General features: G+C 66.0%; 102 protein-coding genes (1 of these 102 only partly in view). 67 read left to right on the forward strand and 35 right to left on the reverse strand.

Annotation, left to right across the window (positions count from 1 at the left end):
• The 7 genes from glyA to ACTJKF_RS20405 form a co-directional block, all read left to right on the forward strand.
• The coding region (gene glyA, locus ACTJKF_RS20375; RefSeq protein WP_440625547.1) for a serine hydroxymethyltransferase at positions 1–1,179 on the forward strand (1,179 nt) is incomplete at its 5' end.
• A 6-nt stretch (positions 1,180–1,185) separates the two neighbouring features.
• On the forward strand, positions 1,186–1,665 hold the full coding sequence (gene nrdR, locus ACTJKF_RS20380; protein ID WP_006760615.1) for a transcriptional regulator NrdR: 480 nt from the start codon (positions 1,186–1,188) through the stop codon (positions 1,663–1,665).
• A 153-nt stretch (positions 1,666–1,818) separates the two neighbouring features.
• A complete protein-coding gene (locus tag ACTJKF_RS20385; RefSeq protein ID WP_440625695.1) occupies positions 1,819–2,379 on the forward strand; it encodes a GspH/FimT family pseudopilin in 561 nt (186 codons plus the stop codon).
• Positions 2,380–2,396: 17 nt separating this feature from the next.
• On the forward strand, positions 2,397–2,792 hold the full coding sequence (locus tag ACTJKF_RS20390) for a hypothetical protein (protein ID WP_440625549.1): 396 nt from the start codon (positions 2,397–2,399) through the stop codon (positions 2,790–2,792).
• Positions 2,776–3,615, forward strand: coding sequence for a PilW family protein (locus tag ACTJKF_RS20395; protein ID WP_440625551.1), 840 nt, complete (start codon positions 2,776–2,778; stop codon positions 3,613–3,615). Before ACTJKF_RS20390 ends, ACTJKF_RS20395 begins: the two co-directional genes overlap by 17 nt.
• Before the next feature lie 200 nt (positions 3,616–3,815).
• Positions 3,816–4,277 carry a hypothetical protein gene (locus tag ACTJKF_RS20400; protein WP_440625696.1) on the forward strand — a complete coding sequence of 154 codons (462 nt, stop codon included), beginning with the start codon at positions 3,816–3,818 and terminating at the stop codon, positions 4,275–4,277.
• Entirely contained in the window at positions 4,274–4,726 is a 453-nt protein-coding gene (locus tag ACTJKF_RS20405) for a type IV pilin protein (RefSeq protein ID WP_440625553.1), read from the forward strand. The genes ACTJKF_RS20400 and ACTJKF_RS20405 overlap by 4 nt, the downstream gene beginning before the upstream one ends.
• A gap of 62 nt (positions 4,727–4,788) precedes the next feature.
• Here ACTJKF_RS20405 and ACTJKF_RS20410 read toward each other — a convergent pair whose 3' ends face one another.
• From ACTJKF_RS20410 to ACTJKF_RS20425, 4 genes are all read right to left on the reverse strand, one after another.
• Entirely contained in the window at positions 4,789–5,232 is a 444-nt protein-coding gene (locus ACTJKF_RS20410) for a DUF3318 domain-containing protein (protein WP_440625555.1), read from the reverse strand.
• Between the two features lie 43 nt (positions 5,233–5,275).
• Positions 5,276–5,665: a phage holin family protein gene (locus ACTJKF_RS20415; protein WP_440625557.1), complete on the reverse strand. Its 390-nt coding sequence runs from the start codon at positions 5,663–5,665 to the stop codon at positions 5,276–5,278.
• A gap of 122 nt (positions 5,666–5,787) precedes the next feature.
• Positions 5,788–6,090, reverse strand: coding sequence for a DUF883 family protein (locus ACTJKF_RS20420; RefSeq protein ID WP_440625698.1), 303 nt, complete (start codon positions 6,088–6,090; stop codon positions 5,788–5,790).
• A gap of 32 nt (positions 6,091–6,122) precedes the next feature.
• The gene (locus ACTJKF_RS20425) at positions 6,123–6,323 is read right to left on the reverse strand and encodes a hypothetical protein (RefSeq protein WP_440625559.1); all 201 of its coding nucleotides are present in this window, start codon (positions 6,321–6,323) and stop codon (positions 6,123–6,125) included.
• Positions 6,324–6,407: 84 nt separating this feature from the next.
• Here ACTJKF_RS20425 and ACTJKF_RS20430 point away from each other — a divergent pair, with 84 nt between their 5' ends.
• Positions 6,408–7,046, forward strand: a complete 639-nt coding sequence (locus ACTJKF_RS20430) for a peroxiredoxin (protein WP_440625561.1) — start codon at positions 6,408–6,410, stop codon at positions 7,044–7,046.
• 144 nt (positions 7,047–7,190) lie between these two features.
• Here ACTJKF_RS20430 and ACTJKF_RS20435 read toward each other — a convergent pair whose 3' ends face one another.
• Positions 7,191–8,378, reverse strand: a complete 1,188-nt coding sequence (locus tag ACTJKF_RS20435; RefSeq protein ID WP_440625563.1) for an acyl-CoA dehydrogenase — start codon at positions 8,376–8,378, stop codon at positions 7,191–7,193.
• 271 nt (positions 8,379–8,649) lie between these two features.
• Here ACTJKF_RS20435 and ACTJKF_RS20440 point away from each other — a divergent pair, with 271 nt between their 5' ends.
• Positions 8,650–9,441 carry an IclR family transcriptional regulator gene (locus tag ACTJKF_RS20440; RefSeq protein ID WP_440625564.1) on the forward strand — a complete coding sequence of 264 codons (792 nt, stop codon included), beginning with the start codon at positions 8,650–8,652 and terminating at the stop codon, positions 9,439–9,441.
• A gap of 82 nt (positions 9,442–9,523) precedes the next feature.
• On the opposite strand, the gene ACTJKF_RS20445 is transcribed toward ACTJKF_RS20440, so the two are convergent.
• Positions 9,524–10,327, reverse strand: a complete 804-nt coding sequence (locus tag ACTJKF_RS20445; protein WP_440625565.1) for an EAL domain-containing protein — start codon at positions 10,325–10,327, stop codon at positions 9,524–9,526.
• 382 nt (positions 10,328–10,709) lie between these two features.
• On the opposite strand from ACTJKF_RS20445, the gene ACTJKF_RS20450 reads away from it, so the two are divergent.
• Genes ACTJKF_RS20450 through fahA form a run of 5 tightly spaced genes read left to right on the forward strand, consistent with a single transcriptional unit; the run spans position 10,710 to position 16,679 of the window.
• Positions 10,710–12,386, forward strand: a complete 1,677-nt coding sequence (locus ACTJKF_RS20450) for an FAD-dependent oxidoreductase (protein WP_440625566.1) — start codon at positions 10,710–10,712, stop codon at positions 12,384–12,386.
• A gap of 53 nt (positions 12,387–12,439) precedes the next feature.
• Positions 12,440–12,670: a DUF2783 domain-containing protein gene (locus ACTJKF_RS20455; RefSeq protein ID WP_044844106.1), complete on the forward strand. Its 231-nt coding sequence runs from the start codon at positions 12,440–12,442 to the stop codon at positions 12,668–12,670.
• Positions 12,667–14,028 (forward strand): MFS transporter, encoded by a 1,362-nt coding sequence (locus ACTJKF_RS20460; protein ID WP_440625568.1) that lies wholly within the window; start codon positions 12,667–12,669, stop codon positions 14,026–14,028. Before ACTJKF_RS20455 ends, ACTJKF_RS20460 begins: the two co-directional genes overlap by 4 nt.
• 15 nt (positions 14,029–14,043) lie before the next feature.
• Positions 14,044–15,378 (forward strand): homogentisate 1,2-dioxygenase, encoded by a 1,335-nt coding sequence (gene hmgA / locus ACTJKF_RS20465; RefSeq protein WP_440625570.1) that lies wholly within the window; start codon positions 14,044–14,046, stop codon positions 15,376–15,378.
• Positions 15,375–16,679 (forward strand): fumarylacetoacetase, encoded by a 1,305-nt coding sequence (gene fahA / locus ACTJKF_RS20470; RefSeq protein WP_440625572.1) that lies wholly within the window; start codon positions 15,375–15,377, stop codon positions 16,677–16,679. The genes hmgA and fahA overlap by 4 nt, the downstream gene beginning before the upstream one ends.
• 148 nt (positions 16,680–16,827) lie before the next feature.
• Here fahA and ACTJKF_RS20475 read toward each other — a convergent pair whose 3' ends face one another.
• The 5 genes from ACTJKF_RS20475 to ACTJKF_RS20495 form a co-directional block, all read right to left on the reverse strand.
• Positions 16,828–17,988 carry an MFS transporter gene (locus tag ACTJKF_RS20475; RefSeq protein ID WP_440625574.1) on the reverse strand — a complete coding sequence of 387 codons (1,161 nt, stop codon included), beginning with the start codon at positions 17,986–17,988 and terminating at the stop codon, positions 16,828–16,830.
• A 114-nt stretch (positions 17,989–18,102) separates the two neighbouring features.
• Positions 18,103–19,272, reverse strand: a complete 1,170-nt coding sequence (locus tag ACTJKF_RS20480; RefSeq protein ID WP_440625576.1) for an MFS transporter — start codon at positions 19,270–19,272, stop codon at positions 18,103–18,105.
• A 288-nt stretch (positions 19,273–19,560) separates the two neighbouring features.
• Positions 19,561–20,325 (reverse strand): 5,6-dimethylbenzimidazole synthase, encoded by a 765-nt coding sequence (bluB, locus tag ACTJKF_RS20485; protein ID WP_440625577.1) that lies wholly within the window; start codon positions 20,323–20,325, stop codon positions 19,561–19,563.
• A 130-nt stretch (positions 20,326–20,455) separates the two neighbouring features.
• Positions 20,456–21,454, reverse strand: a complete 999-nt coding sequence (locus ACTJKF_RS20490; RefSeq protein ID WP_440625579.1) for a 2-hydroxyacid dehydrogenase — start codon at positions 21,452–21,454, stop codon at positions 20,456–20,458.
• Positions 21,455–21,484: 30 nt separating this feature from the next.
• Positions 21,485–22,471, reverse strand: coding sequence for a LysR family transcriptional regulator (locus ACTJKF_RS20495; RefSeq protein ID WP_440625581.1), 987 nt, complete (start codon positions 22,469–22,471; stop codon positions 21,485–21,487).
• 753 nt (positions 22,472–23,224) lie between these two features.
• Between ACTJKF_RS20495 and ACTJKF_RS20500 the strand changes: the two genes are divergently transcribed.
• The gene (locus ACTJKF_RS20500) at positions 23,225–24,436 is read left to right on the forward strand and encodes a pyridoxal-phosphate-dependent aminotransferase family protein (protein ID WP_440625582.1); all 1,212 of its coding nucleotides are present in this window, start codon (positions 23,225–23,227) and stop codon (positions 24,434–24,436) included.
• Between the two features lie 68 nt (positions 24,437–24,504).
• Here ACTJKF_RS20500 and ACTJKF_RS20505 read toward each other — a convergent pair whose 3' ends face one another.
• Positions 24,505–25,440: a helix-turn-helix domain-containing protein gene (locus ACTJKF_RS20505; protein ID WP_440625583.1), complete on the reverse strand. Its 936-nt coding sequence runs from the start codon at positions 25,438–25,440 to the stop codon at positions 24,505–24,507.
• Between the two features lie 133 nt (positions 25,441–25,573).
• Between ACTJKF_RS20505 and ACTJKF_RS20510 the strand changes: the two genes are divergently transcribed.
• The 3 genes from ACTJKF_RS20510 to ACTJKF_RS20520 all read left to right on the forward strand — a co-directional run bounded on the left by ACTJKF_RS20510 (position 25,574) and on the right by ACTJKF_RS20520 (position 27,847).
• On the forward strand, positions 25,574–26,464 hold the full coding sequence (locus tag ACTJKF_RS20510; RefSeq protein WP_440625584.1) for a DMT family transporter: 891 nt from the start codon (positions 25,574–25,576) through the stop codon (positions 26,462–26,464).
• 123 nt (positions 26,465–26,587) lie between these two features.
• Positions 26,588–27,244, forward strand: a complete 657-nt coding sequence (locus ACTJKF_RS20515; RefSeq protein ID WP_440625585.1) for a hypothetical protein — start codon at positions 26,588–26,590, stop codon at positions 27,242–27,244.
• A gap of 15 nt (positions 27,245–27,259) precedes the next feature.
• On the forward strand, positions 27,260–27,847 hold the full coding sequence (locus ACTJKF_RS20520) for an RES family NAD+ phosphorylase (RefSeq protein ID WP_440625586.1): 588 nt from the start codon (positions 27,260–27,262) through the stop codon (positions 27,845–27,847).
• 55 nt (positions 27,848–27,902) lie between these two features.
• On the opposite strand, the gene ACTJKF_RS20525 is transcribed toward ACTJKF_RS20520, so the two are convergent.
• Positions 27,903–29,117, reverse strand: a complete 1,215-nt coding sequence (locus ACTJKF_RS20525) for an MFS transporter (protein WP_440625587.1) — start codon at positions 29,115–29,117, stop codon at positions 27,903–27,905.
• 350 nt (positions 29,118–29,467) lie between these two features.
• Here ACTJKF_RS20525 and xdhA point away from each other — a divergent pair, with 350 nt between their 5' ends.
• The 4 genes from xdhA (at position 29,468) to ACTJKF_RS20545 (ending at position 34,590) form a co-directional block, all read left to right on the forward strand.
• Complete coding sequence (gene xdhA, locus ACTJKF_RS20530) at positions 29,468–31,039, forward strand: xanthine dehydrogenase small subunit (RefSeq protein WP_440625589.1); 1,572 nt, start codon at positions 29,468–29,470, stop codon at positions 31,037–31,039.
• An 18-nt stretch (positions 31,040–31,057) separates the two neighbouring features.
• Positions 31,058–33,421 (forward strand): xanthine dehydrogenase molybdopterin binding subunit, encoded by a 2,364-nt coding sequence (gene xdhB / locus ACTJKF_RS20535; protein ID WP_440625591.1) that lies wholly within the window; start codon positions 31,058–31,060, stop codon positions 33,419–33,421.
• A gap of 1 nt (position 33,422) precedes the next feature.
• Positions 33,423–34,091 (forward strand): xanthine dehydrogenase accessory protein XdhC, encoded by a 669-nt coding sequence (gene xdhC, locus ACTJKF_RS20540; RefSeq protein WP_440625593.1) that lies wholly within the window; start codon positions 33,423–33,425, stop codon positions 34,089–34,091.
• 97 nt (positions 34,092–34,188) lie between these two features.
• The gene (locus ACTJKF_RS20545; RefSeq protein ID WP_440625594.1) at positions 34,189–34,590 is read left to right on the forward strand and encodes a polyketide cyclase; all 402 of its coding nucleotides are present in this window, start codon (positions 34,189–34,191) and stop codon (positions 34,588–34,590) included.
• A gap of 54 nt (positions 34,591–34,644) precedes the next feature.
• Here ACTJKF_RS20545 and ACTJKF_RS20550 read toward each other — a convergent pair whose 3' ends face one another.
• From ACTJKF_RS20550 to ACTJKF_RS20560, 3 genes are all read right to left on the reverse strand, one after another.
• Positions 34,645–35,592: a LysR family transcriptional regulator gene (locus ACTJKF_RS20550; protein ID WP_440625596.1), complete on the reverse strand. Its 948-nt coding sequence runs from the start codon at positions 35,590–35,592 to the stop codon at positions 34,645–34,647.
• A gap of 66 nt (positions 35,593–35,658) precedes the next feature.
• Positions 35,659–36,297, reverse strand: coding sequence for a 2-hydroxychromene-2-carboxylate isomerase (locus ACTJKF_RS20555; protein WP_440625597.1), 639 nt, complete (start codon positions 36,295–36,297; stop codon positions 35,659–35,661).
• A 93-nt stretch (positions 36,298–36,390) separates the two neighbouring features.
• Positions 36,391–37,830 (reverse strand): TAXI family TRAP transporter solute-binding subunit, encoded by a 1,440-nt coding sequence (locus tag ACTJKF_RS20560; protein WP_440625599.1) that lies wholly within the window; start codon positions 37,828–37,830, stop codon positions 36,391–36,393.
• A 449-nt stretch (positions 37,831–38,279) separates the two neighbouring features.
• Between ACTJKF_RS20560 and ACTJKF_RS20565 the strand changes: the two genes are divergently transcribed.
• The 5 genes from ACTJKF_RS20565 to ACTJKF_RS20585 all read left to right on the forward strand — a co-directional run bounded on the left by ACTJKF_RS20565 (position 38,280) and on the right by ACTJKF_RS20585 (position 44,718).
• On the forward strand, positions 38,280–38,645 hold the full coding sequence (locus tag ACTJKF_RS20565; RefSeq protein WP_440625600.1) for a BON domain-containing protein: 366 nt from the start codon (positions 38,280–38,282) through the stop codon (positions 38,643–38,645).
• 249 nt (positions 38,646–38,894) lie between these two features.
• Positions 38,895–40,982, forward strand: a complete 2,088-nt coding sequence (locus ACTJKF_RS20570) for a D-(-)-3-hydroxybutyrate oligomer hydrolase (RefSeq protein WP_440625601.1) — start codon at positions 38,895–38,897, stop codon at positions 40,980–40,982.
• 613 nt (positions 40,983–41,595) lie between these two features.
• Positions 41,596–43,431, forward strand: coding sequence for a S10 family peptidase (locus ACTJKF_RS20575; RefSeq protein WP_440625602.1), 1,836 nt, complete (start codon positions 41,596–41,598; stop codon positions 43,429–43,431).
• Positions 43,432–43,699: 268 nt separating this feature from the next.
• Positions 43,700–44,272: a nucleotidyltransferase domain-containing protein gene (locus ACTJKF_RS20580; RefSeq protein WP_440625603.1), complete on the forward strand. Its 573-nt coding sequence runs from the start codon at positions 43,700–43,702 to the stop codon at positions 44,270–44,272.
• Positions 44,272–44,718 (forward strand): hypothetical protein, encoded by a 447-nt coding sequence (locus tag ACTJKF_RS20585; RefSeq protein WP_440625604.1) that lies wholly within the window; start codon positions 44,272–44,274, stop codon positions 44,716–44,718. The genes ACTJKF_RS20580 and ACTJKF_RS20585 overlap by 1 nt, the downstream gene beginning before the upstream one ends.
• Before the next feature lie 81 nt (positions 44,719–44,799).
• Here the strand turns inward: ACTJKF_RS20585 and ACTJKF_RS20590 are convergent, their stop codons facing one another.
• The 5 genes from ACTJKF_RS20590 to ACTJKF_RS20610 form a co-directional block, all read right to left on the reverse strand.
• Complete coding sequence (locus ACTJKF_RS20590) at positions 44,800–45,588, reverse strand: sulfite exporter TauE/SafE family protein (protein ID WP_440625605.1); 789 nt, start codon at positions 45,586–45,588, stop codon at positions 44,800–44,802.
• A 302-nt stretch (positions 45,589–45,890) separates the two neighbouring features.
• Positions 45,891–47,330, reverse strand: coding sequence for a DHA2 family efflux MFS transporter permease subunit (locus tag ACTJKF_RS20595; RefSeq protein ID WP_440625606.1), 1,440 nt, complete (start codon positions 47,328–47,330; stop codon positions 45,891–45,893).
• A gap of 114 nt (positions 47,331–47,444) precedes the next feature.
• On the reverse strand, positions 47,445–48,179 hold the full coding sequence (locus tag ACTJKF_RS20600) for a DsbA family oxidoreductase (RefSeq protein ID WP_440625608.1): 735 nt from the start codon (positions 48,177–48,179) through the stop codon (positions 47,445–47,447).
• Between the two features lie 106 nt (positions 48,180–48,285).
• Positions 48,286–49,080, reverse strand: a complete 795-nt coding sequence (locus ACTJKF_RS20605) for a helix-turn-helix transcriptional regulator (RefSeq protein ID WP_440625609.1) — start codon at positions 49,078–49,080, stop codon at positions 48,286–48,288.
• On the reverse strand, positions 49,077–50,039 hold the full coding sequence (locus tag ACTJKF_RS20610) for an ornithine cyclodeaminase family protein (RefSeq protein WP_440625610.1): 963 nt from the start codon (positions 50,037–50,039) through the stop codon (positions 49,077–49,079). Before ACTJKF_RS20610 ends, ACTJKF_RS20605 begins: the two co-directional genes overlap by 4 nt.
• Positions 50,040–50,407: 368 nt before the next feature.
• Between ACTJKF_RS20610 and ACTJKF_RS20615 the strand changes: the two genes are divergently transcribed.
• The 11 genes from ACTJKF_RS20615 (at position 50,408) to groL (ending at position 61,249) form a co-directional block, all read left to right on the forward strand.
• On the forward strand, positions 50,408–51,187 hold the full coding sequence (locus tag ACTJKF_RS20615; protein ID WP_440625611.1) for an ABC transporter substrate-binding protein: 780 nt from the start codon (positions 50,408–50,410) through the stop codon (positions 51,185–51,187).
• 67 nt (positions 51,188–51,254) lie between these two features.
• Positions 51,255–52,499: an NAD(P)/FAD-dependent oxidoreductase gene (locus ACTJKF_RS20620; protein WP_440625612.1), complete on the forward strand. Its 1,245-nt coding sequence runs from the start codon at positions 51,255–51,257 to the stop codon at positions 52,497–52,499.
• Positions 52,500–52,979: 480 nt separating this feature from the next.
• Positions 52,980–55,235, forward strand: coding sequence for a beta strand repeat-containing protein (locus ACTJKF_RS20625; protein WP_440625613.1), 2,256 nt, complete (start codon positions 52,980–52,982; stop codon positions 55,233–55,235).
• Between the two features lie 288 nt (positions 55,236–55,523).
• Positions 55,524–55,883, forward strand: coding sequence for a COG4315 family predicted lipoprotein (locus ACTJKF_RS20630; RefSeq protein WP_440625614.1), 360 nt, complete (start codon positions 55,524–55,526; stop codon positions 55,881–55,883).
• 59 nt (positions 55,884–55,942) lie between these two features.
• Complete coding sequence (locus tag ACTJKF_RS20635) at positions 55,943–56,458, forward strand: sigma-70 family RNA polymerase sigma factor (protein WP_440625616.1); 516 nt, start codon at positions 55,943–55,945, stop codon at positions 56,456–56,458.
• Positions 56,455–57,243: an anti-sigma factor family protein gene (locus tag ACTJKF_RS20640; RefSeq protein ID WP_440625618.1), complete on the forward strand. Its 789-nt coding sequence runs from the start codon at positions 56,455–56,457 to the stop codon at positions 57,241–57,243. The genes ACTJKF_RS20635 and ACTJKF_RS20640 overlap by 4 nt, the downstream gene beginning before the upstream one ends.
• A 28-nt stretch (positions 57,244–57,271) precedes the next feature.
• A complete protein-coding gene (locus tag ACTJKF_RS20645) occupies positions 57,272–57,691 on the forward strand; it encodes a quinol oxidase (RefSeq protein ID WP_440625619.1) in 420 nt (139 codons plus the stop codon).
• On the forward strand, positions 57,688–58,320 hold the full coding sequence (locus tag ACTJKF_RS20650) for a LolA family protein (RefSeq protein ID WP_440625621.1): 633 nt from the start codon (positions 57,688–57,690) through the stop codon (positions 58,318–58,320). The genes ACTJKF_RS20645 and ACTJKF_RS20650 overlap by 4 nt, the downstream gene beginning before the upstream one ends.
• Before the next feature lie 62 nt (positions 58,321–58,382).
• Complete coding sequence (locus ACTJKF_RS20655) at positions 58,383–58,892, forward strand: SRPBCC family protein (RefSeq protein WP_440625623.1); 510 nt, start codon at positions 58,383–58,385, stop codon at positions 58,890–58,892.
• Positions 58,893–59,268: 376 nt separating this feature from the next.
• Positions 59,269–59,562 (forward strand): co-chaperone GroES, encoded by a 294-nt coding sequence (locus tag ACTJKF_RS20660; protein WP_011544732.1) that lies wholly within the window; start codon positions 59,269–59,271, stop codon positions 59,560–59,562.
• 46 nt (positions 59,563–59,608) lie between these two features.
• A complete protein-coding gene (groL, locus tag ACTJKF_RS20665; protein WP_098549580.1) occupies positions 59,609–61,249 on the forward strand; it encodes a chaperonin GroEL in 1,641 nt (546 codons plus the stop codon).
• 170 nt (positions 61,250–61,419) lie between these two features.
• On the opposite strand, the gene thiD is transcribed toward groL, so the two are convergent.
• Positions 61,420–62,286: a bifunctional hydroxymethylpyrimidine kinase/phosphomethylpyrimidine kinase gene (gene thiD, locus ACTJKF_RS20670; RefSeq protein WP_440625625.1), complete on the reverse strand. Its 867-nt coding sequence runs from the start codon at positions 62,284–62,286 to the stop codon at positions 61,420–61,422.
• A gap of 255 nt (positions 62,287–62,541) precedes the next feature.
• Here thiD and ACTJKF_RS20675 point away from each other — a divergent pair, with 255 nt between their 5' ends.
• The 8 genes from ACTJKF_RS20675 (at position 62,542) to ACTJKF_RS20710 (ending at position 69,176) form a co-directional block, all read left to right on the forward strand.
• Positions 62,542–62,712, forward strand: a complete 171-nt coding sequence (locus ACTJKF_RS20675; RefSeq protein ID WP_004186709.1) for a rubredoxin — start codon at positions 62,542–62,544, stop codon at positions 62,710–62,712.
• A gap of 104 nt (positions 62,713–62,816) precedes the next feature.
• A complete protein-coding gene (locus ACTJKF_RS20680; protein ID WP_440625628.1) occupies positions 62,817–64,118 on the forward strand; it encodes a hypothetical protein in 1,302 nt (433 codons plus the stop codon).
• A 182-nt stretch (positions 64,119–64,300) separates the two neighbouring features.
• Positions 64,301–64,879: a YqgE/AlgH family protein gene (locus ACTJKF_RS20685; RefSeq protein WP_006751106.1), complete on the forward strand. Its 579-nt coding sequence runs from the start codon at positions 64,301–64,303 to the stop codon at positions 64,877–64,879.
• Positions 64,876–65,325, forward strand: a complete 450-nt coding sequence (gene ruvX, locus ACTJKF_RS20690) for a Holliday junction resolvase RuvX (protein ID WP_440625630.1) — start codon at positions 64,876–64,878, stop codon at positions 65,323–65,325. The genes ACTJKF_RS20685 and ruvX overlap by 4 nt, the downstream gene beginning before the upstream one ends.
• Positions 65,312–65,839: a bifunctional pyr operon transcriptional regulator/uracil phosphoribosyltransferase PyrR gene (gene pyrR / locus ACTJKF_RS20695; RefSeq protein WP_440625632.1), complete on the forward strand. Its 528-nt coding sequence runs from the start codon at positions 65,312–65,314 to the stop codon at positions 65,837–65,839. The genes ruvX and pyrR overlap by 14 nt, the downstream gene beginning before the upstream one ends.
• A gap of 80 nt (positions 65,840–65,919) precedes the next feature.
• Positions 65,920–66,951, forward strand: a complete 1,032-nt coding sequence (locus tag ACTJKF_RS20700; RefSeq protein ID WP_044846292.1) for an aspartate carbamoyltransferase catalytic subunit — start codon at positions 65,920–65,922, stop codon at positions 66,949–66,951.
• A gap of 61 nt (positions 66,952–67,012) precedes the next feature.
• Positions 67,013–68,299: a dihydroorotase gene (locus ACTJKF_RS20705; RefSeq protein WP_440625634.1), complete on the forward strand. Its 1,287-nt coding sequence runs from the start codon at positions 67,013–67,015 to the stop codon at positions 68,297–68,299.
• A 19-nt stretch (positions 68,300–68,318) separates the two neighbouring features.
• Positions 68,319–69,176 carry a lysophospholipid acyltransferase family protein gene (locus tag ACTJKF_RS20710; protein WP_440625635.1) on the forward strand — a complete coding sequence of 286 codons (858 nt, stop codon included), beginning with the start codon at positions 68,319–68,321 and terminating at the stop codon, positions 69,174–69,176.
• Between the two features lie 33 nt (positions 69,177–69,209).
• Here the strand turns inward: ACTJKF_RS20710 and ACTJKF_RS20715 are convergent, their stop codons facing one another.
• Positions 69,210–70,049 (reverse strand): symmetrical bis(5'-nucleosyl)-tetraphosphatase, encoded by an 840-nt coding sequence (locus ACTJKF_RS20715; protein WP_440625637.1) that lies wholly within the window; start codon positions 70,047–70,049, stop codon positions 69,210–69,212.
• 477 nt (positions 70,050–70,526) lie between these two features.
• Between ACTJKF_RS20715 and ACTJKF_RS20720 the strand changes: the two genes are divergently transcribed.
• A complete protein-coding gene (locus ACTJKF_RS20720; protein ID WP_440625638.1) occupies positions 70,527–71,309 on the forward strand; it encodes an ABC transporter permease in 783 nt (260 codons plus the stop codon).
• 10 nt (positions 71,310–71,319) lie between these two features.
• The gene (locus tag ACTJKF_RS20725) at positions 71,320–72,069 is read left to right on the forward strand and encodes an ABC transporter ATP-binding protein (RefSeq protein WP_440625640.1); all 750 of its coding nucleotides are present in this window, start codon (positions 71,320–71,322) and stop codon (positions 72,067–72,069) included.
• A gap of 175 nt (positions 72,070–72,244) precedes the next feature.
• On the opposite strand, the gene ACTJKF_RS20730 is transcribed toward ACTJKF_RS20725, so the two are convergent.
• Genes ACTJKF_RS20730 through ACTJKF_RS20755 form a run of 6 tightly spaced genes read right to left on the reverse strand, consistent with a single transcriptional unit; the run spans position 72,245 to position 78,972 of the window.
• The gene (locus ACTJKF_RS20730) at positions 72,245–73,600 is read right to left on the reverse strand and encodes a glycosyltransferase family 4 protein (protein WP_440625641.1); all 1,356 of its coding nucleotides are present in this window, start codon (positions 73,598–73,600) and stop codon (positions 72,245–72,247) included.
• Entirely contained in the window at positions 73,597–74,634 is a 1,038-nt protein-coding gene (locus tag ACTJKF_RS20735) for a glycosyltransferase family 4 protein (RefSeq protein ID WP_440625643.1), read from the reverse strand. The genes ACTJKF_RS20730 and ACTJKF_RS20735 overlap by 4 nt, the downstream gene beginning before the upstream one ends.
• The gene (locus ACTJKF_RS20740; protein ID WP_440625645.1) at positions 74,631–75,665 is read right to left on the reverse strand and encodes a glycosyltransferase family 4 protein; all 1,035 of its coding nucleotides are present in this window, start codon (positions 75,663–75,665) and stop codon (positions 74,631–74,633) included. Before ACTJKF_RS20740 ends, ACTJKF_RS20735 begins: the two co-directional genes overlap by 4 nt.
• Positions 75,665–76,768, reverse strand: coding sequence for a DegT/DnrJ/EryC1/StrS family aminotransferase (locus tag ACTJKF_RS20745; protein ID WP_440625647.1), 1,104 nt, complete (start codon positions 76,766–76,768; stop codon positions 75,665–75,667). Before ACTJKF_RS20745 ends, ACTJKF_RS20740 begins: the two co-directional genes overlap by 1 nt.
• A 15-nt stretch (positions 76,769–76,783) precedes the next feature.
• A complete protein-coding gene (locus ACTJKF_RS20750; RefSeq protein WP_440625649.1) occupies positions 76,784–77,407 on the reverse strand; it encodes an acetyltransferase in 624 nt (207 codons plus the stop codon).
• Positions 77,404–78,972 (reverse strand): FkbM family methyltransferase, encoded by a 1,569-nt coding sequence (locus ACTJKF_RS20755; protein WP_440625651.1) that lies wholly within the window; start codon positions 78,970–78,972, stop codon positions 77,404–77,406. Before ACTJKF_RS20755 ends, ACTJKF_RS20750 begins: the two co-directional genes overlap by 4 nt.
• A 710-nt stretch (positions 78,973–79,682) precedes the next feature.
• Here ACTJKF_RS20755 and rfbB point away from each other — a divergent pair.
• From rfbB to ACTJKF_RS20825, 14 genes are all read left to right on the forward strand, one after another.
• Entirely contained in the window at positions 79,683–80,744 is a 1,062-nt protein-coding gene (gene rfbB / locus ACTJKF_RS20760; RefSeq protein WP_440625652.1) for a dTDP-glucose 4,6-dehydratase, read from the forward strand.
• Positions 80,745–80,755: 11 nt separating this feature from the next.
• Positions 80,756–81,649: a glucose-1-phosphate thymidylyltransferase RfbA gene (gene rfbA, locus ACTJKF_RS20765; RefSeq protein WP_440625654.1), complete on the forward strand. Its 894-nt coding sequence runs from the start codon at positions 80,756–80,758 to the stop codon at positions 81,647–81,649.
• Entirely contained in the window at positions 81,634–82,185 is a 552-nt protein-coding gene (gene rfbC, locus ACTJKF_RS20770; protein WP_440625656.1) for a dTDP-4-dehydrorhamnose 3,5-epimerase, read from the forward strand. The genes rfbA and rfbC overlap by 16 nt, the downstream gene beginning before the upstream one ends.
• Complete coding sequence (gene rfbD, locus ACTJKF_RS20775) at positions 82,182–83,078, forward strand: dTDP-4-dehydrorhamnose reductase (RefSeq protein ID WP_440625658.1); 897 nt, start codon at positions 82,182–82,184, stop codon at positions 83,076–83,078. The genes rfbC and rfbD overlap by 4 nt, the downstream gene beginning before the upstream one ends.
• A 221-nt stretch (positions 83,079–83,299) precedes the next feature.
• Entirely contained in the window at positions 83,300–84,745 is a 1,446-nt protein-coding gene (locus ACTJKF_RS20780; RefSeq protein ID WP_440625659.1) for a mannose-1-phosphate guanylyltransferase/mannose-6-phosphate isomerase, read from the forward strand.
• 210 nt (positions 84,746–84,955) lie between these two features.
• A complete protein-coding gene (locus ACTJKF_RS20785) occupies positions 84,956–86,431 on the forward strand; it encodes a methyltransferase domain-containing protein (protein WP_440625661.1) in 1,476 nt (491 codons plus the stop codon).
• Entirely contained in the window at positions 86,431–90,150 is a 3,720-nt protein-coding gene (locus ACTJKF_RS20790) for a glycosyltransferase (protein ID WP_440625663.1), read from the forward strand. The genes ACTJKF_RS20785 and ACTJKF_RS20790 overlap by 1 nt, the downstream gene beginning before the upstream one ends.
• A 12-nt stretch (positions 90,151–90,162) precedes the next feature.
• Positions 90,163–91,203, forward strand: a complete 1,041-nt coding sequence (gene gmd / locus ACTJKF_RS20795; protein WP_440625665.1) for a GDP-mannose 4,6-dehydratase — start codon at positions 90,163–90,165, stop codon at positions 91,201–91,203.
• Complete coding sequence (locus tag ACTJKF_RS20800; protein WP_440625666.1) at positions 91,181–92,098, forward strand: NAD-dependent epimerase/dehydratase family protein; 918 nt, start codon at positions 91,181–91,183, stop codon at positions 92,096–92,098. Before gmd ends, ACTJKF_RS20800 begins: the two co-directional genes overlap by 23 nt.
• A 244-nt stretch (positions 92,099–92,342) precedes the next feature.
• A complete protein-coding gene (locus ACTJKF_RS20805) occupies positions 92,343–93,419 on the forward strand; it encodes a glycosyltransferase family 4 protein (protein WP_440625668.1) in 1,077 nt (358 codons plus the stop codon).
• A gap of 8 nt (positions 93,420–93,427) precedes the next feature.
• Positions 93,428–94,681 (forward strand): glycosyltransferase, encoded by a 1,254-nt coding sequence (locus tag ACTJKF_RS20810; RefSeq protein WP_440625670.1) that lies wholly within the window; start codon positions 93,428–93,430, stop codon positions 94,679–94,681.
• A complete protein-coding gene (locus ACTJKF_RS20815; RefSeq protein WP_440625672.1) occupies positions 94,681–95,646 on the forward strand; it encodes a UDP-glucose 4-epimerase family protein in 966 nt (321 codons plus the stop codon). The genes ACTJKF_RS20810 and ACTJKF_RS20815 overlap by 1 nt, the downstream gene beginning before the upstream one ends.
• A gap of 5 nt (positions 95,647–95,651) precedes the next feature.
• Positions 95,652–96,668: an MraY family glycosyltransferase gene (locus ACTJKF_RS20820; protein ID WP_440625673.1), complete on the forward strand. Its 1,017-nt coding sequence runs from the start codon at positions 95,652–95,654 to the stop codon at positions 96,666–96,668.
• A gap of 12 nt (positions 96,669–96,680) precedes the next feature.
• A complete protein-coding gene (locus ACTJKF_RS20825) occupies positions 96,681–98,573 on the forward strand; it encodes a polysaccharide biosynthesis protein (protein ID WP_440625675.1) in 1,893 nt (630 codons plus the stop codon).
• A gap of 100 nt (positions 98,574–98,673) precedes the next feature.
• On the opposite strand, the gene ACTJKF_RS20830 is transcribed toward ACTJKF_RS20825, so the two are convergent.
• Positions 98,674–99,576, reverse strand: a complete 903-nt coding sequence (locus ACTJKF_RS20830; protein ID WP_440625677.1) for a hypothetical protein — start codon at positions 99,574–99,576, stop codon at positions 98,674–98,676.
• A gap of 683 nt (positions 99,577–100,259) precedes the next feature.
• Here ACTJKF_RS20830 and ACTJKF_RS20835 point away from each other — a divergent pair.
• Positions 100,260–102,629 (forward strand): protease pro-enzyme activation domain-containing protein, encoded by a 2,370-nt coding sequence (locus ACTJKF_RS20835; RefSeq protein WP_440625678.1) that lies wholly within the window; start codon positions 100,260–100,262, stop codon positions 102,627–102,629.
• A gap of 91 nt (positions 102,630–102,720) precedes the next feature.
• Here the strand turns inward: ACTJKF_RS20835 and ACTJKF_RS20840 are convergent, their stop codons facing one another.
• Genes ACTJKF_RS20840 through ACTJKF_RS20860 form a run of 5 tightly spaced genes read right to left on the reverse strand, consistent with a single transcriptional unit; the run spans position 102,721 to position 108,149 of the window.
• Entirely contained in the window at positions 102,721–103,827 is a 1,107-nt protein-coding gene (locus ACTJKF_RS20840) for an MraY family glycosyltransferase (RefSeq protein WP_440625680.1), read from the reverse strand.
• 27 nt (positions 103,828–103,854) lie between these two features.
• Positions 103,855–104,877 carry a UDP-glucose 4-epimerase GalE gene (galE, locus tag ACTJKF_RS20845; RefSeq protein WP_440625681.1) on the reverse strand — a complete coding sequence of 341 codons (1,023 nt, stop codon included), beginning with the start codon at positions 104,875–104,877 and terminating at the stop codon, positions 103,855–103,857.
• A gap of 14 nt (positions 104,878–104,891) precedes the next feature.
• The gene (locus ACTJKF_RS20850) at positions 104,892–106,028 is read right to left on the reverse strand and encodes a glycosyltransferase family 4 protein (RefSeq protein ID WP_440625683.1); all 1,137 of its coding nucleotides are present in this window, start codon (positions 106,026–106,028) and stop codon (positions 104,892–104,894) included.
• Between the two features lie 43 nt (positions 106,029–106,071).
• Positions 106,072–106,896, reverse strand: coding sequence for a glycosyltransferase (locus ACTJKF_RS20855; RefSeq protein WP_440625684.1), 825 nt, complete (start codon positions 106,894–106,896; stop codon positions 106,072–106,074).
• On the reverse strand, positions 106,893–108,149 hold the full coding sequence (locus tag ACTJKF_RS20860; protein ID WP_440625685.1) for a lipopolysaccharide biosynthesis protein: 1,257 nt from the start codon (positions 108,147–108,149) through the stop codon (positions 106,893–106,895). Before ACTJKF_RS20860 ends, ACTJKF_RS20855 begins: the two co-directional genes overlap by 4 nt.
• A 241-nt stretch (positions 108,150–108,390) precedes the next feature.
• Here ACTJKF_RS20860 and ACTJKF_RS20865 point away from each other — a divergent pair, with 241 nt between their 5' ends.
• The 4 genes from ACTJKF_RS20865 to waaA all read left to right on the forward strand — a co-directional run.
• Complete coding sequence (locus ACTJKF_RS20865; protein ID WP_440625686.1) at positions 108,391–109,785, forward strand: phosphomannomutase/phosphoglucomutase; 1,395 nt, start codon at positions 108,391–108,393, stop codon at positions 109,783–109,785.
• Positions 109,786–109,959: 174 nt separating this feature from the next.
• On the forward strand, positions 109,960–110,955 hold the full coding sequence (gene waaC / locus ACTJKF_RS20870) for a lipopolysaccharide heptosyltransferase I (RefSeq protein WP_440625688.1): 996 nt from the start codon (positions 109,960–109,962) through the stop codon (positions 110,953–110,955).
• A 32-nt stretch (positions 110,956–110,987) separates the two neighbouring features.
• On the forward strand, positions 110,988–111,872 hold the full coding sequence (locus ACTJKF_RS20875) for a Kdo hydroxylase family protein (protein WP_014897866.1): 885 nt from the start codon (positions 110,988–110,990) through the stop codon (positions 111,870–111,872).
• Between the two features lie 37 nt (positions 111,873–111,909).
• A protein-coding gene (gene waaA, locus ACTJKF_RS20880; protein ID WP_440625691.1) for a lipid IV(A) 3-deoxy-D-manno-octulosonic acid transferase crosses the window boundary here: on the forward strand, positions 111,910–113,265 show its 5' portion. The gene runs 6 nt beyond the window's last position; the window shows 1,356 of its 1,362 coding nt (coding positions 1–1,356); it begins with the start codon at positions 111,910–111,912; its stop codon lies beyond the right edge, outside the window.

The following is a 113,265-nucleotide window of genomic DNA, read 5'->3' on the forward strand; positions in this document are numbered from 1 at the left end:
AACCGCCGGCAGGAAGATCACATCGAGCTGATCGCGTCGGAAAACTACACGAGCCCGGCCGTGATGGCCGCGCAGGGCTCGCAGCTCACGAACAAGTACGCGGAAGGGTATCCGGGCAAGCGCTACTACGGCGGCTGTGAATACGTCGACGTGGTCGAGCAGCTGGCGATCGATCGCGTGAAGCAGCTGTTCGGCGCGGAAGCGGCGAACGTGCAGCCGAACTCGGGTTCGCAGGCGAACCAGGGTGTGTTCTTCGCAATGCTCAAGCCGGGCGACACGATCATGGGCATGAGCCTCGCGCACGGCGGTCACCTGACGCACGGCTCGCCGGTCAACATGTCGGGCAAGTGGTTCAACGTCGTCAGCTATGGCCTGAACGAGCAGGAAGACATCGACTACGACGCTGCCGAGAAGCTGGCGAACGAGCACAAGCCGAAGCTGATCGTCGCGGGTGCATCGGCATTTGCGCTGAAGATCGATTTCGAGCGTCTGGCGAAGATCGCGAAGTCGGTCGGCGCGTACCTGATGGTCGACATGGCCCACTACGCCGGCCTGATCGCGGCAGGCGTGTACCCGAACCCGGTGCCGCACGCGGACTTCGTGACGACGACGACACACAAGAGCCTGCGCGGCCCGCGCGGCGGCGTGATCCTGATGAAGGCCGAGTACGAGAAGCAGATCAACTCGGCGATCTTCCCGGGCATCCAGGGCGGCCCGCTGATGCACGTGATCGCCGGCAAGGCAGTGGCATTCAAGGAAGCGCTGTCGCCGGAGTTCAAGGCATATCAGCAGAAGGTGGTCGAGAACGCACGCGTGCTGGCTGAAACGCTGGTCAAGCGCGGCCTGCGCATCGTGTCGGGCCGTACGGAAAGCCACGTGATGCTGGTGGACCTGCGCGCGAAGAAGATCACGGGCAAGGCAGCGGAAGCGGCGCTCGGTGCGGCGCACATCACGGTGAACAAGAACGCGATCCCGAACGATCCGGAAAAGCCGTTCGTGACGAGCGGTATCCGCCTGGGTTCGCCGGCGATGACGACGCGCGGCTTCGGCCCGGCGGAAGCCGAGAAGGTCGGCAACCTGATCGCCGACGTGCTCGAGAACCCGGAAGATGCAGCGACGATCGAGCGCGTGCGCGCGCAAGTGGCCGAGCTGACCCAGCGTTTCCCGGTCTATCGCTGATCCCGCATGCGCTGCCCGTTCTGCCGGCATGAAGACACGCAGGTCGTCGACTCGCGCGTGTCCGAAGATGGCGCCGCGATTCGCCGGCGCCGCCGCTGCTCGGCCTGCGACAAGCGTTTCACGACGTACGAGCGGGTCGAGCTGAACCTGCCGGCCGTCGTGAAGAAGGACGGCAGCCGCACGGAATTCGATCGTCGCAAGATCGTCGCCAGCATGCAACTCGCGCTGCGCAAGCGGCCGGTTGCGGCTGACGCGATCGACGCGGCGGTCGCCCGCATCGAATATCAACTGCTCGCGACCGGCGAGCGTGAAGTGCGTAGCGAGAAGCTCGGCGAACTCGTGATGAACGAGTTGCGCGGCCTCGATACGATTGCCTATGTCCGTTTCGCATCGGTTTACCGCCGGTTCGAGGACGTTTCCGAATTTGCCGACGTGATCGAAGAGTTCCGTCGCGCGTCCCCCTCCAAGCCTCCGCGTAAGCGCTGACGCGCTGCGTCTGTTCATCGTTTTCTCCGTGGGTCCAGTTCGCGCCGATTGTGTCGGCCGCGAGCGCATGTCGCCAGTCGGCCGTTCGGCGAATGGCGCGTGTTCGCATGCGTCGCTACAGTCGTCGCATCACGTTGACGGAGGGCGATGGCGATGGGACTGCACCGGCAAGCCGTTGAAAAAGGCATGCGACGCTGCGGCGGGTTCACGCTCGTCGAATTGATGGTCGCGATCGCGCTGGCGGTCGGGATCGGGCTTTATGCCGCCCCTGCATTCGATCAGTGGCGCATGCGCGAGCGCGTGGATGCCCGCTCTCGCGCGCTGCTCGGCGCGTTGTCGTTCGCCCGCACCGAGGCGACGCGTCTCGGCGTGCGCGTCACGCTGTGCCGGGCCGGGCGCGACGGCGACTGCGTGCGATCCGGCGAGCGGTGCGACCCGGCGGAATGGTCGTGCGGCTGGATCGTCAGCGGGCAGTTCGACGGGCAGTCGCGCGTGTTGCGGCGTTACCCGCGCGATGCCGACATCGCCGTCGCGGGCGCGGCGCACGACCTGGCGTTCGCGCCGCCGGCCGGGCAGGTGATCGGCGGGATCCGGCGTTTTGAATTGCGTCCGCAGCGGGCGTTGTCCGACGACGATGCACGCGTGTCGCGGTGCATCCGGATTGCGGCCGGCGGCCGGGCGCGCGTCGTCGCCGGCCGTTGCGACGCGGCGTGAAGCGCATGTACCGGCGGATGCGCGGCGCGTCGCTGCTCGAAGCGGTGCTGGCGGTTGCGCTGCTCGCGGCCGTGATGCTGGCGGTGGCCGGCAGCCAGTTCGCGATGGCGCGCGTGCAGCAATCAACGATCCGGCGTGAACGTGCGCTGTGGCTGGCCGACGCACGTATCGAGCGGCAGCATGCGGCGGCAGGGGCCGACGATGGCGTGGCGGCGCTCGCGGCCGCATCGTTGCCGGGCGGCACGATGGCGCTCGACCACGGGCCGGCCGGTATCCGGTACCTGATTGTCGGCTGGCGCGACGCCGAGACGGAGGCTTCGATGCGATGCGACGGCGCGGGGGCGCCGGTCAAGCCACCGTCGTGTGTGCGGATTCCGTTTCGGGAGGATGAGGCCAATGCCGATGAACGTTGATCGCCGCAGCCGCGCGCACACGCTGCTCGAAGTGCTGATCGCGATGACCGTCGGGCTGCTCGTGCTTGCCGCAGCAGGTGCGCTGTACCACGCCCAGCGCGTCGCACAGCGGCGTGCGGAAGACGGGTTCCGGATGCGCGATGCGGCCGCGACCGCATTGATGCTGATCGGCCAGCAGATCCAGATGGCCGGGTTTCGCCCGCTCGATGTCGAATCGGCGTTGGCCTTGTCGCCGGTGTTCGGCTGTTCCTCGGCGCGCGTGCGAGGCGACGGCGCGCGGGTGCACTGCGAAGCCGTGCGCGCAGCGTCGGATGCGGTGCTGATCCGGTATGTCGGCGACACCGTGTCGACGTGGCCGACGATCAGCGGCCAGGTGTCGGACTGTCTTGGGCAGGGTGTCGGTGCCCCCGGCGAGCGGCCGCTGGTGGAAAACCGCTTCGACGCGCATGTCAGTCCGTCGACGGGCGAACCCGAACTGTACTGCGAAGGCAGTGGGCGCCCGGGCACGCCGCAACCGGTCGTGTCCGGGATCGACCAGCTTCGTGTGCGCTACCTGCGTCGCGCAGGCGCGCCATTCGCCAACGCGGAGGAACTGGGCGCCGACGAGTGGCACGATGTCGCCGCCGTGCACGTGTGCGTGCGTGCTCGCGGCGAACCGATGCGTGAGCCCGCGCGCCACGTCGATTGCGATGGTCGCATGGTCGTTTCGCAGGACGGCCGCGCGCATCTGGTGCTGCATCGAATCGTCGCGTTGCGCAATGGCGCGAGCGCATTCGCCGATCCCGTCCGAGGCGGGGCGCCCGTTCGTGAGGTGTGGCCATGATCCACGTAAGCCGAATCGTCAGCGAGTTGGCGATGCGAATCGCGGCAAGGCGTGCGGCGCGGATAGCGGCGCGCCGTGGCGTCGCACGGCACGCATCGCGCGGTGGAGGCATCATGCCGGGCCGCTGCGCCGCGCGCCCCCGCCTTCCGTCTGCCCGCCGCGGCTGGCGACGCGACGCAGGGCTCGCGCTGCCTGCCGTGATCGCGGTCGGGGCGGCGGTCGCCGCACTGACCGGCACATGGTTCGAAGCGGCGCTGACGGAATCGCGCCGCACGCGTGCCTTGTCGGATCGGCTGATTGCGTTCCATGCGGCCGATGCCGCGCTGGCAGCCTGTATCGCACGATTGCGCCGCAGCGGCGCGCCGTACCGGGACGACCCTGCATCACACGCCGAGCCGGATGCGTGGCGGCGGATGTCCGCGCCTGGCGTTGCCGAAGCGTTCGCACCGTTCGCCGCCTGGCCGATGGCGGTCCGGCCCCCGCGCTGCCTGATCGAGACGTGGCGAGGTGTCGGTCCGGCAGGTAGCCGCGCTTACCTCGTCACCGCGCGTGGCGTCGGCAGCCATGCATCGAGCGTGGTCTGGCTGCAGAGTCAGGTCGCGCTGCGCGACGGGCGCATCGTGGCGCAGCGCTGGCGCCGCGTCGCGGCGGTGCATCGATGAACGGACAAACGCCGATGCGCCGATCGGCGGCGTTCACGTTGCTCGAACTGATGATCGTGCTCGCGATCGTCGCCGCGCTGGCCGCGTGGGGCGTTCCGTCGTATCGCGACCATGTCGCGCGCGTGCATCGCGCAGCGGCGGTTGCCGCGCTGTACCGGGCAGCCCAATATCTCGAAACGCTCGACGGCGCGCCGCCACCGACGTTACCGGACGCATACGCGCACGCACCATCGGACGGGCCGGTAGTCTATCGTGTGGCGCTACGGCGATCGACCGGCGACGATGCGGCGGTGGCCTACGAACTCGTCGCGAGCCCGCTCGACACGGGGCCAATGCGCGACGATGGATGCGGCGCATTCACGCTGCGCTCGGACGGAACGAAAGGCAATGCGGGATCGGACGACACCGCGATAGAGGCACCGGTGCGGACATGCTGGAGCGTGCGTTGATCAGGCGATCTTGCACGGACAGCGCGCAACGGCACAGGGCCGCGCGCGCAGGTCGTGGTGTGTCAGTCGTCGGTTGCCGTGTTGTCGCGCTCGTCGCGCGACTGCTTCCAGATCCGGTAGACCTCCCACGCGGCGAAGCCGACGGTGCCCCACTTCAGCGCGGGGCCCGCGCTCGCGCGCAGCAGCGAGCGAACGGGTTTCGCCAGTACGAGCGATGCAAGCGAACTCAGCATCGGATACTGGTTGACGAGCTGGGCGAGGTTTGCGTTCAGGTTCTTGGCGGACTGGCTGAACTTGCTGCTCGACAGGCCGGGGATGAACACCTTGAGCCAGCTGAAGCGCGTGACGGCGTGGCGCATGTCGGCGGCGGCTTCGGCAAGCTCGAGCCGCTCGACCTCGGAGCGCAGGATCAGCAATTCCTTGCGGAGCGCGCGATGCTGCGACGCGCTCCACTTCGATCGCGACGAATGGGAGCGGGGTGAATGGCCCGTGACGTTCTGGCTCATGGCGCGTCGGCGAAGTAGGTGAGTGGGGTGAGCGCGACCGCGTTCACGGCTTGCCGCGGAAAATGTCGCGGTCTTTCTCGAGCTCGGCGAGCGTCGCTTCGAACACGGTCGGTGCATCGCGCAGGCCCGAGCGCGCCTTCAGCGCACATGCGAGGCCGGCGATCGCGTAAAGCGCGGTGATGACCGCAAGCGACTGCCAGCGGTAGGTGTCCCAGAACGCGATCGCGATCAGCACCGTCAGGCTGATGAGTGCCATCGTCGCGAGCATCATGGCGGCGAGCCCGAGGAACAGCACGCCCATCAGGCGCTCCTTCTCCTCGGCGAGCTCGATGCCGACCAGTTCGAGACGCGTTTGCAGCAGGCCGATCGCGGAGCCGACGAGGCGGCGCAGCGGTCCCTGGCCGGACGGCTGCGGGTGGGTGTCTGTCGTCATGAATGAGGCGCTTTCGCGCGCAGTGAGCGGCTAGGTCAAAGCCGGCCGACGGCGAGCCGCCGGCCGGCTTCGGCACCCATGTGCCGCCGGGCGGTACATGGGGCGGAACGGCGCTGAGCGCGTTACTTGCGGTTGATCAGCAGACCGACCAGCACGCCGACGCCGGCGGCGATGCCGATCGACGTCCACGGATGCTCGTGCACGTAATCGTCGGTCGCGCGCGCGGCCTTCTTGCCTTTCTCGACCACCACGACCTGGACGTCGGCTGCCTTCTCCTTGGCCTGCTTCAGGCGCGTCATGGCTTTCTCGCGCAGCTCGGCCGCACGGTCGCCCGTGCTGCTCGCTGCTTGCTTGAGCAGATCCTCGGCGTCCGCGAGAACGTTTTTGATATCCGACATCAGTTTCTCCTTGTTGATTTCCGACATTGCAACTCCCTTCATGCTGTCATGCTGCAGGTTCATATCGTAGCGAAACGCCTGCCTGCTGGCGAGCCGGGATGATGCCCGGCGGCAGTGCAAGACCGCATGGTAAACGACTCGTAATCATGAACAGAGCCGCGAACGTTGCGAAAAGTTTCCTGCGCGGCCGGCGGCACCATTCCGCCATCGGGCAAAAATGACAAAAAAGTATGAATATCAAACGGAATAATCGTTCGCATGTCCCATTGCTTCCCGTAAGCTGACGGACTGTCCCGCGCCAACAGCGCGCGGTTTCAACCAGCATCGTTCGAGGAGGGAACATCATGAGTCTGCGTCTTGGTGACATCGCACCGGATTTCGAGCAGGAATCGAGCCTGGGCACGATCAAGTTTCACGAATGGCTCGGCGACGGCTGGGGCGTGCTGTTTTCACACCCGGCCGACTACACGCCGGTGTGCACGACGGAACTTGGGCTGACCGCGAAGCTGAAGGGCGAATTCGAGAAACGCAATGTGAAGGTGATCGCGCTGTCGGTCGACGGCGTCGAGTCGCACAAAGGCTGGATCAACGACATCAACGAAACGCAATCGACGGTTGTCGGCTTCCCGATCATCGCCGACGCGGACCGCAAGGTTTCGCAGCTGTACGACATGATCCACCCGAACGCGAACGAAACGCTGACGGTGCGCTCGCTGTTCGTGATCGATCCGAACAAGAAGGTGCGGCTGATCATCACCTACCCGGCCAGCACCGGGCGCAATTTCGACGAAGTGCTGCGCGTGATCGACTCGCTGCAACTGACCGACAACTACAAGGTCGCGACGCCCGGCAACTGGAAGGATGGCGACGACGTCGTGATCGTGCCGTCGCTGCAGGATCCGGAGGAGCTGAAGAAACGCTTCCCGAAGGGATTCAACGCGGTGCGCCCGTACCTGCGCCTCACGCCGCAGCCGAACAAGTAAGCACGGGGTGCGGCTTCGGCGGCGCGTGACGAACGCGCTGTGCCGATGAAAACGGCCCGCCCGGCAGCGATGCCGGGCGGGCCGTGTCTTTTTTTCACTGAGTGCGGTATAACGCGGCGGGCGCCGCGTCCCGCGCGAAAATGGTCAGAAGAATGCCTGGATGCCCGTCTGTGCGCGGCCGAGGATCAGCGCATGGATGTCGTGCGTGCCTTCATACGTGTTCACCACTTCGAGGTTCACGAGGTGGCGCGCGACGCCGAATTCGTCCGAGATGCCGTTGCCGCCGAGCATGTCGCGCGCGAGCCGTGCGATGTCGAGTGCCTTGCCGCACGAATTGCGCTTCATGATCGACGTGATCTCGACGGCCGCGGTGCCTTCGTCCTTCATCCGCCCGAGGCGCAGCACGCCCTGCAGGCCGAGCGTGATTTCGGTCTGCATGTCGGCGAGCTTTTTCTGGATCAGCTGGTTCGCGGCGAGCGGCCGGCCGAACTGCTGGCGGTCGAGCACGTACTGGCGCGCGGTGTGCCAGCACGACTCCGCGGCGCCGAGCGCGCCCCAGGCGATCCCGTAACGCGCCGAGTTCAGGCACGTGAACGGGCCGCGCAGGCCGCTCACGTTCGGCATCAGGTTTTCTTCGGGCACGAACACTTCGTCGAGCACGATTTCGCCGGTGATCGACGCGCGCAGTCCGACCTTGCCATGGATCGCAGGGGCGGAGAGCCCCTTCCAGCCTTTCTCGAGGATGAAGCCGCGGATCGCATCCTTGCCGTTTTCCTCGAGTTTCGCCCACACGACGAACACGTCGGCGATCGGCGAGTTCGTGATCCACATCTTCGCGCCGGACAGTGAATAGCCGCCGGGCACCTTCTTCGCGCGCGTGACCATGCTGCCCGGGTCGGAGCCGTGGTTCGGCTCGGTCAACCCGAAGCAGCCGATCCATTCGCCGCTCGCGAGCTTCGGCAGGTATTTCTGTTTCTGCGCGTCCGAGCCGAATGCGTGGATCGGGACCATCACGAGCGACGACTGCACGGACATCATCGAGCGGTAGCCGGAATCGACCCGCTCGACCTCGCGCGCGATCAGCCCGTAGCTGACGTAATTCAGGCCGGGGCCGCCGTACTCTTCCGGGATCGTCGGGCCGAGCAGGCCGACTTCGCCCATCTCGCGGAAGATCTCGGCGTCGGTGCGTTCATGACGGAACGCCTCGGTGACGCGCGGCGCGAGCTTGTCTTGCGCGTACGCGGATGCGGCATCGCGCACCATGCGCTCTTCTTCGGTCAGTTGCTGGTCGAGCAGCAGCGGATCGTCCCAATGAAAAGTTGCAGCGGTCATCGTTTCATCTCCTGTCGGCCAGAGTTAGCGCTTTAGCGCTTACTCTGGCCCCATGCTTCGCGGTCGGCCCAGAGTTAGCGCTTTAGCGCTTGCTCTGGCCCCATGCTTTGCAGTCGGCCTGGAGTCGGCGCTTCAGCGCTTGCTCTGATCCCATGCTTTGCGGTCGGTCCCAGGGTGGCGCTTCTCTGCCTGGCCCATCTCTAAAGTTTGCTTGACTCAAGTTCCGCTGTGCGGAACAATGTTTTGCAAAACGAACCCAGTGTAGCACCAGATGACGCTTTCAACCATCGACGAAACCACGATCGACGAGCGCAAGTTCGTCGTTGCGCTCGCGCGCGGGCTCGACCTGCTGCGCGCATTCCGGCCCGGCGAGACGATGCTCGGCAATCGCGACTTCGCGGAGCGCACCGGGTTGCCGAAGGCGACCGTGAACCGGCTCGCGTATACGCTGACCGTGCTCGGCTACCTGCGCTACGACGAGACGCTCGGCAAGTATGCGCTCGACGCCGGCGTGCTCTCGCTCGGCTACGCGCTGCTGTCCGGCTCCGGGACGCTCGATCTCGCGCGGCCGCACATGCAGGCGCTCGCGCGCGAGATCGGCGCGGCCGTGTCGCTCGGCTGCCGCGACGGGCTCGACATGATCTATCTGGAAACGATCCGCAGCGAAACCGCGCTGACGCTCGGGCTTGCACCCGGCTCGCGACTGTCGATGCTGACGAGCTCGATGGGGCGCGCGTACCTGGCCGTGCAGCCGGAAGACGTGCGCCGCGCGCTCTATGCCGATCTGCACCGCGCGACCGGCGGCGCGGCCGATGCCGATGCGCTCGTCGCGGCCGCGCAGCAAGCGGTGGCCGAGTTTTCCGATGGCGGCTGCTGTTATTCGTTTCGCGCGTGGCACATGGACGTGAACGCGGCGGCCGTGCCGTTCCGCGAGCCGCGCGAGGGCCGCTGGCTGATCCTGAGCTGCAGCGGGCCCGCATCGTCGATGGACGAGGACATATTCCGCACGCAGGTCGGGCCGAAACTGAAGGCGCTCGCGCAGCGGCTCGGGCAGACGGCCTGAGACACCACGCCGGGCGCACGCGCGAAACGAATGACAGCATCCGCCATCCGCCGCGCCCCGCGCGCGTTCGCCGCCCCGCCGCTCAGGCCGTCACGACCTTCGCGAACACCGGCCCCTGCATGAACCGCACGTCGTGCTGGCGTAGCAGCTCGCACTGCGTCTCGTCGACGACGCCGTCGAAAATCAGCGGAATCCGCACGCGCTGCGCATAGGCGACCAGCGCCTTCACCATCCCGTTGCGCAGCGCGATGCCCGCATCCATCTTGATGTAGTCGGGCCGCGCCATCTCCGATTCGACCGCGAGGATCCGGCCCGGGTCGGGCAGCTTGTCCGCGACCTTGAAGCCGTGATGCTGGTAGCTGCGCGTCAGGTAGCCGAGGAAAGTCTTGTGCGCGACCGCGACGGCCGGTAGCTCGATCACGATGCGCTCGCTCGGCAACCCGAAGCGCTGCAGCACCGCCGAGAAATGCTTGCCGTGGTCGTACTTCACGCTCTTGAGCAGCCGTTCGTGCACGCGCAGGAACAACAGCCCGTGGCGTTGCGCGCCGAAGAAGTTGATCGCATGCAGCGCGCGCGACAGCCGGTCGATCGCGACGAGCGCCTGGTCGTCGACGGCCGAGTCGACCGGGTCGTGCGGCGCGCCCGTGACCAGCGTGACGGCCTGGAAGCCGAGTTCGTCGCCGTAGCGCTCGATCGCATCCGCGAACGACGTCGACTGCGGTGCGCCGGGCATCGTCACGTCGTAGATCGGTTCATAAGCGCTCGCGAGCGTGCGCTCGGGCAGATTCGCGCACGCGGTGCCGCCGTCGGCAAGCGCGAGGTGTTCCCGCAGATAAGGCAGTTGCCCGGCGCGGGCGACCAGCTCGGGAATGTTGGGCGGAATCATCGGTGTAGGAAGGAAAAATGGCGGCCGAAAGGGGCCGCCTCATGCCTTGATATTAGCAGTGCGCGTCCGGCTCGGCTTGGCGTTTCGCTCATATGGTTATCCCGTCCCCGACGCGATCGCTAGGGTTTACGTTGATTTCACTATTCGTAATTGGTTTTACTATTCGTAAATCCAGGATGTGTCGCCGATCAAGAAAAGCGGCATTCGGGCGCCCGCGGTCGGCGCCGTTTCCGAATCGAATCAACAGGAAGCAAGGAGCGAGACGTGGCGGGTGACAGCATGTGGACGGAGCAGGGCGGGCCGCGGCATCGGCGGCAGGTCGTGGATCTGGGCGGAACGGCGCGGCGCGCACCGGCGCGCGCACGGCAGGGCTGAGGAGCGGATGGCGACCATGAGCATCGATTACCAGACGCTGAAGTTCGACTACCGGCCGCGCGCGGCGCGGGCCGCCGGCAATGACACGGCCGTTCACCCGGTGATCGTCGTCGGCGCGGGCCCGGTGGGCCTGTCGGCCGCGATCGACCTGGCGCAGCAGGGGGTGCCGGTCGTGCTGCTCGATGATGACGACACGCTGTCGACGGGCTCGCGCGCGATCTGTTTCGCGAAGCGCACGCTCGAGATTTTCGACCGGCTCGGCTGCGGCGAGCGCTTCGTCGACAAGGGCGTGAGCTGGCATGTCGGCAAGGTGTTCCTGCAGGACGAACAGCTGTACGCGTTCGACCTGCTGCCCGAGGAAGGGCATGCGCGCCCGGCGTTCATCAACCTGCAGCAGTACTACGTCGAAGGCTATCTGGCCGAGCGCGCGTTCGAGCTGCCGAATCTCGAGATCCGCTGGAAGCACAAGGTGACGGGCGTCGCGCAGTCGGCGGACCACGCGGCGCTGACGGTCGAGACGCCGGAAGGCATCGACACGCTGCGCGCGCAATACGTGATCGCGGCCGACGGCTCGCGCAGCCCGATGCGCGCGGCGATGGGCCTCGAGAGCCGCGGCCGCACGTTCAAGGACCGCTTCCTGATCGCCGACGTGAAGATGAAGGCGGAATTCCCGACCGAGCGCTGGTTCTGGTTCGATCCGCCGTTTCACCGCAACCAGTCGGTGCTGCTGCATCGCCAGCCCGACAACGTGTGGCGCATCGACTTCCAGCTCGGCTGGGACGCCGATCCGGTCGCCGAGAAGCAGCCGGAGCGCGTGATCCCGCGCGTGCGCGCGCTGCTCGGCGCGGACGTCGAGTTCGAGCTGGAATGGGTGAGCGTCTATACGTTTCGCTGCCAGCGGATGGATACGTTCCGTCATGGCCGCGTGTTGTTCGCGGGGGATTCCGCGCACGGCGTGTCGCCGTTCGGCGCGCGCGGCGCGAACAGCGGCGTGCAGGACGCGGACAACCTCGCGTGGAAGCTGAAGCTGGTGCTCGACGGCCGCTCCGACGACCGCCTGCTCGACACCTATGCGAGCGAGCGCGAGTTCGCCGCCGACGAGAATATCCGCAATTCGACGCGTTCCACCGACTTCATCACGCCGAAGAGCGCGGTGTCGCGCGTGTTCCGCGACGCGACGCTGAAGCTTGCGCGCGACTGCGAGTTCGCGCGCAAGCTCGTGAACAGCGGCCGCCTGTCGGTGCCGGCCGTGCTGGCCGATTCGCCGCTGAATACACCGGACCGCAACGGTGACGCGTTCGCGTGCGCGATGCGTCCGGGTGCCGCTGCGGCCGATGCGCCGGTGCGCGCGCAGGGGGCGCCGGACTGGCTGCTGAAGCATCTCGGCGACGGCTTCGCCGGCGTGCTGTTCGGGCTGCCGGGCGACGCCGCCGCGCTCGCGCAAGCGCTCGCGGGACTCGCGCTGCCGGTGCGGCCCGTGCTGGTGGTGCCGGCCGGGCATGCGCAGCCGGTGGCGGGCGTCGACGTCGTGGAGGACGTCGACGGTTTCGCCGCGCAACGCTACGACGCGAAGCCCGGCACGTTCTACCTGCTGCGCCCCGACCAGCACGTCTGCGCACGGATGCGCACGCTCGAGCGCCAGGCGATCGCCGACGCGCTGGCGCGCGCGACCTGCGCACGCTGAACACGGCATTGAACGCCGCATCGAACCAGACCACGACACCGGAGACACCCGTCATGCCCCGACTCGACACCCGCCCGCGCCTGGCCGATCCGGACGCGTTCTACGAAGCGCTGATCGACATGCATCGCGACCTGTCGGACGCCGACAGCCAGCTCGTCAACGCAAAGCTGATCCTGCTGCTCGCGAACCAGATCGGCGACGCCGACGTGCTGCGCGAAGCGATGGCACTCGCCCGCCAGGGCGTGACGCCGCCCGTGCATCCGGCCGCCGAGGCGGCGCAATGAGCGCGGCGTCGGCCGCCGCGCGCGTGCTCGAGGTTGAGCGCGTGATCGACGACACGCATCGCCCGGGCTTTCACTGGATGCTGCTCGTGCTGTGCGGGCTGTGCCTCGTGATCGACGGCTTCGATGCGCAGGCGATGGGCTACGTCGCGCCGAGCGTGATCGCCGAATGGGGCGTGCCGAAGCAGGCGCTCGGGCCCGTGTTCAGCGCGAGCCTGTTCGGGATGCTGCTCGGCGCGCTCGGGCTGTCGGTGCTGGCCGACCGGATCGGGCGCCGCCCGGTGCTGATCGGCTCGACGCTGTTCTTCGCGGTGACGATGCTCGCGACGCCGTTCGCCGGCTCGATTCCCGTGTTGATGGCGCTGCGCTTCGTCACGGGCCTCGGCCTCGGCTGCATCATGCCGAACGCGATGGCGCTGGTCGGCGAGTTCAGCCCGGCCGCGCATCGCGTGAAGCGGATGATGATCGTGTCGTGCGGCTTCACGCTCGGCGCGGCACTCGGCGGCTTCATCAGCGCCGCGCTGATTCCGTCGCTCGGCTGGCGTGCCGTGTTCTTCGTCGGCGGCGCGGTGCCGCTCGTGCTGACGATCGCGATGCTCGCGCGGCTGCCCGAGTCGCTGCAGTTCCTGGTGCTGAAAGGGCGCGACGCGCAGGCACGCGACTGGCTCGCGCGCTTCGCGCCGCAGGCCGGCATCGATGCGAACACGCGCCTCGTCGTGCGCGAGCGCGCGGCAAGCGGCGCGCCGGTCGCCGAGCTGTTCCGTCACGGCCGCCTGCCGGTCACGCTGCTGCTGTGGGCGATCAGCTTCATGAACCTGATCGACCTGTATTTCCTGTCGAACTGGCTGCCGACCGTGATGCGCGACGCGGGCCATGCGCCGGGCACGGCGGTGATCGTCGGCACGGTGCTGCAGACGGGTGGCGTGATCGGCACGCTGTCGCTCGGCTGGTTCATCGAACGCCACGGCTTCGTGCGCGTGCTGTTCGCGTGTTTCGCGTGCGCCGCCGTGTCGGTGGGATTGATCGGCTCGGTCGCGCATGCGCTGCCGTGGCTGCTGCTGGTCGTGTTCGCGGGCGGGTTCTGCGTGGTCGGCGGGCAGCCGGCCGTGAACGCGCTCGCGGGCCAGTACTACCCGACGTCGCTGCGCTCGACCGGCATCGGCTGGAGCCTCGGGATCGGCCGGATCGGCTCGGTGCTCGGGCCGCTCGTCGGCGGCCAGCTGATTGCGCTCAACTGGACCAACGGTGCGTTGTTCCACGCGGCTGCGGTGCCCGTGCTGTGCTCGGCGCTGTTCGTGCTGGGCCTGGCGGGTGTCACGCGGCGCAACGGCGCGCAGGCGCCGAGCGCCGCCATGAATTGATGGAGAAAGGAAACGATGACGCTTGACCTGTCGAAACCGGCAACCGCCGGCTACCTGAGCGGATTCGCGAACGAATTCGCGACCGAGGCGCTGCCCGGCGCGCTGCCGCACGGCCGCAACTCGCCGCAGCGCGCGCCGTACGGCCTGTATGCGGAACAGCTGTCGGGCACCGCGTTTACCGCGCCGCGCGGCCACAATCGCCGCTCGTGGCTGTACCGGATCCGCCCGGCGGCCGTGCACCGGCCGTTCGAGCCGTTCACGGGAGCGCAGCGGCTCGTGGCGGAATTCGGCGACTCGGCCGACGTGCCGCCGACGCCGCCGAACCAGCTGCGCTGGGATCCGCTGCCGATGCCGGTCGCGCCGACCGATTTCGTCGAAGGGCTCGTGACGATGGCCGGCAACGGCTCGGCGGCCGCGATGAACGGCTGCGCAATTCACCTGTACGCGGCGAACCGCGCGATGCAGGACCGCTTCTTCTACAGCGCCGACGGCGAACTGCTGATCGTGCCGCAGCAGGGACGGCTCTTCATCGCGACCGAATTCGGCCGGCTCGACGTCGAGCCGTTCGAGATCGCGGTGATCCCGCGCGGCGTGCGTTTTTCGGTCGCGCTGCCGGACGGCGACGCGCGCGGCTACATCTGCGAGAACTTCGGTGCGCTGCTGCGCCTGCCGGACCTCGGCCCGATCGGTTCGAACGGGCTCGCGAATCCGCGCGATTTCCTGACGCCGCAGGCCGCGTACGAGGACCGCGAAGGCGCGTTCGAACTCGTCGCGAAGCTGAACGGGCGCCTGTGGCGCGCGGACATCGGCCATTCGCCGTTCGACGTCGTCGCGTGGCACGGCAACTACGCGCCGTACAAATACGACCTGCGCCTGTTCAACACGATCGGCTCGATCAGCTTCGACCATCCCGATCCGTCGATCTTCCTCGTGCTGCAGTCGCCCAGCGACACGCCGGGCGTCGACACGATCGACTTCGTGATCTTCCCGCCGCGCTGGCTCGCGGCCGAGGATACGTTCCGCCCGCCCTGGTTCCATCGCAACGTCGCGAGCGAATTCATGGGGCTCGTGCACGGCGCGTACGACGCGAAGGCCGAAGGCTTCGTGCCGGGCGGCGCCAGCCTGCACAACTGCATGTCGGGCCACGGGCCCGACGCGGACACGTTCGAGAAGGCGTCCGCGGGCGACACGACGAAGCCGCACAAGGTCGACGCCACGATGGCGTTCATGTTCGAAACCCGCACGCTGATCCGCCCGACGCGCTACGCGCTCGACACCGCGCAGCTGCAGGCCGATTACTTCGAATGCTGGCAAGGCATCAGGAAACACTTCAATCCGGAGCAAAAGTGAGCGATACCCAAGACTGGCGCGCGACGCTCGACCCGGCTCGCAAGAGCTGGGTCGACACGGCGAACGATCCCGCCTGCGATTTCCCTATCCAGAACCTGCCGTTCGGGATCTTCAGCGATGCGAAGCAACCGGCGCGCCGCGCGGGCGTCGCGCTCGGCGACCGGATCGTCGATCTCGCCGCGCTCGCGCGGGCGGGCCTCGTGACACTGCCGGCCGGTGCCGACGTATTTGCCGCGCCGACGCTCAATCCGTTCATCGCACTCGGCCACGATGCATGGCGCAGTGTGCGCGTGCAACTGTCGGCGCTGTTCTCGCGCGGCGACGCGCGGCTGCGCGACGATGCCGCGTTGCGTGCGCAAGTGCTCGTCGCGCAGCGCGACGCGACGCTGCACCTGCCGGTCGACATTCCCGGCTACACCGATTTCTATTCGTCGAAGGAGCATGCGACCAACGTCGGCTCGATGTTCCGCGATCCGAAGAATGCACTGCTGCCGAACTGGTCGGAGATGCCGATCGGCTACAACGGCCGCGCGTCGTCGGTGGTCGTGAGCGGCACGCCGGTGCGGCGCCCGAACGGGCAACTGAAGCTGCCCGACCAGGAGCGTCCGGTGTTCGGCGCGTGCCGCAAGCTCGACATCGAACTGGAGACGGGCTTCATCGTCGGGAAGGGCAACGCGCTCGGCGAGCCGATCGCGTGCGAGGACGCCGAAGCGCACATCTTCGGGATGGTGCTGCTGAACGACTGGAGCGCGCGCGACATCCAGCAATGGGAATACGTGCCGCTCGGCCCGTTCAATTCGAAGGGCTTCGCGACGACGATCTCGCCGTGGATCGTCACGCTCGACGCGCTCGAACCGTTCCGCGTCGCGCAGCCCGAACAGTCGCCGCAGCCGCTCGCGTATCTGCGGCACGCGGGCAAGCATGCGTTCGACATCGCGCTGGAAGTGACGCTGCGCGCGGCAGGCGCCGCCGAAGCGACGCCGATCTGCCGCACCAGCTTCAGGCACATGTACTGGACGATGGCGCAGCAGCTCGCCCATCACACGGTGGCCGGCTGCAATACGCGCGTCGGCGACCTGATGGGTTCGGGCACGATCAGCGGGCCGACGAAGGATTCGTTCGGCAGCCTGCTCGAACTGACGTGGAACGGCAAGGAACCGCTCGCGCTGAAGGGCGGCGGCAGCCGCACGTTCATCGAGGACGGCGACGAGCTCACGCTCGCGGGCTGGTGCCAGGGCGACGGCTATCGCGTCGGTTTCGGTACGTGTGCCGGCAAGGTCCTGCCCGCGCGGAGTGCGTGACGGATCGCAGCGCGAAACATCACGCGTAGTCGCGAAGGACCGGGCGGCCCGCATTGCGCGGGCCGCGTTCGCTTTACCGGCGGGCGGCGGTGCGCATGCGCTTGCGTGTCCCGATGGGTGACGTTGCGCGACAGCATCGGCGCCAGCGTCAAACCGCGTGTTGCAACGCCGCGCGTCGTTCCCAAAGCGCGGCGGCGACGAACGCGGCGACGCAGACGACCAGCACGCCGATCAGCGCATTGCTGCCGAGTTGTTCCATCAACGCGCCGGCAACCAGCGGGCCGCCGAAGCTCGCGGCGCTCCACGATGCCGATACGAGCGAGCTCGCGGTGACGAGCGCCGCGCCGCGGAAGCGTTCGCCGCATGCAACGAGCGACAGCGTGTAGATGCTGCCCGCCGCCGCGCCGAGCACGAACAGCAGCGGCCAGCACAGCCATGGATTTGCGATCACGAACGGCAGCAGCGGCAGGCCCGCGAGCACGATCCAGCCGGCGCCGAGGTGCACGCGTTCGCGGCCGAGCTTGTCGGCGAGCCAGCCGATCGGGAACTGCATCGCGGTGTCGCCGAACAGCATGATGGACGCGAGCAGCACGGCGGTCGCGCTGGCCACGCCGTGATCCATCGCGTAGAGCGGCAGCAGCGACAGCGCGAGCGTATCGAACAGCGCGAAGAAGCCGGTGCCGATGATCAGCGCGGGCATGCGCGGCAGCACGGCGAGCCAGCTGTCGTGCGCTGCGTGATGCGCGTCGTCGCCGGCGAGCGGCGCGCGCCGGATCGTCGCGAGCGTCGGCAGCGCGAGCAGGAACAGCGCGCCGCACAGTGCGAAGCGGATGCTCGTCGCGCCGGCGATCTGGCTGACGAGCACGGGGCCCGCCATCTGGAACAGCGTGAAGTTGGTCGCGTAGATCGCGACCACGCGGCCGCGCGTCGAATCGTCGGCGAGCTGGTTGACCCACGCTTCGCCGATCGTGAACAGCAGCATCAGCGCCGCGCCGCACAGCACGCGCAGCACGCCCCACAGGATCAGGTTCGACGTGAACTGCATCAGCGCGGTGGCCGCGGCGAGCAGTACGACCGACACGACGATCGCGCGGCGCGCACCGATGCGCCGCGCGAGCGCGGTGACGAACGGGACGATCGCGAGGCCGCCGAGCGCCTGCGCGGCCGTCAGCATGCCGACGATGTGGGTGCCGTGTCCGGCTTCGGTCAGCGCGAGCGCGGTGAGCGGCAGCGTGGCGCCGGTGCCGAGACCGACTACCGCGACGCTCAGGATCAGTGCGAGGAAATCACGATTGAGAATGGCTTTCATCGGCCGCGATGCTACACCGCGGCTCTTGAAAGGTCCATGAAGGGCATCAGGATCGCATGGGGCCGGGTGTGCAACGAACGGCGCGACGCAGCGCGTGGCCGGGCGCGCCGCGCGTCACACGCATTCGGTCGGCCCGCTCACCGGTCGGCGTTCGAGCGACGCCGACCACAGCGTGAGCGCGAGCGCCGCGACGGCCATCGCGACGCCGACCCACGGCAGGCTCACGAGCGACACGCCGGAGCCGATCGCCATCCCGCCGAGCCACGCGCCCGTTGCGTTGCCGAGGTTGAACGCGCCCTGGTTCAGCGTCGACGCGAGGTTCGGCGCGTCGCTCGCGCGATCGACGATCAGGATCTGCAGCGGCGGCACGATCGCGAACGCGAGGATGCCCCACACGAAGATCGTCGCGAGCGTCGCGAACGGCAGGTGCATGGTGCCGCCGAACAGGGCGAGGACGATGCCGATCAGCGCGAGCGTGGCGATCAGCGACGGCATCCGGCGCCAGTCGGCGAGCTTGCCGCCGAGCGTGCCGCCGACGGTCAGGCCGAGTCCGAACAGCAGCAGCACGTAAGTGACCTGGCGCGGCGAGAAGCCCGTCACGTCCTCGAGAATCGGCGTGATGTACGTGAACACGCTGAACAGGCTCGCGGACGCGAGCACGCTGATGCCGAGCACCATCAGCACTTGCGGGTGCTTCAGCACGCTGAATTCGCGCGTGATGCTGGTGTCGGGCATCGCGAGGTTCTTCGGCAGGCACACCGCGAGCGCGGCGGCCGCGGCGATGCCGATGCCGGTGACGGCCCAGAACGTCGCGCGCCAGCCGTACGCCTGGCCGAGCGCGGTACCGAGCGGCACGCCGAGCACGTTCGCGAGGGTGAGGCCGGTGAACATCAACGCGATCGCCTGCGCGCGGCGGTTCGGCGCGACGAGGTTGCTCGCGACGACCGAGCCGATCCCGAAGAACGCGCCGTGGCAGAACGCGGTGACGACGCGCGCGGCCATCAGCACGGCATAGCCGGGCGCGATCGCGCAGAACAGGTTGCCCGCGATGAACAGGCCGATCAGGCCCATCAGCGCGCGCTTGCGCGGCATCTTCGCGGTGACGATCGCGAGAATCGGCGCGCCGATCGTCACGCCGAGCGCGTAGCCCGACACGAGCATCCCGGCGGCGGGGATCGACACGCCGAGGTCGCGGGCGACGTCGGGCAGCAGCCCCATGATCACGAACTCGGTGGTACCGATTCCAAATGCGGCGACGGCAAGGGCGAAAAGAGGCAAGGGCATCGCGGTGGGCTAAGGAAAAGGCCTCGGCCCGAGGCCGGCGCGGGATGCGCGGGACGGGCGGGGCGGAGAGACGTCAGCCGCGATTCTACTTCAGTGGAAACCCCTATGTTTGGGGCCAAAACGGATGTTGCCGGCGTGCGACGCGGTAGCGGGCCCGGTGCGTCACAGTGTGGGATTCGGGCGGTGTTCGGCGGGGGACGTGGTGGCGGTCCAGCGACCGGTGGCCCGGCGAAACATCGCGTCGGAGCGAATCCGGCGAAGCGACCGTTCCGCCCGCCGTGTAGCTGGTTAGTGCTCGGGACGGGGGCCGATCGACGTCGAGTCGGCGCGCACGTCCGGCGCGGCACCTGCGGGCGACGACGCCGATCCGGCGATCGTGCCGGAGTTGGCCGCGTCATCGGCAGCAACGGCCGCCATCGGCGCATCCCAGCCATTTTCGAACAGGCACGCGTCGATCGGCATCCGCGCGGCCCAGCGCTCTTCCTCTAGCATCGGCTTTGCATAGAACGCGTCGACATGTCCGACGCACAGCACGGCGATCGGCTTCGCGCCGGCCGGCATGCCGAGCAGCGTGCGCAGCGCGTCGACGTCGAACAGCGACACCCAGCCCATCCCGAGCCCTTCGGCGCGCGCGGCGAGCCACATGTTCTGGATCGCGCAGGCGGCGGACGCGAGGTCCATTTCCGGCAGCGTGCGGCGGCCGAACACGTGGCGCTCGCGGTCGTCGGTCAGCGCGACGACCAGCAGCTCGCCGCATTCGCGCACGCCTTCGACCTTCAGCCGCATGAATTCGTCCTGCCGCTCGCCGAGTGCGTCGGCGGTCGCGCGGCGCTCGGCCTCGACGAGCGCATGGATCGCAGTGCGCAGCGCGGGATCGGTGATGCGGATGAAGCGCCACGGCTGCATGAAGCCGACGCTCGGCGCGTGGTGCGCCGCGCGCAGCAGCCGTGCGAGCGTGGCCGGATCGACGCTCGCCGGCGTGAAGTGGCGCATGTCGCGCCGTTCGAAGATGGCGCGGTAGACCGCGGCGATGGCGGAGTCGTCGAAACGCATGAGCGGCAGAGGCAGGGGGAGATCGGCGCAACGATAGCAGACGCCGTGCGTGCGGCGTTACATCAGTCGAAACAAAATGACGAATCGTTGACGGGTCGCGTGTGCCAGACGCTGCACCGAACGCCTTGGCTCAGCGCCCCGTCGTGACGACGTTGGTCGGCGTGCCCGCGTGCCATGCCTCGATGTTCAGCAGCGTCGTGTGCGCGATTTCGGCGAGCGCCTCGCGCGTGAAGAACGCCTGGTGCGACGTGACGATCACGTTCGGGAACGTCAGCAGGCGCGCGAGCACGTCGTCCTGCAGCGGCAGGTCGGAGTGATCCTCGAAGAAGAGGCCGCTTTCCTCCTCGTACACGTCGAGCCCGAGATGGCCGAGCTGGCCGCTCTTGAGCGCGTCGACCAGCGCCTGCGCGTCGACGAGGCCGCCGCGGCCGGTATTGATCAGCATCGCGCCGTGCTTCATGCGCGCGAGCGTCTGCGCATTGATCAGATGATGCGTCGACGGCAGCAGCGGGCAGTGCAGGCTGACGACGTCGGCATGGTGCAGGAGTTCGTCCAGCTCGACGTAGCGCACGCCGAACGCGATCAGTTCGTCGTCGTACGGCGGCTTCGAGTGCGCGAGCACGTGCATTCCGAAGCCCATCATGATCTTCGCGAACACGCGGCCGATCAGCCCGGTGCCGATCACGCCGACGGTCTTGCCGTGCAGGTCGAAGCCGAGCAGGCCATTCAGCGAGAAGTCGCCTTCGCGCGTGCGGGCCACCGCGCGCGGCAGCCGGCGATTGAGGGCGAGGATCAGCGCGACCGCGTGCTCGGCAACCGCATGCGGCGAATAGGCGGGCACGCGCACGACCGCGATGCCGAGCCGCTCGGCGGCCGCCAGGTCGACATGGTTGAAGCCGGCCGAGCGCAGCGCGATCAGGCGCGTGCCGCCGTCGGCAAGCCGCTGGAGCACGGCCGCGTCGACGGTGTCGTTGACGAACGGACAGACGACGTCATAGCCGTGCGCGAGGATCGCCGTTTCCACGTCGAGATGCGACGGCTGGAAGTGCAGCCGATAGCCGAACTGCCGGTTGGCGGCGGCAAACGATTCGTCGTCGTACTGCCGGCTGCTGAACAGGATCACGCGCACGCTGCACCTCCGATGGCTGACGCGTGCAGTTTACTGCAGGCCCGTCTGCAGGCCCGTGACGATATCGACGCGATCGGGCGTGCGCAGGAAGCCGTAGCCGGTCCGCTCGCGGGCCGCCTGCACGCCGAAATGCTCGAGCGCGTGCTCGACGAAGCTGCGCGTGCGGGCCGGCACGTACTGGCGATTCGGGTAGACGAGCGACAGTTGCGCGTCCGGGTCGTCGATCCGGTAGCCGGGCAGCAGGCGCACGAGCGTGCCGGTGGCGAGCGCGGCGGCGACGCACGGCTCCGGCAGCACCGCGATGCCGGAGCCGGCCACGGCCGCGGCCTGCACGAGCGCGAGCTGGTTGACCGTGCAGGTCGGGCGGACGGTGATGGAATGCGTGGCGCCGTCGTGGCCGACCAGCCGCCATGCGGGCGCATGCTGGTGCGGCGCGAGCGCGACCCAGTCGTGGCCCGGCAGGTCGTCGGGCACGCGCGGCTCGCCACGCCGTTCGAGATAGGCGGGCGCCGCGCAGGCGACGAACGGGTTCGGCGCGAGTGCGTGGCCGATCAGCGTCGGGTTGCCGTCGAGCCGGTTGCCGGTCGCGATGCCGACGTCGTAGCCCGAATCGAGCACGTCGAGCGGCCCTTCGGCGACGGTGAGCTGCACGCGCAGCTCGGGGTAGCGGTGCCGGAAGCTGCTCACGAGCGGCGTCAGCGCGAGCGGCGACAGCAGGCCCGACGCGACGACCCGCAGCGTGCCGGCCGGTTCGCGCACCGCATGCGCGACGGAGGCCTCGAGATGGTCGAATTCCTCGAGCAGCGCGCGGCAGCCGTCGAGGTAGCGCAGGCCTGCCTCGGTCAGCGACAGGTTGCGCGTGGTGCGGTGGATCAGCCGCGTGTTGAGGTGAGACTCGAGCATCGCGATCGAGCGCGTGACGAGCGCATTGGATACGCCCAGATGGTGGGCCGCGCGCCGGAAGCTCTGCTGCTCGGCGACGCAGACGAACACACGCATGGTCTGAATCTGGTTCATGGCTAGCGGATTTCTGGACCGGTTGACTGATTCTGGTGGTGATTTTTCGTCGCACGACCTGGAAAACCGTCATGCGACATCCGGTTCTCGCTCGTATCGAAAAATCGGTTTTCGATTCTGCAGACGATTGTTCATTACGAAAGCGATATCCGTCAACCTGAGAAAAGGGGCGGGTTGCGTAAAATCGAAATCGCGGGTATCCGTTTAACGAGTCAGTGTCGCGGGCGGGCGCCGTGGATAGTCGGGCGTGTATTGAAACCGGACATCATTGATTCGAATATTTTGTATGTGAATCAATGTGTTGCATGTGATGGTGTACGGCTGAGTGCGGTAATGGATGAAATCGTTCACCAATAGATGCTGCGTCAACGTATGTTTTTTAGCGGGCCCGGTTTTCGTGCGCCGATTCCATCTGCGCAATTTTTATCGTGGCGACGAGTAATCCGGTCGATGCATGCATCGTGCTGAGCATGGACATCCGCAAATCGTCGCAATATTGCCGGAGAAAATCGCGGACATCCGACCGCGCATGGAACCGCTTCGCATGCGGCCGGCAAAGCGGTGCGAATGCGAAATACGATCGGCCGCCATGCGCGCGGCCGGCTGGCCCGGTCCGTCGACCGGGCCACCGTCACGCTGTCCGGCCGCGAGTGCCTCTTGCGCGCGAGCGCGGAACGCGGAATGATCGATCAGTTGCCATGCCGTGCGGCGGGCGACGCCCCGCGCGCTTTCTTCCATCCTCTGATGCCTGCCATGTCCCTTGATTACTCGCCGATTCCCTGCCCCGTCGTCGTGCCGCTCGACGCGATCCTGCCCGAAGAACCGCTGCTGATGATGGGGGCCGGCCCGGTCCCGATCCCGGCCGCCGTCGCGAAGGCGAACACGATCGTGATCAACCACCTCGGCGCGACGATGGCGAAGATCATCGAGCAGGTGAAGGAGATGGCGCGCTACGTGTTCCAGACCCGCACGAAGTGGGTGCTCGGCGTCGCCGGCCCCGGTTCCGCCGCGATGGAAATGGCAATCTCGAACCTCGCGTGGCGCGGCACGCGCGTGCTGTCGATCCGCAACGGGTTCTTCAGCGCACGGATGGCCGAGATGGCCACGCGCATCGGGGCGGACGTCGCGATGCTCGAAGTGGCCGACCGTTCGGTCGCGAGCCTCGACGAGATCGCGGACGCGATCGCGCGCGAGCGGCCCGAGATCGTCACGATCGTGCAGGGCGAGACGTCGAACACCGTGTGGAACCGCGACCTGCGCGACATCGCGGCGCTTGCGAAGGCGGCCGGCGCGCTGGTCGTCGTCGACGCGGTGTGCACGCTGTCGACGATGCCGCTCGAGATGGACGCGTGGGGCATCGACGCGGTGATCACGGGCGGTCAGAAGGGGTTGTCGTCGATCCCCGGCGTGTCGCTGATCGCATTCTCCGACGCCGCCTGGGAGCGGATGAAGCAGCGTCCGGAACCGAACGCGCACTGGTGCCTCGACATGGCGCTCGCGGAGAACTTCTGGCACAACGCCGGCTATCACTACACGGCGCCGGTGTCGGGCGTGCTCGCGCTGCACGAGGCGCTGCGCCTCGTCTGCGCGGAGACGCTCGAAAGCCGCTTCGCGCGCCACCTGCGCTGCTCGCTCGCGCTGCAGGCGGGCGTCGAGGCGATGGGGCTCACGCTCTATGCGCCGAAGGACTGCCGGCTCAATTCGGTGGTCGGGATCGAGACGCCCGAAGGGCTCACGCCCGGGATGGTGTGCGGCCATATCTCGAAGCAGTACCAGGTCGAGATCTCCGGCTCGTTCGGGCTGCCGATCGTGCGGATCGGGCAGATGGGCGAGCAGTGCCGCGAACACAACCTGTTCCGCACGCTGCATGCGTTCGGCCGCACGATGGTCGATCTGAAGGTGCCGGTCGACCTGCCGGCCGGCGTGGCCGCGCTCGAGCAGGCGCTGTCGCAGCGAGGCGCGTAAGCAGGGAGACGGCGGTGCGTGCCGGGTGCGCGGTGCACGAGCCGGCACGTTGAGGGGGCGCGCGGGTCTCAACCGCCCTGCATCGCGCGCCGGTACGCGTTCGGCGTCGTGCCGTGCGCGTCGCGAAAACGATGGCTGAAGTGGCCGGCGTTCGCGTAGCCGCAGTCGGCCGCGACCTGCGCCAGCGGCACTGCCGTCGTGCGCAGCAGCAGGCGTGCCCGCGCGAGCCGCTGCTCGGCCACCCATGCGTGCGGCGCGCGGCCGAACGACAGCCGGAACATCCGCGAGAAGTGGTATTCGGACAGCGCGGCGACCTCCGCCAGCTCGCCGAGCGTCAGCGGCTGCGACAGGTAGCTGTCGATATAGTCGCGCACGCGGCGGCGCACGGCCGGCGCGAGCCCGCCGCGGAACGGCGCGTCGGTGCGCGTCGTGCTCTGGCCGCGCAGCAGCAGGCTCAGCACGTCGTGCGCGGCCTCGTTCACACGCAGCCGCCCGTCCGCATCGTCCCAGCGCTCCAGCGCGAGCGAACGGAACTGCGCGGCGACGCGCGCATCCTCGAAATAGGTGCGGTCGGCGAGCTTCAGCTCGCGCGGCTCGCGGTCGAGCTCGCGAATCGCGCGCTGCGTGAAATGCTCGGGCAGGAAGTACAGGTGGATGAAGTGCATTTCGCCGCGCACCCACCAGCGTGATTCATGGTCGCCCGGCAGCGCGCACAGCAGGCTCGGCGCGCCGTAGCGCGGCACGCGTTCGCGCTCCGTCCGGTAGCCGCCGTCGAGATAGCACGACAGCGTGTGATGGCCGGGCTGTTCGTAGATCGTCTCGCTTTCGTCGGTGATGCGCGTCCATTCGGCGATCGCGAGATGGTCGCCGAGCCAGGTGAAACGCTCGAGCGTCGCGTTGGCGTCGGCGAGCGTGCGGCACACCGACTGCAGGCCGAACGGCAGCGCGTCGCCGCCAAGGGCGGCTGCGTGGTCGGCGGGCGGGGCGTACAGGGACGAACTCATGATGCGACGAGTATAAGCGCGCGGGCGGCGCGCGGTGCGGCGTGCCGAAAATGACCGCAATTCCGGACAATCCGCGCGGGCGGGGCGGCGGCATAGTCGGAGTCCGTTTCACTCGTTCCGCTTCATTGCCGCCATGAACCTGTCGCTTTATTTCGTCACCGTGCTGATCTGGGGCACCACCTGGATCGCGATCAAGTGGCAGCTCGGCGCCGTGCCGCCGCCCGTGTCGATCGCGTGGCGCTTCTGGCTCGCGGCCGCCGTGCTGTTCGCGCTGCTGCGCGTGATGCGCCGGCCGGTGCGCCCGCCGCGCGAAGCGTGGCGCTACCTCGTCGCGCAGGGCTTCGCGTTGTTCTGCCTGAATTTCCTGTGCTTCTACTACTCGGAGCAGGTCGTGCCGAGCGGCCTCGTCGCGGTGATCTTCTCGACCGCGCCGCTGCTGAATTCGATCAACGGCCGGCTGTTCATGGGCCGCCCGCTGCGGCCGTCCGCGATCGCCGGCGCGCTGCTCGGGCTGGCCGGCATCGCGTGCCTGTTCTGGCAGCAGATGGCCGGCCACCTCGACGATCACGCGACCTGGACGGGTCTCGCGATCGCGTTCGCGGGCACGATGTGCTTCTCGGCCGGCAACCTGCTGTCGAGCCGGATGCAGTCGATGGGGCTGCACCCGCTCGCGACCAACGGCTGGGCGATGCTGATCGGCGCGGCGATCCTGACGGCCGGCAGCGCGCTCGCCGGGCTGCCGTTCATGATCGACCCGAGCCCGCGTTATCTCGGCGCGCTCGTCTATCTGGCCGTGCCGGGCTCGGTGATCGGCTTTACCGCGTACCTGACGCTCGTCGGCCGGATCGGGCCGGAGCGCGCCGCGTACTGCACGGTGCTGTTTCCGATCGTCGCGCTGGCCGTGTCGACGGTCTTCGAGGGCTATCGGTGGTCGCCGCTCGCGGTGATCGGGCTGCTGCTGGTGCTGGCCGGCAACCTCGTCGCATTCGATCTGACGCGGCGGGTGTTTCTGCGGGCGGCGTGATGAAACCCGCGACAGTGTGAGCACACGATCGAAGAAACCGGTGCATGGGGTGATTTGGTTGACGTGGTTGACTTGGTTTCGGTTCGGGGCTACGCTGGATCACTCCGGTAGTGACAGGAGGCGATGATGGTCACGCAAGCTCATACGCTGGAAGGGACGGCTGCACTTCTCGATGTCGAGACGGAGGAAGCGCTGCGCAGCGCCGTCGGCGCGGCGACCATGCTCGGCCCCGATCGCGCGCGCGCGCTGCTCAGGCTGTCGGACGAGCAATTGGGGCACTTGTTCAAGGTCGGCATCGAGCAGGTCATCGATCTGGCCGGCACGATCACATTCGGCATCGCCGCTGCGGCGACGCGCGACAGGAAGCCAACCGGCGGGAAGAAGCGGGGGGGCGGAGTCGTCGCCGCCGATCTGGAGCGGCAGGTGCAGGCGGAACGGCGCATGCTGGTCGCCGACGGCAACCTGCTGCCCGCCGCGCAGACATGGGCCGGCCTCGGCATGACGCGGCAGGCGCTCAGCAAGGCTGTGGCGTCCGGTCGGATCTTCGCGGTCGATGTCGGCGCCGCCCAGTACTATCCGGCCTTCTATCTGACGGGAGACATCGATCGCAAGACGTTGGGCAGGGTGACCCAATGCCTCGGCAGTTTGCCGGGATGGAGCAAATGGCAGTTCTTCACGACGCCGAAGGCGTCCCTCGGCAACGTTACGCCTCTCGTCGCGCTGTCGCACGGGAAGGTGGACGGGGTCGAGCGCGCCGCCATGGCGTTTGCCGAGCGCTAGGAGGCATGATTGCTGATGGCACCAGGGGAACATTTCGCGCGCGCGACACTGGTGACTCGCGAAGTTGCGCCGGCGGCGCTGGTGCGCATCTCGCGATACGCGACCGGCGAGCCATACTTCGGGAAGTCGGGCGGCAATCGCTTCGACGATCCGCGCAAGCGGCGGAGGTACGGCACGCGCTACTTCGGCTTCGATCTGCATTGCGCATTCGCCGAGACGGTGCTGCATGACGAAGTCGCCGATCTGCGGCTGGGCGGTTTTCCGCTCGTGACGACCGAACTCGATCGCTACGTACTTTCATTTGACGGCGTGCCGCTGACCGTGGCCGTTCTGCATGGCTTGCCGCTGAAAAACCTCGGTGGCGACGGCGCGTTGTCGACCACCGTGCCGTACGACGTTCCGCAACAGTGGTCGCTTGCCGTCCACCGGCATCACCGTCGCGTCGACGGATTTCTGTACATGTCGCGCCATCTCAATACGTCGGAAGCGCTCGTGCTCTTCGATCGTGCCGGGCCCAAGCTCTCGCTCGGGAACGCCGTTCCGTTCCGGCGCCACCCCGATGCGCTCCGCGTATTGCGGGACTTCAACGTGCTGCTGCGTTGAGTTGCGTTGCGCGTACGGCAACGAGCGTCAAGCCCCATGCCCCATGCGTTGCGGCTTACGCCGCCGCGCCACTCCCCGCGACCCGCGCCTGCCGCTGGTACAGCACCATCGACAGCGCGACGCCCGCCGCAGCCGCCATCGCCGCGAACAGGAACACCTGCGGATAACCGAACGCACCGGCCACATAGCCGGCGAGCGGGCCGGTGATGCCGAGCGACAGGTCGAGGAACACCGAATACGCGGACAGCGCCGCGCCGCGGCTTGCCGGCGGCACGAGCGCGACGGCCTCGACGCCGAGCGCCGGGAAGATCAGCGCGAAGCCGAAGCCGGTCAGCGCGGCACCGACGAGCGCGACGTGCGGCACGGGCGCGAGCCACAGCAGCACGAGGCCCGAGCATTCGAACGCGAACGACACGATCGCGACGCGGAAGCCGCCGTGGGTCTTGATCGTGTTCGCGAACAGCAGGCGCGCGCCGATGAACAGCGTGCCGAACACGGTCAGCGACAGCGCGGCGTTGGGCCAGTGGCGCGCCGCGTAGTACAGCGTGACGAAGGTCGCGATCGAGCCGAAGCCGGCCGAGCCGAGCGCGAGGCCGAGGCCGTGCGGCAGCACGCGCGTGAACACGCTCGCATACGACATCCGTTCGCCGTGCACGAGCGGCACGGAGTCGATCAGGCGGGCGAGGTAGAAGCCGATCGCGGCGAGCGCGATCACGATCACGCCGATCAGTGCCGGATTCAGCGTATGCGCGATCGCGACGCCGACCGGTGCGCCGAGTGCGAGCGCGCCGTAGGTCGCGATGCCGTTCCACGAGATCACCTTCGCGTTGTGTGCGACGCCGACCCGGCCGATACCCCACAGGATCGCCCCGGTGCCGCACAGGCTTTCGCCGACGCCGAGCACGAGCCGGCTCGCGACCAGCAGCACGAGACTCGCGACCGGCCAGTGCGCCAGCAGCAGCGCGACGAGCAGCAACACGCCCGACACGCCGCAGCCGATCAGCCCGCGCAGCACCGTCTGCTTCGGCCCGAGCGTGTCGGCGAAGCGCCCGGCGAGCGGGCGCGACGCGAGCGTCGCGAAATACTGGACGCTGATCGCGCCGCCCGCGACGATCGCCGAAAAGCCGAGGTCGTCGTGGACGAAGCCCGGCAGCACGGCGAGCGGCAGGCCGATGGTCAGGTAGCAGATGAACGTGAAACAGACGACGGACACGATTTGCAGCGTGACGGCAGCGCCGCTGCGCGGCGGTGTGGCGGAATCGGATGACATGGGGTCTGAACGAATGAGCGAAAACGGAACGGAAAGCGGCCAAAAACGGAATCGGGATTTTCCCATGGAACCGGTTTTCATGCAGGTACCGTTTAGTTAATCGCGACCCGTTTTATCGATGACAGCGCGCCGGCGGATCGCGCCCGGCAGGCCCGAAACGCAAGCGGGGCAATGCTCGGGAAGGCCGCCGGGCGGCCCCGGCGCTCATATCGCGGCAGTTATATGGGCCCCATGCGTGATGGGCTATGGGTTGCGGAATTTGATGGTGATAGCGTTCAAACTGTCAGAAAGACGTCGGTCGAGCGCCCCGCGCAGGCCGCCTTTGCCCCCACTTGAAGAACGATAGAGACATGAGTGAGCCGATCCGCTTCTACCATCGTCACGCGGTCCGCGAAGTCAGCGGCGCGGACGTCACCCGCACCGTGCTGCAGTACCTGCGCGAGGATGCGCACTGCACCGGCACCAAGGAAGGCTGCGCGGAAGGCGACTGCGGCGCGTGCACGGTCGTCGTCGGCGAGCTGACCGACGCGGGCACCGTCGCGTTCAAGGCCGTCAACGCGTGCATCCAGTTCCTGCCGACGCTCGACGGCAAGGCGCTGCTGACGGTGGAAGACCTGCGCCAGCCGGACGGTTCGCTGCATCCGGTGCAGCAGGCGATGGTCGATTGCCACGGCTCGCAATGCGGGTTCTGCACGCCCGGCTTCGTGATGTCGATGTGGGCGCTGTACGAGAAGCACGGCCACGAAGGCTGCGGCAGCGCGTGCGCGAAGGCGAAGGACGTGCCGACGCGCACCGAGATCGCCGATGCGCTGACCGGCAACCTGTGCCGCTGCACCGGCTATCGGCCGATCGTCGACGCGGCGGTGCAGATGTTCGACGCGACCGGCGAAGGTGCGGCCGCCCCGGCCGCGCCGGTCGACACGGCCGCGCTCGCCCGCACGCTCGCGTCGCTCAAGCGTGACGACACGTTCGACTACACGACGATCGACGGCGCGCGCTTCGCGGCGCCGCGCACGCTCGACGCGCTGGCCGCGCTGAAGGCCGAGCGTCCCGACGCGCGGATCCTCGCCGGCAGCACCGACATGGGCCTGTGGGTCACCAAGCAGATGCGCCGGCTCGACGACCTGATCTACGTCGGCCAGATCGCCGAGCTGCAGAACATCGCGCACGGCGACGACTGGATCGAAATCGGTGCGGGCGTGACGGTCGAGAAAGGGTATGCGGCCCTCGCCGGCACGTATCCGGAACTGACCGAAATGTGGAAGCGTTTCGCGTCGCTGCCGATCCGCAACGCGGGGACGATCGGCGGCAACGTCGCGAACGGCTCGCCGATCGGCGACTCGATGCCCGGCCTGATCGCGCTCGGCGCGCGGGTGGTGCTGCGCGGCGGCGACACGGTGCGCGAACTGCCGCTCGAAGCGCTCTACACCGGCTATCAGCAAAAGGACATGGCGCCGCACGAATTCGTCGTCGGCCTGAAGGTGCCGACCCGCACCGGTGCGCGCGCGAAACTGCAGTTCCGCACCTACAAGCTGTCGAAGCGGTTCGACTCGGACATCTCGGCGGTGTGCGCGGCATTCGCGTTCATCGCGGACGGCGAGCTGATCCGCGAGCCGCGCATCGCGTTCGGCGGGATGGCCGCGACGCCGAAGCGCGCGACCCACACGGAAGCCGTGCTCGACGGCGCGCAGTGGCACGAAGCCACCGCGCAGGCCGCGATGCAGGCGCTCGAGCGCGATTACCAGCCGCTGTCCGACATGCGCGCGACGAGCGCGTACCGCCTCGATACCGCGAAGAACCTGATGTATCGATTCTGGCTGGAGACGCGCCCGCACGACCCGCTGCCGCCGCAGGCGTTGAACGTGCGCGAAGTGGCCGCTGAAGTGGCCGCTGAAGTTGCCAACGACGCGGCGCGCGTCTGAAGAGGGAGAACATCGAACATGAACCAGCAAGCAGAACCGTTCCTGAGCACCCTCGACCCGCAAGCCGACGCTGCGCAGGTGCACGTCTCCCGCGCACACGAATCCGCCCACCTGCACGTCAGCGGTCGCGCGACCTACACCGACGACATTCCGATCGTCGCCGGCACGCTGCACGCGGCGCTCGGGTTGTCCGCGAAGCCGCACGCGAGGATCGTGTCGATGAACTTCGACGCGGTGCGCGCGACGCCCGGCGTGGTCGCCGTGTTCACGGCCGACGACATCCCCGGCGTCAACGATTGCGGCCCGATCATCCACGACGATCCGGTGCTCGCGAAGGGCATCGTGCAGTTCGTCGGCCAGCCGATGTTCATCGTCGTCGCGACGTCGCACGAAACGGCGCGGCTCGCCGTGCGCCGCGCGAAAGTCGACTACGAGGAACTGCCCGCGATCCTGACCGCGCAGGAGGCGCGCAAGGCCGAGACCTACGTGATCCCGCCGCTGAAGCTCGCGCGCGGCGACGCGGCCGCGCGGCTCGCCGCCGCGCCGCATCGCGAGTCGGGCGAGATGCTGCTCGGCGGCCAGGAGCAGTTCTACCTGGAAGGGCAGATCGCGTACGCGGTGCCGAAGGACGACGACGGGATGCACGTGTACTGCTCGACGCAGCACCCGAGCGAAATGCAGCACCTCGTCGCGCACGTGCTCGGCGTCGCGTCGCACAACGTGCTGGTCGAATGCCGCCGGATGGGCGGCGGGTTCGGCGGCAAGGAATCGCAGTCGGGCCTCTTTGCATGCTGCGCGGCGCTCGCCGCGTGGAAGCTGCTGTGCCCGGTGAAGCTGCGTCCCGACCGCGACGACGACATGATGATCACCGGCAAGCGGCACGACTTCCATTACCGCTTCGAGGTCGGTTACGACGACGACGGCCGCCTCGACGGCGTCGCGCTCGACATGACGTCGCGCTGCGGCTTCTCGGCCGACCTGTCGGGCCCGGTGATGACGCGCGCGGTGTGCCACTTCGACAACGCGTACTGGCTGGGCGACGTGAACATCGCCGGCTACTGCGGCAAGACCAACACGCAGTCGAACACCGCGTTCCGCGGCTTCGGCGGCCCGCAGGGCGCGTTCGCGATCGAATACATCCTCGACGACATCGCGCGCGCGCTCGGCCGCGATCCGCTCGACGTGCGCTATGCGAACCTGTACGGCAAGACCGAACGCAACGTGACGCCTTACGGGCAGACGGTCGAGGACAACGTGCTGCAGGAGCTGCTCGGCGAGCTGGAGACGACGAGCGACTACCGCGCGCGACGCGCGGGCGTGCGCGCATTCAATGCACGCAACACGGTGCTGAAGAAGGGCATCGCGCTCACGCCGGTGAAGTTCGGCATCGCGTTCAACGTCACGCACTTCAACCAGGCCGGCGCGCTGGTGCACATCTACACGGACGGCTCGGTGCTCGTGAACCACGGCGGCACGGAGATGGGGCAGGGGCTCAACACGAAGGTCGCGCAGGTCGTCGCGCACGAGCTCGGCATCCGCTTCGGCCGGATCCGCGTGACGGCGACCGACACGAGCAAGGTCGCGAACACGTCCGCGACCGCCGCGTCGACGGGCTCCGACCTGAACGGCAAGGCCGCGCAGGACGCGGCGCGCCAGCTGCGCGAGCGGCTCGCGGTGTTCGCGGCGAAGCAGTTCGGCGACGGCAAGGTCGATGCGGCCGACGTGAAGTTCGGCAACGACGTCGTGTGGGTCGGCGGCGCGAGCGTGCCGTTCGGCGAAGTGATCGCGAAGGCGTATCTCGCGCGCGTGCAGTTGTGGTCCGACGGTTTCTACGCGACGCCGAAGCTGCACTGGGATCAGTCGAAGCTGCAGGGCCGGCCGTTCTACTACTACTCGTACGGCGCGGCCGTGTCGGAAGTCGTGATCGACACGCTGACGGGCGAGATGCGCACGCTGCGCGTCGATGCGCTGCACGACGTCGGCGCGTCGCTGAACCCGGCGCTCGACATCGGCCAGGTCGAAGGCGCGTTCATCCAGGGGATGGGCTGGCTCACGACCGAGGAGCTGTGGTGGAACGCGGGCGGCAAGCTGATGACGCACGCGCCGTCCACGTACAAGATCCCGACCGTCAACGACACGCCGCCCGAGTTCAACGTGCGGCTGTTCCAGAACCGCAACGTCGAGGACAGCATCCATCGTTCGAAGGCCGTCGGCGAGCCGCCGCTGCTGCTGCCGTTCTCGGTGTTCTTCGCGGTGCGCGACGCGGTGGCCGCGGTGGGCGACTACCAGGTGAATCCGCCGCTCGACGCGCCGGCCACCGGCGAGTCGATCCTGCGCGCGGTGCATGCGGTGCGCGCGGCGAGTGCGGCCCGGGCAGGCTGACATGAACGAACCCGCCCGTTCGCTGCGTGCCGCGTCGCATGCGGCCGTCGCCGGGTGCGACGGCGCGAGCGGCACCGTGCCGTCGCCGCCGCAGAGGTTCGCGCCAGGCACCGGCCGGCGCAACCGCGCGAGCGCGGCGGCGCCGCCGATGCACATCGTGCTGTTCGGCGCGGGGCACGTCGGTCACGCGCTCGTCACGCTGTTCGGCGCATTGCCGTGCGTCGTGCAGTGGGTCGACACGCGCGACGAGCTGTTCCCGGACGAGTGTCCGCCGAACGTGCAGCCGGAACCGACCGACATACCCGAGGCCGTCGTCGACGCGGCGCCGCCCGGTGCGTACTTCCTCGTGATGACGCATAACCACGCGCTCGACTTCGCGCTCGCCGCGCAGATCATGCGGCGGCGCGACTTCGCGTATTTCGGGATGATCGGCTCGCGCACCAAGCGCGTGAAGTTCGAGCGCCGCCTCGCCGCGCGCGGTGTCGATCCGGCACGGCTCACGGAGATGGTGTGTCCGATCGGCGTGGCCGGCATCGTCGACAAGGCGCCCGGCGCGATCGCGGTGGCCGTCTGCGCGGAACTGCTGCAGGCCCGCTCGGGCATGCCGGTGGCCGATGCGAAAGCCACTGCGGCCGGCCGCGTGCGCGACGGCGTGAGCTGCGCGCGGTAACGGCGCGCGGCCGATACGCTCGGCGCACGTTCGCGCGTTATTGCCTACACTGCACGGATCGCGCGGCATCGGGCCGCGCGTCTTTCGTGCAGGCACCATGTCCGAACCTCAGGTCTATCTCGACGTGCTGGATGCGAGCGTCGTCGCCATCGAGCGCTGGCTGTCCGGCGTCGACACGTCACCCGCGGCACTCGACGCGATGCTCGCGCCTTTCTCCGCCGAATTCACGATGATCATGACCGACGGTCGCGCGCTCGATCGCGACGGCACGCGCGCGCTGTTCGCGAAGCTCGGCGGCGCGAAGCCGGGGCTGCGCATCACGCTGTCGGACATCCGCGTGATCGCGACCGGCGCGTCGCACGCGGTGCTTACCTATTTCGAAGCCCAGCACGCGGCGTCGGGCGCATTGCCCGCGCGTCGCACGACCGCCGTGTTCGAACGCGACGCGGCTGGCGTCGTGCGCTGGACCCATCTGCAGGAAACCTTCTGCACGGCCTGAGGGGCTGCGCCGCATGATCGCGCGCGGGCCATCGCGCGCCGGTTCTGCGCCGGGTCAGCGCTTGCGACCGCGTGCGGCCGTCAGCTCGTCGGATACGCTCTGCATCAGCGCGCACAGCCACGCGATGTCGGTCGGGCGATCGGGCTGCGGGTGCGTGAGCAGGTAGCTCTTGATGCGGGGAAACGGCACGGGCGGCGTGACGACGACGAGCGGCAGCAACTGCGCATAGTGCGTCGCGAAGCGGCGCGTCGTCGTGAAGATCAGGTCAGACTGCAGCAGCACCTGCGGCACGATGCCGAAGTACGGCAGCGTCGTCACGATCCGCCGCGTGAGGCGGGCACGCGCGAGGCCGATCTCGATCGCGTTGCGCTTGTCGCCGGTGTACGGCGTCGGCGCGACGTGCGCGGCCGACGCGTACGCTTCGCGGGTGAGCGGTGCGCGCGCGAGCGGATGCGCGTCGCGCATCAGGCACACGATCGTGTCGGAGAACAGGTCCTGGCGGGCGAAGTGCGGGTCGGGTTTCGGCCAGTTGCCGATCACGAGATCGAGCGCGCCCGATTCGAGCGCCTCCGCGTGATCGAGCGCGGGATTCAGCGAATCGATTTCCAGATGCGCATGCGGTGCCGCGTCGCGAAAGCGCTCGATCAGCGTCGGCATGAAGAAATCGTTCAGGTAGTCGGGCGCCGCGACGCGGAACGTGCGGCGCGCGGACGACGGATCGAAGTCGCCGTGCGGCGTCGCGATGAAGTCGACCTCGCGCAGCGCGCGCGATGCGGCACCGAGCAGCGATGCGCCGTACTCGGTCGGCACCATCCCGGATTTGCCGCGCACGAGGATCGGGTCGTTCAGCGTCTCGCGCAGCTTGCGCAGCGCGGTGCTGATCGCGGGCTGCGTCTGGTTCAGCCGCAGCGCGGCCTGCGTGACGCTGCGCTCGAGCAGCAGCGTGCGCAATACGCGCACGAGCCAGATATCGAGCGAGGCGGTACGGTCGTCGTCTTCCATCGTCGGGGGATTCGGGTGAAGCGTAACCTTACCGCAGCCGCGCGTCGCCGTGCGTGATACCGGCCATCACGCACGGCCCTTCGGCAGCGCGCTGATCCGCTTGACCTCGCGCGATTCGAGCCAGTTCGGCGTGCGCGCGCAGTACAGCACCATCGGCAGCGCATCCTCGCCCCAGAACAGCTGCCGGTTCATCCAGAAGGTCGGTACGCCGAACACGCCGAGCGCGATCGCGTCGTCGGTGTTGCGGCGCAACTGCGCGCTCGTTTCCTCGAATTCGATCAGCTCGTCGCCATGCCCGACGCCGACGCGTTCGCACAGCGCGGCGAACCCGTCCGGCGTCGACGGATCGTTGCCGTCGTGCCAGATGAAGCGGAACATTTCCAGCACGGTCGCGATGTCGGCGCGCAGCGCGATCGCGAGGCGCAGCACCTTGTCGGAATCGAACGGATGCGCGGGCGGCATCTTGAAGCGGATGCCGAGCTGCTCTGCGCGAAACAGCGCGTGGCGGTACGTGAACACGCGCTTGGTCGGCACGTCGGCGCTCGAGCGCTGCCCCCAGTGGCGCTGCAGGTCGGGCAGCGACACGGCGACCGGTTCGAACGGCACGTCCGGCCACTTGTCGTGCTGCTCCAGCAGCAGGTAGGAGAACGGCGACACGAAGTCGTAGAACCAGGCGGGTTGGGCAGTATCGAGGCCGGTTGTCATGGCGATCTCCAGAGGGTGGGGCGTGCGCGCCTGGCGGCGGCCTTCATGTTACGCGGCGGCGTGCGCATGCAGCAATGATCGCGGATCGGCCGCTCACGCGGAACCGGGAGTCGCCCGAGGGGGCTCGTCGCCGCCGCCGCGCGCCGCTGCGGGCGCGCCGGCGCCCGGCGTGCCGGAGGCGGCCGATGCGGCGTCGTGCTCATGCGCGGTGAGCCGCTCGCGCACGAAACCGATGTGCTCGCGCAGCACGTAGAACTGCCCCGCGTACGCGAGCGGCATCTTCATCCGGTTCACGGCTTCCTCGATGTCGTCGAGCTCGTTGAGCAACTGGACGCGCTCGTCGGCCGTGTGCTCGCCGAGCGCGCGGCGCTCGAGCGCGATCAGCGCGCCGTACCAGCGGTAGATGCGCGAGCGCACGCGCCAGCCATACAGCGACGGCACCAGCCGCAAGCCGGGGATCAGCACGACGACCAGCGGCACCAGCACGACGAGCAGCCGGTCGACCAGACTCGCGACCCAGAACGGCAGCCGCCGGTACAGGAAGGTCTTGCCCGACTTGTAATAGCGCGACGCGTCGTCGGACAGCGGGAAACCGCGCGTGATGGCCGACGGGAATTCGCCTGCGTGCTGCAGGATCGTCGCGTGGCCGTGCACTTCGCGTGCGGCCTCGATCAGCAGGTCGGACAGTGCGGGGTGCAGCGAGTCGCGCGCGACCAGTTCGATCGTCGGCGCGACCGTATGAATGTCGGCGGGCGGCAGGTTGCGGCCGAGATCGTAGACGCCCATCGGCAGCGTGATCGCGGTCAGGTACGGAAAGCGCCGCGCGTACGCCTCGGCCTGCGTGAACGAGTACACGTGCACGCCCGGCGCGCGGAACAGCTTCGACATCACCGGGATCTGCGTCGAGTCGCCGGACAGGAATGCGGCGTCGATCTTGCCGTCGAGCAGCGCGGTCGCGGCGTCCTCGCCGGCGGTCGGCAAGAGCTCGGTCGAGCCGCCCGGCACGATGCCGTTCATCTTCAGCAGCGCGAGGCTCAACTCGCGTGCGCCGCTGCCTTCCGCGCCGAGCGCGAGCCGCTTGCCCTTGAAGTCCGACAGGCGCGCGACGACCGGGCCGCGGTACATGATCGCGAGCGGCACGTAGCCGATGCTGCCGAGTGACACCAGGTGTTCATCGCGCTCCTTCGGGCCGATGCCGCTCTGCACGAAGCCGACGTCGACCGGTGCGTTCGGGTTCGACAATCGTGCGAGGTTCTGCGCGGATCCTTCGGACGACTCGACGTCGAGCGTGACGCCGTTCTTTGCGAGGATCGCCTTGTATTTCTGCGCGGCGTTCCAGTACGTGCTGCCGGGCGGCCCGGACGAAATCACGAGCGTGGACGGCGGCGCCGGCTGGATCAGCTTGACCGCGAGCCAGACTGCCGCGACCGCGAGCAGCACGGTCGGGCCGATCGACAGCGCGAGGTCGCGCCACGACACCGCGACGAAGCGGGCGAGGATGCGACGGGGCGGGCGAGGGCTGGCTGGCTTCATGGAATCGACGGATGACACGGGTGTGGCGCATCGGTGACGGCCGTCACCGATGCACGCGATGCACGTTCTGGCGGCGATGGTACCCGGTTTCCCCCGGCGTGCGCGAATCGGCTGCCGCTCGCGGCTGCTTGCCCGGGCCGCCCCGGTGGCGGGCGCCGGCGGCCCGCGCGCAAAAGCTTTGCGCTTCGGCGGGCGCTGGATTACATTGTGCGACGCAGCCGCGCCCGATTCGCGCGCGACCCGGCATGTAATGAGACCGGGCGCGTCCGGCCGGCGGCTGTCCGGCCCGGCCGGCCCGCATTCGCGCGCGCCGGCCGCCGGCCCGTGTCGCCTCTCTCGCATCGCCGTGGAAATCATCGGCCGTCCCGCCCGTTCGCGCGCGGGCCGGCTGCCTTTGGGGGTATTCGGCCGTACTGTGCACGGCCGTTCCGGAGTCACAAGGAGATAGCATGAAGTCGATCGTGTTGAGAGCGTTGGGTGTTGCGGCCGTGGCGGCCTGTCTGACGGGCAGCGTGTACGCGCAGTCGAGCGATGCGGCGGCCACCGAAGCGCCGGCCGCGGCAACGAGCTCGCCGAAAGCGGCGGCCAAGACCGCGAAGAAGGCGAACCGCAAGCTCGGCTACGCGGTGCGCAAGGCCATTACGAAGGCAGGCGGCGTCGACGTGGCGAACCTCGTCGTGCGTTCGAAGGGCGGCGCGATCTCGCTGGAGGGCACGGTGCCCGACCAGGCTCAAATCGACAAGGCGGAAGCGGCAGCCAAGGGCGTGAAGGGCGTGACGTCGGTCACGAACAAGCTGACGGTCCAGCAGCAATAACGCCGGGCAGCGGCGCGTCAGCGCCGCGCGCGCCCGCTTTCAGGCGGGCCCCGGCATATCGGGGCCCGTTCGCACTGCAGTATGCCCGCGGGCCTGTCGCTTCGCGCCAGGTTCACCGCTACGGCATGCCCCGAACGGGACTTCCGTCGAGGCCGAAAACGCGGGTCGACCCGGCGTTTTCCCGATGGCCGCGAGCCGCGCACGATGCGGCGGCGGACCGATAACGATATCGATATCGAGAGGGCGGCAATGACGACGCACGGGTGGGGCAGTCGGTTTCTTCTCGGCGCGGCGCTGGCCGCGCTCACGTTGCTCGGCGCCTGCAACGGCGACGACTCGGGCGAACGCAACCGGCTGCCCGGTTTCGTGTCCGGCAGCGTACGCACGACCGCCTACGACGGCACGAGCGACGACCTGCTGACGGCCGGCCTCGGCAAGACGGGCCTCGCCGCCGCCACCGCACCCGGGTTCGCGAATCCGTCCCGGCCGACAGGCGCCGAACTGCGCCGGGTCGCGATCTGGTCGAACTACCGCGCGCTCGTCGACATGAGCGCGAACGGCGGCTACGGCCGCTTCTGGGGGCCGAACGTCGACCTCGACGGCAACGACACGCTCGGCGAAGGCAAGATTCCCGGCACCGAATATCTCGCGTATTCCGACGACGGCAGCGGCCGCAAGAACGTGACGCTGCTCGTGCAGGTGCCGGCGAGCTTCGATCCCGCGCAGCCGTGCGTCGTCACCGCGACGTCGTCGGGCTCGCGCGGCGTGTACGGCGCGATTTCGGCGGCGGGCGAATGGGGCCTCAAGCGCGGCTGCGCGGTCGCCTACAACGACAAGGGCGGCGGCAACGGCGCGCACGAGCTCGGTTCCGACACGATCACGCTGATCGACGGCACGCTCGCCGATGCGGTGCTGGCCGGCAATGCCAGCCTCTTTACCGCGAACGTGACGAGCGGCGACCTGGCCGCGTTCAACAACCGCTTCCCGAACCGTTACGCGTTCAAGCACGCGCACTCGCAGCAGAATCCCGAGCAGGACTGGGGGCACGCGACGCTGCAGGCGGTCGAATTCGCGTACTGGGCACTCAACGAACAGTTCGGCGCGCTGCTCGACGGCTCGCATCACGGCGTGCGCTATCACCCGGGCGACATCACGACGATCGCCGCGTCCGTCAGCAACGGCGGCGGCGCGGCGCTCGCGGCGGCCGAGCAGGACACCCGTCGCTGGATCACCGCGGTCGTGGTCGGCGAGCCGCAGGTGAACGTGCGGATGGCGCCCAACGCGGTCGTGCGCGAGAGCGGCCAGCCGGTGCCGTCGTTCGGCCGTCCGCTGGCCGACTACGCGACGCTCGCGAACCTGCTGGAGCCGTGCGCGGCCGCGTCGGCGTCGCTCGCGGGCGCACCGTACCTGAGCGCGCTGCCGCTCGCCACCACGCAGTCGATCCGCACGCAGCGCTGCGCGACGCTCGCCGCCGCGGGACTCGTGTCGGGCGCCGATACGCAGAGCCAGGCCGCCGACGCGCTCGCGCAGCTGCATGCGGCCGGCTACCTCGCCGATTCCGACCTGCTGCAGGCGCCGATGTGGGATTCGCAGGCGATTCCGGCGATCGCGGTCACTTATGCGAACGCCTACACGCGCTCGCGCGTGACCGACAACCTGTGCAATTTCAGTTTCGCGACCACCAGCGCGACGGGGGCGGTCGCACCGCCCGCCGCGTCGCCGATGCCGGCCGTATTCGGCCTCGGCAACGGCGTGCCGCCGACGGCCGGCGTCAATCTCGTGTTCAACACCGGCGCGGGCGTCGATCACCGGCTGGCGACGCCCGACGCGAGCTTTGCCGGCGCGCTGTGTCTGCGCCAGCTGTGGACCAACGGGATGCTCGACATGCCCGCGAACGTCGATGCGGTGCGCGTGAACGCGAACCTGCAGGGCAAGCCGGCGATCATCGTGCAGGGCCGCAGCGATGCGCTCGTGCCGGTGAACCATGCGTCGCGCGCGTACGTCGCGCAGAACAGCATCAGCGAAGGCGGCCACAGCCAGCTCGTGTTCTACGAGGTGACGAACGGGCAGCACTTCGATGCGTTCCTGCCGGTCGCAGGTTTCGACACGCGCTTCGTGCCGGTCCACTACTACAACCTGCAGGCGCTGAACCTGATGTGGCGGCATCTGAAGAACGGCGCGCCGCTGCCGCCGTCGCAGGTGATCCGCACGGTGCCGCGCGGCGGCACGCCGGGCGCCGCGCCCGCACTGACGGGCACGAACCTGCCGCCGATCGCGACCGCGCCGGGCGCGAATGCGATCACGACCGGCGCCGGCGCGATCGACGTGCCGCTCTGACGGCGCCCGCTGCGCCGCGTTGTCGAAGCCGGACCCGCGTCCGGCTTTTTTATTTTCAGCGTCTGGAATCGGTACCGCGCGCGCCTTTATCGGAATGGCGAACGCTGTAACAAATTATTACTTTACGGCGAAAAACCCGGAATCTATTATGCGCCGATATTTTCACTTAATTTAATAAATTCCGAGAGAGACAATCTTACTTTCTGTATAGTTAATCGATCCTTTCGATTTTATTAAATCGGCTCGAGCTGCGATTGATCGTCGTTTCGCGATTAATTGGCATCTCGCCGAAGGGGATCGTTCGTCTGTTCCAAGCGAAGGCGCCTTGTGTGGCGGGCCTTGCAGGGGAGGTTTTTGCTTGCGGTTTCTCACGCGTGCGAATCGCGGTTGTGAATTCGAATTGCTGCAAATTATTGAATTGTCGTTCGCAATGGAATTGATTCCATTGTGCGGTCGCGGAATATGGGTGGGGGTAAATCATGCCGATCGGTATTCGCCGATCCGGTAAAAAACTCGGAGTGCATCGCAAAACGAATGCGCTCCCGGTGCGGAGCGCCGGCGCAAATGATCCTTTGCGGCCGGCGGTATTTATCGTTCTGTTCGAGAGGCAATAATGACGACACTGAAGTCCTTGAAAGACGGTTTCGCGCTATTTGGAACGACACTGAGCCTGCCGATTGCCGCAGCCGCGGCCGCGGCGCTGCTCGTCACGGGCTGCGGCGGCGACGACGGGTCGGCCCCGACCGCCGCCACGGCGGCCGCCGCGACGGCGGCGAACGGCAGCACGTCGGCCGGCACCAATGCAACGGCCGCCGTCCCGGCCGACCAGCCGTATGTCGACAACGACGTGTACGGCACCGGGCCGAACGACGCGGTCACGGATTCGGCCGAAGGTGCCGCGGTCGTGCACCGCCAGGTCACGATCGGCGGCAAGACCCTCCAGTACACGGCCACGACCGGCCACCTGACCACCATCGATCCAACGACGTCGGCGCCGAACGCGAAGATGTTCTATGTCGCGTACACGCAGGACAACCCGGATCCGTCGAAGCCGCGCCCGGTCACGTTCTTCTACAACGGCGGCCCCGGCTCGTCGTCGGTTTACCTGCTGCTCGGGTCGTACGGGCCGAAGCGTCTGCAGTCGTCGTTCCCGAACTTCACGCCGCCGGCACCGTACAAGCTGCTCGACAACCCGGACAGCCTGCTCGACCGCACCGATCTGGTGTTCATCAACCCGGTCGGCACCGGCTATTCCGCGGCGATCGCCCCGGCCAGGAACAAGGACTTCTGGGGCACCGACCAGGACGCGCACTCGATCGACCGCTTCATCCAGCGCTACCTGACCAAGTACTCGCGCTGGAATTCGCCGAAGTTCCTGTACGGCGAGTCGTACGGCACGGCGCGCAGCGCGGTCGTGTCGTGGGTGCTGCATGAGGACGGCATCGACCTGAACGGGATCACGCTGCAGTCGTCGATCCTCGACTATGCGAATGCGCTGTCCGCGCCGGGCACGTTCCCGACGCTCGCGGCCGACGCGTTCTACTGGAAGAAGACGACGCTCAATCCGACGCCGACCGATCTCGACGCGTACATGGTGGAGGCCCGCCACTACGCGGACGACACGCTCGCGCCGCTCGCGCAGAAGCCGAACCCGCAGGACGGCGGCTTCGTGAACGTGCGGCTGAACCTGAACCTGCAGACCGCGCAGCAGATGGGTTCGTACATCGGCACCGATCCGACGTCGCTGATCCAGACCTTCGGCAACCCGGCCGCGCTCGGCAACGTGCCGTCGTCGGACGACAACCCGCCGTACACGTTCTTCCTGACGCTCGTGCCGGGCACGCAGATCGGCCAGTACGACGGTCGCGCGAACTTCACGGGCAAGGGCATCGCGCCGTACATCCTGCCGAACTCGGGCAGCAACGATCCGTCGATCACGAACGTCGGCGGCGCGTACACGGTGCTGTGGAACAGCTACATCAACACCGATCTCAAGTACACGTCGACCTCGTCGTTCGTGGACCTGAACGACCAGGTCTTCAACAACTGGGACTTCAGCCACACCGACCCGACCGGCGCGAACAAGGGCGGCGGCAATACGCTGTACACGGCCGGCGACCTGGCGGCGACGATGAGCGTGAACCCGGACCTGAAGGTGCTGTCGGCAAACGGCTATTTCGATGCGGTCACGCCGTTCCACCAGACCGAGCTGACGCTCGCGCAGATGCCGCTCGATCCGACGCTCAAGGCGCGGAACCTGACGATCAAGAACTACCCGTCGGGCCACATGATCTACCTGAACGACGCGTCGCGGACCGCGCTGAAGGGCGACCTCGGCAACTTCTACGACGGCATTCTCGCGAACCGTACCGCGCTGCAGCGTGTACTGAAGCTGCAGGCGCGTACGCTGCAGATGAAGCAGCAGCAACTGCAGCGGCAGGGGCAGTAAGCGTGACGGGCGGCTCGCGCCGCCTGATCTGACGTAAAGGTGCCGCCTGGTCACGTGCGCCCGCTCTTCGCGTGACATGTCTCGATGGCGGTGCTGTCATCCTCAACGGTGCCCCGGGAGTCCTGGACCTCCGGGGCATTGTCTTGTTCGAGGAGGCGTTGCACGCCGTGGCGACCTGCGATGGAGCCGAGAAATCCTTAGAAGAGGGATAAATAGCCCTCTATTGAGGATTTTCCTGGAAATCCCCATAATGAGGCCGAATATCCCTATGTCGAGGATTATCGTGGGTCTCGCGGACTTTCTCTTCACGCCGGGCATGCAACGGGTTCTGGGTGCCGTACTGCTGCAACCTGAACGCAGTTTCACGCTGCAGGAACTGCTGCGTCTGGCGGACAGCGGGCGCGGAAGCGCTCAAAAACAGATCGACCGGCTGGTCGAGGTCGGCGTGCTCAAGGAAGATGCACGGCGAGGCCGACAACGGAGCATCCGCGCGAATCCGGAATTCATCCTCTATCCGGAACTGGTCAGCATCGCGCGCAAGTCGTTCGCCGTTGTGGAGCCGTTGAAGGAAGCCTTGTTGCCCTTTGCCGCACAAATCTCCACGGCGTTCGTGTTCGGCTCGGTGGCCAAGGGTACCGACAGTGGCCGCAGCGACATCGATCTGATCGTCATCGGCAACGTCCCGCTCCTCGAGCTCTCCGAAGCGATGCACGTGGCGGAGCAAACCTTGATGCGCCCCGTCAACTTCTCCTTGTACGAGCCTGCCGAATGGACTGCGCTGGTAGAGGCTGATCCCGTCATGGCCCAGATCGCCCAAAGCCCCAGGCTGAGGATATTGTGATGCCACGCCCGACTGAATACGAGAACCTCATCAAGACGAAAGCATTCGATGCGGTTGTTCCGACACCCGGGGCAATCGCCGGATTCCTGCGCAATGCCGCGGACTACAAGGCAACCGCCGATGTGCTGGATTCCGGCCGGCCTCTGCAGATATTTACGTTGGCCTATGAGGGCTATTTTCAGGTGGTGCAGGCCATCCTGGAATACTACGAGGTGCGAACCAAAGATGCCGGCCGTAACCTGGCCATCCAGCGGGTGTCCACCTCGCTAGGCGTGAGTGCTCAGGAATTCGCCTTTATCACGAAGGCGCACGAGCGTCGCAATGGCACGTCGTATGTTTCGCCGTTTCCCCCGGTGTCGAAGGCAGAGGCTGCGACCATGCTGAGCATCCTCGCAAAATATCCGCCCGTTGCGCATACGCTGACTGGTACGCCATCACCCGCTTGATCGTCCGCCAAGTCAGGAAGTGACGGCCGGCTTCCGAGTGGTGACGAAATAGGCCCATGCCCGCTCAGGCGCTCGCCCCGCCTACGCGAGCACGAGCCGCACGCCGACCGCGACGAGCGTCGCGGCGAGCAGGTTGCGCAGCAGCCGCTCGGGCGCGCGCGCCGACAGCAGGCTGCCGAGCACGATGCCGGGCAGCGAGCCGAGCAGCAGCGACAGCAGCATCGACCAGTCGACCGAGCCGAGCAGCCAGTGGCCCATGCCGGCGACCAGCGTGAGCGGCACCGCGTGCGCGATGTCGGACCCGACGATGCGGTTGGTCGCGAGCGCCGGGTACAGCAGCAGCAGCACGGTCACGCCGATCGCGCCGGCGCCGACCGACGTCATCGACACGAGCACGCCGAGCACGGCGCCGGTCAGCACGGTCGCCCAAAGCGTGCGCGCGGGGCTCGGTGCGAGCGGATTGCGCGCGGCAAGCGCGGTCAGCTGCGGCCGGAAGATCAGTGCGAGCGACGTGAGCAGCAGCGCGACGCCGAGCACCAGTTGAATCACCCGCGCGGTGCCGGGCGAATTCATCCCGTGCGTGTGCATCGCCCACAGCGTGATCGCCGCGGCCGGGACGCTGCCGGCGGCGAGCCGGCCGGTGATGCGCCAGTCGATCGACCCCTTCAGCCCGTGGACGAGCGTGCCGGTGCCCTTGGTCGCGGCCGCGTACAGCAGGTCGGTGCCGACCGCCGTCGCGGGGTGGACGCCGAACAGCAGCACCAGGATCGGCGTCATCAGCGAACCGCCGCCGACGCCCGTCAGGCCGACGAGGATGCCGACGAACAGGCCGGACAGGGAGTACAGCAGATCGATATGGGGAAGCGACATCGGAAGCAGGCGGTTATGCGGCGTTCGGCGGCGGCGCGCGGCGGCGGCGCGCGCGTCAAAGTCCGCCATTGTCGCAAAAGTGGCGCGTCGATGTACGACTACGTTAAAAATCGGTCGCGAAGGTCCGCCGGGCGGCCCTTTCACGGTGGGTGAAACGGTCGTTTGAACGGGAATCGAAGCGGGCGGGGGCGTCGGCGGGTGGTTTGGCCGCTGCCTGGCGATCGGGCGGGGTGGGGCGGATTGGACGAAAAAGGTGGGAGCGGGCGCGCCGGCGCGCGCCCCGGTTCGGCCGCGGCTGGCCGTCAATGCATCGCGGGACCGACGCCCGGCACGGCGTCCTGGCGGCGGATGCGCAGCGCAAGCCCGAGCAGCCCGGCCGCGGCCGCGAACGCCGCGCCGACCGCGAACGCCGCGTGGTAGCCGCCGTTCAGCGCGTCGAGCGGCGTCGCGTGGGCGGCCGCGAGCGCATCGGTGCGCGCGGCCGCGAGGCTCGCGAGCACGGCGAGGCCGAGTGCGCCGCCCATCATGAACGCCGTGTTGACGATCCCCGACGCGAGGCCCGAATCGGCCGGGTCGACGTCGCTCATCGCGGCGAGCAGCACCGGATTGAACGCGACACCCGCGCCGATGCCGAGCAGCGTCATGCCGGGCAACACGTGCCAGATGAAGCCGCCGTCCGCCGGCGCGCGCGAGAACAGCGCGAGCCCGCACGCCGCGATCAGCAGGCCGGCCGCGATCGGGGCGCGGATCCCGAAGCGCATCACGATCCGCGCGGACAACCCGAGCGAGAACGCGGCCATGATCAGGTTCGCCGGCAGGAACGCGAGCCCGACTTGCAGCGGTCCGTAGCCGAGCACGCGCTGCATGTAGAGCGCGGACAGGAAGAACCACGCGAACATCGCGGCGGCCCACAGCACGCCGATCACGTTCGCGAGCGCGACGTTGCGCGCGGCGAACAGCGTGAGCGGCATCAGCGGATGCGCGACGCGCGCCTCGATCGCGATGAACAGCGCGAGCAGCACGACGGCCGCGCCGATCAGCACCAGGGTCTGCGTCGACAGCCAGCCGGCCTCGTTGCCGCCGACGATCCCGTAAACCGCGAGCATCAGCGACGCGGTCACGGTGAGCGCGCCCGCGACGTCGAGCCGTGCGGCGCCGGCCGGCGCGCGCATGCGCGGCAGCAGTGCGACGCACATCGCATGGACGGCGATGCCGATCGGCAGGTTGACGAGGAAGATCCAGTGCCACGACAGCGTGCTCGTCAGCAGCCCGCCGAGCAGCACGCCGATGCTGCCGCCGCCCGCGCAGACGAAGCCGTAGACGCCCATCGCGCGCGCCCGCTCGCCCGGCTCGGTGAAGAGGTTCATGATCAGCGACAGCGACACGGCCGACACGATCGCGCCGCCGAAGCCCTGCACCGCGCGCGCGGCGATCAGCATCGTCTGCGATTGCGCGAGGCCGCACGCGAGCGACGCGAGCGTGAACACGACGAGCCCCGCGAGGAACATGCGCCGCTGGCCGTAGAGATCGCCGAGCCTGCCGCCGAGCAGCAGGCAGCCGCCGAACGTCAGCAGGTACGCGTTGACGACCCACACGAGGGCCGTCTCGGTGAAATGGAGGTCGGTGCTGATCGACGGCAGTGCGACGTTCACGATCGTGCTGTCGAGCACGATCATCAGCACGCCGAGGCAGAGGACGATCAGCGCGTACCAGCGCTTCTCGCCGTGGATCCCGTGGGTCATGGCCTGCCGTCTTCTCTCTGATAGTTATTTGAAAGGCTGAATTGTAGACGTCATTCGCGCGTGCTTCCTGCCGGTTTGTGACAGGAGCGGCGCGTAGCGGCGGTGCGCCCGCGGTTATCCGCGCGGCGGCAGTTCGCAGCCGTCGGGGCCGCACGCGGCCGCGTCGTCGCCCGTCAGCTCGACGATGCCGCCCTCGCGCCACGCTTGCTCGAGCGCTTGCGCGAACACATCGGCCGGCTGCGCGCCCGACACCGCGTAGCGGCCGCCGAACACGAACAGCGGCACGCCGCGTCCGCCGATCTGCGCGGCGCGCGCGATGTCGGCCTCGACTTCGTCGCGATACGCGTCGCTGCGCAGCACGCCTTCGACGGCCGAGCGCTCGAGCCCCGCTTCGACCGCGAAGTCGATTAGCGCCGCGTGGTCGAACAGCGAGCCGTGCTCGCAGAAATAGGCGCGGTACAGCCGCTCGGTCAGCGCATGCGCGCGGCCGGTCGCTTCCGCGAGCTTCACGAGCCGGTGAGCGTCGAGCGTATCGCCGGCGAGGGTGCCGGGCAGGTCGTAGCGCAGTCCGACGCTCGCGGCCGCGTCGGTCACCTGGCGCAGCATCTGGTCGACCTGCGCGGGCGACATCCGGTACTTGCCTGCGAGCATCGCCTCGACCGGCTCGACCGGCTGGCCCGGCATCAGCCGGTACGCACGCAGCGCGACGTCGACCTGCCCGGCGTGCGCGAACGCGGCGAGTGCCTCGTCGAAGCGGCGCTTGCCGATCCAGCACCACGGGCAGATCAGGTCGGACCAGATTTCGACGGTCAGGGTCGGGCGGGTCGTCGGGGCAGGCGTGGTCGTCATGGGCGGTCCGGGGCGGCAAATAAATGTAACCGGGACTATATCATTTTGTGCTTCGGTGCTTCGGTGCTTCGTCCCGGCCCGGCCCGCGCGGCATGTCGCTTGCCGCTTACGCGTCGCCCTGCGTTTCCTTCAGATGCTTCAGGTGTTTGTAGACGGTCGCGCGGCCCATGCCGAGCACGTTCGCGACGTAGTTCGCGGCGCTCTTGCCGCGGAACGCGCCTTCCGCGTGCAGCGCCTCGACCAGCTCGCGCCGGTGCTCGCGCGTGAGGCCGTTCAGGCCGACCTGCCGCTCGCGCAGCCAGCCGTGCAGGAACGTGTTGATGCGCTCCTGCCAGTCGTCGCGAAACAGCTCGTCCGGTTGCGCGACGATGCCCGCGCCCTTGATGAACACGTCGAGCGTCGCGCGGACGTCGTCGAACACCGCGATGTTGAAGTTGATGCACATCATCCCGGCCGGGCGGCCTTCGTCGTCGAACAGCACGTTGCTCACGCAGCGCATCCGCCGGCCGTCCCAGTTCAGCTTCTCGTACGGGCCGATCACGCGCTCGCGCGCCGAATGATCGATTTCCTCGAGCGCCGAGTCGTCGCCGACCTCGCGCTTCGACAGGTTGTTCGCGAGATACAGCACGGTCTGGTCGTGCAGGTCGTGGATCACGACTTCCGCGTACGGGAAGAACAGCGCCGCGATGCCGTCGGCAATCGGTGCATAGCGGGTGAGCAGCAGGTCTTTGACGGGGGATTGCTTCTTGCGCATCGGAATCGCCATCTCGGGTGAGCGGAGGCCGGGCGGGGCGTCGGCGTGGCGCACCGGCGTGCCGTTGACCGGCTTGCCCGTGCGCCCGCGCGCTGCCGCCGCGGCGGTTGCGCCATTGTATCGGCCCCGCGTGCGCGTGCCGGTCATGCGCGCGTCAGATGTGTGTACAGCGCATGCGCGATCGCGATGTCCTCGAGCCCGAGGCCGATCGAGCGGAAGAAGGCGTGGCGCGTGCGCGATGGTGCCGCGCAGGTGCCGGCGACGAGCGCGGGCAGGTCGCCGACGATCCGCTCGGGCGTCCAGCCGTGATCGGCCGCCGCGATCTGCATCTCGCCCGCGCTCGCGGGCGTCGTGTCGCGATAGTCGCAGTACACGTCCAGGTCGGGCAGCCATGCGGGCGGGATCTCGTGTGCGCGGGCGACGTTGGTGCTGATCGACGTGACGAGCGCGGGACGCGTGAGCATCCCGTCCGCGAGCACCGGCGTGCCCGACGACGTGCACAGCATCACCACATCCGCATCGCGCACGCACGCTTCGACGCTGGCAGCCGCCCGGGCGCGCGGGTCGATCCGCGCGAGCATCGCCTGCAGCGCCGGATCGCCTGCGAGCGCGGGTGAGTGGACGCTGATCGACGCCCAGTCGCGCAATGCCGCGGTGTGGCGCAGGTGCGCGAGGCCGACGGCACCCGTGCCGATCACGGCGAGCCGGCGGGCGTCGCGTGGCGCGAGGCAGTCGACCGCGAGCGCGGTCGTGCCGGCCGTGCGCTCGACCGTCAGCAGCCCCGCGTCGCACCACATCAGCGGCTGGCCGGTGCGCATCGACATCAGCGCGGTCCATGCGGTGACGATGGGTTTCCCGCCCGTCACGACGTACGGCGACAGCTTCGCGCCGAATACCTGTTCGTCGGCGAGCGCGCCGAGGTACGTGATGAAATCGCCGGCCTGTTCGGGAAACAGCGTGAGGGTCTGCGGCGGCTGCACCGCGCGCGCCGACGCGAGCGACGCGAACATGCGACGCAGCGTACCCAGCACGTCGAGCGACGGCAGCGCCGCGCGCACCGCGGCTTCGTCGACGGTCAGCGGCAGGATCGGGGCGGGTTGCGTCATGGGACTTCTCCGGTCGAGCCGGACAGGACAGTCTCGAAAGAGGGTGTCCGGCGAGGTTTGTGATGGACTAAAAGTCTAATATAGACTTAATGGGCTGCGTGTATTTTTCTTTTCCAGATGAGGCTGCGTCGCAGCGCGCACGAAAAACATCGATAAATCAACGGTGTTTGGCGGGTCCGGCACGATTTCGCCGAGCGGCAGCCGCGCCGAGATTATCGTATCCCCTATAGTCTATAGTAGACTAAGAGTCTATATTTCGGCGTGCAGACCCACGTGTCTACTGCACGGCGGCCGGCTGCATCGCATGCCGATCCGGCACCGCGCGACCGGTCTTCATCGTCTCAATCCGGAATCGAAGGACAACCGTCATGAACTGGAAGCTTTCCCTCTGCGCCGTCGCGGCGCTTGCGTGCGCGGCCGTCACGGCCCACGCGGAACAGACCACGCTGCGCTTCGGGATCGAAGCCGCCTATCCGCCGTTCGAGAGCAAGACGCCGGCCGGCCAGTTGCAGGGCTTCGACGTCGATGTCGGCAACGCTGTCTGCGCGAAGCTGAACATGAAGTGCGTGTGGGTCGAGAACGCGTTCGACGGGCTGATCCCGGCGTTGCAGGCGCGCAAGTTCGACGCGATCGATTCGGCGATGAACATCACCGCGAAGCGCAAGCAGAGCATCGACTTCACGCCGGCGATCTACGTCGTGCCGATCGTGATGGTCGCGCACCGCGGCTCGCCGCTGCGGCCCGACGTCGCGAGCCTGCGCGGCAAGCACGTCGGCGTGCTGCAGGGCTCGTCGCAGGAGGATTTCGTCAAGGCGCACTGGGCCAATGCAGGCGTGGCCGTCGTGTCCTATCAGGACCAGGACCAGATCTATGCCGATCTCGTCGCCGGGCGTCTGGACGCAGCCGTGCAGGAAGCGCAGACCGCTCAGGACGGTTTCCTCGACAAGCCGGCCGGCCGCGACTACCAGATCGTCGGCGAGCCGCTGCGGGATCCCGCGACGCTCGGCGAAGGCACCGGCTTCGGGATGCGCAAGGGCGACAAGGCGCTGCAGGCGAAGATCGTCGGCGCGCTCGACGCGCTGAAGAAGGACGGCACGCTGAGCGCGCTGTCGCAGAAGTACTTCAAGCGCGACATCGTCGCGAAGTAAGCCTGGCCGCGCGCCGGCCGCGGTGCCGGCACGCGTCGCACCGAATCTCGACGCAGTACGGGGAAGCATGGATTTCGACGTCATCGTTCTGGGGGCCGGCATCGTCGGCGTGTCGTCGGCGCTGCATCTGCAGGATCGCGGGTTGCGCGTCGCACTCGTCGACCGGCGCGCGCCCGGCGAGGAAACGAGTCACGGCAATGCCGGGCTGATCGAGCGCTCGTCGGTCGTGCCGTACGCGTTCCCGCGCCGGCTCGGCACGCTGCTGCGCTACGCGCGTAACCGCTCGGTCGATCTCTATTGGGATTACAAGGCATTGCCGGCGTATGCGGGCTGGCTTGCGCGCTTCTGGCGCGAATCGTCGCCGCAGCGGCTTGCGGCTGCCGCGCGCGACCTGCTGCCGCTCGTCGCGGCGAGCGTCGTCGAGCACGACGCGCTGCTCGCGCGCACCGACGCGCAACCGCTCGTGCACGATGGCGGATGGATCGAGGCGTTCCGTTCGCCCGCGCTGTTCGATGCGGAAACGCGCGCGCAGCAGCGGGTGGCCGACGCGCATGGATTGCGGATGAGCGTGCTCGACGCGCGCGCATTGCGCGAGCGCGAGCCGGGTATCGGCGCTGCATTCTGCGGCGCATTCCACTGGCAGGACCCGAAGACCGTGTCGAGCCCCGGCGGCCTCACGAAGGCCTACGCGCGGCTGTTCGAGCAAGACGGCGGCACGTTCGTGCACGGCGATGCGACGACGCTCGCGCAGGTCCGCGACGGTTGGCAGATCGATACCGAACACGGCCCGATGGCGGCTCGCTCGGCCGTGGTCGCGCTCGGGCCGTGGTCCGATCACGTGTTCGCGCCGCTTGGCTACCGGATTCCGCTGCGCGCGAAGCGCGGCTATCACATGCATTACCGGCCGACCCGTACGCCGCTGAACGTGCCCGTATGCGATACCGAGGCGGGCTTCGTCGTCGCGCCGATGGAGGGCGGCCGCCTGCGGCTCACGACCGGCGTCGAGATCGCGTTGCGCGGTGCGCCGCCGACCGGCGTGCAGCTCGCGCGGGCCGAGCCGCTGGCGCGCGACGCGTTCGGCATCGGCGAGCGGCTCGACCCGGCGCCGTGGCTCGGGATGCGGCCGTGCACGCCCGACATGCGGCCGGTGATCGGGCCTGCGCCGCGCCATCGTCATCTGTGGTTCGCGTTCGGTCATTGCCACCACGGGCTCACGCTCGGCCCGGCGACCGGGCGGTTGCTCGCCGAGATGATGACCGGCGCGCCGACCTATATCGATCCCCATCCGTACCGACCCGCGCGCTTCGGTTGAGCGCGTTGCGGCACGACGGCCGCCGCACGTGTGGCCGTCACAGTTTTTCATTCTGTTGTCCGCGTTATCGAAAACCGCACGATCTGAAATGATCTGCGTAATCGACCGGAAAGAAATCGCGAAACAGGAAAATCATAAAGAGCGATTTATCAATGCATTTTCATGGAAATGAAATGCGAATTTTCCGGCGCGCACCGGGCGAGCCGGCGACGCGCCGTCAGCGGCCCGTCTCGATGTGACCCTGGATGTACCGGAACACGTTACATCGGGCCTCGCAAACGTTACGTTACATCCGCGCTCAGCATGTCTTTCTTGTCGGAGGATTGCGGCGTCGCGACTCGCTTATTTCCCCGGAAATCCATAAAAAATCGTTATTGGCTTGCAATAGGCCAACGAATGAATCCGTTTTATCGGGGTGGCACACTTCGTGCAATCCGTCCCCATGCTTTATCAACGTATGCCAACCGAGATGGGGTAAAGATGGGACAAAATCTTAAATTGACGGGTGTGGCGCTGTCGGTCGTGACGGTGTTCGGGGTACTGGCTTCCGGTTCGGCGATCGCGGGGGCGCTCGATGCGCTGCCGATTCCGCAAGTCATCGTGAATCCGTCGACGAACGGCGTGTCGATCGGCCTGGCTGCGACCGGCACGTCGCCGCTGGGTTCGGTTACCGTGGCGGCGGGTGGGGCGGGCGCGATTCAGACGTCGTTCGGCAACCCGGCGCAGGCGTTGTCGGGCGCGGCGAACGCGCTGACGGGCGCGCTCGGCGGCGGTGGCGGCGCGGTGACGCCGCTCGCGCCCGTGCAAGGCGTGGTGAACCAGGTGACGGGTGCGCTCAGCGGCGGCAACCCGGCCGGTGCGCTGAATACGGCGACGGGGACGTTGAGCAATGCGGTTGGCACGGCAACGGGCGCACTGGGGAATGTCGGCGGCGGGGCGAACCCGCTGGCGCCGGTCCAGGGCGCCGTGAATGGCGTGACGGGTACGCTCGGTAGCGGCAACCCGGCGGCTGCGTTGACGGGGGCGCTCGGCACGGTCACGGGCGCGCTGGGCAACGTCGGTGCCGGCGGGAATCCGTTGGCGCCGGTGCAAGGTGTCGTGAACGGGGTGACGGGTACGCTGGGCAACGTCGGCGGCGGCGCGAATCCGCTGGCGCCGGTGCAAGGTGTCGTGAATCAAGTGACGGGCGCACTCGGCGGCGGCAATCCGGCGGGCGCGCTGACTGGCGCCCTCGGTACGGTGACGGGCGCGTTGGGCGGTGGCAACCCCGCTGGTGCACTGACCGGTGCGCTGAATACGGCGACGGGTACGCTGAGCAATGCAGTTGGCACGGCGGCGGGCGCATTGGGCAGCGTGGGCGGCGGTGCGAATCCGCTGGCGCCGATTCAGGGCGTGGTGAATCAAGTGACCGGCGCTCTCGGCACGGTGACGGGTGCGCTCGGCAACGCCGGTGCCGGTAACCCCGCCGGCGCCCTGACCGGCGCCCTCGGCACGGTCACGGGCGCCTTGGGCAACGCCGGCGGCACGACCCCGTTGGCGCCGATTCAGAACGTCGTCGACCAGGTCACGGGCACGCTCGGCAGCGGCAATCCGGCCGGTGCGCTGAGCAACGCGGTCAATACGATCACGGGCACGCTCGGCAACATCGGCGGTGCGTCGAACCCGCTGGCACCGGTGCAAGGCGCCGTCACGCAACTCGCCGGCACGCTCGGCGACGGCAACCCGGCCGGCGCCCTGACGAACGCGGTGAACTCGGTGACGGGTGCGCTCGGCAACCTCGGCGGCACGAATCCGCTGGCCCCGGTACAGGGCGTCGTGAACCAGGTCGTCGGCACGCTGTCGGGGGCCGGCGGCAGCCCGATCATGCCGATCACCAACCTCGTCAGTGGCTTGCAGAACGCGCTGCCGACGGGCGGCAACGCGGCCGGCGTACTCACCGGTGCGCTCGGTTCGGTGACGGGCGCGCTCGGTAATCTCGGCGGCTCGAATCCGCTCGCGCCGGTACAGGGCGTCGTGAACCAGGTCGTCAACACGCTCGGTGGCAGCAATCCGGCCGGCGCACTGAGCAACGCGGTCAGCTCGGTGACGGGCGCGCTCGGTAACCTCGGCGGGACGAACCCGCTGGCGCCGGTGCAAGGTGTCGTGAACCAGGTGGTCGGTACGCTCGGCGGCAGCAATCCGGCCGGCGCCCTGACGAACGCGGTGAACTCGGTGACGGGCGCGCTCGGCAACCTCGGCGGCACGAACCCGCTGGCACCGGTACAGGGTGTCGTGAATCAGGTCGTCGGCACGCTGTCCGGCGCGGGCGGCAGCAGCCCGATCGCACCGATCACGAACCTCGTCAGCGGCCTGACCGGCGGCGGCAACCCGGCCGGCGCACTCACCGGTGCGCTCGGTTCGGTAACGGGCGCCCTCGGGAACGGTCCGGCTGCCCTCGGGCAGGCGGCCGGGGCGCTGTCGGGCGCGGCCGGTTCGACGGCCGCAGCGGGCGGCAGCCTGCTCGGCTCGGGCGCAGGCGCGGCCGGCAGCACGGCTGGGGCAGTCGGGTCGCTGGCGTCGACGGGCGGCAATGCGACGGCGACGGTCGTCAATGCGGTCGGCACGACGCTGGTCTCGGCGCTGGGTTCCACGCCGAGCCTGTCGGTCACGCCGCACTCGGGCAGCAACTCGGCGAACAACCCGCTCGCGCCGGTGTCGACGCTGCTCCAGGCGGTCACGGGCGCATTGCCGAAGTAACCGGCCAGCGCGTGGCGGCGGCGCCTCGCCTGCCGCCACGCAACGGGTCGCACGACGCGGCATGACAGCAATGTCATGCCGCGTTTTTTCTTGGGGTTGCCGATGCGCGGCGTCGGAAGGCTGGCGGTGCGCGGCCGCCGCCTGCCATCGCGGGGCCGTATGGAATAACCGGACGGGCCCGTCCGTTTACATACCGAGTCGCGGCGCAACCGCACAGCGGGATAATGGTCATGACGAAGTCGACGTCCCGTCCGGCCGCGCCGCGATGCCACGCCAAGGAGAACGGGAATGAAGACGATGCTGCTCGCCGTCGCGCTGACGGCCATGATTGCGCGGCCCGCAGCCGCGGAACCTCCACAGGCCGGCGACGGGAAACTGGTCGACGAAGATCATATGACGCTGTACGTGTTCGATCACGACGCGCCGGGCAAGAGCACCTGCAGCGGCACGTGCGCGGCCAACTGGCCGCCGGCGCTCGCCGACGGCTACGACAAGGCGTCCGGCGCACTGAGCATCGTCGCGCGTGACGACGGCAAGAAGCAATGGGCGTATCACGGCCGTCCGCTGTATCGCTGGAAGATGGACCGCAAGGCCGGCGACGCGGGCGGCGACGGGATCGGCGGGATGTGGCACGTCGCGCGCCCCTGATCGACTGACGGCGTCACGGACCGACGGACTGACGGCGCGGCGACGCGCGAGGCATCCGGATGAGCTACGAATCGGATCTGCTGGTGTGGCTGCCGCATCTCACCCGGTATGCGCGCGCGCTGACGGGCGACCGGGCCTGGGCGGACGATCTCGTGCAGGACACGCTCGAGCGCGCGTTGAACCGGCCGCCGCGCGATGGCGGCAACCTGCGCGCGTGGCTGCTGACGCTGCTGCGCCACCGCTTCATCGACCAGTTGCGCGCGCGGCGCGAGATCGCGGTCGACGATGCGACCGCGCCCTGGCAGACGATGGCCGCGCCGGCCGACGAGATGGGCGGCCTGATGTTGCGCGACGTGCAGCGTGCGCTGTACCGGCTGCCGGTCGAGCAGCGCGAGGTGCTGTTGCTGGTCGCGCTCGAGGAGTTGAGCTACCGGGACGCCGCACAGGTGCTCGGTGTGCCGGTGGGGACGGTGATGTCGCGGCTGTCGAGAGCGCGTGAACAGATGCGTGCGCTGCTGTCCGGCGAGCCGCCTGCGCACGGCGCGGCTGCATTAAGAGTGATCGGGAAGACATGATGGACGATCCGCACAAACCTTCGAACGATCGGGACGACGGAGCCGATGCATCGGCCCAACTGCTGTCGGCGTTGCTCGACGGCGAGCTCTCCGGGGACGAGCGCCGCGAGGTGCTCGAACGGTTGCAGGCCGATCCGCGCGAAGCCGACCGGTTTGCGCATTACGGTGCGCAGCGCGACGCACTGCACGCGCTGTTCCCGCTGCCGGCCGCCGCCCCGGCGCTGTTCGTGCAGCGGCGCGCGTCGCGCCGTCGCGTGCTCGCGTATGGGTGCGCGGGGCTGGCGGCCGGGCTCGTGATCGGCATTGCGCTGCATGCGGGCTGGACGACGTTCGGCGTCGAGCCGGCCTTCGCCGCGCGCGCGGATGTCGCGTATGCCCTGTACACGGCCGATCGGGACCATCCCGTCGAAATCGCTGCGAGCGATCCGGCGCGCCTGTCCGGATGGTTGTCTGTCCGTCTCGGGCGCTCCGTGCGCGCACCTTCGTTAGACGAATACGGCTATGCGCTGCTGGGCGGCCGGCTGCTGCCGGGCGACGCGGGGCCGGCCGCGCAACTGATGTACCAGCGTGCGGACGGCGCGCGCGTGACGCTGTACATGACGGCCTACGATGCGCGCAGCCTCGCGCCGCAGGCGATGTCGGCCGACGGTCGCTACACGTATTTCTGGTCGGATCGCGGCATGGGTTTTGCGCTGTCAGGCCGTGGCGACGAACGCCGGCTGCGCGAACTGGCGATCGAAGCATGCGGCGCGCTCGGCGGCCCGACGGACGCATGGAAGGGATGACGCGCGCGACCTCGGCAGGGAGTGCAAAATGAATGCGAAGGCGGCAAGGGTGGTGGCGGCGATGGTGCTCGCGGCAGGCGCCGGGCTCGCGCAAGCGGACGGCGGCGTCCCGGTGCGCGTGCCGGTCGACGCCGACGGCGTGCAGCGGGTGACGATCGTCGGCGGCAGCTATTTCTTTCGACCGAGCCATGTGATCGTCCGCGCGCAGGCGCCGGTCGAACTGACCGTCTCGGTCGAACCGGGCATCGTGCCGCACAGTTTCGAAATCGACGCGCCGCAGGCCGGCATCGCGGTGCACACGGAACTGAGCACGACGCCGAAGACGTTTCGCTTCACGCCGACGGCGCCCGGCCGCTTCGCCTACTATTGCACGCATCGGCTGCTGTTCTTGCGCAGCCATCGCGAGCGCGGCATGGAAGGCGTGCTCGACGTCGAGGCGGCGCCATGATTGCCGCATTGCTGGCCGCGAGCCTGATAGGAGCGAGCATGACAGCCGACCCCGTGACCGTCGCGCAGGCGCATTTCGACCAGGTCCACTCGTACCGTGCGACGATCCGCTCGTCGGCGCGCAGCGGCGAGCACACCGAATTCCACTATGCGTACCTGAAACCCGGTTTCGTCCGGATGGACTTCGTGTCGCCGCATCATGGCGCGGTGCTCGCATACGATCCCGGTGACGGCAAGGTCCGGCTGCGCCCGTTCGGCGAGCATGTGCTGCCCGCACTGACGATGTCGCCGTCCAATCCGCTGTTGCGCGACCGCAGCGGCCATCGTGTCGACCGGTCGGACATCGGCGTGCTGCTGCGCAACGTGCATGCGCTGCAGCAGGGCGGCGCGACGGTGACGGAAGGCGAGGAAACCATCGGCGGCCGGACCACGCTGCGGGTATCGGTGACGGGCGCGCCCGCGCACGTGGTCCACGGCGTGCATCGCTACCGGCTGTGGCTGGACACCGAGGACGGCTTTCCGCTGAAGGTCGTCAGCTTCGCGGACGACGACGGCGCGCCGCTCGAAACCGTGACGCTCGACGACGTCGAGATCGATATCGCGTTTCCCGCACGGTTTTTCGCGCCCTGACCCTGCTTCCCGACCCCGCTTCCCGATCCCCTTTCCCGATCCCGATTCGTGCCGGAGGCTGCATGGCGGAATACCGGTTTTCGACGACGTGGCGCGTGGATGCGCCGCTCGCGGTGGTCTGGGACGCGATCTACCAGGTCGACCGCTGGCCCGACTGGTGGAAGGGCGCCGTGCGGACCGTCGCGATCGAGCCGGGCGACGCGCGCGGCGTCGGCGCGCTGCAGCGATATACGTGGAAGGGCGCGTTGCCGTACCGGCTGACCTTCGACATGCGCGTGCTGCGCGTCGAGCGGCCGCATGTGCTCGAAGGCCGCGCGAGCGGCGCGATCGAGGGCGACGGCCGCTGGTCGTTCGCCGGCGACGGCACGCGCACCGTCGTGCGCTACGACTGGCACATCCGCACGCGCGAGCGCTGGATGAACTGGCTGGAGCCGATTGCACGGCCGTTCTTCATCTGGAATCACGACGTCGTGATGCGCGAGGGCGCGAAAGGGCTCGCGCGCCTGCTCGGCGCGAAGGTCGAGACCGACGGCCGAACGTTCCAGCCGGTTGCGGGTTGCCCCGACATGTGAGGCGCCGGCGGCCGGCATTTGCGTGCCGCCTGGCGCCCGAGCAGGCTTTTTGAAGGGGGGCCGGACGGCGGCGGGAACTCGCTGCTTACCCCGTGTCAAAACGAAGCGATGGCGGGGATAACCCGTATCGAGGCCCTTCCTGGTGGGTTGGATTGTTATCTATCGTATTGTTTCAAAAGGATTTTATTGGTTTTCTCGGCGTTTTTCCGTCGCCCGGCGGCGGATGAAAAAACCTCCGGCTCCCCTTCTTGAATTTGTCAAAACCCGTCCATATAATTAGCACTCGCTGCACGAGAGTGCTAACAATTCTCTGCCGGGCGATCCGCCGGGCAGATTCCCTAAGCGTTCTTCAATCTCAGTCAAGAGAGGAGTGAATATGAACCTTCGTCCTTTGCACGATCGCGTGATCGTCAAGCGCCTGGATCAGGAAACCAAGACCGCCTCGGGCATCGTGATCCCCGAAGCTGCTGCTGAGAAGCCGGATCAAGGCGAGATCCTCGCGGTCGGCCCGGGCAAGCGCGACGACAAGGGCGCGCCGATCGCGCTCGACGTGAAGGTCGGCGATCGCGTGCTGTTCGGCAAGTACGCTGGCCAGACCGTCAAGGTCGACGGCCAGGAGCTGCTGGTCATGCGCGAAGAAGACATCATGGCCGTGGTCAACGCGAAGTAAGCGTCCACTGACGGCACATATTCCCAAGAATTCAAGGAGTTAGAAGATGGCAGCTAAAGACGTCGTATTCGGCGATTCCGCCCGTTCGAAGATGGTCGAAGGCGTGAACATTCTCGCCAACGCAGTCAAGGTCACGCTGGGTCCGAAGGGCCGCAACGTCGTGCTCGAGCGCAGCTTCGGCGGCCCGACGGTCACCAAGGACGGTGTGTCGGTCGCGAAGGAAATCGAGCTGAAGGACAAGCTCCAGAACATGGGCGCGCAAATGGTCAAGGAAGTGGCTTCCAAGACCAGCGACAACGCAGGCGACGGCACGACGACGGCAACCGTCCTCGCGCAATCGATCGTTCGCGAAGGCATGAAGTACGTCGCATCGGGCATGAACCCGATGGACCTGAAGCGCGGCATCGACAAGGCAGTCGCGGCGGCTGTCGAAGAGCTGAAGAAGATCAGCAAGCCGTGCACGACGAACAAGGAAATCGCACAGGTCGGCTCGATCTCGGCGAACAGCGACTCGTCGATCGGCGATCGCATCGCTGAAGCGATGGACAAGGTCGGCAAGGAAGGCGTGATCACCGTCGAAGACGGCAAGTCGCTGGCTGACGAACTCGACGTCGTCGAAGGCATGCAGTTCGACCGCGGCTACCTGTCGCCGTACTTCATCAACAACCCGGACAAGCAAGTCGCCGTCCTCGACAACCCGTTCGTGCTGCTGCACGACAAGAAGGTGTCGAACATCCGTGATCTGCTGCCGGTACTCGAGCAAGTCGCGAAGGCTGGCCGTCCGCTGCTGATCATCGCTGAAGACGTCGAAGGCGAAGCGCTCGCAACGCTGGTCGTCAACAACATCCGCGGCATCCTGAAGACCGTTGCGGTCAAGGCGCCGGGCTTCGGCGATCGCCGCAAGGCCATGCTGGAAGACATCGCGATCCTGACCGGCGGTCAAGTCGTCGCGGAAGAAACCGGCCTGACGCTCGAGAAGGCAACGCTGGCAGAGCTGGGCCAGGCGAAGCGTATCGAAGTGGGCAAGGAAAACACGACGATCATCGACGGCGCAGGCGAAGCCGTGAACATCGAAGCGCGCGTCAAGCAAGTTCGCACGCAAATCGAAGAAGCGACGTCGGACTACGACCGTGAAAAGCTGCAAGAGCGCGTGGCCAAGCTGGCCGGCGGCGTGGCAGTGATCAAGGTCGGTGCTGCGACCGAAGTCGAAATGAAGGAAAAGAAGGCACGTGTCGAAGACGCACTGCACGCAACGCGCGCAGCTGTGGAAGAAGGCATCGTGGCAGGCGGCGGCGTTGCGCTGATCCGCGCTCGCACCGCGATCGCGGGCCTGACCGGCCTGAACGCTGACCAGAACGCCGGCATCAAGATCGTGCTGCGCGCGATGGAAGAGCCGCTGCGCCAGATCGTCACGAACGGTGGCGAAGAAGCCAGCGTCGTCGTGGCGGCAGTGGCTGCAGGCAAGGGCAACTACGGCTACAACGCAGCAACGGGCGAGTACGTCGACATGGTTGAAGCCGGCGTCGTCGACCCGACCAAGGTCACGCGCACCGCACTGCAGAACGCAGCTTCGGTTGCTGGCCTGCTGCTGACGACGGACGCAGCTGTCGCAGAACTGCCGAAGGAAGATGCACCGATGCCGGGCGGCATGCCGGGTGGCATGGGCGGCATGGGCATGGACATGTAATCGACTTCGGTCGATGGTGTCCGGAACGCGCAGCGATGCGCGTTCCAGCCAAAAGAAAAGACCCGCAGCGATGCGGGTCTTTTTTTATGTGCGCGCGAAAAGGGGCGGCGCGCCGCCCCGAAGCGATCATGCGTGGCGTACAACGGCGGCGTCTGGCCGCCGTGCATGCATCAATGCCGGTGCGACGTCCTCGGCACCAGATCGGCCTTCACGGCCGGCGGCGTGTCTGCATCGTCATTGCTGCGCGCCCAGAAGAACCGGTCGGGCAGGTGCGCGCCCATGCCGGGCCGGAACGCGTCGCGCACGGCCTGATACAGGTATTCCTGCGCTTCGCGCACGGCTTCCGGCGGTTCCTGGCCGTTCGCGAGCAGGGCGGCGATCGCCGCGCCGAGCGTGTCGGTGATGCCCATCAGCCGGTGCGGCGAGCGATCCCACATGTCTTCGCGGAGCTGGCCTTCCTCGCCGTACAACGTGTTGACGAGCCGATGCGAGCCCGTCTCCGACGACAGGATGTACTCGCAGCCCTGCGACAGCAGGTGCGACACGGCCGCGTCGAGATTCGGCGCCTCGGCGTCGCCGTCCGGCTGCGCGAGCGCGATCAGCGTCGCGTGGTCGGCAACGAGCAGCGTCGTCTGCGGTGCGAGGAGGTCGGCGATCGATTCGCGCAGGTCGTCGGCGGCAAGCACGTGCTCGTCGTCGAGCGTGAAGTCCGGGGCGAGCACGAGCGGCACGCCGTCGTAGTCGGCGACCACTTCGGCGATCGCGCTCACGACTTCCGCGCGCGTCGCCGCGCCGATCTTGAACGCGGCGACCGGCATGTCCTCGAGCAGCATGCGCGCCTGGGCGGCGACGACATCGGGATCGAGGCCGGTCACTTCGTCGCAGGCGGCCGAGTCGCGCACGGTATAGCCCGTCAGGACGGACACGCCGTGACAGCCCATGCTCGCCAGGGTCATCAGATCGGCTTGGAGGCCGGAGCCGCCGGTGGGATCGGACAGGCCGAAGGTGAGGACGATCGGAGGGGCGTTGCTGGACATGTAAGAATGGGGCAAGAAAAAAACGGGGAAGCGACGGAACTGCGGACGGCGAGGCGAAATGGGCCTTTTTTTGCCCTGTGTTGCCCGGCAGGCCGCACTTTCCAGCCATTATGCGGCGGAATCCCGCCCGCACGACGGATTTTTTAGCGCAACGCAACGTAGTCGCCGTACTCCAGCGCGATTGCTAGGCAGTCCGGCCCCGACACGGTACCATCATGGCTCCCGAATTTACCGACTTTCCCGACGCGGCTTAAGATGGAATACAAGAGCTGGATGTGCCTGATTTGTGGCTGGATTTATGACGAAGAAGCCGGGCTGCCCGAAGAGGGCATCGCCCCGGGCACGCGCTGGGAAGACGTCCCGATCAACTGGACGTGCCCCGAATGCGGTGCTCGCAAGGAAGACTTCGAGATGGTCCAGATCTGACCGGACCTTCGGCCCACGGACACTCCGCTCAGGCCTCGCGGTTGCCCGGCGCTTGCGCGCCGCGGCGGGCGCGAGCGACTTGACGATGACAGGCGCGCGTGTCCATGACGTCCGATCCGGCGAACATTCCCCTCCCTGACGCACTGCCCAACCCGCGCGGCGGCGCCGTGCGCGCGGCCGACGCGTGGCTTGCGGCCGCTGCCGAGGCATTCGAGCGTCGCGACGACGCGGCCGCGCCGCTGTCGGCCGCCGCCGCCGTGCTGGCGGAGGCCGGCTGGCTGCCGGCCGCCCGCTTTGCCGGGCAACTGGCCGCCGCGGCGCCGCTCGCCGTCGCTGACGCGGCTTCGGCCGCGTGGCACCTAGCGCTCGGCGATTTCCGCGCGGCGGTCGGGCGTCACAATCTGCGCGAGCTGGCCTGCTCGCGGGTTCTGCTCGAACACTTCCGTACGCTGCGCGCGCAAAGCGCGGCGGACCTGCACGCGAGCGTGCCGCCCGACGTGCTGGCGCTCGTCGGGCGCGCGACGCCGCCGGCGACGCTGCGCGCGTTGCCCGATGCGTTCGCGAGCCGGGCGCGGGCCCGCTACGAGCAGGCGCTGCTCGGCGTGCTGCGCACGCCGTCCGGCTCGCCGGACGCGGCACTCGACGAGCTCGATACGACCCTGACCGCACTGGCCGACGGCGCGCCGTACGACTACTGGCGACTCGCCGCCGCGTGCCTGCGCGCGCTGCGCGCCAGCGCCGCACCCGAACTGAAGCGCTTTCTCGCACGGACCAACCTGCTGCTCGGCGAGCACGCGCAAGGCCGGCGCCACGCGCCGCCCGAGCTCGTGCGCGAGACGGTTGCGCTGTTGTGGCGCGATTTCGCGCTGTTCGGCGCGGCCGCCGAGGATGTCGCGCTCGTCGACGTGCTGCACGACTACGGGCTGACCGTGGACTGGCACGTCGCGGGCACGCCCGCGTCCGAGGCGTTGTGGGAGGCCGACGCCGCGCGCGCCGAGCATGCCGCCGTCGCGACGGCACCGACCCGCATGCTCGGCGTCGTGACCGTCAACGCGCACGCGTACGAGGATTTCCTGCAGACGGCCGACGCGTCGATGGCGGATCTCGCCGTCGATCCGGCCACGGCCGATGCGGGGGCCGCATGGCGTGCGTCCGCCGCCGCGTATCGGGTCGGGACCGCCGCTTGCGCGCTCGGGCTCGGTCACGCGGCGCTCCTGGCCGACACGCTCGGGCTCGCGTGGCGCCGCGCCGCGCACGGCGCGCCGCTCGCCGGCGGCGGGCGCGACGCACATGGTCGTGCGTCCGACATGCTGCGCGCGGCGCTGCTGAAGATCGCCGCCGGCGTGGCGCCGCCGGACCTGACCGCGGCGTCCGAAGCGCTCGGCGCGGCACTCGGCCGGACCTGACGCGCAACCGGGCGCATACGCGGCGGCGGCCCTTGCCGCGAGGGCCGGCAACACGCTGCCGGCAGCGCCCGCGCGCGTGTTAGAGTGCCATGTGATCCGCGCGCGTCGTTGCCAGCGTCGTGCGGCGTTGCTTGTTGATCGCGGCCCGGTCAGGTCGCGGCGTCTTTGCTAAAATTCAAACCATGTCAAAGCCTTCCGATCGCATCAATCTCACCAACCAGTTCCTGATCGCCATGCCGAACATGGCCGATCCGACGTTTTCGGGAACGGTGGTCTATCTTTGCGATCACAGCGAGCGCGGTGCGCTCGGCCTCGTCATCAATCGTCCTACCGACATCGACCTCGAATCGCTGTTCAACCGCATCGACCTGAAGCTCGACATCGAGCCGCTGCTGCACATTCCCGTGTACTTCGGCGGCCCGGTCCAGACCGAGCGCGGCTTCGTGCTGCACGAGCCGGTCGAGGGCGCGAACTACAACTCGTCGATGTCGGTCGAGGGCGGGCTCGAGATGACGACGTCGAAGGACGTGCTCGAGGCGGTCGCGACGGGCACCGGCCCGAAACGCTTCCTGCTGACGCTCGGCCATGCCGGCTGGGGCGCCGGGCAACTCGAGGAAGAAATCTCCCGCAACGGTTGGCTGACGGTCGCCGCCGATCCGCGCATCGTGTTCGACACGCCGGCCGAGGAGCGCTTCGAAGCCGCGCTCGGCCTGCTCGGCGTCAGCTCGTCGATGCTGTCCGGCGAAGCAGGGCACGCATGAGCGGCGCGAGCGCGCGCGATGCGACGCTCCTGGCGTTCGACTACGGCGAGAAACGGATCGGGGTCGCGATCGGCAATGCGCTGACGCGCTCGGCCCGCGCCCTCGTCGTGATTCCCAACCTGAACCGCGAGCACCGCTTCAACGCGGTCGGCGAACTGCTGGCCGAATGGCGGCCGGACGCGCTCGTCGTCGGCCTGCCGATGCATCCGGACGGCACGCCGCACGAGATGACGCAACAGGCGAAGCGCTTCGGCAACCAGTTGAACGGCCGTTTCGGGTTGCCCGTCACGTGGGTCGACGAACGCTATTCGTCGGTCGAGGCCGAGGCCGGGCTGCGCGAGCGCAACGTGCGCGGCCGCGCCCGCGCCGAGATACTCGATGCCGAGGCCGCGCGCGTGATCCTTCAACAGTATCTCGATCAATTGTCCGACCATGAGCCCCATTGACGCCGACGCGCTCTACCGCGTCCTGCTCGACCAGATCCGCGACGCCTACGGCACGGCCTTCGCCGAGCCCGGCGGCCCGCGGCTCGCCGGCATTTACAGCGGCGGTGCCTGGCTCGCCGAGCGCCTCGCGCGCGATCTCGGCGCGCCGGCGTTCGGCGTCGTGAACGTCGCGCTGCATCGCGACGACTACGCGAAAAAGGGGCTGCACAGCCAGGCGAGCCCGACGTCGCTGCCGTTCGAGGTCGACGGCGCGCGCATCGTGCTCGTCGACGACGTGCTGTACACCGGCCGCACCGTGCGCGCCGCGCTCAACGAGCTGTTCGACTACGGCCGTCCGGCCGCGGTCGAGCTCGCGGTGCTCGCCGATCGCGGCGGCCGCGAACTGCCGGTCGCCGCGCGCTTCGCGGGCGGCACGCTCGACGTGCCGGCCGATGCGACGCTCGTGCTCGCGCGCGACGAAGCCGCGCAGCTCACGCTGCATATCGAGGCCCACAGCGCGGCGCGCGGCGCCTGAGCGAAACGCGAAACCGAAACCGTATCCCGGGCCGCCGGTTCGTGCCGCGGCCCGTTTGCATAGTTGGAATCACGCACACCATGACCACCGACACCACTGGCCGCACCGGCAATCCCGCGGCGGCCGCGAGCCCCGAGCGGTTCCGCTACGGTTTCCTGAAGGGCAACCCGCAGCTCACGAAAAACGGCGAGCTGAAACACCTGCTGTCGATCGAGGGCCTGCCGCGCTCGATCGTCAACCACATCCTCGATACGGCCGAGCAGTTCGTCAGCGTGACGGACCGCGAGGTGAAGAAGGTGCCGCTGCTGCGCGGCAAGTCGGTGTTCAACCTGTTCTTCGAGAACTCGACGCGCACGCGCACGACCTTCGAGATCGCCGCGACGCGCCTGTCGGCCGACGTGCTGAACCTGAACATCAATGCGTCGTCGACGAGCAAGGGCGAGTCGCTGCTCGACACGATCAACAACCTGTCGGCGATGCATGCCGACCTGTTCGTCGTGCGCCACGCATCGAGCGGCGCGCCGTACCTGATCGCCGAGCACTGCGCGCCGCACGTGCACGTGATCAACGCCGGCGACGGCCGTCATGCGCACCCGACGCAGGGCCTGCTCGACATGTACACGATCCGCCACTACAAGCGCGACTTCACGAAGCTGCGCGTGGCGATCGTCGGCGACATCCTGCATTCGCGCGTCGCGCGCTCGGACATCCACGCGCTCACCACGCTCGGCGTGCCGGAAGTGCGCGCGATCGGCCCGCGCACGCTGCTGCCGGGCGGTCTCGAGCAGATGGGCGTGAAGGTGTTCCACAACCTCGACGAAGGGTTGAAGGGCGTCGACGTGATCATCATGCTGCGGCTGCAGAACGAGCGGATGAGCGGCGCGCTGCTGCCGTCCGCGCAGGAATATTTCAAGACCTGGGGCCTGACGCCCGAGCGCCTCGCGCTCGCCGCGCCCGACGCGATCGTGATGCACCCCGGCCCGATGAACCGCGGCGTCGAGATCGACTCGCAGGTCGCCGACGGTCCGCAATCGGTGATCCTCAACCAGGTCACGTTCGGCATCGCCGTGCGGATGGCCGTGATGGGCATCGTCGCCGGCAACAGCGACTGAGCCTGCTTTCGCGCATCCTTATCCCGGCATTCAACGCAATCAACGCATTCACAGACAGCGCATGAAGATTCATATCCAAGGCGGCACGCTGATCGACCCGGTCGCCGGCACCGAACGGCAGGCCGATGTATTCGTCGCGGACGGCAAGATCGCCGCGCTCGCGCCGGCCGGTACGGCGCCGGCCGGTTTCAACGCGGACCAGACGATCGACGCGTCGGGCCTGATCGTCGCGCCCGGTCTCGTCGACCTGTGCGCGCGGCTGCGCGAGCCCGGCTACGAGCACAAGGCGACGCTCGCGTCCGAGATGGCCGCGGCCGTCGCGGGCGGCGTCACGACCCTCGTGTGCCCGCCGGACACCGACCCCGTGCTCGACGAGCCGGGCCTCGTCGAGATGCTCAAGTTCCGCGCGCGCAACCTGCACCAGGCGAACGTGCATCCGCTCGGCGCGCTCACCGTCGGCCTGAAGGGCGAAGTGATCACCGAGATGGTCGCGCTGACCGAATCGGGCTGCGTCGGCTTCACGCACGCGAACGTGCCGGTGCGCGACACGCAGGTGCTGCTGCGCGCGCTGCAGTACGCGAGCACCTACGGCTACACGACGTGGCTGCGTCCGCTCGACGCGTTCATCGGCCGCGGCGGCGTGGCCGCGAGCGGCCCGCTCGCGTCGCGGCTCGGGTTGTCCGGCGTGCCGGTCGCGGCCGAGACGATCGCGCTGCACACGATCTTCGAACTGATGCGCGTGACGGGCGCGCGCGTGCACCTTGCACGCCTGTCGTCGGCGGCCGGCCTCGCGCTCGTGCGTGAAGCGAAGGCCGAGGGGCTGCCCGTGACGTGCGACGTCGGCGTGAATCACCTGCATCTGATCGACGTCGACATCGGCTACTTCGATTCGCAGTTCCGGCTCGATCCGCCGCTGCGCAGCGAGCGCGATCGCGAGGCGATCCGCGTGGCGCTCGCCGACGGCACGATCGATGCGATCTGTTCCGATCACACGCCCGTCGACGACGACGAGAAGCTGCTGCCGTTCGCCGAAGCGACACCCGGTGCGACGGGGCTCGAACTGCTGCTGTCGCTGACGGTGAAGTGGGCCGATGAAACGAACACGCCGCTCGCGCACGCGCTGCGCCGCATCACGGCCGCGCCGGCCGACGTGCTGCAGTTGCCGGCAGGCCGCCTGGCCGAAGGCGGCGCGGCCGACCTGTGCGTGTTCGACCCGCGCGCGCACTGGCGCGTCGAGCCGCGCGCGCTGAAGAGCCAGGGCCATAACTCGCCGTTCCTCGGCTACGAACTGCCGGCCTGCGTGCGCGCGACGCTCGTGGCCGGGCAGGTCGCGTTCGAGCGCCACTGAACCACGCCGGATCCTCGTCATGATCGCTCTTCGCAAGCTGCGTCTCGTCTTTCACCTGCTGCGCGGCATGGCGATCGTCGCGCTGCGCTTTTCGCATGTCACGCCCGCGCGCCGCGCCGAGATGACGCGCCGCTGGACGCTCAAGATGCTGCGGATCTGCGGGATGCGTCTCGTCGTGCACAACGACGGCGCGCGGCTTGACGCGAGCGCGCTCGTGGTCGGCAATCACGTGTCCTGGCTCGACATCTACGCGGTCAACGCATGGCGGCCGACGCCGTTCGTGTCGAAGGCCGAAGTGCGGCAGTGGCCGGTGGTCGGCTGGCTCGCCGAGAAGCTCGATACCGTGTTCCTGCAGCGCGAGAAGCGCACTGAGGCGATGCGGATCATGCACGAGATGGCCGAGCGCCTGCGCAACGGCGGGCTGATGTGCGTGTTTCCGGAAGGCACGACGTCCGATGGGCAGGGGTTGCTGCCGTTCCATGCGAACCTGTTTCAGGCCGCGGTGTCGGCCGGTTGCCCGGTGCAGCCGATCTGCCTGATGTACGAGGATGCGCAGCGGCGGCAGTCGGTCGCGCCGGCCTATACCGGCGAGTTGTCGCTCGGCATGTCGCTCGACATGGTGTTGCGCGGTGGTCCGCTCGTCGCGCACCTGTACGTGTGCGAGCCGATCGCGCCGGGCGGTGACCGGCGCACGACGTCGGCGGCCGCGCGCGACGCGATCGCGGCCGCGCTCGAGGCGATGCAGGCGAAAGTCGGCAAGCCGTCGCCCGACGCGTTGGCCGAACTCGAGCGGCACGCGTATCCGGCGACCGAGGTCGGTGCCGCAGCCGCGGGCGACGCGGCGGCCGAGGAGCCGGTGCCGGGGCGGGAGGGGTGATGTTTCATTTCGTCCGCGCGCGTTGCGTGCGGGCTATTCGCCGCCCGGCGTGCGGCCCGCTTCGCACTGCACCTGCGTGACCGTGCGCTGGGACGGATCGGCCGTCAGGCGCACGGCCGACAACTGATTTCCCCATACGCATCCCGAATCGAGCGCGACCACGTTGTCGCGCAGCATCAGGCCGAGCGCGGCCCAGTGGCCGAACACGAGCGTCACGTCTTCCGTGCGGCGGCCCGGCACGTCGAACCACGGCAGGTAGCCCGGCGGCGCGCTGTCGGGGCCGCCGTTCGCCTTGAACTCCATCGCGCCGTCGGGCGTGCAGAAACGCAGGCGCGTGAACGCGTTGAACGCGACGCGCATCCGGTCGCGTTTTTTCAGGTTCGGATTCCATTGATTCGGTTCGTTGCCGTATAGGTGCTGCAATGTTTCGCGCCAATCCGGCGCGCGCAGCGCGCGTTGCAGTTCGTCGGCGAGTTCGAGCGCGAGCGTGGTGTCCCATTGCGGCAGTACGCCCGCGTGGACGAGCAGCATGCCGTGTTCGAAGTGCGCGAACGGGCGGTGGCGGACCCAGTCGAGCAGTGCTTCGGCGTCGGGGGCGTCGACGATTTCGCCGATGGTGTCGCCCGGGCGTTCGGTGCGGATGCCCGCTGAAACCGCGAGCAGGTGGAGGTCGTGATTGCCGAGAACGACCGTCGCGCGCGGGCCGAGGTCGACGAGCGCGCGCAGTGCGGCGAGGGAATCGGGGCCGCGGTTGACGACGTCGCCGGCGATCCAGAGCGGGGTGTCAGCCGGAGCTGAAAGCTTTTCGAGCAATGACTGGAAAGCTAAATGACAGCCTTGGATGTCGCCGATGGCAATGGGAGGAGGGGGCATGGGTTCGTGGGCGTTCACGGTTAAGCGTACGGTAGCAAAAGTCCGGCCAAAATGGGGCCGCGCGGAAAATTACATCCGACACTAATAGGTCGGCCATGCACTTGTTCCTGCGGGCGATACGCGTGGGCGGCGCTGTTTCAAGTTGTTAGCAGCATGGCTTTTGGGTCCGGCCGCTTCTTATAATTGTCGGTTTCCGCGTGAAAATTACCATCAGATGACTCTGGCGGACATGGCGACCGGGTAAAATGCCGGGCCTGAGGCGACTCGGGGAGATGTTGCCCTTGCGGGCGTGGCAATGTTCAAGGTGTGCTTGTCCTGTACTCGTCGGGACGCCACATAATCCGATTCGTGTGGTCTTGCCTGACCCATTGGCTGCTGTCGTACCGGGCCAGGCGTGGACTCGTTGACGTGCCGGGTGCTCTGACATGGTCGACGATTCTGTCTTGCGCCCCTATTCCTTCATTTTTAAAAGCTTGCATGCTGACCCTTTCACTTGCGGACCTAAAGAAAAGCATCACGGCGTGGCGGTTGTGGACCCTGCTCGGCTGGCTTGAAATTCGGCAACGCTATGCGCGTTCGCGCCTGGGGCCGTTCTGGCTCACGATCAGTATGGGTGTAATGATCTCGTCGCTCGGCGTTGTCTATGGCACGTTGTTCGGGCAGAAGATCAACGAATATCTGCCGTTTCTTGCTGCCAGCATCGTGCTGTGGGGCTTGTTTTCGACGACCATCGTGGAAGGCAGCACCGCGTATATCAGCAGCGCACCTTACATTCGGCAAATGGCCACGCCGAAACTGATCTATATCCTGCAGGTTGTGTGGCGAAATCTGATCGTCCTTGCCCACAACTTCGTGATCGTCATCGCGCTGCTGGCGATCTACGGCGTGAAGAGTTGGGAGACGTTGCCGGTGTTCATTCCGGCACTGCTGGTGTATGTCCTGAACGCCACATGGATCGCGATGGTGGTCGGCCTGCTGTCGGCGCGTTTTCGCGATCTGCCTCAGATCGTGAGCGCATTGCTCCAGGTTGCGTTCTACGTGACACCGATCATTTTTCGCCCCGATGCGCTGAATCGCTTCTCTTTCATTGTCGAGTGGAATCCGCTCGCGTATCTGATCGACCTCGTGCGCGGCCCGTTGATCGGGCAAATGCCCAGCGAATTGACCTGGGGTGTGACGGTCGGCATGGCTGCGATCGGGTGGCCCCTCGCCATGTTGATGACTGGGCGTTATCTGAAGCGCATTCCGTACTGGGTCTGAGAGAGACGATATGGCGTTTATCGAATTGCAGAGCGTAACGCTCGATTTGCCGATCTTCGACGTGCAGGGGCGCTCGCTCAAGAAGCAGGTGCTCAACATGGGGCGTCGCAACAGGATCGCCGAGGGCAACGACGGCGTGATCGTCGTGCGGGCGCTCGACGACGTGAGTTTTCGTTTTGAGCGTGGCGATCGCGTTGGTCTGATTGGACACAACGGGGCGGGGAAATCGACATTGCTCCGTGCGATGGCGGGCATCTATCCGCCGTCGTCGGGCCAGTTGTTGCGTGAAGGAAAAGTGGTGCCGCTCCTCGATATCGGCCTCGGCATGGACGAGAACTCGACCGGCATGCAGAACATTCGGCTTAGAGGCCTATTGCTCGGCATGTCTGAGGCGGAGATTCGTGTGAAGCAGCGCGAAATCGCTGACTTCTGCGAACTCGGCGATTATCTGGACCTGCCGATTCGTACGTACTCCAGCGGGATGAAGGTGCGGCTTGCGTTCGCAGTGTCGACAGCGGTCGATGCCGAAATCCTGCTGCTCGACGAAGTGATGGGAGTCGGTGACGCATCGTTCATGCACAAGGCTGAAGCGCGACTGGCCGATTTGCATAGTCGGGCGGAAATCGTTGTGCTCGCGATGCACTCGAACTCAGAAATCCGCAAAGTGTGCAACAAGGTGCTTTGGATGGAACGCGGCCGTGTACGCGCTTTCGGGCCGACGGAAGATGTCGTGGCGGCTTATGAGGCGACAACGGCCTGACACATGGCGGTGGAGGGCCGGCACGTACGTGTTCGGAAGTGCCGGCAATACCTGCTACATGTGACGCCGAATTATTTCGGCAGTGTCCCGCTGGATCAACGCTGTCTCGACAAAATGCCCATCGGGCGATCGGTCGAACTGTTCGTTGCGGGCTGGTAAGCCCGCAACGAATGGCTCAGGCAACTGGCAGTTTGTCGCGTTGCGGCGCGACCCATGTCGGCGAAACCTCTACCGCAGGGCGCTCGCTGAAGATCTTCAGCGCCGCCAAGTCTTCTTCGCGAAGTGGGTTCGCGATTGTCGCGGACCAGCGCCTTGCAACTTCCGTGATCGAATGACATGCATCGATGATCGGTTTCGCAACGAGCGTGCGCCGTGTCATGTCCGTCAATGAGCGCGCGTATAGCGCGGCAGAGAAAGTCTCGGTGGCCCAGCGCCGTGCTTTTTCGCCGATCGTCCGGATTTTCTCCCGATCGCGAATCAGCGCCGTCAGGCTAGATGAGATGTCGCTGATTTCATTCTTGTGCGACACCTTCAGGACGTACTCGTCGGGAATCTCCGAATAGAAACCAGCATCGGTACAGATGACGGCCTTTCCATAAAGCATTGCTTCGATCGCGGATGCGGACGCTGCTTCGAGCGTCGGCCAACGCAGGCAGCTCACGACGTCGCTCTCGGCAATCGCCTGTGCAAGCGCCGTGTCGTCGACTTCTCCCGCGATAACCAGATTCACGCCGTAGCCGCGCGCCATTTGAGACAGCGACAGCACCGTCTCCGGCTGCACATGGCCTACGAGCTTGTACGTGATGTTGTTTCGGAGTGTTGAACTCGACCCGATCGCCTTGATAACGCTTTCGACCCGTTTGTTCGGATTCACGTGCCCGATGGTAAGGACCTGCATGCGGCCATTGTCCGTGTGAGGCGGGTGCCGTTCGACGTGAGCGGTCGGTGCATCATACGGGAGTGCAGCCACACTGACTGGCCCAGGGCAGGATTTCAGTACGCGATCGCATCCCCACGAACTGTGCGTGACGACGCCGAGCGCCATCGAGCAGATCCATTCGGTCATCGGCGACCCTGCGCACGTCGCGTCGATGAAAGCGCCGCTGTTGGTGTAGGTGAAGAAGCGTGCGGCGGCTGCGTCTCCGTACCAGTGCTTCAGGATGGCCTCGGCCTCGGGTAGCCGTGACTGCGCCCAGCTGTAAAACAGATGTCCTACGTAGAAATCGTGAAGACACACGATACCCGGCGCGTTCGGTGCCCAATACAGGCAACCCTCGTGGAAATCGTAGCTGTTGCCGATCTGATAGATGCACATGTCCGCAGACGCAGCGGCTTCCTGCACGCTTGCGAATTCATTCCACGCAATGACCGGTGCGCTGAATTCGTGCATCGGATGGCCGAGAAATCTGACTGCCTCGGTTCGCACGATGTTTACTTCGTGACCTTGTGCAACAAGCTCTCGCACTATCAATGACGCCATGCGCCCGATTGCCGAGCGTTTGATCGCCGGCGTAAAAATCAAGAGCTTCATTGCAGAAGCGCCTCCACGGTTTGCGGCCAATTCACGCCCATGCTCTCCCACAACGTCTTGGCCGCCTGACCATAAGTCTGTGCTCGTGCGGCGTTCTGAACGACGGCGTGCATTGCGCTGGCGAGCGAACCGGCCTCGGGTTGAGCAACCCAACCGGTCTCGTTATGCTTGACGAGGCCGAGAATGCCGCCGCTATCGTCTGTCGTGATGAGCGCTTTGCCTGCCGTCGCGGCTTCCATGGCTACGTAACCGAGCGAATCTTCGTCGAACGGCAGATAGGCCACGGCCGAGGCCCGATTGATGTAAGTGGCATACACATCGCGCGGCAGGAAGCGCAAGTCGAGCTTCACGCGATCGGCAAGGCCAAGTCGCTCGACGAGCTGATGCAGTCGCGTGCCGTCCTCGGGCGTGTCCGGCGGACCGGCGATGACGAGCCGAACGGAACGGTCAGTTATCGCTAGCGCTTCGAGCAGGAGATGTTGGCGCTTCATGCCGTTCACGCGGCCGCCCGCGAACACATAACCCTCGGGCGCGCCTCCCGGGAACATTTCCGGGTCGTTGACTGGCGGAAGCAAGACATCGGCGTCGAAGCCGTTGTATTGCTTGAGCCGACGTTGAGTCACTGTCGAATTGGTGAAGATGCGGCGGCTTTCCGCAAAGCTTTCGTTATCCGCGTTGCGAATTGTCTCGCGCAACGCGTCCCCTTCCGGACCAGGAGGAAGATTGGTCTGACCTGCGTCGAACAGGTCATACGCTTGCCGGTACTGATGCAGCAGCCAGAGCGACTTCCGGTGATGGCGAATCAGATATGCCGGAAACTTGAGTGCGATGACGTGGTCCGCGTTCGACAATTCGAACGCACGCACCATCAGCATCTGCGACGGAATGCGCGTTGCAGGCTCCCATCGAAACGGAATGCGGAGCACTTCGGCGTCGTGACCAGCGATCACCAGATTCCGTTGCAGATGCACTGCCAGTTCTTCTGCGCCGCCCCAGACAAACGGAGCCATATTGTTAACGACGAGCACCTTCATGCGAGCAACCTTTGAAGCACATGCTCCCAGGAGATGTTAAGCGCCTTCAGGCGCTCGGGTGCTGCTTTGCCCATTTGGATCGTTTTGTTTCGATCGAGGTAAAGCCGGTCCATTGCTTGAGCGAGTGCTTTGGGATCGGGGTCCACTACATAGCCGTTGACGTTGTCGTGCACGAGTTCCAGCACGCCGCCCGAGTCGGAGACGGTCAGGATCGGCTTTTCGGCATGGCTCGCCTCCACGCTCGGATAGCCATACGAATCTTCATCGACCGGGATATAGGCAGCGGCGAGGCAGTGTGCGAGGAGTTCGATCTTCTCGTCCTCGGAAATCCAGCGGTCCTCCAGCACGACCTTCCCTTCGAGAGTACGGGTCGAGATAGTTCGCTGGAGGTCGTGTGCGTAGCTTGGTGACCCGCTTTTACCGAAAAGGCGGAGCCGGACGGGCGTCGTGACATATTGCATTGCTTCGACTAGCAGGTGCTGCCGCTTGTGATGTTCGAACCGGCAGATGCATACGATGTCGTTCGAATAACCAGCACAGTAGAAGCGCTCTGGCTCGAATACCGGCGGGTACAGAATTTCGCTTGCGACATTGTTGTAGTTGTCCAGGCGCTCGGATACGACGTGACTGTTCGTGAAGATTGCCTTTGCCTCTCTCAGACCCGCGTCGTCGACTTGCCGCAGCGCGTCGCGCATGCCACGATGCTTTGGATCGTCAGGGAACCCCCGGTACGGTGAGTCCCACAGATCATAGAATGCGCGTAGGTGATGGATGAACCACACGATCTTGTGCCGATGAGGAATCAGATGTGCTTGCGGTCTGAAACAGATGATTCGGTCGGCTGCGTCCAGATCGACCCATCGATAGGCCATCATCTGCTTGAATAGCAGTTCGGGAGCATCCGTCTCCGGCAGGTAGACACGCTCGACGCGATGTCCCTGTCTTTCGAGCATGATCTGAAGCCACTCGACGATATTTCTGTAGCCGCCGTTGATGAATGGCACAAACGATGAGACAAGTGCGATCTTCATTAGCCGGCCAGGATCTGATGTAGGCTGGCCGCGATTCGTTGCACGTCGGCCCGCGTGAGATCCTGATGCGTCGGCAGGTTGATGCCGCGCTGCGACCACAGATCCGCGATTGGATAGGTCGACTCCTCCAGATAAGGCGGCAGTACGTGCATCGGATAAAACACCGGGCGCGTTTCAATGCCCATTTCATCCAGGCTTCGCATGACGCTGTCTCGCTTTTGCTCGTCGCCTTCGCGCAGGAACACGTTGTACATCCAGAACACCTGCTTGGCCCATGAAGCCTCGGACGGCAGGACGAGCTGGTCGCGCAATTCGTTCAACGCTTCGTTGTACCAGCCTGCCAGGCGTTCTCGCTCACCGAGCGCCTTGTCGATGCCTTCCATCTGGGCGAGCCCGATCGCAGCCTGAATGTTGGTCATCCGATAGTTGTAGCCGACGACGGGAAACCAGTAGCGGCGCTTGGGATCCATCCCTTGGCCACGATACAGGCGCAACTTCGCTGCGAGCTCGTCGTCGTTTGTGGTGACCATGCCGCCTTCGCCGGTCGTGACGATCTTGTTGCCGAAGAAGCTGAATGTTGCGCAGGTTCCCAAGCTGCCGACACGCTTGCCACGCACTTCTGCGCCATGAGCTTCGGCGGCGTCCTCGACCACCCACAAGCCATGCTTTTTCGCGATCTCGTTGACAGCGTCCATTTCGGCCGGGTGACCATACAGATGAACGGGGATGATGCCCTTGGTCCGAGGGGTGATCTTGCGTTCGATATCGTTCGGATCGATGTTCATCGTGTCGGCGCTCACGTCAACGAGCACCGGGGTCGCGCCGCAGTAGCGAACGGCGTTTGCCGTGGCGATATAAGTGACCGTCGGGATGATCACTTCGTCACCGGGCTGCAGACCAAGAGCGACCAGCGCGAGGTGAAGGGCGGTCGTGCCGTTGTTTGCCGCAATCGCGTGCTTGACGCCACAGAATTTCGCAAATGCTTCTTCGAAGGCCGGAATATACTTTCCGTTCGAGGAAATCCAGTTCGTATCGAGGCAATCGAGAACGTACTTGCGCTCGTTTCCGGCCATCTTCGGCTGGGCTACCATGATTCGCTGCATATCGAATATTCCTGTTTACTTTATTTGCTTGGCGGGCACGCCGACAGCGGTGCACCCGTCGGAGATATCGCTAATCACAACGCCGCCGGCGCCGATGATCGCGTGCTCACCAATGACGATTTCCGGAATGACCTTGGTACCGATGCCGAGGAACGCATAATCCCCGACTACGACGTTGCCGGCGAGTGCAGTTTGAGGCGCGATATGCACCGCGCGCCCGATCCGGCAATCGTGATCGACCGTTGCTCCGGTATTCAGGATCGAGAGATCGCCAATGCTCGCTTCCGCGTTGATCACGGCGCCTGCCATGATCGCGATGCCCGAACCGATTGTTGCAGTCGGCGAGATCGTCGCCAACGGACTGATCGCGTTGACGAGCGTATAACCGTGGCTCAACGCCAGCGTCGCGAGTCGCCCTCGGAGCCTGTTCGCACCGATGGCGATGAATGCACGCGTGTACCCGTCGCGCCTCAGTGTCTCCAGATGTTCATCGCCCTTCAGCACGGGAATGCCGAGGCATTTCTCCGGACTGTCGTCTCCGCCGATGCAGTAAGCCACGCTCTCACCAGCTGCGTGAAGTAGCTCGATGCAGACTTTTGCATGCCCTCCGGCACCAACGACAACGATTTCCTGCGTCATGCTTCCAACCTTTCCCAAACGCCCGCATCTTTTCGACTGAACAGCAAATTGATCGAATCACATGCGAGCAGATTTTCGATGGACCAGTGCTCCAGCTTGCCGGAAACGCTGTTGATGGCTCGATATTGCAAGCCGTGCGCCGCAAAGGTGTTCAACCAGTCGGTGGGCGCGATTCCCGTTCGTTCGAGGTGCGTCGGGCCGAACTCGACGATGATCGCGAGTTCGGCATTGCGCCCGATGAGTCCGGCCGCGGATTCGATGACTTGAAGTTCGGCCCCTTCCGCGTCGATTTTCAGAAGGTCGACCTTCTGTGTCGCCGGAATGATGTCATCTATTCTGACGACGGAGACTTCGACTGGCTCGGCGTCCGTGCTCGCGCGCTCGTCTAGCGGGAAAAGGGAATGGTGGCCGCTTGTCGCACCGAGAAACAGCTTGTGATGCCCCGTCTCGTTGGAGACGGCGGCTTGATGAATCTCCACCAGCGACGAGAAACCGTTCATCCACACTGACCGTTCGAGCAGCGCCTTGGTCGGACCAAAGGGCTCGAATGCAATGATCTTCCCTTGACCTTGCATCGACCGTGCGGCGGCAAGTGTATGCAGCCCGATATTCGCGCCAACGTCGACGAAACAGTCCCCCGGCTCGAGGAACTTTTCGATGAGCAGTCGCGTGCCGCGCTCCAATTCACCGCTTTCGAGCAGGCAGGCGAGCAGCGCGTGATCGTTCTCGCCGCAAAGCGCGAAGCCGGCCTCCGTTCTGACAAGTACGGCGCCATTGCCGCAGTTGACCGCGACGCGGCGAGCAGTCGCCTGACTGTAAATCTCGATGCGGTCCAGCTTGGGGCTGATGTTGCCGAACCACTCGTCGAGCCGTTGCGTCGTTTCGGACGCTGTTCGCTCGATCGCGAGAAGGGGCAGGCTTTGGAGTTCGAGCGCCTCCTGATGTGCGGCAAGCAGTTCCTCGCGGAGGGGAGCTTGTGTGTCACGTATTTCTTGCGAGGTCGCCGACGTCGCCTGTTGAATTTCTCGGCCGACCGCCTGTCGGGCCATCGACACGTCTCGCTGAATTGACGCTTGTGCCTTTTGCGACTCCTGCACCATCTGCGCTGTCGCCTTCTGCAACTCCTGCACCATCTGCACTGTCGCCTTCTGCAACTCCTGATGAATCGCCGACTGTGACGCGACGACGTCCTGATGGATCTGGTGGCGAACATCCTCCAGTCTGTTCAGGCTTACCGAGAGCGAGTGATGAATTTCCTGGCGCAAGTCCTGTTGCAGGTCTGCGAGCAGATATCGCCGTGCCCTGAGCGCGACCGGCCGGATAGCTGGCTTGAGAAGTCTGTATGCAGCCTGCGCGAGCGGCCGCAGCAGTTTCTTCACCGCTTGCCGGCTGCTGGTGCGCGTGGGAACCGGCGATGCGCTGGCGCCGTTTTCGTCTGGATGGGCGGAGTAGGAACCGGGCGCGTCTCCTGACACCGCATCGTGTGAACGGGGTGGCGCAGCTGGTTTCGGTATTGATGCAAAGGCGACGTCAACATCAGCGCCCAGCCTCAGATTTTTTCTCATTGGGAAATCCCGATTCGGCGTGTCAGGAGCCTGCAAACTTTCGATTGGGTCGACGGGAATGCATTCGATATTCTGGACTGGCGCGCCCGACGAGCCATGCACGGCATGCCCTGTTTGTGAGCGCATCAGGATACCGATCAGCAGCCGCGCAGCACGGCGCACCTATAAAATAATAATTATCTCATCATGTTAGGGTGAACTCCAAACGTGCTGTCTGATGAGTAGTGTCACACTCTGGTCACACATCACCATGCTTGTCTCGACTGCGATTGGTGCGGTGTACTGCACCTTAGCAATGCGTCGGCGGACGTGGGGCTGTCCCGGAGCGCGTACGCCGCGCGCGAATTCGGACTGCGGAGAAGCGTTTCGCGAGCGGGCGTGGCATAGATCACCCCGGCTCGATCATCCCCTATCGAGTTCGACGTCCGACAGATCAATCGCTTTCGGTCGCTTCAACCCATTGATCTGTCGGAATTTTTTACTCGGCGATGCAGGGCCGGAACGTTGTTTCGACTTGTTATAAGTATGGCGCTTGCAAGGTGCGACTTCTTATAATCTTCCATTCCGTCCCGAAATTCGCATTTCTTGACTTTGACACCCGCGGTGACCGGTTAAAATCCGGGCCTGACGCGGCCCCGAGCGTTGCCGTCCGCAACGTGCCTTGCGGCGAGCACCCGACCGGGATGCTGCACATTTATAGAGGAAGTCTCATGATCCTGGTGACGGGCGGTGCGGGTTTTATCGGTGCCAACTTTGTTCTCGACTGGCTGCACCACAATGATGAGCCCGTGCTCAATGTCGACAAGCTGACCTATGCGGGCAATCTGAGCACGCTGCAGTCGCTGGGTGGCAATCAGAAACACGTGTTTGCGCTTGTTGATATTTGCGATCGTGCTGCGCTCGATGCACTGTTTGCCGAGCACCAGCCGCGCGCCGTCGTGCACTTCGCCGCAGAAAGCCATGTTGATCGTTCGATCCATGGTCCAGCCGATTTCGTGCAGACCAATGTCGTTGGCACGTTTACGTTGCTCGAAGCAGCGCGCTCGCACTGGAGTGGGCTGAGTGATGCCGACAAGGCCGCATTTCGCTTCCTGCACGTGTCGACCGACGAGGTATATGGGTCGTTGTCCCCGACTGATCCTCAATTCTCGGAAACGACGCCGTATTCGCCGAACAGCCCGTACTCCGCGACGAAGGCCGGCTCCGATCATCTCGTGCGTGCTTATCACCATACGTACGGCCTGCCGACGCTGACGACGAACTGCTCGAACAACTACGGCCCATATCAGTTTCCCGAGAAGCTGATTCCGCTCATGATCGCGAACGCGCTTGCGGGCAAGGAACTGCCGATCTATGGCGACGGGCAGAACGTGCGCGACTGGCTGTACGTCGGCGATCATTGCAGCGCTATTCGCGAGGTGCTTGCACGCGGCACGCCGGGCGAGACATACAACGTCGGCGGCTGGAACGAGAAGAAGAATCTCGACGTCGTGCATACGCTGTGCGACCTGCTCGACAGCGCGCGTCCGAAAACAGCGGGCTCTTATCGTGACCAGATTGCCTACGTGACGGATCGCCCCGGTCACGACCGCCGCTACGCGATCGACGCGCGTAAGCTCGCGCGCGAACTGGGGTGGAAGCCGCTGGAGACGTTCGAGACGGGTCTGGCGAAGACGGTGCACTGGTATCTCGACAATCAGGCGTGGGTCGACGACGTCGTGTCCGGTGAATATCGCAAGTGGGTAGAGACGAATTACGCGCAGCGCACTTGAGGGCATGGCCAATGGCACGTAAAGGCATCATTCTCGCGGGCGGGTCCGGCACTCGCCTGTATCCGATCACGCATGTCGTATCGAAGCAGCTCCTGCCGGTGTACGACAAGCCGATGATCTACTACCCACTGTCCACGCTGATGGTGGCCGGGATCCGCGACATACTGATCATCTCGACACCGCAGGATACGCCGCGCTTCGAAGCGATGCTTGGCGACGGCAGCCAGTGGGGGATGAATATTCGCTACGCGGTGCAACCGTCGCCGGACGGGCTCGCGCAGGCGTTCATCATCGGCCGGGATTTCATCGGCAACGATCCGTCGGCGCTGATTCTCGGTGACAACATCTTCTACGGGCACGATCTGGCGAAACAACTCGAGCGTGCGGACGCGAAGGAGTCGGGCGCGACTGTGTTCGCGTATCACGTGCAGGATCCCGAGCGTTACGGCGTCGTCGAATTCGACAAGGAATTTCGCGCGCTGTCGATCGAGGAGAAGCCGGTCGTGCCGCGCTCGAACTATGCGGTGACCGGCCTGTACTTCTACGACAACCAGGTGTGTGAAATTGCCGCCGATATCAAGCCATCGGCGCGTGGCGAACTCGAGATCACCGACGTGAATTCCCGCTATCTCGCTGACGGCAAGCTCGACGTGGAGATCATGGGGCGCGGCTACGCGTGGCTTGATACCGGCACGCACGATTCTCTTATCGATGCGGCGACGTTCATCGCAACATTGCAGAAGCGGCAGGGGCTTGTCGTGGCCTGTCCTGAAGAGATCGCTTATCGCAGGCAGTGGATTGATTCGGATCAGTTGCGCAAGCTTGCCGTACCGCTGGCAAAGAACAGCTACGGGCGTTATCTCGAACACGTCCTTTCGGATCAGGTCGCATGGCAATTCAAGTAACGGAAACGGCTCTGCCGCAAGTCAAAATCATCGAACCGCAGGTGTTCGGCGATGCGCGGGGCTATTTTTATGAGAGCTTCAACGCGCGGGAGTTTGCGGAGCACGTGACGGCTGGTGTTGAATTCGTTCAGGATAATCATTCGCGTTCCGCCAAAGGGGTGCTGCGCGGTTTGCACTATCAGGTTCGGCACGCACAGGGGAAGCTTGTGCGCGTCGTGGAGGGGGAGGTATTCGATGTCGTGGTCGACATCCGCAAGAGTTCGCCGAATTTTGGCAAGTGGGTCGGAGTCGTGCTGTCGGCCGAGAACCATCGGCAGCTATGGGTTCCACCCGGTTTCGCGCATGGCTTCGTCGTGCTGTCCGATGCTGCGCAGTTCCTGTACAAGACGACCGACTACTGGTATCCCGAGCACGAGCGCTGTATCGTGTGGAACGATCCGGAGATCGGGATCGAATGGCCGATCGATATGGAACCGTTGCTGGCGGCCAAAGATGCCGCAGGCGCACGGCTCAGTGAAGCCGAGGTCTACGCTTGAGACAGAATACAGCGCAAGAGCCGACGATTCTCGTAACCGGGGTAACCGGCCAAGTTGGTTTCGAACTGTTGCGATCGCTCCAGGGGCTCGGCCGCGTTGTGCCGTGTGACCGGTCGATGCTCGATCTTTCCGATCTTGATCGTGTGCGCGCTTTCGTGAGAGATCTGAAGCCGACCCTGATTGTGAACCCGGCCGCTTATACAGCGGTGGACCAGGCTGAGAGCGAGGTCGACCTCGCGCGACGCCTGAATGTCGACGTACCGCGCGTATTCGCTGAAGAAGCAGCACGTAGCGGTGGCACGCTGATTCACTACTCGACCGATTATGTGTTCGACGGTACGAAAGCGGCCGCGTATGTCGAAACCGACACGCCGAATCCCTTGAACGCATATGGGGCGGCCAAGCTGGAGGGTGAGCGGGCGATCGCTGCGACCGGATGTGCGCATTTGATTCTGCGGACGAGCTGGGTATATGGCCGACGCGGCAGGAACTTCCTGCTGACGATGCTGAAGCTCGGTGCAGAGCGTCCGGAATTGCGGGTCGTCGCGGATCAGATCGGCGCCCCGACTTGGGCCGGGACCATCGCCGCCGCGACATCGCACATCCTCGCCCAGGGCATCGCGTCGCCCGACACTGACTGGTGGGCGCACCGGACCGGCGTCTATCACTTTACTTCTGCGGGGGCGACCTCCTGGTGCGGCTTTGCCGAAGCGATATTCGATATCGCCATGGGTTCTCATGCGCCGAGGGTTGTGCCGATTTCCACGGCGGACTATCCGACGCCTGCCAAGCGGCCGGCCAATTCGAGGATGGCGCTGGAAAAGCTGGCAGAAGTCTTCGGCTTGCGGATGCCGGACTGGCGCAATGCATTGGAACTGTGTTTGAGCGAATGAGAGGTCATGGCGACCTCCGTCGGTTGGCCCATCCGAATGTCCGGGCCGTTCCCGGCGGTTGTTCCGGGCGCCCCCGGCCGTTTCCGGGGAAAGTAGTTCGCCGGCTATAATTCGCGTTTTGGTCCGGTTTGGCCGGCTGACACCGATGCCGGTGGTGTATTGAGACACATGGCGAAGGCTTTGGTCTCGCCAACGGATCCTAAATCTCTGGAGTGTATGTGATGTTAATTCCCGTCATCCTGTCCGGTGGTGCTGGCACCCGACTGTGGCCAGTTTCCCGCGAAGGGCATCCCAAACCGTTCATGAAACTTGCGGATGGTGAAAGCTTGCTTGTGAAAACCTACCGCCGGGCGGCAGCGGCGATCGGCAATGACGGGGAATCCGAGCGCGGAGAACTGTTGACGGTCACGAACCGCGACTACTACTTCATGAGCAAGGACGAGTTCGGCTATGCCGCGCTCGGCAATCAGCAGTCGGGTGTATTCATGCTCGAACCGACCGGTCGCAACACGGCGCCCGCCGTGGCGATGGCGGCGCATCATGTTGCGGAGAAGTACGGGCGCGACGCGCTGATGCTCGTGCTCGCAGCCGATCATCTGGTCCAGGATCAGCAGGGATTCGCGGCCGCGGTCGCGAGCGCGATCGAACTTGCGAAGCAGGACAAGCTGGTGACGTTCGGCATCGTGCCGACGGGGCCGGACACGGGCTTTGGCTACATTGAGGCTGGGGATCGGGTCGGGAACGGCCGCGTGGCGCTGCGCTTCGTCGAAAAACCCGACGCAGTGAAGGCTGCCGAATATGTCGCAGCAGGTAATTACCTGTGGAACTCGGGCATGTTCTGTTTCAAGGCTGGTGTGATTCTCGACGAGATGGCTCGCCATGCCCCGGACGTTGCGACGGCGGCCGATGAATGCTGGGCGTCGCTGCAATCGGACAAGGGATCGGCACAGATGCTCGAGATTCCCGCCGAGTCATTCCAGAAAATGCCCGACATCTCGATCGACTACGCTGTGATGGAGCGTTCGTCCAACGTGGTCGTGGTGCCGTCCAGTTTCGGGTGGAGCGATATCGGCTCATGGGGTGCGGTGCGCGAACTGGTCGCGCCGGACCAGGACCGCAATCGCGCCGTGGGCGAAGCGATCTTCGTCGACAGCCAAAACACGTACGTGCAGAGCCCGGATCGCGTCGTGGCGGCAGTCGGTGTGGCCGACCTGATGATCATCGATACGCCGGACGCGCTGCTGGTCGCGCATCCCGATCGCGCTCAGGACGTGAAGCAGGTGGTAGCCCGCCTGAAGAAGCAGAATCACGATGCATACAAACTGCATCGTACGGTGAGCCGCCCATGGGGCACGTACACGGTGCTGGAGGAAGGCCCGCGCTTCAAGATCAAGCGCATCGAAGTCAAGCCGGGCGCGAGTCTCAGTTTGCAGATGCACCATCATCGCAGCGAGCACTGGATCGTCGTGTGCGGGATGGCCAAGGTCGTCAACGGCGACCAGGAAATTTTCGTTCGAACCAACGAATCCACCTACATTCCCGCCGGTCACAAGCACCGCCTCGAGAATCCGGGCGTGCTGGACCTCGTGATGATCGAAGTGCAGAGCGGCGAATATCTCGGCGAAGATGACATCGTTCGCTTCGAAGACGTATACGGCCGGGCTTGATGTCGGGAATCATGCCAGCCCTTCGAATCTAGCGGGGCTCGTGGTGTGAAGCGCCAAGCGGGAATTCCAGTCCACGTACGGACATTCCCGGCTTGGCGCGGCTGTGCCGTTCTTGACCAACGATGGCCTGCTCGCGGCGCAGGCGTGTCGAGGGTCTGATGTCGACACATCGTCCACTTGTATGCAGGCAAGTTGCCGTGAAGCACATGCGTGAGAGCGCCGGGCCGCGCCCGGAACGCGATCACCGATGACGTCAACTTGATTCAGGAGCCGCGCTTCTCGCGGTTCTGCTTGTCGGTGGTGGATAATTTCGTCGATGTGGCCTGGCTGCTGGACGATGGTGAGGAGTTTGTCGTAGTGGATAGCTTTTATCGCGCGTTTGAAGATCAGCATCGAGGCTCAAGGGAACTGATCAAAAGTCGGCTGGCGAAATACCGGCCGTTTATTGCGCCCCTTGCGACGCTCCATCCGGGCGGGAAAGCCTTCGATTTGGGTTGCGGTCGCGGTGAGTGGCTGGAGTTGGTGGGCGAATCGGGGTTCGCCGCAGTCGGTATGGACCTCGATGGCGATATGCTGGAAGCATGTCGGGAGCGCGGTCTGTCGGTATTTCAGGGCGATGCTATCGAGTATCTTGCTGCGCTCGATTCCAATAGTCACGCGCTCGTTTCGGCGTTTCACGTTGTCGAGCATGTGCCCTTTGAGCAAGTTCGAAGAATCGTCAGCGAAGCGTTGCGCGTACTGAAGCCGGGTGGTCTATTGATTCTCGAGACGCCGAACCCGGAAAATATCGTCGTCGCGGGCTGCAATTTCTATCTGGATCCCAGCCACGTTCGACCGATTCCTTCCGAACTCCTCAGTTTCGTGGGCGAGCATGCTGGATTTGCCAGAGTCAAGCGACTTCGACTGCAGGAGTCCCCTGCGTTACTGGAAGAGGGGGCGCGGGCCCGTCTTCTGGATGTGCTCGGTGGCGTAAGTCCGGATTACGCCATTGTTGCCCAGAAATCCGGCAGTGAAGCCGACGCAGCACTATTCAACGAAGCGTTCGATGCCGATTACGGGCTGTCGCTGGACGGGCTTGCTGCGCGTTTCGAGGCAGGAGCCGCCCGGCAGCATGAGCACGCCGCCGAACAGATTCAACGGACTCAGAGCGAAATGGGGCGCCTTCATGGCGAGCTGGGCTCGATTCGCGAAGAGTTGAGCGGCACCCGCAGTGAACTGATGCGAGCCCTTGATGAACTGGGGCAGATCCGCAGCGACCTGGGGCGTGTCCGGGGTGACCTGGGACAAGTAAACGGCGAACTGAGGCGGGTCCAGGACGATGCGCAGCGCGCCGCCGAGCAATTGCAGGCGGTCTATGGCAGCACGTCATGGCGTGTCACTGCGCCCTTGAGAAGCGCCGTCACGTTCGCGCGTGGCGCGAAAGGGACATGCAAATCCGGCATGAGGCGTGTGCTGTTCCGAAGCGTCGCGTACGTCAATCGCAATCCCCGTCTTCGACGATTGGCGGTGCGAGCGTTGGGTGCGATGCCCGGTGTGAAGCAGAGGATCGTTCGGATCATCGTGGGGGCTCCTGCGCAGTCGATGCAGAGAAAGCCGATCGACGATGACGGTTTGACACCCCGCGCGCGCGAAGCGTATATGGCGCTCAAGTCAGCGCTCGCGCCGGACCATGGGGACACTGAATAATGCGTATCGTTGTTGACATGCAGGGGGCGCAGAGCCTCAACTCGCGCAATCGCGGCGTGGGTCGTTACACCGAGTCCATCGTCAAGGCGATGATCCGGAATCGCGGCGACCACGAAATCGTACTTGCGCTGAATGGCGCGTTCGAGGAGTCTGCGCGCATCTTGCGCCAGCAGTTCGAGGCATTGCTCCCGACGGGGAGCATTCACGTCTGGTATGCGGCAGCGCCCGTCGCGCATGCGGATAAAGCTAATCGCTGGCGCCGTCACGCCAGCGAATTGACCTATGAAGCCTTTCTGACGAGCCTGCAGCCGGACTTCATTTATATCGCCAGCTACTTCGAGGGCTTCGGCGATGATTCGATTACCAGCATTCACGCGCTTCAGACGAACGTTCCGGTCGCGGTCACGCTGTACGATCTGATTCCATACCTCTACGCCAAGCCTTATCTGGAGAATCCTCTTTTCAAGGATTGGTACCTGGAGAAAATCGAACATCTTCGACGCGCGGATCTGTGGTTGGCCATCTCCGAATCGTCTCGCTCGGAAGGGATCGAACATCTAGATCTCTCGCCAGAATGGTCGGTCAACATGTCCGCCGATGTCGACGCATGGTTCCGTCCCGAGCAGATTGCTGCCGAGCGCGAAACCGCGCTGCGAAGCAAATACGGGCTGACGAAACCGTTTGTGCTCTATACGGGGGGGATCGATCACCGCAAGAACGTTGAAGGCATGATCCGCGCGTTCGCATTGTTGCCGTCCGAATTGAGGAAGTCGCACCAGCTGGCGATCGTTTGCTCGATTCAACCGGCTAGCCGCGAGGCATTGATGCGCCTGGCCCGGCAAGTCGGCCTGGACGCGGACGATGTCGTATGCACGGGCTTTGTGCCCGACGACGATTTGCTGTCGCTTTACAACCTGTGCCGCTTGTTCGTCTTTCCTTCATGGCATGAAGGTTTCGGTTTGCCGGTACTGGAGGCGATGCGTTGCGGCGCACCCGTCATCGGTGCGAATACGTCGAGCGTTCCCGAAGTGATTGGCTGGGAAGAAGCGCTGTTCGATCCCAAATCCGACGACGCGATTGCGCAACACATGCAGCGTGGCCTGACGGACGAGGGCTATCGTCAGGCACTGATCGAACACGGAACGCGCCAGGCAGGCAAGTTCTCGTGGGATCGCAGCGGGCGGTGTGCGCTCGATGCAATCGAGCGGCGGCATCAAGCTTGGCTCGCCGACGCGCGCGAGCCGGAAGCCCATTCGCGACGTCCCAAACTGGCTTACGTGTCGCCAATGCCGCCGGCCCGCACCGGGATTGCAGACTACACGGCCGAATTGCTGCCGGAACTGGCGCGCTTTTACGATATCGACGTAATCGTCGATGCGGACGCAATGCGCGACATCCGGGCCGACCAGTTCGCGCAAGTCTCGGTCAAAACGCCGGCGTGGCTGCGCAAGCATGCGGCTTCGTACGATCGGGTGCTCTATCACTTCGGGAACTCGTCGTTCCACGAGTACATGTTTCCGCTGCTGGAAGCCGTGCCGGGAGTCGTTGTTCTGCACGATTTCTTTCTCTCGGGCGTGCTTGCGCACATGGCCATTCACGGGAACCGTTCCGACGGGTGGTCCAAGGCACTGTATGACGCGCACGGGTACGTCGGCCTGAGGGCACGACATCTGAGCGCGGATATCGCGGACGCGGTCTGGGAGTATCCGTGCAGCTTGGGCGTGATCCAGAAGGGCCTCGGCGTGATCGTCCATTCTCCCAATTCACTGCGGCTGGCCCGTCACTGGTATGGCGGGGACGTAGCAGACTGGACCGTCATTCCCCACATGCGCGATGCGAGTACCGCGTCGAGCGGCGAGGACGCTCGCGATGCGCTGGGAATTGGCAAGGACGACTTCGTGGTGTGCGCGTTCGGCGGACTTGGGCCGTCAAAGCTGAATCATCGGTTGCTTCGTGCATGGGGCCAATCAGCGCTCGCGCGCGATCGGGCTTGTCATCTGATATTCGTCGGAGAAAATCAGCCGACCGAGTATGGCGAGAAACTCGCGCGTACCATTCGGCAAATGGGCGGTCGAGTCCGCATCACCGGTTGGGCCGATGCGCAGATGTTCCGCCGGTATCTGGCGGCAGTCGATGTCGGCGTCCAGTTGCGTACGTTGTCGCGCGGTGAGACGTCCGGGACGGTGCTGGACTGCATGAACTATGGCAAGGCGACGATCGTCAATGCCAACGGAAGCATGGCAGACCTGGATCGCGAGGCGGTATGGATGTTGCCGGACGAGTTTACTGACGAGCAACTGGTCGATGCGCTGGAAACGTTGCGCTCGGATCCGGCACGCCGGCAACGGATGGGCGCGCGCGCGCGGGACATCATCGTAACCGCCCATGCGCCCGACGTCTGTGCGCAACAGTATCGCGATGCCATCGAGCGGTTCTATCTCCGCGAGAATGCGAATCCGGTCGTATTGTCTCGCGCAATCGCGCGTCGCGCCGGTCAGGCCAGCGACGATCAGTTGCGCACCTGGGCACTGAGCGCGGCAAGGAGCTTTGTTCCGCGCAACAACAAGCGGCAATTGCTGGTCGACATCTCCGAACTCGTGCAGGTGGATGCCAGAAGCGGGATCCAGCGCGTGGTGCGCAATCTGCTGAAGGAATGGCTGGATTCTCCTCCTGACGGTTTTCGAGTCGAGCCGGTTTATGCCACAACGAAGGATTCCTATCGCTATGCACGTGACTTTACGGCGCGGCTGATGGGGTTCGAGGACGGCTGGCTGCAGGACGAACCGATCGACTATGCGGCAGGAGACGTATTCGTCGGCCTGGATCTGCAACCGCGCGTCGTTCCGGCGCAGCGGGCTTTTTATCAAAGCATGCGATTGCAGGGTGTGCAGGTCAAGTTTGTCGTCTACGATTTGCTGTGCGTGCTGCTCCCCCAGTACTTCGTTCCTGGCGCTGCCGATGGATTTACGGGGTGGCTCGATGTCGTGGCGGAGAACGACGGAGCGTTGTGTATTTCGCAGGCCGTGGCGACGGATCTGTCGTCATGGCTGACGACGCACGCTCCGGATCGCGCACGCCGCTTCGAGATCGACTGGTTCCATCTCGGGGCGGATATCGAAAATTTCTCGACGTCTTCGGAAATGCCGCCAAACGGAAGCAAGGTGCTTCAACACCTGCGTAATGCCCCGACGTTCCTGATGGTCGGGACGCTGGAACCGCGCAAGGGGCATGCTCAGGTCCTGGATGCGTTTGAGCAGCTGTGGCGCGACAATCAGAATGTCAATCTGGTCGTCGTGGGGCGACAGGGCTGGATGGTGGAGGACGTGGTCGCCCGCCTGCGGGCACACGCGGAGCAGGGGCGCCGCTTGTTCTGGCTCGAAAATGCGTCGGACGTCTATTTGGAGAAAATCTATGGGGCAAGCTCGTGCCTGATCGCGGCGTCCTATGGTGAAGGCTTTGGTTTGCCGCTGATCGAAGCCGCGCAACATGGATTGGCGATCATTGCGCGCGATCTGCCGGTGTTTCGTGAAGTGGCTGGCGAGCATGCATTTTATTTTTCCGCGCAAGATGGCCGCGATCTGGCGACCGAGATCAAGGCATGGCTAGAACTCCGAGCGAAGCAGCAGGAGCCTTCGTCTCGCGGTATGCCGTTCCTGACATGGGCGCAGAGTGCTCGCGGATTGGCAAAAATTCTCATGCGCGATGAAGCGTATTCTTAAAGTAGGATCATTATGTCTAAGAAAACTTCCATCATCACTGGCATCACGGGACAAGACGGTGCTTACCTGGCCGAGTTGCTGCTTGATAAGGGCTACACGGTTTACGGCACCTACCGCCGCACCAGCTCGGTGAACTTCTGGCGCATCGAAGAACTGGGCATCGCCAAGCATCCGAACCTGCATCTGGTCGAATACGACCTGACGGATCTGTCGGCGAGCATTCGCCTGCTTCAGACGACCGGGGCAACGGAGGTGTACAACCTTGCGGCGCAGAGCTTCGTCGGCGTGTCCTTCGACCAGCCGGTCACCACCGCGGAGATCACCGGCATTGGTCCGCTGAACCTGCTCGAGGCGATTCGCATCGTCAATCCGAAGATCCGCTTCTACCAGGCCAGCACGTCGGAAATGTTCGGCAAGGTGCAGGCGATCCCGCAGATCGAATCGACGCCGTTCTATCCGCGTAGCCCGTATGGCGTGGCGAAGCTGTACGCGCACTGGATCACGGTGAACTATCGCGAGAGCTATGACATCTTCGGCTGCAGCGGGATCCTGTTCAACCACGAGTCGCCGCTGCGCGGCCGCGAATTCGTCACGCGCAAGATCACCGACTCCGTCGCGAAGATCAAGCTCGGTCAGCTCGACGTGCTCGAACTGGGCAACATGGACGCGAAGCGCGACTGGGGCTTCGCGAAGGAATATGTCGAAGGCATGTGGCGCATGCTGCAGGTCGACGAACCGGACACGTACGTGCTGGCCACGAACCGTACCGAGACCGTGCGCGATTTCGTGCGCATGGCGTTCAAGGCGACTGGCGTCGACCTTGAATTCAAGGGCAGTGACGAGCAGGAAATCGCCGTCGATGTCGCCACCGGCAAGACGCTGGTCCGCGTGAATCCGAAGTTCCATCGGCCGGCTGAAGTCGATCTGTTGATCGGGAATCCCGAGAAGGCAAAGCAGAAGTTGGGCTGGGAGCCGAAGACGACGCTCGAGGAGCTGTGCGCGATGATGGTCGAAGCGGATTTGCGTCGCAATGAACTCGGCTTCTCGTTCTGACGCCCCGCGTGCCCTGATCACGGGGCTCGGCGGCTTCACCGGCGACTATCTGGCGCAGTCGCTGCGGGCCGCCGGCTATCGCGTGTTCGGCACGACGCACGGGCCCGACGCGGTCGGGCCTGACACGTATCGGGTCGATCTGTGCGACCGCGCCGTGCTCGCGAACGTCATCGCGGAAGTGCAGCCGGACGTCGTCGCGCATCTTGCGGCGGTGTCGTTCGTCGCCCACGGCGACGTGGATGCGATCTATCGTACCAACGTCGTCGGTTCACGGAACCTGCTGGAAGCGCTCGCGAATCTGGAGAATCGTCCGCGCGCGGTTTTGCTGGCGAGCAGCGCCAACATCTATGGCAACGCGGCCGTTGAGATCATCGACGAATCGGTCGAGCCAAATCCCGCGAACGATTATGCGGTCAGCAAACTGGCGATGGAATACATGGCGCGCCTGTGGTGCGACAAGTTGCCGATCGTCGTCGCCCGTCCGTTCAACTACACGGGCGTCGGGCAGTCGCCGCAGTTTTTGCTACCGAAGATCGTCGGCCATTTCCAGCGTGGCGAGCGCGTGATCGAACTCGGTAATACCGACGTCGAGCGGGATTTCTCGGACGTGCGGCGCGTGGTGGACGCCTATCGACGCCTTTTGGAGCGGGCGCCGGCCGGCGGCGTGTTCAATGTCTGTTCGGGGAGCGCGGTGTCGCTGAAGGCAGTGATCGCGATGATGGAACGGATTGCCGGCTATGCGATCGAGGTACGCGTCAACCCCGCATTCGTGCGCGCGAACGACGTGCGTCGGCTGCAGGGCGACGACGCGCGGTTGCAGGCTGCCATCGGGCCACTTGATGATATTCCGCTCGAGAGCACGTTGCGCTGGATGTTCGAAGAGGGGCATGGGTGACGGTCCGTCTCGGTACGACTGCATTGGCGCCGCGCAGTGCGTCCGTTTCGCCAGTTCGGCGTTCGCGGTTTGTCGAACTTGCAGGAAGCGACGAGGCGTCGGAGTCGCGCGGCACGATTGCGCGATTTTCGTCGCGGAGCGGCCGCCGTCGCGTCGCCTGCGATTGCAGGGCACGCTCATCGTCTGCGGCGCCGTGCCGGGCGAACTCCGGCGCACATGAGTCGGCTCGCATGAGGAGTATCGCGTGAAGTTGGGGGTGGATGTCACCTGGATGGTAGGCAACTATCGCGGCATGGGTCGATTCGCCAGGCAACTGGTGGAACCGGTCAGCGCGTCGATGCTGGGTCTGGCTCCGAGCGGCGTGACAGCCGACGAGTGGCCGTGCGTCAGTCAAGGGCGCGGTTTCTTTCCGTGGTGGGAGCAGGTCGAGTTGCCGCGCTTGTGCCGCGAACAGCAACTGGACTATCTACTGTGTCCGTACAACACGGGGCCGCTGCGCTCCACTGGCAACACGCGCGTGCTCGCCGTCGTCCATGATCTGATCTACATGGCGCCTTGGCACGTGCTGCCGCCGGCGCGGTCGTTTTACCAAACCGCCGGTCGCGTCTACCGTCGCCATGTGGTGCCGCGGCTCGTGCGTCGGGCCGACGTCGTGTTGACCGTCTCGCGATTCACCCAGCAGGAACTGGTCGGGAAGTTCGCGTTGCGCGAGGCGGACGTACGCGTTGTTCCGAACACGATTTCCGATGACTGGTTTGCCCCTCCGTTGAGTCGCATGGCGCGCCAACCCTACTTGTTTACCGTGGCTGGTGAGGTGCCGAGCAAGAACGTCGGTCGTCTGCTACAGGCGTTCGCGATCGCGCGGCCGTCGCTGGGCGACGACGCGCGGCTCAGGATCGCCGGGATCAAGACCGAGCATCATGCGCATTTTCTCGGGCTCGCGGCGTCGCTCGGCCTCACGAACGTCGTCGAGCTGCTCGGTTACGTGTCGCGCGTAGAACTGCGCGAGCAGTACCGGCAGGCTCGCGCGTTCGTCTTTGCATCGCTGTTCGAAGGCTTTGGGATTCCATTGCTGGAGGCGATGGCGTCCGGGACGCCTGTCGCATGCAGCAATACCACGTCGATGCCCGAGATCGCTGGCGATTGTGCGTTGCAGTTCGATCCTCGCTCGGTGGAAGAGATGGCGGAACAGATCCGCGCGGTATGGGACGACAGCGGGCGATTCGATGTCGCGCTCGGCGCTGGCTTGAACCGCGCTCGCTCCTTTTCGGAGTCTGCCGTGCGTCCATCAATCCAGGATTTTTGGGCGCGTCTTTCATGAGTCGGGACATGAAGAAACTGCTGGTGCTGACTCCCCGGTTTCCATACCCGGTGATCGGCGGCGACAAATTGCGGATCTATCACCTCTGCCGGGTGCTGGCCCGCCATTACTCGCTGACGTTGCTGAGCTTGTGCGAGACCGAGGAGGAACTGCACGCGGAACTGCCTGACGACGGTGTTTTCGATCGGGTCGAGCGAGTTTACCTGCCGCGCTGGCGCTCCTACGTCAATACGTTGCTCGCGTTGCCCACGCGAACACCGTTACAGGTGGCGTACTACCGGAGCGGTGCCTTCGCGGCGGCTGTCTCCCGGCTGCTGCCGTCGCACGACGGCGCATTGGTCCATCTCGTGCGCTGCGCCGAGTACGTACGGGGGGCGGACAAGCCGCGCGTCCTCGAAATGACTGACGCAATCTCGCTCAATTACAGTCGCGTCAAGCAACTCAGGAACGCGCGCGGGCTCAAGTCACGCGTATTCGGCATCGAGGCGAAGCGCCTGCTCGACTACGAGCGTGCCGTCGTCCGCGATTTCGACCTGTCGGTACTGGTGTCGAAAACCGATCGAGACTATCTGTTCCCCGACTCGCCTGCGAGGGACGTGATGGTTTGCTCCAACGGTGTGGACTTGTCGGCGCTACCGTTTACGGTGCGAAGCATGGCGAGCCGGATACTCATCTTCATCGGCGACATGCGCACGGTCCAGAATCAGGACATGTGCCACTTCTTCGCGGAGGCCGTGCTGCCGTTGCTGCGCAACCGTGCCGATTATCGGTTCCGGATAGTCGGGTCCATCGCACCCGCGCTGGCCGAACGGTTCCGCGCGTACGATGGCGTGGAGGTGACCGGCCGGGTCGTGTCGGTCGCGGAGGCGGCGTCCGACGGGGCCATCGGCGTGTGCCCGATGCGCATCGGCGCTGGCGTGCAGAACAAGATTCTTGAATACATGGCGCTGGGGTTGCCGGTCGTCACCACGTCGTTGGGGCACGAGGGCCTGGGTGCGAAGTCCGGCGAGGACCTGCTGATTGCAGATACGCCAGAGGAATTTGTCGGGCGCATCGAGCAGCTTGTTGCCGACGACACTTCCGCGGTCGAGATGGCTCGGCGTGCGCGGACCTTTGTCGAGGGCGAGCACGGGTGGGAGCGGATGGTCGCGCCGCTTGTCGAGAAGGTTGGCGTGCTGTTGGCCACACCGGCGCCGCTTCGCGATAATGGAAACCCCGCGTCGGCGCACGATGGCGCCGGCCAATCGGGCAGGAGGATGTGATGATGCGTCTCGTCGTCACCGGCGCGAACGGCTTCGTCGGCCGTACAGTCTGTCGTCGCGCGCTGGACGCCGGCCATACCGTCACCGCGCTGGTTCGGCGACCGGGCACATGCGTCGACGGCGTGCGCGAATGGGTCCATGGCGCTGCCGATTGGGACGGCCTCGACGAGAGCTGGCCCGCCGACCTCGCCGCCGATTGCATGATCCATCTTGCTGCGCGCGTGCATGTGATGCACGACAAGTCACCCGATCCCGATGTCGCATTTGACGCGACCAATGTCGCGGGTACGCTGCGCCTCGCGCAAGCCGCACGCAAGCACGGCGTGCGCCGAATCGTATACGCGAGCAGCATCAAGGCGGTCGCCGAGAGCGATGGTGGAGCGCCGCTGTCCGAAAGTACCCATCCCGATCCGCAAGACGCATACGGCCGCTCGAAACTCCGTGCTGAGCAGCAACTCGCGCGATTCGGCGCGTCTGCCGGGCTCGACGTCGTCGTCGTGCGTCCGCCGCTCGTCTACGGCCCGGCGGTCGGCGCCAATTTCTTGAGCATGATGGACGCAGTCGCACGCGGCATGCCGTTGCCGCTTGGTTCCATCGCCGCTCGCCGCAGCATCGTCTACGTCGACAACCTGGCCGACGCGCTGTTACGGTGCGCGATCGATCCGAGGGCAGCCGGCGAATGTTTCCACGTCGCCGATGACGATCCGCCGTCGATCACGGATCTGCTGCGTCTGGTGGGCGATGCCCTGGGCAAGCCGGCGCGCCTTCTGCCGGTCCCGGTGGCGGCACTGCGCGCGCTCGGCAGGCTGACCGGCCGCAGCGCGGCAATCGACCGCCTGACAGGCAGCCTGCAGCTCGACACGGGCCGGATCAAGCACGTGCTCGGCTGGCAACCGCCCTATACGACTCGCCAGGGCCTCGAAACGACCGCGGCATGGTATCGTTCGCGCGATACACAACAATAGTCGACATGCATTTCCCGATATCCGCGTGGCCTGCTGCGGTCGCGGTGGCGCTGGCCGCTACCCTCGCATCGACGGCCATCCTGCGCGTGTTGCTCGCGACCGGTCTCGCGTGGCGCCTCGCCACCGACATTCCAAACGACCGATCGCTGCATACCCTGCCGACGCCGCGCGTCGGCGGCTGGGGCATCGTGCCGGTCTGTGTCGTCGCGCTGCTGACTCTGGCGCCGCGCCTCTGGCTGATCGCCGTAGCTGCCGCGGGGCTCGCTGCGTTGTCACAGGTCGACGACCGGCGCGGCTTGCCGGCCCGTGTCCGGTTCTCGGCGCATCTTGCGGCGGTCGTCGGATTGATCGCTGTTTTTCCCGCCGATGCGCCGTGGTGGCTGCTCGTGGGCGTCGGTTTCGTGATGGTCTGGCTGACGAACCTGTACAACTTCATGGATGGTGCCGACGGCCTCGCAGGCGGCATGGCGCTGTTCGGCTTCGGCGCATACGCTGCAGGGTCGCTCACCAGTGCGAATCCGTCCCCCGATCTCGCCGTGGCCGGTGCAGTGGTGGCCGGGGCAGCGTTCGGCTTTCTGCTGTTGAACTTTCATCCGGCGCGTCTGTTTCTCGGTGACGCGGGCTCCATTCCGCTCGGTTTCCTGGCCGGCGCGCTCGGCTATTGGGGCTGGCGTACTAATGTGTGGCCGATCTGGTTCCCGGCACTGGTGTTCGCCCCCTTTATTGCTGACGCGTCTGTAACACTTTTGAGACGTCTGTTACGTGGTGAAAAGTTCTGGCAAGCGCATCGGGAGCATTATTATCAAAGAATGGTCCGGGCGGGCGTAGGTCATCGCCGGACTGCTCTTTATTGGTACCTCATCATGCTCGCAGGCATAATCGTCGCCGTATGGGCAAAGGGCCGCCCGGAATGGCAGCAATGGCTGTCGTTCCTCGCATGGTACGGCGTCCTGGCATGTATCGGACTGGTGATCGACATGCACTGGCGCCGATTTCAATCGGCCGCCGAAAACAACTCTTGAGGTTTCCCGCCGATGTTGCGATCCAAAGCATCGTGGCTTTCACTGAGTGCTTTCCTGTTCGACCTGACGGCGGTTGTCGCGTCATGGTTGTTCGCTTATCTCGTTCGTTTCAATGGCAGCGTTCCGCCTGATTTTCTGGGCGGCGCGCTGACGGCGCTCGTCTGGGCGTTGCCGGTCTATGCGCTGATGTTCCATCTGTTCGGCCTGTACCGCGGCCTGTGGGTGTTCGCGAGCCTGCCCGACCTGATGCGCATTTCGAAGGCGGTCGCAGGCGGCGGTGTGATCGTGATGATCGGCGCGGTAATGTTCCAGCCGTCTCCGATCATTCCGCGCTCGGTGTTGATCGTGTCGCCGCTGATGCTGTTCCTCGCGATGGGCGGCGCCCGCGCGCTGTACCGCGCGACAAAGGAGTTTTATCTGTACGGCGGGCTGGTCGGGCAGGGCAAGCCCGTGCTGGTGCTTGGCGCGGGCACGGCAGGCGCGAGTCTCGCGCGCGAGCTGTCGCGCTCGGGTGAGTGGCGTCTGGTTGGCCTGCTTGACGACGATGTCACAAAGCAAGGGCGCGAGATCTACGGCTATAAGGTGCTTGGTTCGTTCAATGACCTGAAGCATTGGACCGACTTGATGAAAGTCGAATACGCGATCATCGCAATTCCGTCGGCCTCCGTCGAAACGCAGCGCCGCGTTGCGACGCTGTGCGTGCGCGCGGGTGTGAAGGCGATGGTGTTGCCGTCGCTGACCGCGCTGATGCCCGGGCAGGGGTTCCTGTCGCAAGTACGCAATATCGACCTCGAGGACCTGCTCGGTCGCGATGCGGTGACGATCGACACGCCGCACGTCGAGGCATTGCTGCGCGGCCGCGTCGTGATGGTGACGGGCGCAGGCGGCTCGATCGGCTCGGAGCTTTGCCGGCAAATCCTTCGCTTTGCTCCGGCGCAGCTCGTTGCGTTCGATCTGTCCGAATACGCGATGTACCGGCTTGCCGAAGAGTTGCGTGAGCGCTTCCCCGACCAGCCAGTGGTGCCGATCATCGGCGACGCGAAGGATTCGCTGCTGCTCGATCAGGTGATGTCGCGTCATGCGCCGCACATCGTGTTTCATGCGGCCGCATACAAGCACGTGCCGCTGATGGAGGAGCACAACGCGTGGCAAGCGCTGCGCAACAATGTGCTTGGCACGTACCGCGTGGCATGCGCGGCGATCCGCCACAACGTCCGTCATTTCGTGCTCATCTCTACCGACAAGGCCGTCAACCCGACCAACGTGATGGGTGCCAGCAAGCGTTTGGCGGAGATGACCTGCCAGGCGCTGCAGCAGACGAGCGGCGGTACGCAGTTCGAGACCGTGCGCTTCGGCAACGTGCTCGGGAGCGCGGGTAGCGTGATTCCGAAGTTCCAACAGCAGATCGCCAAGGGTGGCCCAGTAACGGTCACGCATCCCGAGATCACGCGGTTTTTCATGACGATTCCGGAGGCGTCGCAACTCGTGCTGCAGGCGTCGAGCATGGGGCACGGCGGCGAGATCTTTATTCTCGAGATGGGGCAACCGGTCAAGATCGTCGATCTCGCGCGCGACCTGATTCGCTTGTACGGCTTCTCGGAAGGGCAGATCCGGATCGACTTCACCGGGTTGCGACCAGGCGAGAAGCTCTACGAGGAACTGCTCGCCGACGACGAAACGACGACGCGGACGCCGCATCCAAAGCTGCGGATCGCCCGCGCGCGCGAAGTGCCGGACCATCTGCTCGACGAACTACTGCCGTGGCTGATGCAGCATCGCGTGCTGAGCGACGATGAAGTGCGGCGTGATCTGCGGCGCTGGGTGCCGGAATATCAGACGGCCGCAAGCCCTGCCCTTCAAACCGTATCAGCGTTGTTCCCGCCGAAGTCCATGGCGCGAGGATAGCGGCCGCGCGTACCTCCAGGCGCGACCGCCGACCGTATCCGTTTTTGCAATCATTTTGGATAAAGGGCGCCGTGCATCGAAGACGTGATGCAACCTGGCGTTACGGTGCTAGGAGTGCCCCGTATCGGGCAATCGCTCTCATGGTGATTTGACGCTGGAGCGACGGTATATTCGTGCCCTTGGGGAGTCGACGTATCGCCAGCAGGGACCAGAGTTTCGCATCGAGCCTGCACCGGTCATCCAGCAATGACAAAGTTTCCTGATCGAGTTCTTTGTCGAGGCGAATTCGCAGATTTTCCGGCACGCGTGCGGTCGGATTAAGATGCATCATTGGCAGATCGGTGTTGAACCACCGATTCAAATTTCGATGAAACTGTGGGTTTTCGATAATATCGCTGTAAGCGATTGAGTTGAGTCGATTCAGTGCATCTCTCAGCAATCTGGACTCCTGATTCGGCGCGATGAACGAATCATTGCCGATACGCTCGTCCGGCCACAATAGCATGCGCGTGGCCAGATTGTCTGTCTGGCACGCAATGCGTGGATCCGTCAGGAATTCCTTAAGAGTGCCGCGCGATAGTTTGATGCAATCTCGCCAACTGCCCCAACGCACGAGATATTCGTCCGACATGCATCGCCAGTACACCCAGTGAGACAGCAGGCGGGATAACGGCTCGCGAAGGAAAGTCAGTAATTGGGCGCGAGGGTATCGATTCGTCAAAGTGCTGTAAGAGAAGTGGCCCATGATCAGCTTCGATTCCGGCATCTTGCTTTCATCAAGATGGATCGTGCGCGCAACCTCATCATCGAACTCCGAAAGTCGATCGAATGTGCCGAGCAGTAGCCGATCGATTCCTCGAACTTCGTCATTCGTTTGCAAGGATTGCGAAATACCGGTGACTACCGATGTGCCTGCGGTTTTCGGAATATGCATGACCGCAAGCGGCTTCTCGCCGCTGCGCGGCTCATTTTGAAATCTGGGCGTGGTGAAATAGTCGAACACGATCTAATCGGAGATGATCTATCAATGATCGCCTTGGACAGGCGGTTTCTTCATGGTGACTTGCGACAAGTACAAGGCCGGCGGGGTGTATCGATCCATAGGCGCGGCCATGTCCGGCTGTCAGTTTATCGACAACAAAATGCGGCTGCCACAATACCAGCGTCGAGGGGAGGCGACAGCGGCACGATCCCATCCTCGACATCGGTGAATCGGTCGAGATCGCCGTTCTCGTATGCGCCCTGATTTCTCTCCTCGCTTTTTGCTTACACGATCGGATCGAATTCCCGCGAGCGGCGCCCTTGAGCGAAATCATACGGCGACCCGTATACCGGATGCCAAACCGCCTATCGTGCGTACGCGGAAAGTGCCGGATAACTCGGCCAACGAGCCGCGGGCATGATCGAATCGCGTGCGGAACGATGAGGGAAGTTCGGTGGGATCTGCGCTGGCGGGTGTCGAAATGCTGTTCGTCGGTTGTACCGCGGCATGGACGGATGCACGCGCGGCGTTGCCATCCGTTTCGGATACGGCCATCCTGTTCTATTCCACCCTGCGTTCCATCGGCTGCATTCATTTGACTACCAGCCGATTCCTTCCTATGTTTTCCTCAAGATAGCCGTGCGGTTGCCGTAAAGAACAAAGGTGAAAAGCCAAATACGAGCTCTACGGTCCATACCAATCTGATGAAAACGGAACATCTTGCCAGGGGATTGAGCGCAGCACTCATGGTGCTCGCGCTTGCAGGCTGCGGCGGCGGCGACGACGCGGGTCCGGTTGTGGCTACGGCGCAGGCCGGCAAACTATCGGCGTTGCGAGCCGCAGGCAACGCAGTGAGCGCGGCGCCGATGAGCGCGACGGCGCCTGTTCATGTCGCACTCGTGCTCAAGCTGAACGATGAAGCCGGGCTTAGCCGCTTCTTGCAGCAAGTACGAACGCCCGGCAGCGCTAGCTTCGGGGCCGTGCTGACCTCCGCGCAGATTGCCGCGCAGTACGCGCCTACCACCGGCCAAGTCGCCACCGTGAAGGACTATCTGGCAAGTAAGGGCTTCACGAACATCAAAGTGGCCGGCAACAATCTGATGGTCGAAGCCGATGCTCCGGCCAGCGTCGTTTCCGGGGTATTCGAGACGACGCTCGTGCCGGTCGCGATGGCGGACGGTACCAGCACGCACATCAACATCGCTCCGGAGACGGTGCCCGATGCGCTCAGCGGGGTTGTTCGAGGGGTTCTGGGGCTCGATACCGCGACTCGCCTGCGCCCCAATTTCGTGCGCGCCTCCAATACCGCTGCTGCGCCGGCGGCAAATGCGTCGCCGACCATTTCAGCAGTCACGGTCGGCCACAACCCAACGCAATTTCCCGCCATCTATTCCGTGGGTAGTACGCCGGCGGCCATCAACACCACGGTCGGCATCATTGCCGTAGGAGACGTGACGCAGCCCGTCATCGACCTGGCGACGTTCGAAAGCAACAATCAGTTGCCCGCAGTGCCCGTTTCAGTGATTCATGCGGGGCTGTCGAGCACGGACACAAGTGCGAACCTCGAATGGTCTCTCGATAGCCAGACCATCGTCGGGATGTCCGGCGGCCTCAAGCAACTGAACTTCTACGTTGCACGTTCGTTTGCATGGAGCGATATCGCGCTTGCAATCAACCGTGCCGTGAGCGACAACACTGCCCGGGTCATCAACATGTCGATCGGCGGTTGCGAGAACTGGGCGCCGACGGCGGCCATCGACTCGTTGTTCCAGGTCGCCGTTGCGCAAGGTCAGACTTTCTCGGTCAGTTCCGGCGATTCAGGCAGCGTGGCATATGGCTGCACCGGCACCTCCGTGCAATACCCGGCGACGTCCCCGTATGTCGTGGCCGTTGGGGGCACGACGCTCTATACGAACGGGAACGGCAGCTACGCGGGGGAGACGGCCTGGAATGGCAGCGGCGGGGGCATCAGTGGCATCGAGCCGATTCCGTCATGGCAGTCGAATGTTCCGGCGCTGAAGGGCCGTGCTTTCCGCGGTATGCCGGACATCGCGTTCGACGCCGATCCGAACAGCGGCGAAGGTGTCCTCGTGGGCGGACAACTTGAGATCGTAGGTGGCACGAGCTTGTCCGCGCCGCTGTTTGCCGCGACCTGGGCTCGCATGCTGTCCGGCGGCTGTGCGACGAGCCTCGGTTTTGCGGCGCCCACGTTGTATAGCGCCCAAGCCACTACGCCATCGAACTTTCGCGATATTACCAACGGGACGAACGGCGCATATAGTGCGGGTTCTGGATGGGACTTCGTGACCGGTTGGGGCACGCCGAACATCAGCATGCTCTATTCGTCGGTATGCAATTCGACACCGGCCGTCTACAGCGGCGGAATCAACGAAGGGACGACGCTAAAGCCACGGCAAGCCGTGTATTCCGCGTCCGGGAATCACGAGCTCCTGATGCAGGATGACGGGAACCTCGTGCTTTACAACACGACGAATGGCGCTGTGGTGTGGAATACCGGGACGTATGGAAACCCCGGGGCGTATGCCGTCTTCCAGACCGATGGCAACTTCGTGGTCTACAGTGCAAATGGCACGGCGCTATGGTATTCGGCGACCTACGGCCAGTCCGGCGCGCAATATCTTGCGGTGCAGGACGACGGGAACATGGTGATGTACCGGTCGTTCGTACCCGTATTTGCTACCGCGACCGGGACGTCGAACTACGCGATTTCTGCGACCGGCTCCGCGGTCTGGAAGGGGGGTGTCGTCCTCAGTAGCGGCCAGAGTTTCACGTCCGGCAACGGGATGAACGTACTCGTGATGCAAGGAGACGGGAATCTGGTGCTGCTTCGACAGGGCGCCCCGGTATGGAATTCAGGCACCTTCGGTCATTCGGGCGCCTTTGCGGTGATGCAGGGGGATGGCAACCTGGTGGTCTACAGCGCGGACGGCGCACCGCTCTGGAATTCTGGCACCGGGGGCGATTCAGGCGCGGCCACTTACGTTCAGGACGACGGCAACGTCGTGATCTATACGCAACGGCCGAGCTGGAGCACGAACACTTCGGGCGCTTAGCAGTTCGCTTATCGCTTCACGGCTGCACAGTAACGGCCCGCCGGCATCGGCGGGCCGCGCACGAGCCGGCAACGCGCCTGCTACCCACCCCTCAATGCCCGCGCTTCTCCTTCCTCACCACCATCCACCGCGGCACCCTGAACCTGACGATGCTGAGATAAAGCCAAACATAAGTGAGCGCGAACAGCACGACAAACACGAACAGATGCACGGTATGCCGCCAGAACAGCGTCGCCGGAATCACCGCGACGAGGCACAGCAGCCAGAGATAAGGTGAAGTGAGCGAATTCCGCCGCGTGAGGTCATGCGCATGCTTGGTCCCGACGGCCCACCGCATCAGCCGTTTGTACACGAGCATATGAAGATGCACGCCATCCGGAATCCCCGGCGACATCCCGCGGATGAACTTCTTCCGGTAGATCGAGAAGCAGGTCTCGAAGATCGGATACATGAACAGCAGCACCGGATACCACGCCGACACCTCGCGATTGCGCATCACCAGCATGATCGCGAGCTCGGCCAGCATGAAACCGATGAAATACGCGCCGCCGTCGCCGAGAAAGATCAGCCCGGCCGGGAAATTCCACAGGAAGAACCCCAGCACGGCGCCCATCATGATGATCGACGCGGACATCACGACCGGGTCGTTGACGTGGAATGCGACGTACGCGAGCGACGCGAACATCATGAAGCTGACCATCGACGCGAGCCCGTTGAAGCCGTCGATGATGTTGATCGCGTTGGCCAGCGCCGCGACCGCCAGCACCGTGATGAACGCGGAAATGGCCACGTAGCCGAGCAGGAAGTCGAGCGGCGGCACGCTGATGCGCTTGACCGCGATGCCCAGCAGCCAGAACGCCAGCGCGGCCGCCCCCATCGTGCAGAGCAGCCGCGCGCGCGGCGACACGCGCTTGGTCAGATCCTCGACGAGCCCGGACAGGAACGCCGGCATCCCGCAGGCGACGATCCCGAGAATGCTGCCGGAGATCGTCGGATAGCGCCGGGATAGCACCAGCGCGGCAATGACGACCCCGGCGAGGATCCCGATACCCCCGACGCGCGGCACGGGCCGCACGTGGAATTTCTGCACGCCGGCCAGGTCGCTGTCGATCGAGAATTTCTCGTGCAGATGCGCATAGCGCACGATGAACAACGTGACGAGCAGGGAGACGATGAAGCCGGACGCGAAGCTGAGCATGGGATCGCTCGAAAAATGGACAGCGGATTATACAAAACCGCGGGGGTTCCCCTCCTGCCATTTCCAGTGGTCGGCGCACATCTCCTCGATCCCGAGCGTCGCGCGCCAGCCGATCAGGTCGGCGGCGGCTTGCGGATTCGCGTAGCACTCGGCGATGTCGCCCGGGCGGCGGGCGACGAGTTCGTACGGGACAGGACGGCCCGACGCCTTCTCGAACGCGCGCACGACTTCCAGCACGCTGTAGCCCTGGCCGGTGCCGAGGTTCACGACGAAGCTCGCGTCGCGCTTCGCAAGCGCGTCGAGCGCGGCGATGTGCCCCTTCGCGAGATCGACGACGTGGATGTAGTCGCGCACGCCGGTGCCGTCCGGCGTCGGGTAGTCGGAGCCGAACACGCGCAGCTTCTCCAGCTTGCCGACCGCGACCTGCGCGACGTACGGCATCAGGTTGTTCGGGATGCCGGCCGGATCCTCGCCGATCAGCCCGCTCGCATGCGCGCCGACCGGGTTGAAGTAGCGCAGCGTCGCGATGCGCCACGACGGGTCCGACACCTCGAGATCGCGCAGGACCTGCTCGGCGATCAGCTTCGACTGGCCGTACGGGTTGGTCGCGGAGAGCGGGAACGATTCGTCGATCGGCGAGCGCTCCGGCACGCCGTACACGGTTGCCGACGAGCTGAACACGAACTGCCTGACGTTGCGCTCGCGCATGATCTTGAGCACGGCAAGCAGGCCGCCGAGGTTGTTCTGGTAGTACTCGAGCGGCTTCGCGACCGATTCGCCGACGGCCTTGAGCGCCGCGAAATGGATCGTGCCGGTGATCGGATGCGCATCGAACACCTTCGCGAGCGCGGCTTCGTCGCACACGTCGACCTGGTGGAACGCCGGCGTCTTGCCGGTGATGCGCTCGATCCGCCGCACGGCTTCGGCCTTGCTGTTGACGAGGTTGTCGACGATGACGACATCGTAGCCGTTGTCGAGCAGCTCGACGGCGGTGTGCGAGCCGATATAGCCCGCGCCGCCGGTAACGAGGATGGTGCCTTTAGCGGTCATTCCGATGTGCTCCTTCAGAGTGTGATGCCGGTCAATGTATGAATGGTCTGCCGGTAGCGTTCGACGACTTGCTGCTCGTCGAATTCCGCGGCCACCTTGCGGCGGCCGCGCGCACCCATCGCGTCGCGTCCGGCCGTGCCGAGCTCGATCATGCGGATCAGCTGCTCCGCGAGGCTCGCGCTGTCGCGCACGCGGCACAGGAAACCCGTTTCGCCATCGGCGACGACGTCGCGGCAGCCCGGCACGTCGGTCGCGACGATCGGGCGGCCCATCGCGGACGCCTCCATCAGCGTGCGCGGCACGCCCTCGCGGTACGACGGCAGCACGACGCAGTCGGCCGCCGCGAGTGGCGGGCGCACGTCGTGCGCCTCGCCGAGATACTCGACGACGCCTTCGCCGACCCACGCATCGACGTCCGCGCGGCCGATCGCGCTCGGGTTGTCGACGCCGAGCGGCCCGAGCAGCTGGAAGCGCGCGTCCGGGTAGCGGGCCCGCACGACGCGCGCGGCCTCGACGTACTCGCGCACGCCCTTGTCCCACAGCAGCCGGCCGATCAGGATGAACACCGGGCCACGGCCGGCCGGCAGCGGCACCGGCGCGAACTGTTCGAGATCGACGCCTTCGCCGTGCAGCAGTCGCGCGCGCTCGGGGTGCGCGAGCAACTGCTCGTCGGTGAAGGTCGCGAGGTCGTCGCGGTTCAGGAACCAGACTTCACGCGGGAAGCGGAACGCGAACCGGTACAGGCGCTTCGCGACGCTCGCCGCGCGGCTTTTCTGGATGAACACGTAGCCGAGCCCGGTCGTGACCGCGATCGACGGCACGCGTGCGAGCCATGCGGCGACGGACCCGTAGATGTTCGGCTTGATCGTGTAATGAAACACGAGATCGGGCTTCAGCGCGCGGTAATGACGCACGAGCGCGGCGAGCGTGCCGAGATCCTCGCGCGGGCTCGTGCCTTTCGACGCGACGGCGAGCGCGACGTAGCGGCAGCCCATCTGCTCGAGCAGCGGCACCGTGCGATCGTGCGGCGCGATCACGATGACCTCGGCGCCACGCGCGACGAGCACACGGATCAGCCCGTGGCGGTACGTGTAGATCGCCCAGGCCGTGTTGCAGACGAGCGCGATGCGCAGCGAGGAAGTAGCGGACATGAAAAAAAAGAAAAAATAAAGCGCCGAAAATGCCGGATGCGGGTTACGCGGACGGCCGTGCCGCGAACAGCGTCTGCTTGAGCCGCTGCAGCGTGCGGTACGGCGTCACGAAATGCAGCAGGTTCTTGGCGAGGCCGGCCCAGTCGTACGGGTTCAGCACGTTGAAGTGACGCAGCAGCAGCGACAGGGTCGACATCAGCTGGCGGCGGCGCTTGGTCGCGCTGATCCCGCCCTCGTTGAGCTCGTAGTAGAGGCCGAGCTCGGGCAGGTTCGCGCAATCGTAGCGTTGCATTAACCGTAAAAAAAGATCGAGATCCTCGGCCGCGCGGTACTTCGCGCGATAGTTGCCGACTTCGCGCACCGCGTCGATCCTCAGCATGACCGACGGATGCACGAGCGGCGAGCGCAGGAAACGCGTGCGGCGCAGCGTGTCCGGATCGGCCGGCGGCGTGAGCATGAAACGCGGCTCGCCGGCCCGGGACACGACCTGGGTCCACATGCCGACGCAGGCGACGCGCGGATGCGCGTCGAGGTACGCGCGCTCCTTCGCGAGGCGCTGCGGCGTGGCGAGGTCGCCGGCGTCGATCCGCGCCGCATAGCGGAAGCCGCGCGCCGCGAGCGCGTCGATGCCGGCTTCGAGCGCGCGCTCGATGCCGCCGTTCTTCGGCATGCGCAGCACCTCGATCACGAGGCCGGGCAGGTCGGGCGCGGCGATCGGAGGCGTGCTGCCGTCGTCGACGATCAGCACGTGCACCGGTGTGTCCTCGCGAAACGACGCGAGGGTGCGGACGACGTCGTCGTGGCCGTTGTAGGCGGGCATCAGCACGGCCACGTCGTCGAGCGGGGGCGGGCAAGCGGGAGACGTCATGGGCGCAGCTTGAAACGAATGTAATAAAAGTTGACGGCGGCGGCGGCGACATAGCCGGCCGCCAGCCCGACGAGCGCGCCGTACAGGCCGAGCCGCGGGATCGCGAACACGTTGACGAGCGCGGCGATCGCGAGCGCGAGCACCCATTTCGCCAGCAACACGAATTTTGCTTGATATTTGAGAACGATAAGATTGCCTATCGCCTCGATGCCGGCCGGCACGGACAGCCAGACGGCCCAGCGGAAGATGTCGACCGACGCCTCGTAGCCGTGGCCGAACACCTTGCCGACGATGAGCGGCGCGGCCGCGTCCAGCACCAGCGCGCCGGCCGTCATCAACGCGGCGGTCATCGCGATCAGCCGGACGATGTTGCGGCGCAGCCGCGCGACGTCCTGCACGCGATACACGAACGCGGGCGCGATGGTCTGCGCGAGCATCAGCGCGAGCGTGATCCAGTTCTCGTTGAGTTGCTGGGCCGCCGCGTAGCGGCCGAGATCGGCGAACGACACGTGACGCTCGAGCATCAGGCGATCGAGCTTCAGGAACAGGTACATGCAGATCAGGCCGAGCCAGAACACGGTGCCGGCCGTCGCGAAATGCCTGAACAGCGGCTTGTCGAACGTCCAGCCGAGCGTGCCGCCGTTACGATGGCGGTAGTACAGCACGAGCGCGAAGCCGATCGCGGCGGCCTCCAGCGCCCACAGCCACGCGAAGCGGGCCGGGCCGGCGGCCGCGCGGACCAGCAGCCAGACGAGCAGCGCCTTCGCCAGTGCGGTGAGCATGCTGGTCACGAGCTGCGGCTTGCTGTAGGTCATGCTCTGCAGCCACGCGTTTATCACGCCGACGAACGGCTCGCGGAACACCATCGTGACCGCGAGGCCCGCGAGCATCGCGCCGACGAGCGGGTCGAACGCGCCGGCGCCGATCGCGATCCAGGTCGCGACGAGCGCAAGAGCGGACACGCCGATGCGCAGCACGAACGCGCTGCCGAGCACCGCGCCGAGTTGCGCGGGCGGGCGCTGGACGATGGTCGGAACCAGGATTTCGGCGCCGCACACCCAGGTGAGCGGTGCCAGCACGAGGAGAAGCGTATTCGCATACTGCCATTTGCCGAACACGTCCGGCCCGAAATAACGGGCCAGAAGACCGCTGATCGCGATCGCGACGCCGATCTGCGTGAGCCGTTCGAGCCCCAGCCAGACGAGATTCGCGACGGCCTTCGCGACGTCCGGGTTGCCGAATCGCTTCAGCATGCGGGGCAGCCGCACGCACGCGAGGCGGCCGGCAGGGCGCCGGAAGGCGGCAGGTTGGCGGCGGCGGGACGGCTAGGCATTAAAATGGGCGGAATGCGCGTCATCAAAACCCGCGATTATAAGTGGGATCGGGGTCGCTCCCGCCGTCCCGTTCCTTGCTCCGCCGGCCCGCATGTATGATGCCGGGCACACGCGAGAGGCGGCCAGATTATTTTCCATGCACGCAACCGAGAGAGAATCCATGATCTCCCAATCCATCTTCAAGGCATATGACATTCGCGGTGTGGTCGGCAAGACGCTCGACGCCGACACGGCGCGCGGGATCGGCCGGGCATTCGGCAGCGAAGTGCGCGCACAGGGCGGCGACGCGGTCGTCGTCGCGCGCGACGGCCGCCTGTCGGGCCCCGAGCTCGTCGGCGCACTCGCCGATGGCCTGCGTGCGGCAGGCGTCGACGTCGTCGACGTCGGCATGGTGCCCACGCCGGTCGGCTATTTCGCGGCGAGCGTGCCGCTGCCGCTGAAGGGCGGCGAGCGCCGCGTCGATTCGTGCATCGTCGTCACGGGCAGCCACAACCCGCCCGACTACAACGGTTTCAAGATGGTGCTGCGCGGCGCGGCGATCTACGGCGAGCAGATCCAGGCGCTGTACCGCCGCATCGTCGACGAGCGCTATGAAACCGGCAGCGGCTCGTACGAAGCATTCGACGTCGCCGACCAGTACATCGCGCGCATCGTCGGCGACGTGAAGCTCGCCCGCCCGCTGAAGCTCGTGGTCGATGCCGGCAACGGCGTCGCGGGCCCGCTCGCGACGCGCCTGTTCAAGGCGCTCGGCTGCACGCTCGTCGAGCGTTTCACCGACATCGACGGCACGTTCCCGAACCACCATCCCGATCCGGCCCACCCGGAAAACCTGCAGGACGTGATCCAGGCGCTGAAGGACACCGACGCCGAGCTCGGCTTCGCGTTCGACGGCGACGGCGACCGCCTCGGCGTCGTCACGAAGGACGGCCAGATCATCTTCCCGGACCGTCAGCTGATGCTGTTCGCGGAAGAAGTGCTGTCGCGCAACCCGGGCGCGCAGATCATCTATGACGTGAAGTGCACGCGCCATCTCGCGCAGTGGGTGAAGGCGAAGGGCGGCGAGCCGCTGATGTGGAAGACGGGCCATTCGCTGGTGAAGGCGAAGCTGCGCGAGACGGGCGCACCGCTCGCGGGCGAGATGAGCGGCCACGTATTCTTCAAGGATCGCTGGTACGGCTTCGACGACGGCCTCTACACGGGCGCGCGCCTGCTCGAGATCCTCGCGAAGACGGCCGATCCGAGCGCGCTGCTCAACGGGCTGCCGGACGCGATGAGCACGCCCGAACTGCAGCTCTGGCTCGACGAAGGCGAGAACTTCCGCCTGATCGAGAAGCTGCAGAAGGACGCGAAGTTCGACGGCGCCGACGAAGTCGTGACGATCGACGGCCTGCGTGTCGAATACCCGGACGGCTTCGGTCTCGCCCGTTCGTCGAACACGACGCCGGTCGTCGTGATGCGCTTCGAATCGGAGACCAAGGAAGGGCTCGAGCGTATCCAGGACGATTTCCGCCGCGTGCTGACCGCCGCGAAGCCGGACGTCAAGCTGCCGTTCTGAGCGCAGGCGGCCTGCCGGCCGCTGCCGGCGCGACGGTCGAAGGGATCGTCGCGCCCTCCCCGAAAAGCGGCGCACGCTCACGCGTGCGGCCGCTTTTTGCCTGTGTGGCCCCCCGGGCGCGATAAAATCGCGTCTTTATGCCTGTCGCCGGCCGTCCGCCGGCGTTTTTTCAGCGTGCAAAAGATCCTGATCGTGCGCGTGTCGTCGCTGGGCGACGTCGTGCACAACATGCCGGTGATCGCCGATATCCGGCGCCGCCACCCCGACGCGCAGATCGACTGGCTCGTCGAGGAGAGTTTCGTCGACCTCGTGCGGCTCGTCGACGGCGTGCGCGACGTGCTGCCGTTCTCGCTGCGCCGCTGGCGCAAGAAGCCGTGCTCGGGCGCGACGTGGCGCGAGATCCGCGCATTCCGCAAGCGCCTCGCGGCCGAGCACTACGACCTCGTGATCGACTGCCAGGGTCTCATCAAGACGGCCTGGGTCGCGAGCTGGGCGCACGGCCCGCTCGCCGGCCTTGGCAACCGCACCGACGGCGCGGGTTACGAATGGCCGGTGCGCTTCTTCTATCGCAAGCGCGTGCCGATCGCGCCGCGCACGCACGTGGTCGAGCGCTCGCGCCAGCTCGTCGCGGCCGCGCTGGGCGACCCGGCGCCGACGCCGGCCGATCCGGTCGACTTCGGCCTCGACACGCGCGCGGCGGCGCTCGCGGTCGCGGCGCTCGGCCTGAACCTGCCGGTGCCGTACGTGGTGTTCGTGCACGCGACCTCGCGCGCCGACAAGCAATGGCCGGACGCCGCCTGGATCGAGCTCGGCCAGGCGCTCGTGCGGCGCGGCGCGTCGCTGGTGCTGCCGTGGGGCAACGACGCGGAGCGCGCGACCAGCGAGCGGCTCGCCAAGGAGTTCGGCGCGGCGGCGATCGTGCCGCCGAAGCTGTCGCTGCCGGCCGTCGTCGGCCTGATCGACGGCGCGGCCGCGACGGTCGGGGTTGATACAGGTCTGGTTCACATCGCGGCCGCGCTGAAGCGTCCGACGGTCGAACTGTACAATTTTGCGACGGCCTGGCGGACTGGCGGCTACTGGTCGCCGAACGTCGTCAATCTCGGCACGGCGGGGCAGCCGCCGTCGATCGCGCAGGTGAAGTCGGCGCTCGCGGGCTTCGGTCTGCTGTAATGCCCCCTGCCTGTCACGCACGCGAACCGAACATGAGCGAATCCCAGATCATCGAAGTCCCGTCCGCCGACTGGAGCGGACACAACCTGTCGGCGCCGCGCGAACAGCTGCTGGCCGCCGTCGAGGAAGGCAAGGTGCTGTATTTTCCGCATCTGCGCTTTGCGATCGAAGGCGGCGAGGAAGCGCTGCTCGATCCGGCGCTGGCCGATCCGAAACGCAAGAACATCAGTCTCGCGCCGAACGGCGGCGCGCTCGCCGGCGTGCTCGGCGACAGCGTCACGCAATCGGCCGTGCGCGCGCTCGTCGCACGCTTCCAGCAGCAGGCCGGCACGCTCGTCGACGGCCTCTTTCCCGAATACCGCGGCAAGCTGCGCGTCGCGCCGACGAGCCTGCGGCTGATGCAGGTCGAGACGCGCCAGACGTCGTGGCGCAAGGACGACAGCCGGCTGCACGTCGATGCGTTCCCGTCGCGGCCGAACTACGGCGAGCGGATCCTGCGCGTGTTCACGAACGTGAACCCGGCCGGCCAGCCGCGCGTGTGGCGCGTTGGCGAACCGTTCGAGGACGTCGCGAAACGCTTCTTGCCGAAGATCCGGCCGCAGTTGCCGGGTTCTGCGTGGCTGCTGAACCTGCTGCACGTGACGAAGTCGCCGCGCAGCGCGTACGACCACCTGATGCTGAACCTGCACGACGGGATGAAGGCCGATCTCGACTATCAGAAGACTTGCCCGCAGCAGACGATGCCGTTTCCGCCGGGCAGCGTGTGGATATGTTTCTCGGATCAGACTTCGCACGCTGTGATGTCCGGCCAGTTCATGCTCGAGCAGACCTTCTTCCTGCCGGTCGACGCGATGGTGCGCCGCGAATGCGCGCCGCTCGGGATCCTCGAGCGCCTGCAGGGCAGGGCGCTGGTTTGAGCGCGCCTCTTCTCCGACGCAATACGAGGGCCGCTGCATGCTGAGGGCGATCTATCGCGCGCTGTGGTGGCTCGTCGCGCCCGTCGCCGTCATCCGGCTCCTCGTGCGTTCGCGCAAGGAGCGCGGCTATCGCGAGCATATCGGCGAACGCTTCGGCCACGTCGCGGGCCGTTCGCCGGACGATCGCGCGCCGCTGATCTGGGTGCATGCGGTGTCGGTCGGCGAAACGCGCGCCGCGCAGCCGCTGATCGACGCGCTGATGCGCGCACGGCCCGACGCGCGCATCCTGCTCACGCACATGACGCCGAGCGGCCGCGCGACCGGCGAGCAGATCTTCGGCGATCGCGTGCTGCGCGGCTACCTGCCGTACGACATGCCGGGCGCGGTGCGGCGCTTCCTGCGCGCATGGCGGCCGACGCTCGGCCTCGTGATGGAAACCGAGGTGTGGCCGACGCTGATCGACGAGTGCCGCCGCGCGGACGTGCCGCTCGTGCTGACCAATGCGCGGATGTCCGCGCGCTCGCATCGGCGCGCGGCGAAGTTCGGCACGGCGACGCGCGACGTGTTCGGCGGCTTCTCGCGCGTGCTCGCGCAGAGCCCGGCCGACGCGGAGCGGCTGACGTCGCTCGGCGCGCGCAACGTAGCGGTGCTCGGCAACCTGAAGTTCGACATGACGACGCCGCCGGAGCTGGCGGCGCGCGGCCATGCGTGGCGCGACGCGATCGGCTCGCGGCCCGTGTGGGTCGCTGCCAGCACGCGCGAGAACGAGGAGGCGCTGGTGCTGCAGGCGTTCGCCGAGATGAAGACGCCCGATGCGCTGCTGGTGCTCGTGCCGCGGCATCCGCAGCGTTTCGCCGAAGTCGAGGCGCTGGTCGCGCGTAACGGGTTCAAGTGCGTGCGGCGTTCGGCGTGGGGCGCGGATGCCGCGGCGCTCGCGGCCGGACGGCCTGCCGCGGCAGAACCGTTGCCGCGCGACGTGACGGTATTGCTCGGCGATTCGATGGGCGAGCTCGGCGCGTACTACGCGGCCAGCGATGTCGCGTTCATCGGCGGCAGCCTGCTGCCGCTCGGCGGGCAGAATCTCATCGAGGCGTGTGCGGTCGGTGTGCCGGTGCTGATCGGGCCGCATGTGTTCAATTTCACGCAGGCGACTGCCGATGCGGTCGCGGCCGGCGCGGCGCTGCAGGTCGCGGATCCGCTCGATCTCGCGCACGTGCTCGATGCGCTGTTCGCCGACAACGCGCGGCGTATCGCGATGGGCGCGGCCGGTGCCGCGTTCGCGGCGCGCCATCGTGGCGCGACCGCGCGCTCGGTCGACGTGCTCGCGGCGCTGCTGCCGCCGGTGGAGCGCGGCGCGCATTCGAAGCAGGATGACGGGCAGGACGCTCAGGGC

Origin of the sequence: Burkholderia sp. 22313 (assembly GCF_052045245.1) — a bacterium.
Taxonomy (GTDB): Bacteria; Pseudomonadota; Gammaproteobacteria; order Burkholderiales; family Burkholderiaceae; genus Burkholderia.

Coding starts and splice junctions, on each gene's coding strand:
- ACTJKF_RS20620 (WP_440625612.1), top strand. CDS start 51,255: ATGGATTTCGACGTCATCGTTCTGGGGGCCGGCATCGTCGGCGTGTCG.
- ACTJKF_RS20700 (WP_044846292.1), top strand. CDS start 65,920: ATGACCACCGACACCACTGGCCGCACCGGCAATCCCGCGGCGGCCGCG.
- ACTJKF_RS20480 (WP_440625576.1), bottom strand. CDS start 19,272: ATGCCCTTGCCTCTTTTCGCCCTTGCCGTCGCCGCATTTGGAATCGGT.
- ACTJKF_RS20790 (WP_440625663.1), top strand. CDS start 86,431: ATGCGTATCGTTGTTGACATGCAGGGGGCGCAGAGCCTCAACTCGCGC.
- ACTJKF_RS20745 (WP_440625647.1), bottom strand. CDS start 76,768: ATGCAGCGAATCATGGTAGCCCAGCCGAAGATGGCCGGAAACGAGCGC.
- ACTJKF_RS20660 (WP_011544732.1), top strand. CDS start 59,269: ATGAACCTTCGTCCTTTGCACGATCGCGTGATCGTCAAGCGCCTGGAT.
- ACTJKF_RS20865 (WP_440625686.1), top strand. CDS start 108,391: ATGATCTCCCAATCCATCTTCAAGGCATATGACATTCGCGGTGTGGTC.
- ACTJKF_RS20425 (WP_440625559.1), bottom strand. CDS start 6,323: ATGCGAACGATTATTCCGTTTGATATTCATACTTTTTTGTCATTTTTG.
- ACTJKF_RS20385 (WP_440625695.1), top strand. CDS start 1,819: ATGGGACTGCACCGGCAAGCCGTTGAAAAAGGCATGCGACGCTGCGGC.
- groL (WP_098549580.1), top strand. CDS start 59,609: ATGGCAGCTAAAGACGTCGTATTCGGCGATTCCGCCCGTTCGAAGATG.
- ACTJKF_RS20840 (WP_440625680.1), bottom strand. CDS start 103,827: ATGCTCAGCTTCGCGTCCGGCTTCATCGTCTCCCTGCTCGTCACGTTG.
- ACTJKF_RS20585 (WP_440625604.1), top strand. CDS start 44,272: ATGCCACGCCCGACTGAATACGAGAACCTCATCAAGACGAAAGCATTC.
- ACTJKF_RS20810 (WP_440625670.1), top strand. CDS start 93,428: ATGAAGAAACTGCTGGTGCTGACTCCCCGGTTTCCATACCCGGTGATC.
- ACTJKF_RS20710 (WP_440625635.1), top strand. CDS start 68,319: ATGATCGCTCTTCGCAAGCTGCGTCTCGTCTTTCACCTGCTGCGCGGC.
- ACTJKF_RS20650 (WP_440625621.1), top strand. CDS start 57,688: ATGATTGCCGCATTGCTGGCCGCGAGCCTGATAGGAGCGAGCATGACA.
- ACTJKF_RS20525 (WP_440625587.1), bottom strand. CDS start 29,117: ATGTCATCCGATTCCGCCACACCGCCGCGCAGCGGCGCTGCCGTCACG.
- ACTJKF_RS20820 (WP_440625673.1), top strand. CDS start 95,652: ATGCATTTCCCGATATCCGCGTGGCCTGCTGCGGTCGCGGTGGCGCTG.
- ACTJKF_RS20685 (WP_006751106.1), top strand. CDS start 64,301: ATGTCAAAGCCTTCCGATCGCATCAATCTCACCAACCAGTTCCTGATC.
- ACTJKF_RS20595 (WP_440625606.1), bottom strand. CDS start 47,330: ATGACCCACGGGATCCACGGCGAGAAGCGCTGGTACGCGCTGATCGTC.
- ACTJKF_RS20390 (WP_440625549.1), top strand. CDS start 2,397: ATGCGCGGCGCGTCGCTGCTCGAAGCGGTGCTGGCGGTTGCGCTGCTC.
- ACTJKF_RS20460 (WP_440625568.1), top strand. CDS start 12,667: ATGAGCGCGGCGTCGGCCGCCGCGCGCGTGCTCGAGGTTGAGCGCGTG.
- ACTJKF_RS20575 (WP_440625602.1), top strand. CDS start 41,596: ATGACGACACTGAAGTCCTTGAAAGACGGTTTCGCGCTATTTGGAACG.
- ACTJKF_RS20835 (WP_440625678.1), top strand. CDS start 100,260: ATGAAAACGGAACATCTTGCCAGGGGATTGAGCGCAGCACTCATGGTG.
- ACTJKF_RS20780 (WP_440625659.1), top strand. CDS start 83,300: ATGTTAATTCCCGTCATCCTGTCCGGTGGTGCTGGCACCCGACTGTGG.
- ACTJKF_RS20605 (WP_440625609.1), bottom strand. CDS start 49,080: ATGACCGGCACGCGCACGCGGGGCCGATACAATGGCGCAACCGCCGCG.
- ACTJKF_RS20875 (WP_014897866.1), top strand. CDS start 110,988: ATGAGCGAATCCCAGATCATCGAAGTCCCGTCCGCCGACTGGAGCGGA.
- ACTJKF_RS20655 (WP_440625623.1), top strand. CDS start 58,383: ATGGCGGAATACCGGTTTTCGACGACGTGGCGCGTGGATGCGCCGCTC.
- ACTJKF_RS20475 (WP_440625574.1), bottom strand. CDS start 17,988: ATGAAAGCCATTCTCAATCGTGATTTCCTCGCACTGATCCTGAGCGTC.
- ACTJKF_RS20630 (WP_440625614.1), top strand. CDS start 55,524: ATGAAGACGATGCTGCTCGCCGTCGCGCTGACGGCCATGATTGCGCGG.
- ACTJKF_RS20715 (WP_440625637.1), bottom strand. CDS start 70,049: ATGCCCCCTCCTCCCATTGCCATCGGCGACATCCAAGGCTGTCATTTA.
- rfbA (WP_440625654.1), top strand. CDS start 80,756: ATGGCACGTAAAGGCATCATTCTCGCGGGCGGGTCCGGCACTCGCCTG.
- ACTJKF_RS20520 (WP_440625586.1), top strand. CDS start 27,260: ATGGCACCAGGGGAACATTTCGCGCGCGCGACACTGGTGACTCGCGAA.
- ACTJKF_RS20815 (WP_440625672.1), top strand. CDS start 94,681: ATGATGCGTCTCGTCGTCACCGGCGCGAACGGCTTCGTCGGCCGTACA.
- gmd (WP_440625665.1), top strand. CDS start 90,163: ATGTCTAAGAAAACTTCCATCATCACTGGCATCACGGGACAAGACGGT.
- ACTJKF_RS20825 (WP_440625675.1), top strand. CDS start 96,681: ATGTTGCGATCCAAAGCATCGTGGCTTTCACTGAGTGCTTTCCTGTTC.
- nrdR (WP_006760615.1), top strand. CDS start 1,186: ATGCGCTGCCCGTTCTGCCGGCATGAAGACACGCAGGTCGTCGACTCG.
- ACTJKF_RS20495 (WP_440625581.1), bottom strand. CDS start 22,471: ATGAACCAGATTCAGACCATGCGTGTGTTCGTCTGCGTCGCCGAGCAG.
- ACTJKF_RS20500 (WP_440625582.1), top strand. CDS start 23,225: ATGTCCCTTGATTACTCGCCGATTCCCTGCCCCGTCGTCGTGCCGCTC.
- ACTJKF_RS20645 (WP_440625619.1), top strand. CDS start 57,272: ATGAATGCGAAGGCGGCAAGGGTGGTGGCGGCGATGGTGCTCGCGGCA.
- ACTJKF_RS20570 (WP_440625601.1), top strand. CDS start 38,895: ATGACGACGCACGGGTGGGGCAGTCGGTTTCTTCTCGGCGCGGCGCTG.
- rfbC (WP_440625656.1), top strand. CDS start 81,634: ATGGCAATTCAAGTAACGGAAACGGCTCTGCCGCAAGTCAAAATCATC.
- ACTJKF_RS20635 (WP_440625616.1), top strand. CDS start 55,943: ATGAGCTACGAATCGGATCTGCTGGTGTGGCTGCCGCATCTCACCCGG.
- ACTJKF_RS20440 (WP_440625564.1), top strand. CDS start 8,650: ATGACGCTTTCAACCATCGACGAAACCACGATCGACGAGCGCAAGTTC.
- ACTJKF_RS20705 (WP_440625634.1), top strand. CDS start 67,013: ATGAAGATTCATATCCAAGGCGGCACGCTGATCGACCCGGTCGCCGGC.
- xdhB (WP_440625591.1), top strand. CDS start 31,058: ATGAACCAGCAAGCAGAACCGTTCCTGAGCACCCTCGACCCGCAAGCC.
- ACTJKF_RS20625 (WP_440625613.1), top strand. CDS start 52,980: ATGGGACAAAATCTTAAATTGACGGGTGTGGCGCTGTCGGTCGTGACG.
- ruvX (WP_440625630.1), top strand. CDS start 64,876: ATGAGCGGCGCGAGCGCGCGCGATGCGACGCTCCTGGCGTTCGACTAC.
- ACTJKF_RS20735 (WP_440625643.1), bottom strand. CDS start 74,634: ATGAAGGTGCTCGTCGTTAACAATATGGCTCCGTTTGTCTGGGGCGGC.
- ACTJKF_RS20800 (WP_440625666.1), top strand. CDS start 91,181: ATGAACTCGGCTTCTCGTTCTGACGCCCCGCGTGCCCTGATCACGGGG.
- rfbB (WP_440625652.1), top strand. CDS start 79,683: ATGATCCTGGTGACGGGCGGTGCGGGTTTTATCGGTGCCAACTTTGTT.
- ACTJKF_RS20680 (WP_440625628.1), top strand. CDS start 62,817: ATGACGTCCGATCCGGCGAACATTCCCCTCCCTGACGCACTGCCCAAC.
- ACTJKF_RS20395 (WP_440625551.1), top strand. CDS start 2,776: ATGCCGATGAACGTTGATCGCCGCAGCCGCGCGCACACGCTGCTCGAA.
- galE (WP_440625681.1), bottom strand. CDS start 104,877: ATGACCGCTAAAGGCACCATCCTCGTTACCGGCGGCGCGGGCTATATC.
- ACTJKF_RS20750 (WP_440625649.1), bottom strand. CDS start 77,407: ATGACGCAGGAAATCGTTGTCGTTGGTGCCGGAGGGCATGCAAAAGTC.
- ACTJKF_RS20550 (WP_440625596.1), bottom strand. CDS start 35,592: ATGGAAGACGACGACCGTACCGCCTCGCTCGATATCTGGCTCGTGCGC.
- thiD (WP_440625625.1), bottom strand. CDS start 62,286: ATGTCCAGCAACGCCCCTCCGATCGTCCTCACCTTCGGCCTGTCCGAT.
- ACTJKF_RS20675 (WP_004186709.1), top strand. CDS start 62,542: ATGGAATACAAGAGCTGGATGTGCCTGATTTGTGGCTGGATTTATGAC.
- ACTJKF_RS20615 (WP_440625611.1), top strand. CDS start 50,408: ATGAACTGGAAGCTTTCCCTCTGCGCCGTCGCGGCGCTTGCGTGCGCG.
- pyrR (WP_440625632.1), top strand. CDS start 65,312: ATGAGCCCCATTGACGCCGACGCGCTCTACCGCGTCCTGCTCGACCAG.
- bluB (WP_440625577.1), bottom strand. CDS start 20,325: ATGCGTTTCGACGACTCCGCCATCGCCGCGGTCTACCGCGCCATCTTC.
- ACTJKF_RS20600 (WP_440625608.1), bottom strand. CDS start 48,179: ATGACGACCACGCCTGCCCCGACGACCCGCCCGACCCTGACCGTCGAA.
- ACTJKF_RS20420 (WP_440625698.1), bottom strand. CDS start 6,090: ATGTCGGAAATCAACAAGGAGAAACTGATGTCGGATATCAAAAACGTT.
- ACTJKF_RS20415 (WP_440625557.1), bottom strand. CDS start 5,665: ATGACGACAGACACCCACCCGCAGCCGTCCGGCCAGGGACCGCTGCGC.
- ACTJKF_RS20445 (WP_440625565.1), bottom strand. CDS start 10,327: ATGATTCCGCCCAACATTCCCGAGCTGGTCGCCCGCGCCGGGCAACTG.
- ACTJKF_RS20610 (WP_440625610.1), bottom strand. CDS start 50,039: ATGACGCAACCCGCCCCGATCCTGCCGCTGACCGTCGACGAAGCCGCG.
- ACTJKF_RS20510 (WP_440625584.1), top strand. CDS start 25,574: ATGAACCTGTCGCTTTATTTCGTCACCGTGCTGATCTGGGGCACCACC.
- xdhC (WP_440625593.1), top strand. CDS start 33,423: ATGAACGAACCCGCCCGTTCGCTGCGTGCCGCGTCGCATGCGGCCGTC.
- ACTJKF_RS20730 (WP_440625641.1), bottom strand. CDS start 73,600: ATGAAGCTCTTGATTTTTACGCCGGCGATCAAACGCTCGGCAATCGGG.
- ACTJKF_RS20515 (WP_440625585.1), top strand. CDS start 26,588: ATGATGGTCACGCAAGCTCATACGCTGGAAGGGACGGCTGCACTTCTC.
- ACTJKF_RS20640 (WP_440625618.1), top strand. CDS start 56,455: ATGATGGACGATCCGCACAAACCTTCGAACGATCGGGACGACGGAGCC.
- ACTJKF_RS20405 (WP_440625553.1), top strand. CDS start 4,274: ATGAACGGACAAACGCCGATGCGCCGATCGGCGGCGTTCACGTTGCTC.
- ACTJKF_RS20555 (WP_440625597.1), bottom strand. CDS start 36,297: ATGACAACCGGCCTCGATACTGCCCAACCCGCCTGGTTCTACGACTTC.
- xdhA (WP_440625589.1), top strand. CDS start 29,468: ATGAGTGAGCCGATCCGCTTCTACCATCGTCACGCGGTCCGCGAAGTC.
- ACTJKF_RS20565 (WP_440625600.1), top strand. CDS start 38,280: ATGAAGTCGATCGTGTTGAGAGCGTTGGGTGTTGCGGCCGTGGCGGCC.
- ACTJKF_RS20855 (WP_440625684.1), bottom strand. CDS start 106,896: ATGACGTCTCCCGCTTGCCCGCCCCCGCTCGACGACGTGGCCGTGCTG.
- ACTJKF_RS20860 (WP_440625685.1), bottom strand. CDS start 108,149: ATGCTGAAGCGATTCGGCAACCCGGACGTCGCGAAGGCCGTCGCGAAT.
- ACTJKF_RS20435 (WP_440625563.1), bottom strand. CDS start 8,378: ATGACCGCTGCAACTTTTCATTGGGACGATCCGCTGCTGCTCGACCAG.
- ACTJKF_RS20505 (WP_440625583.1), bottom strand. CDS start 25,440: ATGAGTTCGTCCCTGTACGCCCCGCCCGCCGACCACGCAGCCGCCCTT.
- ACTJKF_RS20850 (WP_440625683.1), bottom strand. CDS start 106,028: ATGTCCGCTACTTCCTCGCTGCGCATCGCGCTCGTCTGCAACACGGCC.
- ACTJKF_RS20455 (WP_044844106.1), top strand. CDS start 12,440: ATGCCCCGACTCGACACCCGCCCGCGCCTGGCCGATCCGGACGCGTTC.
- ACTJKF_RS20430 (WP_440625561.1), top strand. CDS start 6,408: ATGAGTCTGCGTCTTGGTGACATCGCACCGGATTTCGAGCAGGAATCG.
- ACTJKF_RS20720 (WP_440625638.1), top strand. CDS start 70,527: ATGCTGACCCTTTCACTTGCGGACCTAAAGAAAAGCATCACGGCGTGG.
- ACTJKF_RS20560 (WP_440625599.1), bottom strand. CDS start 37,830: ATGAAGCCAGCCAGCCCTCGCCCGCCCCGTCGCATCCTCGCCCGCTTC.
- ACTJKF_RS20545 (WP_440625594.1), top strand. CDS start 34,189: ATGTCCGAACCTCAGGTCTATCTCGACGTGCTGGATGCGAGCGTCGTC.
- ACTJKF_RS20450 (WP_440625566.1), top strand. CDS start 10,710: ATGGCGACCATGAGCATCGATTACCAGACGCTGAAGTTCGACTACCGG.
- ACTJKF_RS20580 (WP_440625603.1), top strand. CDS start 43,700: ATGTCGAGGATTATCGTGGGTCTCGCGGACTTTCTCTTCACGCCGGGC.
- ACTJKF_RS20755 (WP_440625651.1), bottom strand. CDS start 78,972: ATGAGAAAAAATCTGAGGCTGGGCGCTGATGTTGACGTCGCCTTTGCA.
- hmgA (WP_440625570.1), top strand. CDS start 14,044: ATGACGCTTGACCTGTCGAAACCGGCAACCGCCGGCTACCTGAGCGGA.
- ACTJKF_RS20725 (WP_440625640.1), top strand. CDS start 71,320: ATGGCGTTTATCGAATTGCAGAGCGTAACGCTCGATTTGCCGATCTTC.
- ACTJKF_RS20590 (WP_440625605.1), bottom strand. CDS start 45,588: ATGTCGCTTCCCCATATCGATCTGCTGTACTCCCTGTCCGGCCTGTTC.
- ACTJKF_RS20740 (WP_440625645.1), bottom strand. CDS start 75,665: ATGAAGATCGCACTTGTCTCATCGTTTGTGCCATTCATCAACGGCGGC.
- ACTJKF_RS20410 (WP_440625555.1), bottom strand. CDS start 5,232: ATGAGCCAGAACGTCACGGGCCATTCACCCCGCTCCCATTCGTCGCGA.